Below are 99,127 nucleotides of genomic sequence, written 5' to 3'. Positions count from 1 at the left end.
CTCCCCCTTACCAACCCCCACCCCTGTAAAACCTTAGAAGTGGCTAAATTTTAAAAAGCGTTGCTTTTTAAAATTTAGCTGATTTTATTTTTACTGAAATGCTTCGCATTTCTTGCAATCGTGGTAAATTTACCCATTTTTTCTATTATACAAAATCGAGCAAATGAAGGCAGAAAAAATAAAAATTATCCCCAATGTGCCGGTTATAACCTCGCTGATTTCAAATTCGAGCTTGATAAACATAATCGCTGCAAGCGTGCCAATCGCATAATGCGCGCCGTGTTCTAAAAAAATAAACTTCGCCAGCGTGCCACGCTCGACCAAATATATCGTGAGCGAGCGCACAAACATCGCCCCAGCCCCAAGTCCTAGCATGATGATAAAGATATTGTTGCTTAGCGCAAACGCCCCAATCACGCCGTCAAAGCTAAAACTAGCGTCCAGCATTTCGAGGTAAATAAAGCCGTTTAGGCCGTTTCTCACGCCACCAGCACTAAAAATTTTATCAAACGACTTTATCAAAATAAACAAAATTATCGCGCTAAAATATGCAATAATCGCCGTTTTTGAAGGTATTAAAACAGCCAAAACTGCGCCTAAAATCACAGCGAGTAAAATTTCAAATTTTGGGAAATTTTTGAGCCTTCTTACCAAAGCGTTTTCTTCTAAAACCCGTATCCAAGGCTCTCTGTCCTCATCGTCGAAGAAAAAGCTCAAAAACACCATCATCAAAAACGCCCCGCCAAAAATGTAAATACCATCTTTGTTTTCTTCTAAAATTTCACTATACCGCGCAGGGTTGTTTAGTGCCAAATTTAGGCTCTCGAAAAGCCCCAAATGCGAAGCAGCGCTTACTATGATAATCGGAAATGCGAACCTCATACCAAAAACCGCCACAGGTATGCCCCACACGATAAACCTTTTGCGCCAAATCGCGTTCATATCAGCTAAGACCTTGGCATTTACCACGGCATTATCGAAGCTAAGGCTGATTTCTAAAATAGATAGTAGCGCGCAAATATACGCCCCAGCGAACCCGCCTAGCCAAAATCCTACCAAAACTGCTACAAAAAATATAAAAAATGATGAATAAAAATAACGCAAATTTTTCCTTTTTTTTGAGCGATTTTAGCGTAAATTTGCCTTGAATTTAATATAATTTGCCTCAAATTTCACACAAAGGCAAAAAATGTTAAGCAACCCAGTGTTTTTAAGCATACTTTTGATGAGTATTTTGTGTTTGCTTCGCTGTAATGTCATGCTAGCTATCCTAATCAGCGCGATTTGCGCGGTGCTGACTAGCCATATCCCTCTAATGGACGCCATAGGCTATTTCATCAACGGTAACCCAGCTACTGGCAGTGTCGGCATGGGCGGAAACTTGGAAACTGCGCTATCGTATATCTTGCTTGGCGTCATCGCAAGTGCCGTAGCACGGACAAATTTGACGGCGATTTTGGTGCGAAGCGTGGCTGGATTTATCAGCGATAAAAAATTTATTTTCATCGCTATGATTGCTTTTATTTCGTGTTTATCGCAAAATTTAATCCCTGTTCATATCGCATTTATCCCGATACTAATCCCGCCACTTGTAAAGATTATGAACTCACTAAAACTCGACCGCCGCGCCATAGCCTGCGCGCTGACATTTGGTTTGCAAACCCCGTATATGGCGTTTCCTGTGGGGTTTGGTCTGATTTTTATGGGAATTATCCAAAAAGAGATGAGCAAAAACGGCATGGATGTGGGTATCAGTGATATCGCTGGGGTCATGTGGATGAGTGCCATACCTATGGTAATTGGACTTGTTTTGGCCATGCTTTACTACCGCAAGCCACGAAGTTACACTCAAACCAAAGAGAGCATTGAGGCGCATTTTGAGGAGTTTAAAATGCAAAAACGAGAATGGGGCGTGCTAGCTGGGATTATAGTGTGCTTCATCGCTCAACTTGTCCTTAGCATGGTAATCCAAATAGACGCTGGCTCAATGCCATTTGCCGCTCTGGCTGGAATCCTTACAATGCTACTTTTAGGCGGTATTCCATGGGGCGAGCTAGATAGCATTTTCGACCAAGGCGTGCATATGCTAGGATACATCGCGTTTTTGATGCTTGTAGCTGGCGGATTTGGCACGATTATCAAAGAAACAGGCGGTGTGGGCGAGCTAGTAAGCGCAGTAGCTAGCCTAAGTGGCGGCAAAATCGGTGGAGCCATGCTAATGATAGGCATAGGACTTCTTGTAACAATGGGAATCGGATCTAGCTTTGGCACGATTCCGATTATCGCGACGATTTATTGTCCGCTAGCAGCCGAGCTTGGATTTAGCGTGGCTGCGACGATTTTTATCATCGGTGTGGCAGCAGGTCTGGGGGACGCTGGAAGTCCAGCCAGCGATAGCACGCTAGCCCCTACTGCTGGGCTAAACATCGACGGCGAGCATAACCATATCTGGGATACCTGCGTGCCGACATTTATATTTTTCAATATCCCGCTAATCATCTTTGGCGTAATTTTTGCGATAATTTTATAAATTTTTGGGGTCAAATTTTGAAATTTGACCCTAGATAAATTTTAAAATTTGCAGAATTAGGCAATAAATTTGGATAATCTTTCTAACTAAAATTTCTTAAATTTGCTAAAATTTTCTCACTAAATTTCAATCAAGGAGAAAATATGAAAAAAGTCCTAATTTCACTAGCTCTCGGAGCCATTTTAGCCACCACTGCAAGTGCCAAAGGCGAAGCGGATATGCCAAAAAATGTAGTGAGCGCGTGGGATAAAACCTTTGCAAAAAGCGACAAAGTAAATCACAAAAAAGTAGCCTTCAAAAATCGCTACGGAATTACGATCGTGGGCGATTTATACACTCCAAAAAATATGAGTGGCAAACTCCCCGCAATCGCCATTTCTGGCCCTTATGGCGCAGTCAAAGAGCAATCTAGCGGACTTCACGCGCAAACCTTAGCCGAGCGAGGATTTGTAACTTTGGCGTTTGATCCAAGTTTCACAGGCGAGAGCGGTGGCGATGTGCGCGACATTTCAAGCCCTGATATAAACACAGAAGATTTTAGCGCAGCCGTGGATTATCTGGGCGTGCAAGACTTCGTCGATAGAGAAAAAATCGGAATTTTAGGCATTTGTGGCTGGGCTGGATTTGCGCTAAATGCCGCTATCAGCGATACTCGCATAAAGGCCGTTGCGACCACGACGATGTATGATATGACCCGTGTAACCGCAAAAGGATACAACGACAGCGTAGATGAAAATGCTAGGTATGAAGCCAAAAAGGCGTTAAATTTGCAACGCTGGGCGGACTTTGAAAAGGGCGAGGTAGAGTATTTGCCAAGCGGAAATATCGACCCTAAAACCATTACCGAGCAAACGCCAAAATTTGTCGCTGACTACGCGCTGTATTATAAAACCGAGCGCGGTTACCACGAACGCGCAATCAACTCAAAAGAGCATTTTTGGAGCAAAACAGACGCGTTAGCGCGTATGAGCGATAAAATTTTGACCTACGCAAATGAGCTTCGCGCCCCTGTTTTAATGGCGCACGGCGAGATTGCTCATTCGCGATATTTTAGCGAGGACGCATTTAAAGAGCTTGGAAGCAAAAACAAAGAGCTTTTTATCGTGCCAGGGGCAAGTCATACGGATTTGTATGATCTGAAAATTCCGTTTGATAAATTTGAAGAGTTTTTTAAAGCAAATTTGAAATAAATTTGGCAAATTTGGCGCGAATTTGCGCCAAATTTAACTTAAATCACCAAAATTCCAGCATTTCTCATTAAATTTAACGCGCACTTTTCATAATACTCGCGCTCATGATTTGGCGCGTCGTATGTCGCCACACACTCGCTAGGCACCACGATATCTTTGTTGATATCATTTTCGTTGAAATATGTGCGAAGCGCAAGGGCAAATTGCAAAACGCAAATATCCGTGCAGCACCCCGTAATCACAAATCTATCAAATTCGCTCAAAATAGCCTTATCAAGGGCGTAAAAGCCGTTTGTCGAGCGTTTTTTGGTAGTGTTTTGGGGGGTGGCAAATTCGGCAAGTTCATCGATTATTTCGGCCTCTGGCGAGCCCTCGATACAGTGCGCTGGATAGCGTTTCATCTCCAAATCCCGCTCACCGTGCGCGTCGCAGATGAAATGCACGCCTGCGCTTCTGCGGATTTGCGAAGCGATTGCGGGTGCGATTTTAGCGATGTTTGGATCCGCCATTGCGCCAAATTTCGCAAAACCATTTACCATATCGATTACAAAAACTAAATCCTTCATAAAATCTCCTTTAAAATCTCTTTTCGCTCATCTTTTAAAATATCCATTTGCGCCCGAACTAGCGAAATTTGGGCTAGATTAATACCGCAAATTTTACTTTCTTGTCCCACTCCAAGCTCGCACAAAATCTCTCCCTCAGGGCTAATCACGCACGAATGCCCGCCAGAGGCGCTATTTAGGGCTACCAAAAAACACTGCGCCTCAATCGCCCTAGCCCGAGAAAGAGTGCGGAAATGCTCTATGCGAGAGTGCGGAAACTGCGCGATGACAAAAATAATTTGCGCGCCATTTTTGGCAAGGTAGCGGAAAATTTCGCCAAATCGCAAATCATAGCAAATCGCAAGTCCGATTTTTAGGGACTTTTCGCCCTGCGAAATTTCACAAAGCCCAAATTTATCGCCAGCGCGGACAAATTTATTTTCACCTGAATTTGAAAAAAGAAAAATTTTATCGTAATGATAAATTTCACGCCCATTTTGATACACCAAGGCGCGGTTGTAAATTTCGCCATTTTCGTTCAGTGCTAGCCCAGCGATTGCGACTTTTTGCGCTGAAATTTCGCGTAAAAATTCGCGCGCTTTTTCGTTTTGCTCTGACGAAATTTCGCTAAAAATTTCAGGCGCAAATCCGCTTAAAAATGTCTCAGGAAGCACGATAATATCGCAATCCCTCGCCTGCGAAGCCAAATTTCGCGCATTGGATAAATTTTGCTTGTATTTTAAAATTTCGCTTTTAATCTGCGCTAGTGCGATTTTCACTTTTTTACCCCTCTTATTTTTCCAGCCCTCTCATAGCGTTTGCGTGAGTGAGCGCAACCGCGATAGCATCGGTTATATCGAGCGGTTTGATCTCGCCTTTGAGCCCTAGTATTCGCTTGACCATGAAGGCGACCTGCTCTTTTGCGGCCTTTGCCTTGCCGGTTACGGATTTTTTTATTTGAAGTGGCGTGTATTCGGCGAAGTTGCCATAAACTTGCAAAATTTTTAGCCCCAAAGCCCCGCGAAACTGCGCTAGTTTTAGCACGGATTGGGGATTGTAGGCGTAAAACATACTCTCGATTGCGACCTCGTCGATTTTGTGTTGCGAAAATATAAGATCAATCGCCTCTGCCATTTGCGTCATCTGAAACTGCACATTTTCGGCCTTCATTTTCACTAAACCTGCTTCGACGAGCGAAATTTTATTCATATTTTTTTCTAAAATCGCATAGCCTAAATTTCTAGTCCCCGGATCAATTCCTAAAATTTTCATCACAATCTTTCACTTTAATTCACGCCTTATTCACTTGTGAATTACTTTATAAATTTAACACAAATTTAGCGAAATTTTGCTAAAATTAAGGATTAAACAAAGGAAAATTTATGGCAGAAACTCAACCACAAGAAATTTTATTAAGTTTAGCGGGCGAAATTCCACCGCTTGATTACGAAAGATATATCAAAAATTTAAAATTTAATGAAAAGAACTCTACCTCTGAATTCTTTGTTTATCACGCAAATAACGAGCTTGTGGCTAGATACATACAGACTAAATACGCTGAGAGGATCAAAAATGCGCTAGTTAAAAAATTTGGCGTTAGCAATATCACGGTCAAAATCACTTCAAAAGCCAAAATTTCTCCAAAAGAAATTTCAAAAATGATTCCGCAAGACAAGCCAAAAAGCACGATTGTCAATGATAATTACACATTTGAAAATTTCATCGTGGCTGATTCGAACAAACTCGCATTTTCTAGCGCAGTCAGTGCCGCCAAAAACCCCGGAAACAAAATGTATAATCCGCTGTTTTTATACGGACCTAGCGGGCTTGGCAAGACCCATTTGCTCCAATCAATCGCAAATCACTGTATCAAAAAAAATCTAAGCGTCATTTGCGTAACCAGCGAGCAGTTTGTAAATGAATTTATCTCAAATTTGGAAAATCAAACAATGGATAAATTCAAGCACAAATACCGCAACTGCGATATTTTGCTAATCGATGATATTCAGTTTTTGGTAGGCAAAAGCTCGACGATTGAGGAGTTTTTCTTCACTTTCAACGAACTAAGAGAAAAAAAATGCCAAATCGTCCTAACCAGCGATATCGCGCCAAAATACCTAAAAGGCTTTGAGGAACGCATGATTTCAAGATTTAGCGACGGGCTAATCGCTGATATCATGCCGCCAGAATTAGAGACCAAAATCGCAATCATCAAGCGCAAAAGCGAAGAAAATAATTTTTATGTCCCAAACGATGTCATACAATACATCGCCGCGAATATGGGCGATAATATCCGCGAAATCGAGGGCGCACTAAACAAACTAAACGCATTTTCATCGCTTGTAAATGCCAAAATAGATTTAGCATTTGCCAAAACCACGCTTCAAGATCAGATCAAAGAACACTACCAAAATGTCGATTTGGAGCAGATTATAAGCGTGATTTCAAAAGAACTAAATATCAAACCAAGCGAGCTAAAAAGCAAAACAAGGGCCAAAAATGTCATCGAAGCGCGCCAAATTTGTATATATTTAGCCAAAATTTTAACCAAAAATTCAATGCCAAAAATCGCGTCGTATTTCAATCTCAAAGATCACAGCGCGATTAGCAAAAATATCAAAAAAATCAACGAAACGATTGATAAAGATGAATTTTTTAAAATCAAAATCGAAGAGTTAAAAAACAAAATAACCCAAAAGGAAAATAATGAAAAAATATGAAATAAAATCAAAATTTGTGAATAATGGTGAATAAAATGACAAATTTAATTCACAAAGCAAATTTCGCTAAATTCAGCATTTGCGCGGGGTATTCACTAAATCCCACACTCTACTATAACAAAAACAAAAATTTAAAATTTAAAGGACAGCTATGAAAGTCATAATTGCAAAAAAGGTTTTAGAAGACATTGTTTCAAACACCAATCCTTACCTTGACAAAAAGGATTTAAGCTCGATTACTTCTCATATTTTAATCAGAGCTAGAAACGGCGAACTTAGTATCAAGGCCACAGATCACGAAATCGGCCTTAGCTATGTTTTGCCTTATGCTATGATTGAAGAAGAGGGCGAAGCCACAGCCAATGGCTCAAAGCTTCTTAGCGTAATCAAAGGTTTAGGCGACGAAAATGTTACATTAGAGACAATGAACGGAGCGCTTTTTGTAAAACAAAAAAAGTTAAAATACAAACTCCCTATGTTTGACTCAAAAGATTTCCCAAATTTCCCTACTATCGAGGGCAAAAACAGCTTCAATGTAAATGCTTTGGTGCTTGGCAGAAGTCTTAAAAAAATATACTCTTCAATCGATACAAACAACCCAAAATACGAGCTAAACGGAGCTTTGATTGATGTAAAAGACGGATATTTAAATTTAGTCGGAACCGATACTAAACGCCTTAGTGTCTTTGTGCTAAATACAAATATGGGCGAATTTGCCAAAAAAGATACTCAAATTTTAATCCCTAAAAAGGCAATTGGCGAAATTCAAAAGCTATTTTCAGATAAAATCGAAATTTATTATGACGAAAATGTCCTTTTAGCAGTGAGCGAAAATTTCGAATTTTTCACAAAACTAATCAACGGAAAATTCCCAAATTATGAGCGCGTAATCCCAACTGAGACAAATTTTAAAGTAATTTTGCCACGAGATAAATTTGTCGGTGGCGTAAAAGCAATCAACGCAATGTGCGAGGAAATGAAGGTTACGATTAAGCCTGATGGCATTATTTTTGAGAGCATTAACGAGGATAATTCTGAGGCAAAAGCCGAAATCGAGGCAAATATCGCAGTTTCATCAAATTTGATTTTTGGCGTTAAAAACAGATTTTTACTTGATTTTCTAAACAGCGTCGAGGACGATATGTTTGAGTTAGATTTTAACAACTCAGAAACAGCATTTGTGCTAAGCTCAGGCGAGCTAAAAACGGTCGTAATGCCGATTAATAAAATTTAAGAAATTTAAGGGAAAATTTAATGGAACAACAAAATTACGGTGCAGGAAATATTAAAGTTTTAAAAGGTCTTGAAGCGGTTAGAAAACGCCCAGGAATGTATATCGGCGATACAAATATCGGAGGACTACACCACATGATTTATGAGGTTGTGGATAACTCTATCGATGAGGCTATGGCTGGGTATTGCGATACTATCGATGTAGAAATCACGCGCGAGGGCAGCTGTATCGTTACAGACAACGGCCGTGGAATCCCAGTAGATATGCACCCCACAGAGCACTTACCAGCAGCGACTGTGGTTTTGACCGTTTTGCACGCTGGTGGTAAATTTGACAAAGACACTTACAAGGTATCAGGCGGACTTCACGGCGTGGGTGTTAGCGTCGTAAATGCGCTCTCATCAAAGCTAGTTTTGACAATCAAACGCCAAGGCAATGTTTATCGTCAAGAATTTGCAAAAGGTAAGCCAACTACCGATTTAGAAATCATAAAATCAACAAATCGCACTGGAACGACTGTGGAATTTTGGCCAGATGGCGAAATTTTTGAAATTTTAGAATTTAATGCCGATACTTTGTCAAAAAGATTTAGAGAATTAGCATATTTAAATCCAAAAATTACCATAAATTTTAAAGACCAAAGAGACGGCAGAAATGAGAGCTTTCATTTCGAGGGCGGATTAGAGAGCTTCGTAACTGATATGAACAAAGCCTCACCCGTTAGCAAGGCAGTTTCATTTAGCGATAGCGTCGAAGATGTCGCTGTGGATATCGCGCTAATGTATAATTCAACCTACGATGAAAAATTATTAAGTTTTGTTAATAATATCAAAACCCCAGACGGCGGAACGCACGAAGCTGGATTTAGAGCGGGACTAACTCGCGCTATCACAAACTATATCGCAGCAAACGCAGCCGCACGCGAAAAAGACACCAAAATCACCGGCGATGATGTCAGAGAAGGTCTAATCGCAGTCGTAAGCGTCAAAGTGCCTGAACCGCAATTCGAGGGGCAAACTAAGGGCAAACTTGGTTCGAGCTATGTCAAACCAATCGTGCAAAAAATGACCTTTGAGGTGCTTTGCAAATATTTCGAAGAAAATCCAAACGAAGCACGAGCGATTATGGAAAAGGCTCTTTTAGCGGCCCGTGGTCGCGAAGCTGCGAAAAAAGCGCGCGATTTAACGAGAAAAAAAGATAATATCAACTCAGTCGGCACACTTCCAGGAAAACTCGCTGATTGCACCAGCAAAGATGCTAGTATGAGTGAAATTTTCCTTGTCGAGGGCGATAGTGCGGGCGGATCTGCCAAAGGTGGTAGAGATAGGGAATTTCAAGCGATTTTGCCTTTGCGCGGTAAAATTTTAAATGTCGAAAAAGCGCGCTTGGATAAAATTTTGCAATCCGAAGAGATCAAAAACATGATAACCGCCTTTGGTTGTGGCGTGGGCGAGGAATTTAATGCAGAAAAACTTCGCTATCACAAAATCATCATTATGACAGATGCCGATGTCGATGGTAGCCATATCCAGACCCTGCTTTTGACATTTTTCTTCCGCTATTTGCGTCCGATTATCGAAAACGGCTATGTTTATATCGCTCAACCGCCACTTTTCAAATACAAAAAGGGCAAAAAAGAAATTTATCTAAAAGATGAGCGCGCACTGAGTGAATTTTTGATCGAAACTGGTATCGATATGGGCGAATTCGAAGGAATTGGCAACCAAGATTTAATCGATTTTCTAAAAATCGTTTCAAACTACCGCTCACTTTTAAACGAGCTTAAAAAGCGTTTTAGCGTCATTTCCGCGATTAGATATCTAATCGAAAACGACGAAGCGCGCTCTATGGAATATTCTGCGCTTTTTGAAGTGATTAAAACGCGCTTAGAGAGTGAGGGATTTAATATTTTAAATTCAAATGTCAGCGAGAGTGAAATTCGTATCTATGTCCAAACTCCAAATGGTTTGGAGCAGCTAAACATCAACGAAGCCTTGCTTACAAATCATATTTTTGCCGAAGCGATCCGCGTGTATGGGCTAATCAAAGAGCGTGAGGTCGATTTTGGCAAGGATTATATCGAGGTTTTGGACGAGATAGAGCGAAATTCGAAAAAAGGTGCGTATATTCAACGCTACAAAGGTCTTGGCGAGATGAACCCAGATCAGCTTAGAGAAACCACGATGAGCAAGGAAAATCGTCGTTTGCTTCGCGTGGGCATAGCTGATGCGCAAAGCGCTAGCGATACATTTAACCTTTTTATGGGTGATGAAGTGGAGCCTAGGCGAAACTATATCCAAGACCACGCAAAAGATGTTAAGAATTTGGACATTTAATGGGTAAATTTATCGAAAACGAAGTAATTTTAGTCTCAGAGCAAAAAGAGCGCGAAACCAGATTTATAACGGCACTTAAAATTTCAGTGCCTTTTACACTCCTGCTTATCGCTTTTGGATATACGATGTTCAAAAACGGTGAGTTTAATAGCGATGATGTGATACTTTTTTCGCTACTTTTGATTTGCTATGTGTATTATGTAATTTATCAAATTTACTTTGGTTTTAAAAAGACGCTAATCGATCCAGTCAGCCATGTATTCGTGCGCGATGAGATCGAGCGAATTTTAAAAAAGCAGATGAAAAAAAACAAAATCAATCATGTGGTTTTGCTTCGTATCAAAAATATCGCCGATATCAACGATAGATATGGTTATCAAAATGGCGATGATATTTTGTATAATTTTTGCAAAGAATTTGCGAAATTTATGTCAAATCAGGGCTTTAAAAATTTGCACATTGGGCGTTTTATCAACGGCCACTTTATCTTTGGGCTTAATGGCAAAATGGCGAATTTAACGCACATTTTGAAGATGTTCGAGCATAAAATTTCAAATCAAAGCATAAACAATATCGAGATTAAAACCGAATTTGAAATCATGCCTACTTCGTATGACAAAAATCTCAGCAATATCACAAACGCACTATTTTTTAAGATAAATCGCAAAGAGGTCGAAGAGGAAAAATCCAGCGAAAATATTGATCTAAATAAAATTTTGCTAGATGATTTTAACAAAGATGTTGTTGATGCGATTGACAATGAGAGTTTTAGCTTTAAATTTCAATATGTCGCCGATAAAAATGGCGTCAAATCGCATATAAACTTAATCCCAAAACTCGATCTCAGAACCGGCGATAAGGTTACAAAAAGCCGAATTATCGATATTTTGCACTTTAATAATTACGATATCAAATACGATATTGCGATGATTAAGCAAATTTCGCGCATTATCTATTTTAAGGATATCGAGCATAAAATTTTTATCGAAATCATGCCTCAGACACTGCGAAATGCCGAGTTTCGCAACGAAATTTTAAAGCTAATTGACAATAATCTAATCGATCCAAGCAAGATTGTTTTGGAGTTTAACGAGGAAGAAATTTACTCCGAAACAAAGCGATTTGCCGAAATTTTGCTTAAATTTAAAGAGCTTGGATTTAGCTTTGGACTTAGCCAGTTTGGCGGTGCGAACGCGAGTTTCGAGTATTTTAAATTTTTCGATATTGATTTTGTGATTTATGATATCGAGTATAATAAAAATTTAGGCAACGAAAAAATAAAAAATGTTTTTATGAAACTAAACGAAATGTGCCATAAATCGGGCATTAAAAGCATTATTCGCTTTGTAGATAAGCCGAAATTCCAAGACGAACTCTACGAGCTTGGGGTCGATTTCGTGCAGGGTTTTTGCGTAGGCAAACCAGAAGATATTATAAATTTAAGGAAATAAAATGCGTTATGGCGAAAAAGAGATAAAAGAATTTGACATAGAAAAAATGGAAATTTGGCCAAATAAACACGAAAATGATTATTTGATCAAAATCACGCTTCCAGAGTTTTGTTGCCGCTGTCCGCGCTCAGGATACCCTGACTTTGCGACGATATATTTAGAATACATACCGAATAAATTTGTCGTAGAGCTCAAAGCAATCAAACTCTACATTAACTCATTTATGGATCGCTACATCTCCCACGAGGACAGCGCGAACGAAATTTACGCTACCTTGCAAGAAAAATTGCAACCAAAATACCTAAAAATCGTGGCTGACTTTAACCCGCGCGGAAATGTGCATACCGTGATTGAAATAAATTCGGATAAAATTTACAAATGATAAGTTCAAATTTAGTAGAAAAAATCTTTAAAAGTGCGAGTATTTCGCGCTGGAACGACTACCCAAAAATGGTAAATTTAGTCGAGCTTGACAAACAAGCGCACAAATTTATCATTGCCTATTTTATCGCTAGTTTTGAGCGCGATATAGATATGAGCTATGTCATCGAGGCTGGGATTTTTGATTTTCTCTCACGCATCGTAGTAACTGATATCCGCCCAGATGTCTTTCACCAAATTCAAAAAAGTAAAAAAGATCAAATTAACAAATGGGTTCTCTCACAGCTTGAAAACGACCTTTCTAGCGTGCAAGATGGCGAATTTTTAAAACGATTTATAGCCTATCAAAACGGCTACTCGCACGAAAAAGAAAAGCTCATTTTAAAGGCGGCAAGTTATCTGGCTACGAGGTGGGAATTTAATATCGTTTATCAAACTAGCCAGTTTTTAAACGATATCGAAGAGCTTAAATTTAAGGTCGAAGAGGAATTAGAGGATTATTACGAGCTAATTGGCGTGCGAAAAATCGTAATGAATAAAAAACTAGCCCGAATTGTAGATCTTAGCGGCAGGTTAAGGTTTCAAAAGCGCTGGGCGCAAACCCCACGCATACCTGAGACTAGCGTGCTAGGCCACATGCTAATCGTGGCGATTTTAAGCTATTTTTACTCGCTAAAAGTAGGCGCGTGCAAGAATAGAATTTTTTATAATTTTTATTGCGCGCTTTTTCACGATCTACCTGAAAGCCTTACCCGCGATATCATCAGCCCCGTAAAATACGGCGTGGCTGGGCTTAGCGACATCATCAGCGAATACGAAATGCGTCTAATAGATGATAAAATTTTGCCCTTTGTGCCGGAGCATATCAGAGATGAGTTTAGCTATATTTTGGGTATTAGAAACGACGGCGAGAAATTTATAAAAGATGAGTTTGAAAACAGAATTTACGAGCTTGGCGGTAAGCCAAATTTCGCAGACGGCTCGCTTGGTGCGTATAACGAGGATAAATTTCGCGCAATTGATGGCAGGGCGCTTAAATTTTGCGATAAACTAGCCGCGTTTTTCGAGGCTGGAATTTCGATAAGCTATGGCGTCAAAAGCAAAGAATTAGTCAGCGGATATAACTCAATGCTCGAAAATTTTAAGAGAAATAAAAGTATAGAAGGCGTCGATTTTCACAGCGTTTGTGATGATTTCATCGAAAATTTTGGATTGGATAGGGTTGAGTTTTAAAACCCCTTCCCAGATGACTGCGGCACACGATAGGTAAAAGTGCTCTGCTGTGTTCCCACCCTGAAGCGGTGTTTTTAAAAACCGTTGCACAGGTCTAAGAAAGGGCGAACTGGATTATATTTAAAAGTTTCTTAAAATAAGGTTATAAATGAATTTAAAAGATTATATTTTTTCGGTTTTTCGTGAAATTTCGATTTCTCACCACCGCTCTATCGAATTTAGAGCGAAAATTTTCGCTGCAATGTTGCTTGCTAAAAAAAAGCAAACCGATGAGGATTACGAAAATCTGCGCGAAATCGCAAGCGAAATTTACAGCGACGATTCGCGCAGAGTGGGGGTTTTGGTATCGATTGTGAGCGAATATATCCAAAAGGCCCACACCTACAAAAGTCTAAATTTAGACTCACTTTTAGTAGAAATCGACAAAGAGATAAAAAATGCGCCTCGCTATGTCAAAAAGATCGATTTCTCGCACCTTAGACGCCTCATTAGCGATGATGAAAACGACGCTTTAATCCAGCAAAGAGTGTATGAGTTTTTGGTAAATGAGGTCAAAGAGTATTCTTAGAATTTAAGAATTTTTAGTGTATAATCATCAGTTTTTAAACATAAAATTTTGGAGTAAAATTTGGAAAATATTAGAAATATCGCAGTTATCGCCCATGTCGATCACGGAAAAACCACTATCGTAGATGAACTTTTGAAACAATCAGGCACATTTAGCGAGCACCAAGAGGTCGGCGAGCGCGTAATGGACAGCAACGATATCGAAAAAGAGCGTGGAATCACGATTTTATCGAAAAACACAGCTATTCGCTACGGCGATACGAAGATCAATATCATCGACACCCCAGGCCACGCGGATTTCGGTGGCGAGGTCGAGCGCGTGCTAAAAATGGTCGATGGTGTTTTATTGCTCGTCGATGCACAAGAAGGCGTAATGCCACAAACCAAATTTGTCGTTAAAAAAGCCCTATCTTTGGGACTTCGCCCAATTGTCGTGGTAAATAAAATCGACAAACCAGCCGCAGATCCAGATCGTGTGGTAAATGAGATTTTTGACCTTTTTGTCGCACTTGATGCCAACGACGAACAGCTCGAATTCCCAGTCGTGTATGCTGCGGCAAAAAACGGCTATGCTAAACACAATCTAAGCGATGAAAATGTCGATATGAAGCCACTTTTTGAGACGATTTTATCTCATGTGCCAAGCCCAAGCGGTAGCGATGAAAACTCTTTGCAACTTCAAGTCTTCACCCTTGATTACGACAACTATGTCGGTAAAATCGGAATTGCTAGAATTTTCAATGGTAGAATTTCAAAAAATCAAAGCGTAATGCTTGCCAAAGCTGATGGCACAAAGGTAACTGGTAGAATTTCGAAGCTTATCGGATTTAACGGCTTGGAGCGTATTGATATCGACAACGCCGGCACTGGCGACATCGTCGCTATCGCTGGATTTGACGCGCTTGATGTAGGCGATAGCGTGGTAGATCCCGCAAACCCTATGCCACTAGATGCGCTTCATATCGAAGAGCCAACTCTAAGCGTAATTTTTAGCGTAAATGACGGCCCACTGGCTGGAACCGAGGGCAAATTTGTAACTTCAAACAAAATCGATGAACGCTTAGCGGCGGAGATGAAAACAAATATCGCTATGCGATATGAAAATGTCGGCGAGGGTAAATTTAAGGTTAGCGGTCGTGGTGAGCTTCAAATCACGATTTTGGCTGAAAACATGCGCCGTGAGGGATTTGAGTTTTGTTTAGGTCGCCCAGAGGTTATCATCAAAGAAATCGACGGCGTAAAATGCGAGCCGTTCGAGCACCTAGTAATCGACGCTCCTGATGATTGCACAGGCACAGTTATCGAAAAACTCGGTCGCAAAAAAGCCGAAATGAAGGTGATGAACCCCACAGGCGATGGCCAAACTAGAATCGAGTTTGAAATCCCTGCTCGTGGCTTAATCGGATTTAGAAGCCAGTTTTTGACCGATACTCGTGGCGAGGGCGTTATGAATCACAGCTTTTTAGAGTTTAGGCCGTTTTCAGGGGCAGTTGAAAAACGCCAAAACGGCGCGCTAACTAGCATGGAAAATGGCGTCGCGCTGGGATATAGCCTATGGAATCTCCAAGATCGTGGCGTGCTATTTATCGCTCCACAAGCCAAGGTTTATGTCGGTATGATTATCGGCGAACACAGCCGTCCAAACGACCTAGATGTCAATCCAATCAAAGGCAAAAACCTAACAAATGTCCGCGCTAGCGGTAGTGATGACGCGATCAAACTAGTTCCGCCAAGAAGCCTAAATTTGGAGCGTGCATTAGAGTGGATCGAAGAAGACGAGCTAGTCGAGGTTACTCCGATAAATATCCGCGTGCGCAAACGCTACCTAGACCCGACCACGCGCAGACGCATGTCGAAAACTAATTCGTAAAATTACTAAATTTCAGAAGTTTTGCTTAGTAGCAAAACTTCTTTTTTATCCTAAGAAATCAATTATTTTTAACTAAATTTCGCTAGAATTTGTGGATTTAAAAAATAAAAGGCAAAATATGCAATACAAACATTTTAAAGAAAAGTTAAATAGTAGAATTTTTCTTAATAATGATGACTTGAATTTAGAAATTTTAACAACTGTTATAAATAGCCCTGAACGCTATATTGGGCTTTTTCGCGTAACAAATGCAAAAACAAAACTAATCCAAAATTTAACTCAAAGCCACGAGATTAAATTTGGCGATTTTATAGAAGATATTTTGACTGAATATATTGCTGAAATGGGCTATGAAAATTTGGATAAAAATATCGGTTTTGATGAAAAAGGCGATAGACTTAATAGCGACCAAATTTTCAAAGATAAATCAAATTTTATTTACTTAATCGAACAAAAAATCAGAGATGACCACGATAGCACTAAAAAACGGGGTCAATATGCAAATTTTATCAAAAAAATTCGCACCATAAAAGAAAAATATCCAAACCATAAAATTATCGCTTCAATGTGGTTTAGCGATAGTTGGCTTAGAAAAAATCGCAAATATTATTTAGAACAAATCGCAAATAATACCGATGATTTGGTTAAGCTTCACATATTTTACGGCGATGAAATTTTTATAAATTTATTTAATCGCATAGATATTTGGGGCGAACTAATTTCTCATTTAAGACAAAATAAATCCGAGCGTTGTAAAGATATTTTAAGTGTGCCCGATTTTGATACAAGCACGGAAATCAAAAACGCCCTAATAAAATTAAAACGAGAAAATCCGAAACTTATCAAAAAGCTTTTGTCAGATAATCCAAAATTTGTAGAACTTAGAAAAGAGCTTTTTCCGACAGGTGCAAATTTAAAGGCGATTTTATGAACGAAATTATAAAAGGCGATTGCATAGAAAATTTAGCAAAAATGGCTGATAATAGCGTTGATTTGATTTTTGCAGACCCGCCGTATTTTATGCGAACGGACGGGGTTTTAAATCGTCCAAACGGAAGCGAATTTGACGGCTGTGATGATGAGTGGGATAAATTTGATTCAAACTATGATTACGCCGAATTTACAAAATCGTGGCTAAAAGAGTGCAAAAGAGTGCTTAAAAAAGACGGCTCGATTTGGGTTATCGGCGGTATGCAGTGCATTTATACTATCGGCGGGATTATGCAAGAGCTTGGATTTTGGTTGATAAACGATGTTATTTGGCATAAAACAAATCCAACGCCAAATTTTATGGGGACACGCTTAAATAACTCACACGAAACGCTCATTTGGGCGTGTAAATCAAAAAAAAGCAAATTTACATTTAACTATAAAACCGCAAAAGAGCTAAATAACGAAAATATAGAGCCAAATTTATTTGCTAGGGGCGATAGAAAACAGCTTGGAAGCGTTTGGAAAATGCCTGTTTGTGCAGGAAATGAAAGATTGAAAGATGAAAACGGCGAAAAACTTCATACCACGCAAAAACCTGAAAATTTGTTATATCGCATAATTGCAATTAGCTCAAAGCTTGGCGATTTGGTGCTTGACCCATTTGGCGGGACGATGACAACGGCTGCAATGGCAAAAAAACTTGGGCGAAATTTCATTATGATAGAGCAAAATGAAAAATATATCGAATTTGGTAAAAAACGGCTTGAAAAAGTTGAATTTGAAAATAGCGATATTGCAAAGGCAAAATTTGATGAAAAACCTAAAAAAGTCAGTATGGACGAGATGATAAAGGCTAAATTTTTTATAAAAAATGAAAAATTTTACCTAAAAAATAGCGATAAATTTGCTATTTTACAAAGCAACGGAAAACTCGAATTTAACGGCGAAATTTACGATATGCACAGCTTAGCCGCAAAAATCAAAAATGCAAAAGCAAATAGACTAAACGGCTTTGATTATTGGTTTGTGAAGCGAAATGAAAATTTGGTCGGAATTAAAGAAATTAGGGAAAATTTTAGAAATATAAATTCTTTATAGTGAGTGGTTTTGAAAATCCAAAATTTATTTTAGAATTTTGTAATCTTGCAAAAGGATTTTTATGAAATTAGTTTGTTTTGACTTCGACGGGACGATTACCAGAGACGATTCGTTGCTCGAATTTATCGCCTATGTCGTGGGATTTAAGAAATTTTTACGCGGGATTTTTAGGCTTAGCCCTATTTTGCTGGGCTACAAGCTTGGGCTGTGTTCGAATAATTTCACTAGAAGGCGCCTTATGGTGCATTTTTTCGGCGGTATGAGCGTGGATAAATTCGCCAAAATTTGCAAAAAATACTCCACCACGCACATTGAAGATATTATCAAATTTGAAGCCATGTCAAAAATCAAAGAATACATCGCAAATGGCGATAAGGTCGTCATCGTAACGGCCTCCTTGGAGGATTGGCTAGCCCCTTGGTGCAAAGAAAATGGGCTAGAACTTCTTGGCACAAAAATTGAGAAAAAAGGTGGCGTAATCACCGGCGAAATCGACGGGCTTAATTGCTACGGGGCGCAAAAGGTGGCGCGCATAAAAGAAGCTTATGATTTGAGCGAATTTGAAAAAATCATCGCTTATGGCGATAGCAGGGGCGATAAAGAGATGCTAGAATTCGCCGATGAAGCGCATTTTAGGGCGTTTGAGTGAAATTTTGCTAGTGCAAATTTGGGATACTGCGTCGAAAATCTAATAAAGGAGAAAAAATGAAAAAAATTTTAATACCAAGCCTTGTGGCTATGGGTTTTGTGTGTGGGTATGCGGATGAACAGCCAAGAAGCTATGAATACTTCGCGGCAAACTTGCAAATCGCTAAGGCAAGGGTGCAAGAGTGCGCGAAAACGGGCTCTGTGGCTTATATAGACGCGGTCGAGTGCAATAATGCTAGCAACGCCGTAAGCGAGGCGAACGAAAAAATAATGGCAAAGCTTCCGCGCGAAAGAGTAGAAATTTTAAATGGTTTAAGAAGGATTTCGGTCTTGCTTGATGATTTTTACGCATACCACACTGCTATGGGAAAATTTGAAAACCAAGCTGAGCAAATGACAAATATCCCAAACCCTATCGCCGTAGCTGGTAAAAACTGCGCCAAATACGCTACCATTGGCTCCCACGAAGTAGAAATCGCAATAGACAAAAATGACGAAATTTGCAAAGGGCTTGCTAGCGAATTTGAGAAAAATTTCGGGCAAAATAGTGCGTTTTCGCGCAAAGAAAATAGCGAAAAAAGCGATATTTGGACATTTGATGTCACGAAAAAATCTAGTAATTTTTACTATATTTTCTTAAACGCTGTGGAGTAACTTAGAAAAATTTCGCTTCGCAAACCTAGATACTGGCGCGGGAATTTTGAATTTGGCGATTGCTTTGAATTTTGCAAAGCAAAATTCTCGCAATGACACTAAAAAGCAAAATTTAAAAATTCCGCGCCAAATTTCAAATTTAAAATTCCAAATTTCATGCTTTCGTAATTGCAATTTTGACAAGTTGCGAAAATTTCACACCTTTAAGTCCGCCGATTTTGGCGCTAAATTTTTCGATTTCGCCCATTTTGCCACGCACATTTATGGTCTCTAAGCAGTTATCGTGATCGACATGGATATGGTTCGTGCAGACAACATCGATTTTAGCGTGGTGTTCGAGTTCGATTAGGTTTTCGAGCAGGTCGCTTTGGTGGTGCGAATACGCTATACAAATCACGCCAAGCCCCTCGCTGTCGCTGTTTTCCTCGCTCCATTTATCGCTGACGATTTTTTCGCGGATTAGGTCCCTGATATACTCGCTCCTGCTAGGATAGCCCCTACTCTGCACGCGCGAGTTTAGCTCGTCAAAGAGCTCCTCTGGCAGTGAAACGCTAAATCTGATTACATTGTCCATTTTCGCCCTTTTAATTTTCTTTTTTCTTGACCCTAAGTGAGGCTATCGAGGTGCCGTCCATCGCAAGCACGGTGTAATCGCAGTTTTCGTCGCTTATCTCATCGCCATTTTCTGGCAAACGACCAAAGAGATTAAAGACATATCCGCCAATCGTGAGCTGCTCGGTCTCATCGTCAAAGGCGATTTCCATTATCTCCTCGACATTTTCGATCTCGAAGCGACCTTTAAATTCGTAAGTATTATCGTCAATGCGGGTGAAATTTTGCTCTATATCGTCGTATTCGTCCTCGATCTCGCCAAAAATTTCCTCGATTATGTCCTCCATGGTCAAAAACCCAGCCGTTCCGCCGTATTCGTCGATGACAAGGGCGGCGAAAATGCGCTCTTTATTCATCATTGATAAAATTTTGGTTATCGGGGAGTTTTCTGGCACGATGATGAGTTTGCGCACGATTTTATCGAAATTTTTCTCGCCGTTTTGTTGCATGATATCGCGGATATGAATCAGTCCTAACACCGTGTCTTTGCCTCCGTCGATGTATGGGAAGCGGGTAAATTTCGACTCCAAAACTACGCGATAATTATCTTCGTAGCTTTCGTTTTTATCTAGGCAGACCATATCCTTGCGCGGAGTCATAATCTCCTTTGCCACAGTATCGCCAAAATCCACGGCGTTTTTGATGATTTCGGTCTCCACGCTATCTAGCACACCGCCTTTTAGGCTTTCGCTAGCGATGATTTTGATCTCTTCTTCGGAGTGGGCGACCTCGCTATCCTTGACCGCGCGGATTCCAAAGAGCCTAACCACGCTTGATGCGACGAAATCAAACGCCTTAATCGCAGGCAGACACAAAACCCAAAAACAATAAAGCGGTCTAGCTATCCAAAGCACGATTTTTTCGGATTTTGCGATTGCGATAAGTTTTGGGGCCTGCTCGCCTAGGACGATATGCAGTGTCGTAATGATACTAAACGCGATGATCACAGCTACGGTATGCACGCTAGCCTCGCCTAAATTTAGGCTAGCAAGTGGCTTGCGGATTAGGCTAGCTACGGCTGGCTCGCCTATCCAACCAAGGGCGAGGGAAGCCAGCGTAATGCCGATTTGGCAGGCGCTTAGGTAGGTATCGATTGAATTTGTCATTTTTAGAGCGAGTGAGGCGTTTGCGACCTTGTCTTTGACGAATTCTTCGAGTTTTGAGCGTCGAACTTTAACAAGGGCAAATTCAGATAAAACAAAAAAAGCATTTAAAAAAATTAAAACAAAAGCGAGAAGTAACATAAAGACCGAACGATCCGTGTCCAAAATTTAATCCTTTGAATTTAAAATAAAATGCAGATTATAGCAAAATTAAACTAATTTTCACAAATTTTTTTAAATTTTAAAAGTGCGGAATTTTGAAATTTAGCTGGTGCGAAATTTCACAAATTTCGCACCGATGAAGCTTACGAAGCTATTTTTTACCTTTTTTAGCTTGTTCGTATAGTGGCATGACGACCGGGATTGTTTTTTCTAGGTTTTTGATACGGGTTTCATCGCCTGGGTGAGTTGAGAAAAACTCAGGCGTTTTGCTGCCACTTTCTAGTTTCGCCATTTTGCGCCATACATTTGGGGCTTCGTTTGGATTGTATCCAGCGCGCGCCATAAGCTCTAAGCCCATGATATCGGCCTCTGTTTCGTGCGAGCGAGAAAACGGCAGACTAAATCCATACTGACCCAAAATCGCTAATCCAGTCGCGCCCAAATCCCCTAGCCCAGCGGCCTGCGCGCCGATTGAAATGCCTAGGTTTTTTACAGACTCTGTGCTGGCTCGCTCTCGTGAGTGTTCGCGCAGTGCGTGAGCGATCTCGTGTCCTACGACAGCTGCTAACTCGCCATCAGTTAGGCTAAGCTTATTGATAATGCCTGTATAAACAGCAATGCGACCCCCTGGCATGCACCACGCATTTACGGTCGGATCTTCGATGACATTTACCTGCCAGTTCCAGTTGCGCGCATCTGGTCTGAAAACGCCCACTTGGTTAATCAATCTATTTGAGACTGTTTTTACTCTTTGGGTTTGTTTGGCGTTGGTGTTTAGCTTTTTTTGGCTTTTTGCTTGGCTGATTACTTGCGTGTATGAGCTTGCCGCAGCCTTGTCAAGCTCAGCTTCGCTGACTGTGAGTAGCTGGGTGCGATTTACCCCTACTGCCCCGCCTTGGGTCGTGCTAGCACAACCGCCCAAAAAAATCGTGGCGAAAATCGCCAAAATTAAGGAAAGTTTTTTCATCTTTTCTCCTTTGAAATTTGAAAATTTAAATTCGCCAAATTTTAGCCAAAATTTTTAAAATTTCATTATAATTGAGTAAAAAAGGAAAATTTATGAAAAAAAATCTACTAGTTTTTATCCTCGCTCTGCTCGTTGGTTTGGGCGTTGGTGTGTATATGATGGGTGGGACTAACACTCACGGGGACGGCGGAAATGGCGAATTTATCGCAGGCGAGCATTATTTGGTTTTGGATAAACCACTAAGTGTGGATAAGGGCAGTTTCGTGACGATTTCTAGCTATGCTTGTCCGTTTTGCTATAAATATTATCAAAATGTCCTGCCTGAAATTTTAGGCGAAATTCGTGCTACTTACGAGCCGTTTCACATGCACGCTATGGGCGAATTTGGCGTGAGTGTGAGTAAAATTTTGGCTGTGGCCAGAGTTTTGGATAAAAGAGAAAATATCGCCCCAAACTCGCCAAATTCGAAATTTAAGAAAATTTTATTTGCATATTTTGAGAGTTATCACGACAAAAAAGAGCGCCCGAGTGCCGATATGGACGAGATGAAATTTTTGCAAACAGGCTTTGAAGCAGGCGGGATCACGCGCGAAATTTACGAGAGCGAATTGCAAAATAGCGAAGTTTTGGAGCTGCTTGGGCTTTGGGACGAGGGCTATGATGTCGCACTTATTCAGGGCGTGCCAGCCTTCGTGGTGGGTGGTAAATACCTCATAAAAACCGAAAAAATCGCCTCCACTGCCGAATTTGCGAAATTAATTGATTATTTGGCGAGCAAAAATGAGTAGAGTGCTGTTTAAAATTTGCGCGTGGCAAAACAGCGCGAAGCCTTGGATTTATCTGATTTTTGTCTGCGCGCTTTTAATCATTATCGCGCACTATTTTTTCCAAGAATACCTATTTATGGCGCCTTGCGAGCAGTGTGTGTATATCAGACTGGCGTTTTTTGTGATATTTTTCGGAGCGATTTTAGGCACGATTTGCGGGGGAAATTTGCTACTTAAATTTTGCGCTTATGGCGTTTGCTTTGTGGGCGCATTGTATGGAATTGCCCGCTCAATCCACCTATACAAGGTGCATAGCGCGATTTTGGAAAAACTACCTTTTGGCGTGCATGGTTGCTCGTTTAAGCCAAATTTCCCGCTAAATTTGCCCCTTGATGAGTGGTTTGCTAGCTTTTTTAAGCCAACTGGCGATTGTGGCTTAGACGCTCCCATAGTCCCGCTAGGAACGAGCCTAGATTCTATTCAAAGCTTTTTTGTGGATTTGTATTCTAATGGTTGGTACTTAATCCCAGGCGCGAAATTTGGCACAATGGCTGAGTGCATGATTTTAGCCTTTGGCGTGATTTTAGCGGTTTTATTTGTGATGATGAGTGCGCAAATTTACGCTATGTTTTCAAAGAAAATTTAGGGCAAAATTTTAAAATTTTGATGATCTAATTTTTGGATTTTTTTATTTTTGATTAGCTTATTTACAGCCACGGAGACATTTTGGCGTGGGGCTCCGACGAAGCTTGCGATTTCGCTGACACCGCCATTTACATGCGCGACGCCCTCTTGTGAGATTTGGAGCAAAAATTTATAGGTGCGGGTTTCGACGCTATCGAAAACTAGCTCTTTTATCACATTTTTTTGCATTGTCATATTTTTCAAAAACGAGTTAAAAAGATAAATCGCAAAGTCTTGGTTGAACTCAAACAAATCAATCACGGTGGATAAATTTGCCTCTAAAATTTCAGCGTCTTTTGTGATTTCAAATGACGAAAAGGTATCGACTAGCACGAAAGAACCCGCCCCAAAGTAGCTTAGCACATACTCCCTGCCGCTTTCGTGGTAGGTATTTAGCTTGCCCTCGCCTTTTAGGATTATCATAAAAAGCTTTTTTTGAGCGTAAATCATCGAGCCTTTTTGATAGGAAATGCGTCTGAATTTATCCAAATCCTCTTTGCCGAAAAACGATAACTCCTCGCCCTCAAAAACCCCTGTCGTCCTAGTCCCCATAAAATGCCTTTTTATTTTTATTATCTCACAAAAAGGTTAAGTATCGATAATAAAAACTAAATTTGTCATAAAAATGACAAATTTTTATTTTTGTTTTTTATAAAATTTATCAAAATTTTATAAAGGAGAAAATTTGAAAATTCTAAATTTAGCTCTTTGCTTAGGTCTTTTAACCTGCGCCGCAAACGCCCTTAGCGTGGGCGATAGCGCGTATAGCGTAGCTGTTAAAAATATCAGCCTAAGCGCGGATTTAAGCGAAAGTGTCGGAAGATTAATGCCGACAAATGAGATCAAAATCATCGAAGCAGATGATAAAAAGGTCAAATTTAGCCTTGAAGGTTACCAAAGCGCAAAGGCGCAAAATATCATTTATTTTACCCCTAAGGCGAGAATTATCTCGGTTGCCTTTTCAAAACAGGCGAAATTCGACGCTGAGGTTTTGGAGAATTTAGGCGAATACAACAAGGTAAAAATCACAGCTTATACTTCGCCAGACGCGCTAGAAACGGATTTGAAAGCGATTTTTAGCACAGCGAAGAAAAACCACGAAGAAAACTGCGGCACCTGCCACCCGCTTCACAGAGGCGAAACTCAGGTCGCAAATAGATGGCCTGCGCTGATTAAATCAATGCAATCACGCACGCCATTAACCCAAGATGAAATTTGGGTTATCACTCAGTATTTACAAAAACATTCAAAAGACATTAATGTCGATTAAAGGAGAAAAGATGAAAAGACGAAGTTTCTTAAAAGGCAGCGTCGCTCTGGGTGCTGCTAGCGCAATTCCAAATTTTGCCCTTGGAGCAGAGGCAAATACCGCTTTGGTAAAAAACGGCGAAGTCATCACGGGAGCGCACTGGGGAATTTTAAAAGCTACCGTAAAAGACGGCAAAATCGTAAAATCACAAGCTTGGAAAAAAACTTCAAATGTGCCAAATCCTTTGCAAACAGCCATGGACGATTTGGTTTATAAAGCAAGAATCAAAGCCCCAATGGTTCGCAAAAGCTATCTTGAAAACCCAGATAGCCCAAAACCTGAGCTTCGTGGTAAGGACGAGTGGGTAGAAGTGCCTTATGAAGAGGCTATCAAACTTGTCGCAAAAGAGCTAAAAAAAACACGCGAACAAAAGGGTATGAATAGCATTTGTGCAGGAAGCTACGCTTGGCAAAGCTCAGGCGCACTTGGTATGGCAAGGACGCTTCTTCATAGATTTATGAATATGACAGGCGGTTTTGTGGGCGTTACGGGAGACTTTTCAACGGGAGCTGCGCAAGTGATTTTGCCACATGTCGTGGGATCTAGCCAAGTTTATGAGCAACAAACCGTTTGGCCTGTGGTTTTAGAAAATTCAAAAGTCGTCGTGCTTTGGGGTATGAATCCAATCGGCACTTTGCGTTTGTCATTTACGGTTTCTGATGAAGGCTCGTTTAAATATTTTGAAAAATTGCGTGATAGCGGTAAAGAAATCATCATCATCGATCCGCTAAAAACAATCACAACTAAATTTTTTGAAGGCAAAGCTACTCATATCAGACCTACTCCAAATACCGATGTCGCGATGATGTTAGCTATGGCAAATCACCTACTAAAATCAGGCAAATATGATAAAGAATTTTTAAGCACTTACACCGTTGGCTTTGATAAATTCGAGCAGTATCTACTAGGCAAAGAAGACGGCGTAGAAAAAACACCTGAATGGGCAGAGAAAATTTGCGGTATCGAAGCAAAAGTTATAAAAGAGTTAGCTGAAAAATTCTTTGATAATCGCACTATGATTATGGCTGGTTGGGGTATGCAAAGAGCGCACCACGGCGAACAAGTCCATTGGATGATAGTAACTCTTGCTAGTATGCTTGGTCAAATAGGGCTTCCTGGTGGCGGATTTGGTTTTAGCTACCACTATGCAAACGGCGGAACGCCAAGTTGCGTTGGTGGCGTGATTAAAACAATCAACGCAGGAAGCGTAGGTATTATCAAAGACGGCAAATATATGGGTCCTGCTAATGCTGATGGCGCAAAAGAAAATGCAGCGCAGTCTTGGCTATCTAATACTGCTTTGATGTCATATCCTGTCGCAAGGAACGCAGACGCTTTGCTAAATCCGGGTGCTACACTTGATGATAACGGAAATAAAATCACATATCCTGATATGGATTTTATCTATTGGGTCGGCGGAAATCCGCTCACACAACAACAAGATACAAATAAAAATGTCAAAGCTTGGCGAAAACCGCGAACTATCGTCGTAAATGAAATTTACTGGACGCCGACAGCAAAAATGGCCGATATAGTTTTCCCGGTAACTAGCTCGTATGAGAGAAATGACATTTCTATGACAGGGGATTACACAAATATGCATATCGTCCCACAAAAACAGGTCGTAGAAAAACAATTTGGCGCAAAAGATGATTATCAAGTTTTCGTTGATTTGTGTAAAGCTTATGCAGACGGCCTTGCAGAAGCCTACACAGAAGGCGGCAAAACCGAAATGGACTGGATAAAAGAGTTCTATGAAACAGCGGCAAATCAAGTAAATGCAAACGAAGCTTTGGGAATAAAAATGCCAAGTTTCGAAGAGTGGTGGAACAAAAACGAACCGACAGAATTTAGCCCAACAATGGAGAGCGAAAGCTATGTAACTTTTGCAGATTTTAGAGAAGATCCGATTTTAAATGCACTTGGCACACCAAGCGGACTAATCGAAATTTACTCTGAAACTATCGAAAAAATGGGCTATGATGACTGCAAAGCTCACCCTACATGGTTTGAGCCAATCGAGTGGCTAGGTATGAAGGATAAACCAGCCAGATTCCACATGATAAGCCCACACCCAAATGATCGTTTGCACTCACAACAAAACCAAACTAAGCTAAGAGATAGCTATGCAGTGGCGGGAAGAGAGCCGATTTTTATCAACGAAGAAGACGCAAAAGAGCTAGGTATAAAGGGCGGCGATTTGGTAAGAGTTTTCAACGCTAGGGGGCAAATCCTAGCAGGTGCGGTTGTAAATGATGACACACCAAGAAATGTCGTAAAACTATGCGAAGGTGCTTGGTATGATCCAAACGAAAACGGACTTTGCAAAAACGGCTCGGCAAATGTGCTTACTATCGATATTCCGACAAGCAAACTAGCCAACGGAAATATCTCTCACACTTGCCTTGTAAATATCGAACCTTACAAACCAAAAGAGGGCGAAGACATTACGCTAACTGCGTTTATGCCGCCAAAAGGTGCGAAATAACCCAAATTTAGCCAGAGAAATCTGGCTAAATTTTTACTTTTTAAATCTATGTTTGATTTGTCATTGCGAGCTTTTGTAGAAAGTGAAGTAATCTACGAGTTTAAAATTCCTTGCGCTAAATTTGCTGTCATTGCGAGAATTTGCGTAGCAAATTCGAAGCAATCCAGGGAAATTTAAATTCAAAATTCAACCTAAATTTAGCATTGAACGATTTTGTGAATTTAACCTGCGCTGTGTTTTTTTCGTAAGGGGGAAGGGGGCTTGAATTACTCTGCTTCGCTTCGCTCGCAAGAAATGACGGCTGTCGCCGTCGCTACGCTCATTTTGCGAGGTCGCGCCCCTTCCCCTGCATTTAATTCGCACGCAAAAGCGCTGTTCGCGCCTTTTGCATCGTGCGAATTTCCCCCGACGACGCTTTTAAGGTGGCTAAATTTTAAAAAGCGTTGCTTTTTAAAATTTAGCTGGTTTTATTTTTATGGAAATGCTTTGCATTTCTTTGCGAAGTAAGTTAAATTTTCGGTGCAGTGTTTCCGTGAATTTAGGAAATTCACGGAACGAAAATATTCCCGCCGGCGCGCGGATTTAGCGGATCGTCGCCGTATTTGTTAGCTCCGTCGGTGCCCTTTAAAATCGTAGAGATAAAAATAAAAATTATAAGCCCCACAGCAACAAATAAAAACAGCATAGCTAAAATTCTAATTCCATCAACAAACATTATCGCAAGCACGCACAAAAGAAAAATTGCGCCAAAATACCACCCGCTGATATCTCTGTCATGTAGTCTTCTCCAAAATACCGCAAACGAAGGCACAAGCAAGCCCAAAGCAACCACGCTGGCTACGATACCGATGACTTGTGGGGTGCCGTTTTTGTCAAACCCCAAAACGATATTTGTGCCAAGCACGGCGTCGATTACGGAGGTTGCGACATTTACTAAAACGCTAAAAAGGTAAAACCACCAATATTCGCTTCTGCTAGCCCTGCCAGAAAATGTGGCGTATTTTTGTTTGAGGCAAACGCTAATCGCCTCGCCAAAACTCATCATTTTTTCTCCTTATGATTTGATTTTGTTAAATTCGCTAATGTGAAATTTCAAATTCGTAAAATAATAGTTGTTTTTCGAAATTTCGAAATTTCGGCTATCTTTGGCACAAGCAATGATAAAAAGCGAATTTATAATCGAGCAAATTTGCACCGCGATTATCGCTAAAATCGGATTAAAATAGACTAAAACTAGCCCAATTACGCACGAGAGCGCATATACAAAAAACGCCTTGACGAAAATTTCGCATCCGCTTGTCTGGAAAAGCTCTTTGTAAATCAGCAGAGCAAAGCATGCGCCAAACCCCGTAAATACTGCGCCGAAAACAAATACAACCAGGCTTTTATCCCCAAACATCATCATTAAAAACGGGATTAGCGCAAGGCCGTCGAATACGACAAAAAGGGTTAAATTTCGCAAAAGCGTCTTTGAACAAATTGTGCTAGCGATGAAATACGCGCTCATTGCTAGGCAGATTTGCCCCGCTGTCGAGGCGAGTTCGGCGCCATTAATCTTGGTGCCAAAAATGTTTAAAACTGCCATTAAAATCAAAAGTCCGCACCCAATGTAAGCTAGCTGTCTAGCCGAGGCTAAATTCGCGCTTTTTTCCTCTAAATTTAGGCTTTGGCTGGGATTTTCGCTGGGATTTTCGCTTAAATTTTCGATCTCGCACCCTGCGCTAAGATTTGCGCTATCTACCATTTTTTCTAAATTGAAAAAATCATAGATAATCCACGCCAAATAGGCTAAATTTGGCAGTGCAAAGACCATAATCGGTTTTATTAAATTTTCCCTAGCCCTAAGTGTATCTTGGTCGTCAAATTCGAGGCTTGGCCTTATGGAGCGCAAAATTTCGAGCGCGCTATCGTTTGATATCAAAGCATACGCCACCAAAAAGCAGACAAAGATGATAAACCCAAATCCGCCAAGAAGCTGGAAAATCGCGCTTACATTTTTTTTCAGATAAAATCTGTGCGCGCTAAAAACCCCTAGCGTCAAATATAGCGTGTAGGCGGTGTTGAGGTGAAATTTAGGCGCGTTTTGCGGGAGGGTTTGCATGGATTTCCTTTTTTTAAATTTGGGCGAAATTATAGCCAAATTTTAAAATTTTGCGCCAAAAAATAATCTGTTAAATTTTATGAGATAAAATGTGTTTTATTTTTTACAAGGAGAAAAAATGCAAGTAAAATTTTTAGGAAACCCCGTAAATTTGGGCGGAAATGAAGTAAAAGTCGGCGAGGCTGCGCCAGAAGTCGTAGTCGCTGGGAAAGATTTAGAAGATATCGTAATTGGCAAAAGCGAGAAAAAGCAAATCATCGTAGCCGTTCCGTCGTTAGATACGCCAGTTTGCGCTAGCGAGGCTCGCAAATTCAACGAAAAAGCAGCAAGCCTACCAAACACCGAAGTAATCGTAGTTTCAATGGATTTGCCGTTTGCGATGGGCAGATTTTGCACGACAGAGGGTATCGAAAACTTGCGCACAGCAAGCGATTTTAGAGCGAAAAAATTCGCCAAAAGCTATGGAATTTTAATCGAAGATAGCGCGCTAGCAGGGCTAAATGCAAGAGCGGTTTTCGTCATCAGTGGCGGCGTAATCGCATACAAAGACATCATGGCTGAAATCACCGAAGAGCCGAACTACGAAGCAGTTTTAGAGGCTGCAAAAAACGCATAAATTTTTTAGCTTTCCCCTTAAAAATACAGTGAAATTCCGCAAATTTTGCGGAATTTCTAATTTAGATTTAAAATTTCCTTCGCTCTTGTTTTTTTGTATAAAATCGACTTCAAATTTTGCATTTCACGCTCGTTTAAAGGGCTAGCGTCAAGCAGTTTGGCGCAGTTTTTTTGCCTAGGATTTTCGCAAAATTTAGGCGCGAAAAGCTCGCTAATACCGCCGTGAGTTTCTCTGCTTTGGAGCGGATTTTCGTGGCAGGCCTCGCAGGATTTGCCGATTTTTTGCACGCTATGAGGCGAAAACGGCTTCCAAACCTCGAATCTCTCGCCACTCTCGCCAAATTTAGCCACGCTAGCATTTTCATCTTTTATGCTAAGATTATAGCCAAACACAGGACGCGCTAGGGCGATTTTGCCGTTATTTTTGCGCACCAAAAGGACATTTTCGAAGCGTTCTAAACTAAACGCGCTATGCCAAATGCCAGGTTTTCTCTCGCCTCCAAGCGTGCGCGAAAACGGCGCAGGGCGCGTATTTTGGCGCAGGGCGCGTGCGTTAAATCGCTTGGCGCTCGCGTCAAATTCGATTAAATTTTGCCAGTTTTCGTAGTCTTTGCTAAAATCAAGCATAGCATTTAGTTCGTAAAAACTCCCGCCCCATGCGCTGTGGCAGGTGGCGCACTCCAAATTTTGGTGGAATTTATGCGAGGTGTTATTTTGCGTGGCGGTTTCGTGGCAAGCCTCACAGCTTTTGGTTTCGCTCATTTTGTGGCAATCCGCGCACACTAGCCCCGCGCTAAAATGTGCGTCAGGGCGCAAATTTGCGTATGTTACGCCATGCCGTAGCCCTGGGAAATTTCCATTTTTTTGCAACGGCGTGCGGTAGTCTTTGTGCGTGTTTTGTGGGAAAAGCCCCATAAAATCGGTGCCGATGAAGTATTTATTGTGGCAAGAGGCGCAAACTTCATTATCTGCGCGCGAGAGCGTGTGAGTGCGCGAGTGTGGGCGCGCGCTAGTATTCGCGTCGCTGCCGCCGTAATGCGCGCTGGGTGCGTAGCTAGCGTGGCATGCCATGCAACCCTTTCCGTGAGCGGAAAATAGGGAATTCTCGCCATTATCAAAGGCGTGGCATTTTAGGCATTTGCGCTCCACGAAGTCTGCTACCACGCGCTCTTTCTCGCTTAAATTTGGCAAATTTTGGCTTAAAAAATCTTGCAAACTAAGATTTAAATCCATATTAAATGCGCTAAAAATCGTTTTTATCTCGTTTTTGTGCGTGAAATGGTTGCTTTTTTCAAATTCGCTGATTTGCTTCGCGTGACAGCTGCCGCAAAACTCGCCATAATGCGCGGGGCTGGCTGGGTGAGCGATGATATTTTCGTGCGAAAATCCGCCAAATTTAGCTAAATTTTGTGGGAAATCTGAGGGTGAAATTTTACTTTTATGACAACTTTCGCATGAAAAATTGTGATTTTGCGCGTCAAATTTCTCCACGCTGTGGCAGTTTTCGCAGGATAAATTTTGAGCGAAAGCGAAATTTAAAAACGCAAAAAATATCAAATTTATCACTCTAAACATTTTGTCTCCCCTGCCCTAAATTTCGCTTTTGAGGCGTTAAAATCGGCATAAATTTTATCATCGTAGCGATCATGGCAGATAGCGCAGGCATAGGCGTCAAGGATTTTTTTCATTTGAGCTAAGTTTAGCGTGGAATCGTTTTTAGAAATGATTTGATTTTGCGCTCCTGTGGGGCTAGCAAAGGCGTCAAGGGCGAAATTTAACTCGCCAAAATTTGCCAAATTTGGACTAAATGAAATCTCGCCGTTTTTATAGCTCAAAACACCGCGCCCAAGCCCAAGCGAAGACGGCGAGAAGTGGCAAGTGGCGCAGGTTTTGCTCTTGCCAACGCTGTGTTGCGCCCAGATAGCTAGGCTAAGGGCGTCAAAGTGCTTCGTGGAGCTATTTTCGTAGATACTAGCCACGACTTGACAGCCAGGGGCGAGGTTTGCGATTTTGCCGTCATTTCTCACGCCCAAAGCGGGGTCTTCGAAGCGCAAAAAACTGCGCATTTCGCTCCACGCACCCTCGCTGTATTCGCCCTTTTGCCACTCAAACTGCTTTGCGCCTGAAAATCTTTGCTCGTGGCAACCAAAACAGCTTGCTACGCTTTTTTCGTGGCAGGCTTGGCAGGATAAATTTGCGTGTAAAGGCTCGTGGGCTGGGTCTTTTAGCGCTGAAATTTCAAATTTTGCTCCGTCTTTTTTGCGCGTAAGGACTGCTTTTTCGCCCACTTTGGCGACATTGTAAAGCGGGAAATTTCCCTTTTTCGTGTAGGCGATGAGCGCGCTATCTGGGATATTTGGATTTGTTTTTGCTAAATTTCGCGCCATCTCGTTTGGTGGGGCGAAATTTGGCGCGTGGCAGTCCTCGCATGCGATAATCACGGTTTCCCTCATATTTGTGTGGTTTTTCTTATCGCCCATTACCCCAAGGCTAGTGTGGCAATCCACGCACTCTAACCCTGCCCTTTCGTAGTGAATATCGGCGCGCAAATCGTGGAAATGGCGCCCGTCAGAGAGTGTATGGCTCTGCTCGAAAGGCGCCTTGCTTCCCTCACTTTCGAATTTTCCATAATACGCAAAACCAATGCGAGCCGAGCGGTTGTGGCAGGCTAGGCAGTTTTGACTAGGGATTGCGGTGGAAAATCGCGTGTGGGTTTTGGGCGCAAATTTGGGCGCAGTGTTTGGGGAGGTTGCGTGCGCGCTGGAATTTGCGCTGGAATTTGCGCTTAAATTTGGCGCAGAATTTGCATTTTTGCTAGCAAAAAACGGGGAGAGCAAGAAATTTTCATCTAAATTCGAAGCCTTATGACACGCCCCACACCCGCCACCTTTGGCGATATTTTGATTTATAAAAACCTCTTTTTCTTGCGAGATATGACAACTAGCGCAGGCTTTGGCGTAGTGGTCTTTGGCGAATTTTTCGATTTGCTCTGCGTTAAAATCAGAGCTTGCGCCCTGCTTCGCCCACTCACCTATCAAATTTTGCTTGATTGGGTTTTGGGTTTGCATTGGCGTGGTTGCGACGCGGGCGATTTGGTCCTTGTGACAGCGCGCGCAACGGCTTTTGGCGTTTTCTAGCGTGGCTGGATTTGGAATTAGGGCGATGTGAGCGAGCGATTTTTCGCTAGCAATCTCGTTGCCCCCATGGCAGCTCTGACAGGCAACCTCATCGTGCGAGGGGCTTAGTGAGCCGTAATTTTCGTGGCAGGCGGTGCATGAGTTTATCTGCGAAAATGCGCTTACGCAAAAAAACAAAATAGCAAAATTTGCGAAAATTTTAAAATTTAGCCCTTTTAAAATTTCGCAAATTCTTCTCACTAGCAACCCTCAAACTGCGCTGGTGCGCCACTAGGTTTCGGCGCGGCGGCTTCGCTTTCATCGGCTTTGGCGCCAAATTCATCTATCATGCCTTCATCGGCTAGGCGTTGAATGACATCATCATAGCTTTCCCACGCTTTTTTGTTATAAGCGTCTGCTTGAATCGCCTTTTTTGCGTATGCCCTAGCAAGTGTGAGATTATTTTTTGCCACAGCCTCGCGTGATAAATTTACAAAATGCTCCGCCTGCGCTTTTGAAGTATTGTAGCTTTGCAAATTTTCCGCAAAGCCAAAACTACAAAGCAAAACCATGCTTAAAATTATCTTTTTCATCATTTTCTCCTATGAATTTATCGTCACATAATAGACATTTGGTTCAAGCCCGTCACTCTCTTTTAGGCGAGTAATGGAGGTCGCACGCGCCAAAATTTGCGAAACATCACTATTTGGGTCATTTAAATCGCCAAAATTTCGCGATTTTCCCACGCAGGTGGTTACACAAGCCGGAAGCAAACCTTTATCCACCCTTGGGGCACAAAATGTGCATTTATCGACGCTCTGTTTGTGTTCGTCGTAATATCTGGCATTATACGGACAGGCTACCATACACGCCTTACAGCCTATGCAAAGGGAGGGATCGACGATGACGATGCCGTCTTTCTCACGCTTGAAACTAGCTTCTGTTGGGCAAACTGCCACGCAAGGGGAGTTTTCGCAGTGGTTACAAAGCACAGGCAAGAAATTTAAAATCGGATTTCCTGCGTTGTCTTCGTTTTCGACTTCAAAAACCCTTGTGCGATACGCTTCTTTGAAAAGTGGTACTTCCCACTCGGTTTTACACGCTACATAACACGCATCACACCCGATACAGCGATCACCGATAATCACCATAGCTAGATTTTTTTCTTTTTTGTGATTTTTATTTATTAGTGAGTTCATCTTACGCCCTTTCAAGTCTAACAAAGCCGTTGTTTAAGCCGCTACAACCACTAACAGGATCGACGCTATTACTACAAAAATAAACATCGCTAATACCTTTATCAAAGCCGCTCTTCCACTCTTTGCTAACATGCCCAAAGCCGTGGTGGATAAAGACATTTCCCTCAGTTATTCGCTTTGTGATTTTTATATTTTGCGGTTTTGATTTAAGCCCTGTTTTAGCATTTATCATTATGACTTTATCACCAGTTTTTAAGCCTAAATTTGCAGCGTCATTAGGATTTATCCAAATCGGGCTATCGTCTTCAAGTTCAAGTAAAAGCTTGTTATTTTGGCTTCTTGCATGTGAGTGAGCGGGGCCTCTACCAAAAAGCAGTCTAAGCTCGCCTTCTTTTGGCTGTGGCGGTGCTACCCAAGTAGGCAGTGGTGCACAGACATCGCCGTATTCTTCATACATTTTTTCCATATCTGGGTTGTATAGATGAATTTTGCCCGTGCTAGTAGGGAAGCTTAGCGGCTTACCGCTACTTTGCGGATACGCATCGGCTAAATAATCGCACAAAATGCCGTCTTTTTCAAATTTTTCTTTATCTTCGGGGCTGAGTGAATTTACGAAATTATTTATCGCATCGCTTGGCGAAATGGTAAAATACTCGTCCATATCAAAGCGCTTGCAAATCCCACGCACTATGTCAAAAACATGCTTAGTATCGTGTAGCGGCTTAATCGCAGCCTTTCTTACAGCCACAAACGGCACATCGTATTTTTGGATATATGGCCCGTCGTCTTTTTCTAAATATGTGCTTTCAGGCAAAACTATATCACAATACGCGCAAAAATCGTTCATCTGCGTATCGATTGACATGATAAAATCTAGCTTTTCGATTGATTTCATGACGCCGTTTGCTTCGACTGCCGTGTGTCCTAGCGGATTTGTATCGTAGGTCAGCCACGCTTTTATCGGATACGGCTGTTCGCTTAAAGTCGCGCGATAAATTTCACCGCTTAATCCTAAATTTGGCGGATTAAACGGCCACCTTGTGCCAACGCCGTCAGCTCTTGGCTCATTTACGGCTGGTGCGTCATCATCTTTTGGGAGCTTGGCTAGATTTATACTTTGATTTACCCAAGTTCCGCCCTTTACGCCGTAATTTCCCATAATTGCATTTAAAATCGCAATCGCTCTTGCTGTTTGCGTATCGTTTGCGTATCTTGAAAATCTACGCGGTGCGATAGCTAGGACATGCGGGGCAAACTTCGCAAATTCCCACGCTACTTCTTCAATAGTTTCAGCCTTTATACCGCAAATTTCTTCCGCCCATTTTGGCGTGTATTGTTTGACATGGCGGGCAAGTTTGTCAAAGCCGTAGCAGTATTTATTGATAAATTCCATATTTGCTAGATTATCTCTAATTATGACATGGATTAGCGCTAGTGCTAGTGCCATATCGCACCCCGGTTTTATGCGAAGCCATTTGTGTGCTCTAATCGCACTTTCGCTCTGGCGTGGATCTACATAGACGAGTTTTGCGCCGTTTGCCAAGCCCTCCATAAAATCTCTTGCTTCTCTAACCTGAATCGCTCCTGCCATATTTCTACCAAATAAAATCATATATTTGGTGTTTGCCATGTCGTAGTTTTCATGACCCCCAATACCGCCACCGCCAAATGTCAAAGACCAGCCAATCGCTCTACTGCCACGACACTCTGAAAATGAAGCGTAGCTTACATTTGGAGTGCCAAGTAGGCTAGCAAATTTGTGAAAATAAGAAGAACAGCTTCCATGAGCAAAAGCTGCAATGCTTTTTGCGCCGTATTTGTCGATGATTTTTTCTAAATTTTCATGCACGAAGTCAAACGCTTCGTCCCAGCTGACTTTTTTCCATTTGCCTTCGCCCCGTTTGCCGACTCTAATCATCGGGTATTTTAAACGATCTGGATCGTAAGTAGAATAAACCCCAGCATTTCCCTTAGCGCAAATCGTGCCGTAGTTGTATGGATTTAGTTTGTTTCCTTCGATTTTGTGAATTTTGCCGTCCCTTGTAAAAACATTTACGCCACAATTCCAAAAGCACATTTCGCAGTAATTTGGAGTTTTTACGCCTTCATCGTATTCTAATAAATTTGAAAGCTCGGGCGAATTTTTATGTGTTTTTGCCATTAGTGGATTTGGAAGCCCTGTGATACCTGCCGTGCTGGCAACTGCGACACTAGAAGCCATTTTTAGGAAATTTCGTCTTGTTATTTTAAGCTCTCTCATTTTTCACTCTCCAAATTTAAAAATGTTTTTCCAAGTGCGTAAATAAAGAGCATTACGCCAATGCCTGAGATAAAAATCGTGATTTCTGCCACGCTTGGGCAGTATGAGCCAAACTCTATCTTGCCTAAAAATTCGCTCTCTACTCTTACAAGCTGACCGCCCACAATGCCATCAAACCTAGCAAAAAATACGCCGATAATGGCTAAAATTCCAGCCAAAAATGAAATTTTTAAATTTTGAAATTTAGACAAAATAAGCAAAATCATCGGAAGCAAAATTCCAACTAAAATTTCGAAAAAATAGAAATTAAACGACAAATTTCCGTTTGTAAAAACTTCGAAATTTTTTGCCAAATAACTTCCTGCGCCATAGCTTGAAATTACCGCGTTCCAAAAATTTATAAATAAAACAGCCAAAAGTAGCAAAAACATAAAAATATTTAAATTTCGCAAAATTCGCTCATTTAGGGCTTTTTTGCTTAAATTTACAAAGACAAAAATCACGCTCACGCCGCAAATCAAGGCTCCAAAAATAAATGAAATAGTAAAGCTTGGCGTATGCCAAATCGGTCTGGCTGCATTTACGGCAAAGACCATTGAAAGTGTGCTAAAAGCGACGATCCCCATTATAAATGCGACAATTCCTGCTAGGAAACTTGATTTTTCGTCGCCTTTTAGCATTAAAATTAGCTCGATTATCAAAAGCGGAGTTTCAATTAAATAAAAAGTGCTCATCCACCAAATCGGGCTTTCTACCGCAAAATTAAAGTAATAACGCACGAAGCGCAAAACTTGCAGTTTAAACGGGCTTCCAAGCTCCCAAAAAATCAGCCAAAATGCCGCTAAAAGTGCGCTAATAGCTAAAAGCTGTAAGTGGCGTGAAATTTTAGAAAATGCGTGAAATCCAAAGAGATGATCAGCCGTAGCGATCGTGGCAACTCCTACGCTAATGCCCACAAAAAAGGCATATCCCATAAGCAAAAGCCCAAGCGGAACCTCGCGGCTGACATTGTAGCTGGCCTCTTGGCCGTTTAAAAACACGCTACAAATCCCAATAAGCCCCACTGCGCACAGCGCAAGTGATAGAAAAAGAAGCCCAAATTTCGGGGTTTTGGCGACTTTTGTCATCTTTGCTCCTTTAAATTTGATATTAAAAATTTGGCAAAATTTAAAATAAACTCAAATTCTTTTAAATTTTCAAAATTTGCTAAATTTTTACTCAAAGGCTCTAAAAAGTCCAAAAATTTAGTAAATTTCAAAAATTTCTCCCACTCGCCCTGCTCTGCTAAAATCGCGCAAAATGCGAGTAAATTTGAGGCGTGGTCGCAGTTTTTTTCTACTTTGTAGCCACAAATTTCATAAAATTTGCAAATTTCATCGTGGTTTTTGCCAAACATTTTTTTATCTAGCCAAATTCCAGCCATTAATGAAGTGTCAAATTTAGCTGAGTTTAGGTCGAAAAAATTTATATAATCACTAATAATCTCATCTAAATTTGGCACTTTTAAATCTTTAAATTTGACATTTGAATTTTCGTCAAAAAACTCGGCAAATTCGCCGTTTGCAAATTCACCGAGTTCAAAGTATTTCTCGCACCAATTCTGCTCCGGAAAAGCAAACAAATCAGCGCACAAATCTAGGCAATCAATCAGAGCCCTATTATTTTTCATCGCCTTTTAAAACTTTTCTTTTTGAGAGTTTAGAGTATTCGACCATACTACCTTCATAGTTTTTGACTTTGTCATTTCCCATGATGTATTTTGTCGCAAACCAGCCGCCGCTTGCATGCCAACCAGTGTTGCAATACCAAATTTGCGGTGCCATCGGATCAACTCCTGCGCCTTTATAAACTTCACCAAGCGCATCTTTATCAGTATTTATATAGAAAATTCCGTCATTTTCTTTTGCAATTTTACCAATGAAAATTTGTCCATCAACGCCCTCTAAATGTCCGCCTTTATCGGCTTTTGGGTGAGCTTTTTCGCCGTTATAAAATGCGTCATTTCTAGCATCGATTAACGCCATATTATTTGTAACAATAGCTTCATCTATTTGATAAACAGAAGCAACTATGTCTGTGTTAAATTTAGTGATTTTAAAATCGCTTTTTTCTGGTGTGGCGGCCTCTGTGCTTAGCTCGCCACCAGCTTTTTTCCAAGCGTCAATTCCGCCGTTTAAAATCGCTGTGTTTGTAAGTCCGTAGTATTCAGATACGAATAGAGCCAAAGTTGAAAGAGTATAATCAGGAGCGGCTTTTGCGTCGTTGTAGAAAACTACTGCGCTAGTATCTTTGATACCGCTTTTTTGAAATAATCTCTCAACCGTAGTCGGAGAAGCGATAAATCCTGGCATTTCGCCTCTTGCCTCTCTGAAATCAGCCTCTTTCCAAGCAATTGCACCTTTGATATGACCTGCGCCATATCCTTCGCCTTCTTGAAGGTCGATTAAAACTAGGTCTTTATCAGCCAAATTTGCTTTTAGCCACTCGACATCTACGACCTTGTTTTGTGGTAAATCTAGGGCAAATGCGCATGTGCAAGCAGCTGCTAGAAGTGATGAAGTAAGTAATTTCATGATATCTCCTTAAAAATGAAATTGTTGCAAAAAAAAATTGTAACAAAATTTAGTAATATTAAATTAAAAATTTATCGAAATTTTATAAGTTAGATTAAAATTTTCCGTGATTTTGTCACAAAAAATGTGAAAAATTTAGAAATATTAAATTTTCATTTACTTTTGTGTTAATAATTTGTTATGCAGAATTTGGATAAAATCGACAGCTTTTTACTTTAATTATTAAAATTTAATAACCGAGGTTTGTATGAAGAAAATTTTCTCACTAATTGCGACGCTAGCACTGCTTAGCGGATGTTCGTATTTCGAAAAAAAAGAAGAGGGCGCAGGGGCAGGTGCCAAGGGCGCTGGCGGTATGCCACCGCTTCAAGTAGCTGTTTTTAAAGCCCAAAAATCTGATGTTCCAATCGCACTAAAATTTAACGGCGAAACCGCGAGCGATTTAGATGTAACGCTAAAATCGCAGGTTTCTGGCACGATAGAAAAACAGCTTTTCACCCCTGGTGTGCGCGTAGAAAAGGGCGAGGGGCTTTATGAAATCGACAAATCCCGCTACCAAGCGATTTTTAACAGCGCGAAAGCTAGCCTAAACAACGCCAGCGCAGATTACGAGCGCGCTAGGAAATTAAAGGCGAGCAATACCATTTCAGCGCGCGAATTTGACGGCGCAAAATCAGCTTACGAAGTGGCTAAGGCAAATTTCGAACGGGCGAAAATCGACCTTGATAATGCCCTTGTCAAAGCCCCATTTGACGGCATTGTAGGCGATACGCAAAAAGATACTGGCTCGTTTGTGGGCGTAGGCGAAAATCTAGTCAGACTTACAAAACTAAATCCAATTTATGTGAAATTTGGGATTTCTGATACCGATAAGATGAAAATTGATAGAAATTTAGCCAGCAGTGATTGGTATATGAAAAACACAAAGGCTACAATTTCCTTTAATGACAAAATTTATGAAGGAAATGTGGTTTTCATCGATAGCGTCGTAGATAGCGCGACTGCAAGTGTGAGCGCCAAAGCGCAATTTAACAACCTAAATTATGAAATTCAACCCGGAATTTACACTAGAATTTCAGTCGATGGTTTCGTGCAAAAAGATGGCTTCCAAATCCCGCAAATCGCAGTTTTGCAAGATTTAAGCAACTCTATCGTTTATGTCGTAGATGCAAACAACACCGTGGCTAAAAAAATCGTAAAAGTTATAGCCCAAGATTCTACGACGATGACCATTTCAGAGGGTTTGAGCGAGGGCGATTTGATTGTTTTGGATAATTTTTCAAAAATTCAAGTTGGCGCCAAGGTAACCCCGCTTCCGCCAGAAACAGACGCGACAAAGGCTAGGTAGGCAAGTATGTTTTCTAAATTTTTTATCAATCGCCCAGTTTTCGCAAGCGTTATTTCGATTATTATCGTTATTGCTGGAACGATTTGCCTATTTATCGCCCCTGTGGAGGAATACCCGCAACTCACCCCACCTCAAATTTCAGTTACAGCCACATATAGTGGCGCAGACGCGCAGACTATCTCAGATACCGTCGCTTCGCCACTAGAAAACGCAATCAACGGCGTCGATGATATGATTTATATGAGTTCATCATCTAGCTCGTCAGGTAGGGCAAATATCAGCGTGTTTTTCAAGGTCGGCACCGATCCGCAAGAAGCACTCGTAAATGTAAATAACAGAGTAAATCCAGCCCTAACCACGCTTCCGGCCGAAGTGCAAAGAATGGGCGTTAGCGTTACAGAGCGTTCATCATCTATACTTTCTGCGTTTTTCTTTTATGACCCAACAGGTCAAATGAGCCCGCTTGAAATCCAAAACTATGTTAGCATTAATGTCGTCGATGAGCTAAAACGCGTTAGCGGTGTGGGCGACGCACAGGCCCTTGGCACGAAGGATTACTCAATGAGAATTTGGGTAAATCCAGGACTTATGGCCAAACACAATGTCGTATCATCTGACATAATCGCAGCCATTAGAGAGCAAAACAGCCAATACCCAGCCGGAAAGCTAGGCGAGCAACCAAACGATTTGGGTAACCCTTATGTCTATGCAATCCAGCCAGAGGGGCGTTTGAAAACGGTCGAAGAGTTTGAAAATGTAATCATTAGAGCCAGTGATGATGGTAAATTTTTGCGTGTAAAAGATGTCGCTAGGGTCGAGCTTGGGGCTGAGAGCCTTATCATCAATGGTAAATACCAAGGATACGACGCAACGCCTGTTTTTATCTATCAACAAAACGGCGCAAACGCCATTGCTACGCTTGATGCCGTAACTGCGCGTTTAGAGCAGTTAAAGCAAAATTTCCCAGGCGCGCTGACTTATAGCAACGGATACGACACGACAGAATTCGTAAAAGTCTCTATCGAAGAGGTTATTCATACCTTTGTAGAAGCGATGATTTTGGTCGTTTTGGTTATTTATATGTTCTTAGGAAATTTCCGCGCGACGATTATTCCAATGCTAGCCGTGCCAGTATCGATTTGTGGAGCGTTTATCGGAATTTACGCTTTTGGATTTTCGATAAATTTAATCACACTTTTCGCCCTAGTTTTGGCTATCGGTATCGTCGTCGATGACGCTATTATCGTTATCGAAAATGTGGAGAGAATTTTGCATGAAGAGCGAAATTTAAGCGTCAAAGAAGCCACGATTAAAGCAATGGACGAGATCGTAAGTCCGGTAATTTCAATCGTGCTTGTTTTGGCGGCAGTTTTCGTGCCGGTTGCTTTTATGGAGGGTTTTGTCGGCGTTATCCAAAGACAATTTGCCTTAACGCTCGTTTCATCTGTGGTTTTCTCTGGATTTGTCGCCCTTACTCTAACCCCTGCGCTGTGTGCGCTTTTACTTCGTAAAAAAGAGGCCGAGCCGTTTTGGTTAGTGCGCAAATTTAACGAATTTTTCGATTTTTCAACCCGCCTTTTCTCGGCAGGTGTTGCAAAAATTTTGCGCCATGTGATTTTATCGTTGTGCCTTGTGGGAATTATCATTTTTGTGATGTTAGAGCTATTTAAAATTACTCCTGGCGGACTTGTGCCAGCAGAGGATAAGGGCTATGTAATGGGCTTTTCGACACTTCCATCAGCTAGACCTTTGGTAGCTACTGAAAAGCACATGGATTTCTTGCGTGGCACACTTTCACAAAACCCAAATGTCGAAGCAATCACCACAATCGCGGGATTTGATATGATGGCAGGTGGTGCTAGGGAAAATTCGGGCGTATTTTTCTCTAAACTCAAACCTTGGGAAGTCCGCCCTGAGGCAAACCAATCAGCCCAATCAATCGCAAACGCGCTAACTGGACAGCTTTTTGTCATGGATAGAAGCGCGATGACCTTTGCCCTAACCCCACCTCCAATCAATGGTCTATCAATGACTGGTGGATTTGAAGTGTATGCAGAAAATACTACGGGCAAAAACTATCAACAAATCGCCGATGATATGGCGCGAATAGTCGCCAAAGCTTCGCAAAATCCAGCTTTGCAAAATGTCCGCTCTACGCTAGATGTAAATTTCCCGCAATACAATCTAAGCCTAGATAAGGAAAAAATCAAAATGCTTGGAATTTCAATCCCTGATATTTTTACGACGATAAATTCGACTATCGGACAATACTACATAAACGATTTTAACCTTTTGGGTAAAACTTACCGCGTCTATATGAGAGCAGAGCAACTCTTCCGCGATACGCCAAATGATTTAAGGACGCTTTATGTGCGCTCGGCTAGTGGAAATTTGGTTTCGCTTGATTCGGTTGTAAATTTAGAACGCGCCAAAGGCCCTGATATCGTCGATCGATTTAATGGCTTCCCGGCTGCTCGTCTTATGGGCGATCCTGCCCCTGGATATACTTCTGGTCAGGCGATTGATGCTATTAGAGATACGATTCTGGGCGAATTCCCTACCGGATACACACTTGGTTGGTCGGGCACGGCTTATCAAGAGGTAAATGCAGCAGGAACTGGCGCAAAGGCATTTGCGTTTGGACTTTTGTTTGTATTTTTGATCTTAGCGGCGCAGTATGAGAGGTGGCTAATGCCAATGGCGGTTCTTACAGCCGTGCCATTTAGCGTGTTTGGTGCGCTTTTATTCACATGGGCTAGGGGATTAAACAACGATATATATTTTCAAATCGGACTTATTTTGCTTATCGGACTTGCGGCAAAAAATGCAATCTTAATCGTCGAATTTGCTATGCAAGAGTATCAACACGGCGGAAAAAGTATCGCAGAAGCAGCGATTAGTGCTGCAAAAATGCGTTTTAGACCGATTGTTATGACATCTTTGGCTTTTGGTCTTGGCGTTTTGCCTATGGTGCTTGCCACAGGAGCAGGTTCTGCTAGCCGTCACGCGCTAGGAACTGGCGTGCTTGGTGGAATTTTGGCTGCTTCGACGATAGCGATTTTCTTCGTGCCGCTATTTTTCTACCTTTTGGAGAGCTTTAATGCGTGGCTAGATAAGCGAAAAATAAAATCAGAGGAAAAAGATGAAAACTAAAATTTTACTAGGAATTTTAACTGGCGCACTGATTAGTGGTTGTAGCTTTAAGCCTGATATGCCTACTCGCCATATCGAGTATAGATCTGGATACGAGGCGACAAATGTGAGCCAAATGTGGTGGAAAAGCTACAACGACACCCAGCTAAATGCGCTAATTGATAGTGCTTTGGCGAATAATTCTGATTTAATGCTAGCTTTAAATAATATCGAGCGCGCAAGGCTAAATTTGGGTCTAAGTAAGCTTGAATATCTACCAAATATCGGAATTTCAGGCTCTGCAATGCGCCAGAATAATTATGCTAATATGCCTGATTCAAATTCTCACGCTTCTTACGCGATTTCTGCGCCACTTAGTTATGAGATTGATTTTTGGGGTAGGGTGCGAAATAGTGTGGGCGCTAGCGCGGCGCAGTATATGGGCACTAAATACGATTATGAAACAGCCAAAAACACAATCACTAGCGCGGTTGCAAGCTCATATTTCGCGCTTTTATCCCTAAAAGAGCAAGAAAAAATTCTAACTAAATCGCTTAAAAGCTACGAGCAGACGCAAAATTACCGCAAAAAAGAGCTAGAAGCTGGCGCGATAAATCAAATCACGCTTAGCCAAGCAAGTGCCGCTGTGCAAAACGCCAAAGCAAGCCTAATCGCCGTGCAAAACCAAATTTCTCAGGTGCAAACCTCGCTTGCGATTTTAGCCGGCAAAAGCTATGACGGGGTCGTAAATCCGCAAATCCTCACAGCCGCAAAACTGCCTAACGCCCCACAAATCCCAAGTGGCGTGCCAAGTGATGTTTTGCTTCATCGCCCAGATGTGGCAAAGGCCTTGGAGGATTTGCGTGCTAGCAATTTCCTAGTCGGCGTTGCCAAGGCAGGGTATTTCCCGACTATCTCGCTAACTGGGGCGTTTGGCTATGCAAGTAGCGATTTTGATAGATTGATTAGCTCGACTACCAGCTCGTGGAGTATCGGTGGCTCACTCGTGGGACCTTTGCTTGATTTTGGGCGAACTAAAAAGAGGGTCGATATCGCAAATGTCGATCAAAACTCATCTTTTATCGCTTATGATAAGGCGCTAAAAACGGCTCTTGGCGATGTCAAAGACGCCCTAACTACGCTTAAAAATGCAAAAGAACGCAAAAAAGCGATGAGTGATTTGCTAAGCTCTCAACGCAAAATTTACAAAGACGCGACCGAGCTTTATAACGCTGGGTATTCTAGCCATTTAGAATTCCTAGACGCGCAACGCAATCTTTTAAACACAGAACTTGCCAAAGTAGGCGCTGATTTAGAGGAATTGGAAGCTAGCGTAAATGCTTACAAAGCGCTTGGCGGGGGATTTAGCATAAGCGACGAGGAGCTAAAAGAGATTTTAGGAGCTGATGTCGATACTGCGCCTGATATGTCTGCTGTGCCGATAGATAGGATATTTAGGTAAAATTTGCGGAATTTTAAAATTCCGCAAATTTTCAAATTTCAGCTTCAAATTTAAAATTTTAGTTATAATCCAAACCTTTTTTAGACAGGTGTCCGAGTGGTCGAAGGAGCACGCCTGGAACGCGTGTGAGGTGCAAGCCTCCGAGGGTTCGAATCCCTTCCTGTCTGCCAGAATTCAAATTACAGAATAAATTTTATTTAAATCAAATTTTGCTTATAATTGCGCCTTAAATTTTATTACAAGGAGGGGTGATGTTTTCGCCTGTTTTGATTGGATTTGGTGGCGGTTTGGTTGCTATCGTGGTCATTTGTGTGCTTGCAGCTATGTATTTTAGGACAGTCGTGGAGACAAACGAGGTTCATATCGTCCAAAGCGCACGCAAAACGCAAAGTTACGGTAAAGATACTGGAAATGGAAATGTGTATTATAATTTCCCGGGTTGGGTGCCGATTTTAGGCGTTAGCAAGATAATTTTGCCAGTTTCAGTATTTAGTATCAAAATCGAGGCTTATGAGGCTTACGATGTGGGCAGGCTGCCATTTGTCGTGGATATCACGGCATTTTTCCGCATTGCTGATTCAAATTTAGCCGCCCAAAGGGTCAAAGACTTCGACGATCTCAAAAAGCAACTCACAGATATTATCCAAGGCTCAATCCGCTCGATTTTAGCCAAACGAGAGCTCGAAGAAATTCTTACAATCCGCTCAGCCCTAGGCGAGGATTTCACCGTTTCGGTTCAATCTCAGCTCGAAAACTGGGGCATTGCGCCTGTGAAAAATATCGAATTAATGGATATTAAAGACAAAGAGGGCGAAAAGGTCATTTTCAACATAATGGAAAAGAAAAAATCCGCTATCGAAAAAGACAGCCGTGTCGAGGTCGCCGAAAACCGCAAACGCGCCCAAATCGCTGAAATCGAAGCCAAAAGAGAAACCGAGATCAAAGAGCAAGAAGCCCTAAAACTCGTAGGTCTTAAAACCGTCGAGCAAGAGCGCGAGGTCGCAATCAGCAAAGAACAAGCCAAACAAGTGGTAAAAGAGCAAGAAAAAATCACCCAAGAAAAGGCAATGGAGGTCGTGCGCGTCCAAGATGTCAAAAAAGCAGAGATTAAAAAGCAAGTAGAAATCGTCCAAGCCGAGCAAGAACAGCGCAAAATCGAAATCGACGCGGAGGCCAAGAAAACAGCCAAAATCAAGGAAGCCGAAGCCCAAAAAGAAAACCAAATCCTAATCGCGCAAGGCGATAAAGAAAGGCAGTTTTTAGAGGCGGCTGCGCTTTTGGAAATCAAAGACAAAGAGAGCCAAGGTATCGCAAAAATCGGAACCGCTGAGGCTGAGGCTTTGAGATTGAAAGAGTTAGCCCCTGTCAATGCGCAAATCGAGCTAGCGCGCGAAATCGGCGAAAACGAGGGCTATCAAACATATCTAATCTCAATCGAGCAAATCAAGGCTAACCGCGACATCGGCTTAGAGCAGGCCAAAGCCCTAACTAGCGCAGATCTAAAAATCATCGCAAACAACGGCAATGTAAGCGAGGGGCTAAATTCGCTTGGTGGCGTGTTAAGCGCGAATGGTGGCACAAAAATCGCCTCCATGCTAGAAGGGCTAGCCCAAAGCGAGCTAGGAAAACAGCTTGTCGATAAAATCACCAAGCCAAAAGAGGGCGAGAAATAAAATTTAACCCCAAATTTGGGGTTAAATTTTATAATACTAGACTTGACATTAATTCGAAATCTAACTATAATACGCCCTAAATTTTAGGGGCAAAAATGAAAAAAGAACGCAAAAGTATATTTTTAAGCGCACAGCTTGTAAGAGAGGCGAACGATTACATTATAAACGAATTTAAAAGGCTTGAAATTTTAGGGATTTCGCCCAGCCACGGGGATATTTTTCACTATCTTTTTGGGGGTAAAATTTTAAGTCCAGCCCAAATCGCCACTAAAATCAACCGCACAAAAGCAACTGTTACAACCCTGCTTGATAGGCTTGAAATGGACGGCTATTTGGTGCGAGAAAAGGACAAAAACGACGCAAGAAGCGTAAATGTAAAACTCACGCCAAAAGGCGAGAGTTTAAAGCCGAAATTTGAAGAAATTTCAAAGAATTTAAATAAAATTTTAGCGAAAAATTTTAGCGAGTTTGAATTAGACGCGCTAGATACGCTTTTAAGCCGTGCAATTAAAAATTTTAATAAAAAAATCAATTAGATATCAAAGGAAATTTATGAAAAAATTTGCGATTTTTGCTGTTTTGGTGGGTCAAATTTTATGCGCTAATTCAAATTTGAGCCAAAATTTAGAGCCAAATTTTAACCAAATTTGCTACCAAAGCATGGCTAAATCCGAGTGCAACAAAGAGGCGATGGCGCACTTCCAAACCGCCATAAATACTGCCGATACCGCCTTGGCAGAGAAGCTAATAAACCAAAACGCTACATTTTTTACCCCAGTTTCCAAAGACCCACTTTATGGCGGCGCAGGGTATATCTCGGTGGTAAATTTCATGAGACAAAGCTTCCCTGATATCAAATGGGAGATCAAAGATATCGTCGCAAACGACGCTGTGGTGGCTGTTTTGTGGGAGTGTAGTGGCACACACGAGAGGGGCGAATTTTACGGCAAAAAGGCGGACGGAGCGAAATTTTCGTTTAGCACGATGAATTTTTACTATTTTGACGAAAATGGCAAAATCGCAAACGATGTCGCAGGCGAGGGGCTTGCGGGGCTTTTAACCGATCTTGAAATTTTAAAATAATCTTATTTAAGGAGAAAAAATGAAAAACTACACTTTTGCAAGGCTCGATAGCAACGAGCGCGTCGAGTTTAAAGAGCTTTTGGGTCTAAGCGGTTGCGAGATTAGCTTAAACACCCTGCCAGCGGGCATTAGCGTGCCTTTTGTGCATGCGCATGTCCAAAACGAAGAGGTCTATATCGTGCTTGAAGGCAGCGGCAAGCTTTTCATCGACGGCGAAGAAATCGCAATCGCTAAGGGCGATATTTTCAAAATCGACCCAAGCGGCGAACGCTGTATCAGCGCAGGCGATGAGACGATTAGGTTTCTTTGTATCCAGGTCAAAGCAGGCTCTTTGGAGCAATACACCGACACCGACGGCGTTTTGCGCGAGGGGATTAAGCCAAGCTGGCTATTTAATGTAAAATAGTGGAATTTGGAAATCCCGCTTCGTGGGCTTGTAATACTGCGCCCGAATTTTAAAATTCGGCGCAAAATTTGAAATTTGCGAAGCGTGGAAAATTTAAAATTTAAGGGGTTTTTATGCCGTATATCGATGCGAAATTTAGCGCGAAATTTGATGAAAAAATACGCGCAAATCTGGCGGGCGCGCTTTGTAATGCCGTAAGTGAGGCGTTTGGTAAAAAAAGTGAGAGTATAATGAGTGCGGTAGAGTGCGACAAGGCGCTTTTTATCGCACAAAATGCGGTTGCAAACGGCGCGTATATCGCAATCTCACTGCTAGGAACTAGCGTAGAAAAGCAAAAATGCGAGGTTTGCGTTAGGCTTGTGAGCGAGGCGTTGCGTGGCTTTGGCATAAACCCTGATGAGGTGTATGTGACATTTCACCCGATTCCACTGTGGGGCAGAGGCGAGAAGATGTTTTAGGGCGAAATTCGCCGGGTCTGTCATTGCGAGCTTGTTGGGAAACGGAGCAAAAATTTATTGACTTTAATTTGTCATTGCGAGCTTTCGTAGAAAGCGAAGCAATCTACGAGTTTAAAATTCCTTGCGCTAAATTTGCTGTCATTGCGAGGCGTGATAGCGCCGAAGCAATCCAGGGAAATTCAGATAAATTTCAATTCTTAAAATTTTAAATTCGCTATAAATTTTACTGGATTGCCACGCTCGTTACACTCGCTCGCAATGACAAATTAAATAAAATTTTGCTCGTAATGGCGCGAAATACAAATAAAATTCCATGCTAAATTTGCAAAATTTTATAATTTCTCTAAAATTCACAACAAAAATTTAAAAGGATTTAAAAAAGTGGCCGGGAGATAGGGATTCGAACCCCAGGAGGTGTTACCCTCAACGGTTTTCAAGACCGCCGCTTTCGACCGCTCAGCCATCTCCCGATAGAATTATTCTGTTTTTTCGCTGACCCACTCTGCGCCGTTATGAACTTTTTCTTTGGTCCATTGACCAGCGTTTTTTGAGTCTTGTTTCACGCCTTGCCATGTGTTTGAACACCCGCTAAACGCCAAAACTAAAAGTATCGTAACTATATATTTCATAGACTCTCCTTGTTGTTTTGGAAGCGACACCCGGATTCGAACCGGGGATCAAGGCTTTGCAGGCCCATGCCTTACCGCTTGGCTATGTCGCCACACTAAGCCGTTTTTGGTGGTGCCCGGAGCCGGACTTGAACCGGCACGGAAGAAAAAATTCCGAGGGATTTTAAGTCCCTTGCGTCTACCAATTCCGCCATCCGGGCACATTTTCAACACATACAAAATCATGGAGCGGGAAACGAGAGTCGAACTCGCGACATCAACCATGGCAAGGTTGCGCTCTACCACTGAGCTATTCCCGCGTCAAAAACGAAAGCTGATTTTAGCAAATTAAAACTTAAAATTTTATTTTATTTGCAAAATTTCTGTTTTTTAAATTCATTATAAGCTAAAAAGTGTAAAATTACAGAGCTTTTTGGGGTTATAGCTCAGCTGGGAGAGCGCTTGAATGGCATTCAAGAGGTCGGCGGTTCGATCCCGCTTAACTCCACCATTTTATTTTAAATCCATACTTATATAACACTGCGCTGGTTTTCAAATTTCGTAAATTTTATCATTGTTGGTGAAGCGAAATGAGCGTGCTAATCTAGTAAAATTTAGAGAATTTTAAAAATTTGAGAATTGAAATTTGTTTGAATTTTGCTATATTGTTTGCCCGCGATGACAAACCGGCCAAATTTACAAAATTTCATCATTAAATGCTATACTCGAAAAAACAAAAGGAAATTCTATGAAAAAAGCATTTAGTATGGTTGAGCTTGTTTTTGTGATTGTGATTGTTGGGATTTTGGTTGGCGTTGCGCTTCCGCGCTTACAAGCTTCGAGAGATGATGCCTTGGTCGTGGCTGCCAAAAACGACCTAAAAACCGCACTTAGCGATGTCATCGCCTATAATCTCACGCAGGGGCGGTATTCGACCAATATCAAAGACATGACGAGCGTGGATTTTAAAAACAGCGTTTTTCGCGTGAAAAAGCGGGATTGTTTGAAGTTTATTTTCCATGGCATGAGCGTTATGGAGGTGCGGATTGATAGAGCTGGGCTGTGCGGGAGAGTGCTAGAAGGCTCTGCGGTCGAACCATACCTTAAAATGGACGCAGGAGAGCTCAAACACAGCGATAGCGTATCATACATACCGCTGGATAGTTCGACGATTTCGGCGATAAATGGAGCGAAATTTTAGTAAAATTCTACAAATTCCAAAATTTAATAAATTTCAGTAAAATCACGGATTAAATTTCACAAAGGCGGGTAATGTTTTCATCGTTTTTTAAAAGCAAAAAATGGCGAATTTTGGCTTGGGGCGGACTAATTTTTATACTCGGTATTAATTTATTTCAAACCATTTTAAATGTCAAATTTAACGAGTGGTATAGGGCGTTTTACGATATGGGTGGCGAGATAGACAAACACACGATTGACGAGTTTTATGAGGCTATGCTTTTGTTTTTGTGGCTTGCGATGTGGTTTATAGCAGCGGCAGTTTCGGAGCGCTATATCACGCGCGTATGGGTGCTAAAATGGCGCGAGGCGATGACATTTTCATACATTGGCTTTTGGCGTAGGGTAGAGCGCGATATCGAGGGTAGCTCGCAGCGTATCCAAGAGGACATTTATAGATTTACCAAAACCCTCGAAGATGTCGGCATGCGAATTGTCTATGCCTTTATGACGCTTTTTGCGTTTATTCCGATTTTATGGGGGCTAAGTAGCGGGATAAATTTGCCCTTTATCAAGGATATTCCGGGCTCTCTTGTTTGGATTGCGCTAGCTGTGAGCGTGGGTGGGCTTGGCGTGTCGTGGTTCGTGGGACGCTATCTGCCACGCCTAGAATACAACAACCAAAAAGTCGAAGCAGCCTTTCGAAAAGAGCTAGTTTTTGCCGAGGAGGATAAGGCGAATTACGGAAGCGAGGAGAAGCTCATTTCGCTTTTTGACAAGCTTAAATTTAACTACCACAAGCTCTTTTTGCACTATTTGTATTTTGATACTTGGCTTCACACTTACTCGCAAATCCTTGTCATCGTGCCATATCTCATCATGGGGCCAGGGCTTTTTACCAAGGTAATCACGCTTGGCGTGCTAATCCAAACAGCAAATGCCTTTAACAAAGTGCGCCAAAGTTTTAGCGTATTTACGGAGAATTGGACGACGATAACCGAACTTCGCTCGATCCACATGAGGCTTAGCGAGTTTGAGAAAAACATAGGCTATGACTCAAAACTAGCCTTGCAGGCCGAATTTAGGGTGTAAAATGGCGAATATCAACGACTATCTTTTTTGGCGCGGGGATTTGAAATTTAGCGAGCATAAATTTAACGAGCTAGATGCGCTTGTTTTGGCGCGATTTTCGTATTTGCCGTTTCATAAAATTTCGCTTTTTAATGGCGGAAATTTGGGTGAAATTTGCGAAAATTTGGCGAATTTAAGCGATGATGAGTTTTTGTGGGAGGGCGATAAAACACTCGCGCTAAATTTAGCCCAAAGCGCGCGTTTTGGGGATTTGCGCGTGAGTGATATAGAGCGAGATAACGACAAAGAGGCAATCAGGCAGTTTGGCGCGCTGTGTATTCATTTGGGCGTGAAAGAAATTTTCGTATCGTTTATCGGCACGGATAATTCGATTTTGGGCTGGCAAGAGGACTTTAATATGGCGTTTTTAAAAGAGCTTCCTTGCCAAATCTCAGGGCTTAAATATCTAGAAAAAATCGCGCAAAAATATCCGCATGCGCGCCTTAAAATCGGCGGACATTCAAAGGGCGGAAATGTGGCGATTTACTCAGCGCTTAGGGCAAATCCTAGCGTGAATGGTCGCATAATAAAGGTCTATAACTACGACGGACCGGGGTTTTTGCCGGAATTTTACGAGCAAAATTTGAGTGGCGAAATTTTATCAAAAATCCAAACATATATCCCAAATGAGAGCATTATCGGAAATCTGCTAAGCCACAAAGAGAGCATAAAAATCGTGCAATCAAGCGCCAAACTTGTCTTTGCGCACGATATTTTTAGCTGGGAGGTGGGCAAGGAGGATTTTATCTATGCCAAGAATCTTAGCAATTCGAGCAAGATTATCGATAAGACTTTGAGCGATTTTATGCAAAACACCACCGCCACTCAGCGCAAAATCGCAATCGAGGCGGTTTTTGAGCTATTTAATGCCACCAGCCTCGATACCTTCGCGCAAATCCCGCATAACCTGCCACTCGCGGTGCCTCAAATTTTGCAAAAATACAAAACGGTTGCAAAAGATGACAAAAAAATGATAGCAAATATGCTTTTGCAAATCGCCTCTGCTTACCTCGAAAATCTCGCCAAGCACACGAACGATAAAATCAAGGATAAAAGGCAATCTTACAAAGATAAATTCAAGGAAAAATGGCAAATTTAGGGGCTAAAATTTAGTGAAATTTAGGCTAAATTTGGCGAAATTTTAAAATTTCGCCAAAAGATAAATTTAATTGTGTATTATTGGCAACCTTCGCACTCGATACTTCTGTCTGCGACATCGGAGTTGAAATCGTCAGTTGAAGGGCTTTCGCTTCTGAGATAATATGTCGATTTAATGCCAAGCTCCCACGCAAGGGTGTAAATGTCATTTAGCACCTTGCCGCTAGCCTTATCAAGCGTGATGAAAATATTTAGGCTTTGACCTTGATCTATCCATTTTTGGCGGATTGCACCTGCTTTTATAAGCAGCCGCTGGTCTAGTTCGTATGCTGGAACATAGGCTTGCCAAGTATCAGGGCTTAGATTTGGCACGACCACAGGAATCATACCGCTTAGGTTGTGTTCGAACCATTTGCGTTTATAAACAGGCTCGATGGTTTGGGTCGTGCCTACTAAAATCGAAATCGATGAAGTCGGCGCAATCGCCATTAAATAGCCATTTCTCATGCCGTCTTTCTTAACCTTTGCGCGAAGTGCGTCCCAGTCGCAAGAGTTATCTTCAAAAAGTCCCCCGCGACCGACTAGTTTTTTAGCATTTTCGTTTGCTAAATCTATTGGGAAAATTCCTTGCGACCATTTTGAGCCCTCAAATTCAGGGTATTTGCCCTTTTCAAGAGCTAAATTTGATGAAGCGTAAATGGCGTTGTAGCTTATGTTTTCCATGATTTTATCGATTGTCTCAAAATGCTCGTAACTGCCCCAAATAATGCCCTTTTCTGCAAGCATTTGCGCTTCGCCCATTACGCCTAAGCCTATGGCGCGAGAGCGTAAATTCGTGCGTTTTACCTTTGCGTGTGGGTAAAAATTTAGCTCGATTACATTATCTAGCATTCGCACGGCGATCGGCACGACGCGCTTTATGTCTTCTTGGGTGTGAATTTTGCTTAAATTTACACTTGCGAGATTGCAAACTGCCGTTGCGCCCTCATCTACGCCCTTTTCGACGATGAAAATGTCTTTGCCATTTATCGTATCAAGTGCCGTGATTTTTTTGGCTTTTTTGGTGATTTTACCATTTACTACTACTTCTTCGTTTTCTTCAAAAAGCTCTTCGCTTCCGTCAGCGTAAATCACTTTTGTTTTGTAGTGATTTGGCTGTGTATTTTGGAAAATCTCGGTGCATAAATTCGAGCTTCGAATTAGCCCTTTGTGCGAATTTGGATTTACCCTGTTTGCGTTATCTTTAAAGCACAAAAACGGCATTCCTGTCTCAAAATAGCTAGTTAGGATTTTTTTCCAAAGCTCTTTTGCTAGAACGGTTGATTTGCTGATATTTGGGTCGTTTTCGTAGGTGATATATTTTGCTTCAAATTCTTCGCCCCACACATCGCACAAATCAGCCACATCGACAGGGTCGAAAAGCGTCCATTTTTCGTTGTTTGCTAGGCGTTTCATAAACAAATCGTTTATCCACAAAGCAGGGAAAATTTCATGCGCTCTGCGGCGTTCTTCGCCTGAGTTTTTACGCAAATCCAAAAAGTCGTTTATATCCATGTGCCACGGCTCGATATACACGGCGATTGCGCCTTTTCTGGTGCCTAGTTGATCCACAGCTACGGCTATGTCGTTTGTGATTTTTAAGAAAGGTATTATGCCGCCTGCGGCGTTTTTGTGTCCGTCGATACTACCGCCCATGGCTCTAACTTTGCACCAGTCCCAGCCGATACCGCCGCCAAATTTTGATAAAAGCGCCATTTCTTTGTAGCTATCAAAAATTCCTTCGATATTATCAGGCGTGCTTCCGACATAGCAAGAGCTTAGCTGGTGCCTTGTAGTTCTTGCATTTGAGAGTGTCGGAGTGGCGAGCATGACTTCAAATTTGCTTATTAAATCATAAAATTTTTTCGCCCAGCCTTGGCTGTCTAGCTCGTTTTGCGCCAAAAACATAGCAATCGCCATAAACATGTGCTGTGGAAGCTCAATCGGTTTTGCTTGTCTGTCTTTTATGAGATAGCGATCATAAAGCGTTTTAATACCAAGATAGGTAAATTGCAAATCGCGCTCTGGCTTAATGTAGGCGTCTAGGTCGTCTAGGTCGTATTTTTCTTTTAGCCCTAGCATGATGCGACCCTCGCTCTCACCGCGCTCAAAGTAGGTTTGAAGCGATTGATAGCCGGTGAAGCCAGATACTTTGTGATACAAATCATAAAGGAAAAGTCGCGCTGCCACAAATGTCCAGTTTGGGCGGTCTATGTCGATTTTATCGACGGCGGTTTTGATAAGGGTTTGCTGGATTTCCTCTGTGGTAATCATATCGCGAAACTGAATTTTCGCATCGACTTCTAGCTCGCTAAGGCTGACATTTTCAAGCCCTGCTACCGCGTCCCCTGTGAATTTTTTGATTTTTGAAATATCGAGTTCTTCGGTTCTACCGTTGCGTTTAATTACTTTCATTTTTGCGTCCGTTTCTAAGAAAAAATAATTGTGCGATTGTATCTTTTTAAAGCTTATGATTTAAGAAAATTTATCCAAATTTTGCTTTGGAGTTTTGCTAAATTTTAAGTTAAATTATTATGGGAAAATTTGGGTATTTTTTGATTTTATGACAGAAAATTTAGCCCAAAATGGGCTAAATTTTCAAATTTTAAATCCAAAAATACAACGAGCTAAAATGCAAAGCCCAAAAAATTCCAAAAGAGTTAGTTTGGGGGCGTGAAAATGCTTCATAGCAATCATTTCCCAAAGTGGAAAGCAGATAGCAGCAATGATAAACAAATAAATCAAAGAAAAAACATCTTCTATAAGTGCGCTAAAAAAACTCCTTTGTTTGCTCTCGTTCATACTGGCTCCTTTAAATTTTACTCTTGTAGCTTACCCAAACACCCTAGCGAAAATTCTATCCACATTTTTTGTGTAATATCCATAATCAAAACACGCTCTAATTTCGTCTTCGCTCAAAGCTTTTCTCAGGTCGTCGTCGGCGAGTAAATTTTGCAGATACAAGCTCTGCCCGTTTTCATCGATAGCTTTTTTGCCTTCTTGCAAGTCAGCCCAAACTTTCATCGCGTTTCTTTGGACGATTTTATAAGCTTCTTCGCGTGATAGCCCCTTTTTAGGAAGTTCTAAAAGCACCCTTTGAGAAAAAACTAGTCCGCCTGTTAAATTTAGATTTTTCATCATATTTTCAGGATAAACGACCAAATTTTCAATCAAATTTGCAAGGCGATTTAGCATAAAATCAGCCGTTACAAAGCCATCTGGCAGTATAAATCTCTCAACCGAACTATGACTAATATCTCTTTCGTGCCACAAAGCGACATTTTCCATAGCAGGGATCGCATAGCTTCGCAAAACCCTGCAAAGCCCCGTTACATTTTCACTAAGCACCGGATTTCGTTTGTGTGGCATTGCCGAGCTTCCCTTTTGTCCCGGAGCGAAATACTCTTCACACTCATAAACTTCTGTTCTTTGGTAGTGGCGGATTGCAACGGCGATTTTCTCGCAACTTGAAGCTAAAATCGCTAGTGCGTTCATCACTTGCGCGTAGCGATCTCTTTGTATGACTTGGTTTGACGCTGGGGCTGGTTTTAAGCCTAGATTTTGGCAAACTAGCTCTTCAAGTTCAAGCGGAGCGTGGGCGAAATTTCCCATTGCGCCGCTGATTTGACCCACACTTATGACGCCATAAGCGTGTTTTATCAGCTCTAATGCGCGATTTATCTCATCATGCCAAATCGCTAAAACAAGCCCGAAAGTTATCGGTTCGCCGTGAATTCCGTGGCTTCTGCCCACCATAAGCGTGTTTTTGTGCTTCATCGCTTGATTTTTGATTGCCGTTTTTAGGGCTTCGATGTCAGCGATAATCAAATCCAAGCTATCTTTTATCTGCAACGCCACAGCCGTATCGATACAATCGCTACTAGTCATACCATAATGCACAAAACGGCTCTCTTCGCCCAAGCTCTCGCTCACGCTGGTTAAAAACGCGATTACATCGTGCTTTGTCGTTTTTTCGATTTCGTCTATGCGTTCGATGCTAAATTTAGCGTTTTTGCAGATTTTTTCGCAATCATCATCCGGGATAAAGCCAAGCTTGTTCCACGCCTTAACTGCGGCAAGTTCGACTTTTAGCCAAGCGTCGTATTTGGCTTGTTGCGTCCATTTGTCTTTCATAATTTTTCGTGCGTATCGCTCTACCATTTTTGTGCCTTTATTTGAAATTTGATATAATCCAAAATTATATTAAAAAAGGGCTGAAAAGTTAGTTAATATGGCGTATGAGAAATTTAGTTTAGGCAAATTTACAAATCGGCGAATTTTTGAGATTTTGCTGGATTTGGGACACGATATGAAAGGCGCTCAAAGGCTTTGCGATAAGGGCAGGGTGCTAGATAGCTCTGGCGTGGTAATGGCAAAAAACAGCGTGGCAAATGGGGAAATATTTTTGATAGATTATAAATGTGAGCCAAAAGGACTGCGTGCGATTTTTGAGAGCGAAGAATTCGGCGTTTTTGACAAACCTAGCGGAGTGCTAAGCCACCCAAACGGCAGAGGTTGCAAATATTCGCTTTATGATGAAATTTGGTCGCTTTATGGTCGTTCTGCGGCGGTCGTGCATAGGCTCGATAAAGAGACAAGTGGCGTGATACTGGTCGCAAAAAATTTGGCTAGTTTAAATGCGCTAAAAATGCTTTTTGAAAATAGGGCGGTGAAAAAATCATATTTTGCTTTGGTGAGCGGGAGAGTGGAGCGAGAATTTGTAATCGATGAGCCAATAGGTGAGAGTTTAGAAGCCGACGAAGTGGCGATAAAAATGCGAATTTGCGAAAACGGCAAAAAGGCGATAACCGAAATTTATCCGATAGAATATTTTAGCGAATTTAATGCGACTTTGGTTCGAGCCGTGCCACTGACGGGCAGACAGCATCAAATTCGTTTGCATTTGTTTCATGTGAAACACAAAATTTTAGGCGACCCACTTTATGGGACTGATACGGCGACTTTCGAAGCGATTTTGGACGAGAAATTAAGCGTCGAAGAGCGGATAAATTTAACAGGCGCTTCTAGGCTTTGCCTACATGCAGCGAATCTGCACTTCGAATTTAACGGGAAAATTTATGATATAAATACAAAAAGCGACTTTAAAGCTAAATTTTTAAAGTCGCTTAAAGTTTAGAATAATTGAGATTTTATTATAAGTAAATGTTTCCGTCGGCATCTGCTTTTTTAAACAATGCCATAATAAATTCAATTAATGCTATTAACGAAGGTATTATTGTCCAACAAAATACTAGGTATATAACGCCCCACATAGTTTTACCAGCATAAAATTTATGCACCCCAATACCACCCAAGAAAAAAGCAAGAACGCAATAAATTACTTTATTTACTGGTCTAAGCGAGCTATTTTCACTCATTTTCTATCCTTTAAAAATAAAATTAAAAATTTGTATAATATCAAAAAAAAAAAAAAACAAATGGTAAATAAACGGATTTTTTTTAACATTATTTTTAAAATTTTGGATAATTTAAATTTCGGCGCAGTGTTTCGGAGTTGCGCTAGCGAAATTTTAAAATTTGGTAAAATTTACTCTTTTTTTTCGCTTAAAACTACATAAAAAATTCCACAAATGCCGATTATAGCGACGATTGCGATAAAAACTACTTCGATTATATCAAGGGCGGTCATTTTTGCTTCTTTCTTTGAGTTGTCCGCACGCAGCACTTATGTCAAGCCCCTTGCTTTGGCGAATCGTGCAGGTTACGCCATGCGCACTGAGATAGTCTTGGAATTTCACCATATTTTCAGTGCTTGGGCGCAGATACGGGCTTCCTTCGTGTGGGTTGAAGTATATCAAATTTACCTTTGCTTTTATGCCGTGAAGTAGCTTTACAAGGGTTTTTGCATCGCTAGGGCTATCATTTACGCCGCCCATGACAAGGTATTCAAACATCACTCGCTTTCGCATGTCAATGGGGAAATTTCGCACGGCGTCCATAACCGAAGCTATGTTGTAGGCTTTGTTTATCGGCATTAATTTGACCCTAAGCTCGTCGGTTACGGCGTGAAGTGAAATGGCAAGCAAAACGCCCAAATCCATTTCACCAAGCTTTTTTATCTGCGTGGCTAGACCGCTTGTGCTGATAGTTTGGCGGCGTGGAGCGATAGCTAGGCCGTCGTTTTCTTTTAAAATTTGCACGGCTTTGGCGACATTTGCTAGGTTATCTAGCGGTTCGCCCATGCCCATATATACGACATTTACGCGTCTTTCGTAAGGGATTTGGTTTGCGATTTTTATGTATAAAATTTGCCCGACGATTTCACCTGCTGTGAGATTTCGCACAAATCCGCCTTTGGCAGTTAGGCAAAACGCACAGCCCATTTTGCAACCGACTTGCGAACTAACGCAGATTGTGTATCTTGCATGGCGTGAAATTTTGCCGTTTTCATCTGCGACTTCATCTTTCATAGGAAGCAAAACGCTTTCTATGGTTTTGCCGTCTTTTAGCTCGAAAAGATATTTTTTGCTTCCGTCGATACTCTCTTCGCATTTTGCGCATTTTACGGGGTCTAAATAGAAATTTTCGCTTAAATTTGCCCTTAATTCCTTTGGCAAATTTAGCATTTCATCAAAATTTTTAACGCCTTTTTTATAAATCCACTCGTAAATTTGCTTGGCTCTAAATTTTGGCGTTATAAGCTCGGATAGTTCATCAAGTGTGAAATCTAGGATATTTTTCAAATTATTCCTTTTTGTTTTAAGTAATTTTCTAAAATTTCTTTGGCTTTTGCGTGATTTTTCAAAAAATCTGTGTGTGCGTTTTGATTGCAAAAATTCGTCGCGACGAAAATTCCGCGAGCTGGGATTTTGAAACTTTCGGCGACTTTGACGACAGAGTAAAATTCCATATTTTCGATTTTGTAGCCGAGTGTGGCGAATTTTTGTGCGCAAATTTCATCTGTGGTGATGAAATTTGATGAGTTGCAAAATGTTTCATATGAAACATTTGGGTCAAAAATCGGGCTGTATGAATAGCCTAAAAGCTCGGAAATTTCGTGGTTTGTGGCCGTTTCGCACTCAAAAATATCAAAAATTTCACCTTCATTATATAGACCGCAACTGCCTACAAACAAAATTTCGCTATGTTTTTCGCTCGCTAAAATTTTGGTTAAATTGATAGCGCAATCCACGAGCCCCACGCCGACAGCGCGCGCGAAGCCGAATTCTTCGCCATTTCCTGCGCACACTATCAACTTCGAACCCTTATGCCGTTTTGCAAAAGATAGGCTTTTAAATCTTTGATTTTTATCTCGCCGAAGTGAAAAATGCTCGCTGCGAGTGCCGCGTCAGCCCCACACTCAAAGGCTTCTTTGATATGCTCCATATTTCCTGCACCGCCACTTGCGATTACGGAGATTTTTAGCATTTTGCTAATTTTGCCTGTAACTTCCACATCAAAGCCGTTTTTGGTGCCGTCGCAGTCCATAGAAGTGAGCAAAATCTCCCCCGCACCGCGGTTTTGCACTTCCTCTGCCCACGCATAAGCGTCCAGTCCGGTGTCTTCTCTGCCGCCTTTGACAAAGACATTGTAGCCCCTGCCAGTTCGTTTGACATCGATTGCCACGACGACGCATTGAGAGCCGAATTTTTTCGCTGCTTCGTCGATTAAACCTGGGTTTGCGATGGCTGATGAGTTTAGGCTGACCTTGTCGCAACCCACATCCAAAAGTCGTGAAATATCGTCGATTTTGCGGATTCCGCCACCCACGGTCAGCGGGATAAAAAGCTGTTTTGCCACGCTTTCGACCACATGCACGATAGTGTCGCGGTTCTCAAAACTAGCCGTAATGTCTAAAAAACAAAGCTCGTCCGCACCCTCGTCGTTATAGCGTTTTGCGATTTCGACAGGATCGCCTGCGTCGCGTAAATTTACGAAATTTACGCCCTTTACCACGCGCCCGTTTTGCACATCTAGGCATGGAATTATTCGTTTTGCAAATGTTTTCAAAATTTTGCCCTTTAAAATTTTTGTAAATTTTAGCCAAATTTCGCTTATATAACCATTTTATAAGTAAAAATTGGATAAAATCTCTCGATGATAGTTGCAAAGAAAAAATTCGGACAAAATTTTCTAAAAGATAGTTTGATTTTAGACAAAATTATCCAATCGATTCCCAAAAATGCTGAAAATATCGTAGAAATTGGGCCTGGCTTGGGTGATTTAACTCGTAATCTTTTAAAGAGTTATAAAGTAAAAAGTTTCGAAATTGATAATGATTTATATCAGATTTTGTGCCAAAGCTTCGCCACAGAGATAAAAAACCGCGATTTGGAGCTGGTTTTGGGCGATGTTTTGGAAATTTGGGAAAATTCTCTTAGCGAAAAACCATATTTTTTGGTTGCGAATTTGCCGTATTATATCGCGACAAATATAATCCTGCGAGCCATCGAAGACCCGCTGTGTGAGGGTTTGGTCGTAATGGTGCAAAAAGAGGTCGCGCAGAAATTTTGCGCAGTTTCTGGGAAGCGGGAATTCGGCGCGATTTCGGTTTTGGCTAGCCTTTGTGGCGGGGCGCAGTATCTTTTCGAGGTGCCTCCACACGCTTTCGAGCCAGCTCCGAAGGTCATTTCAGCCGTGATGAGGATAGAAAAGACGCGCAATCCTTTCCAAAGCGTGGAGCAAAAGCGCGATTTTGAGGTGTTTTTGAGAGCGTGTTTTGCCTCTCCTAGAAAAACACTAGCCAAAAATCTAAGCGCAATCGCGTCCAAATCAGATATAACCCAAATTTTCGAAGAACTAGAAATTTTTGAAAACACAAGACCGCACGAGTTAAATTTCGCCTTATTTTTAGATATTTTTAAAAAATTAAAGGTGAAAAATGGAAGAGAAAAAAACTAACAACCAAGCGCAAAACTCTGATTTTACAGGCCCTGAGCGCTTAAAAAAGGTAAATAGACGCCGCAGACACAGGGAAAATTTAAAAAAATCGTTTGATGAGAGCAAAAATCAAAAAGACGAGCAAAAAACCCCAGCAAACGAAAACAAAAAAAATAAAAAATCAAAAAGCGAAAAAGCGCAAAATCTATCCAGCGAAACAGCCGCGCAAAGCCCAAATTCAGAGGAGGGCGCCAAAAAGAAAAAACGCTCCAAACGCAAGACGAATATGCCAAAAAGCCTAACTGGCACCGAGCCATGGCATGTGGCTATGGACGAGGCGATTGCGGCGAATAAGGCTATGCACGAAGCAAGGCTCTATCCGCTAAAAAATGCAAATTCTAGTGAAACTATCCGCATAACTCCGCTTGGCGGACTTGGCGAGATTGGCGCGAATATGACGATTTTCGAGACCGCTACGAGCGCGATTATCGTCGATGTGGGTATGAGTTTCCCTGATGATAATATGCCCGGCGTGGATATTTTGATCCCTGATTTTAGCTATGTTCGCAAAATCGCTGACAAAGTCAAAGGTATCATCATCACGCACGCGCACGAAGATCACATTGGCGCAATGCCCTATTTTTTCAAGGAATTTCAATTTCCAATTTACGCTACGCCACTCCCGCTTGGCATGATTTCAAACAAATTTGAAGAGCATGGCTTAAAGGCGGAGCGAAGCTATTTCCGCCCGGTGCAAAAGCGCAAAATTTACAAAATCGGCGATTTTGAGGTCGAATTTATCCACATAACGCACTCGATTATCGACGCTAGCGCACTTGCGATTACCACAAAGGCCGGCACGATTATCCACACGGGCGATTTCAAAATCGACCACACCCCAATCGACGGCTATCCGACCGATTTAAACCGCTTGGCGCACTATGGCGATCGTGGCGTAATGCTACTGATGAGCGATAGCACGAATTCTCACAGAGACGGCATTACCAAATCCGAAAATTCGGTAGGCAGGACATTTGACGGCATTTTTGCTAGCTCGAAAGGGCGCGTGATTATGAGCACATTTAGCTCAAATATCCACCGCGTCTATCAAGCGATCGAGCGCGGTGTGAAATACGGCCGCAAGGTCTGCGTGATAGGGCGAAGTATGGAGCGAAACCTATTTACGGCAATGGAGCTAGGCTATGTCGAGCTTGATCGTAAAATTTTCATTGATCCAGATGAGGTCAGCAAATACCCTGACAATGAGGTTTTAATCGTAACCACAGGCTCTCAGGGCGAGACTATGAGCGCGCTATATCGCATGGCCACAGACGAGCATAAATACATAAAAATCAAACCCACAGATCAAGTCATCATCTCGGCAAAGGCGATTCCGGGTAACGAAAACAGCGTCTCAACCGTGCTAAATTTCTTACTAAAAAGTGGCGCAAAGGTGGCGTATCAGGATTTCAGCGAAATCCATGTTAGCGGACACGCTGCCCAAGAGGAGCAAAAACTAATGCTTCGCCTAATCAAGCCGAAATTTTTCCTGCCTGTTCATGGCGAGTATAACCACATAGTCAAACACCGCGAAACTGCGATAGAATGCGGGATTGATGAGAAAAATATCTATTTGATGAACGACGGCGATCAAATGGAGATTTGCGAAAAATACCTAAAACGGGTCAAAACCGTTAAAACCGGCAAGGTTTTCATTGACAATCAAATCAATAAGCAAATTTCCGATGAAATCGTAAAACACAGGCAAAATTTGGCCGACGCTGGCGTGGCTGTGATCATCGCTCAAATCGACAAAACAGCCAAAAAGCTTATCAAATCTCGCGTCATTACCTACGGGCTTGTCGCAGAGTCGCAGACATCTGCCTTTACCAAGGATATGGAGGGCTTAATCGAGCAGTTTTTGGCGAATATGAAAACCGAAATTTTGCTTGATAATCGCGTGTTGGAGTCGCAAATCCGCCAAGCCGTGCGAAAGCATATTTTTAGAAAAACGAAAAAATATCCGACAATCGTGCCGGTTATTTACCTAATGTAAGGGGCATTTTATGGGCATTTTAGAAAACGCAAAAGAGGTTTTGAGGCTCGAAGGTAGCGAGCTTTTACGCCACGCCGAGCTTATCGGCGATGAAATCGAAAGAGCGGTAAATTTGATTTTAGAGTGCAAGGGCAAATTAATCGTTACAGGCGTGGGAAAAAGCGGACATATCGGCGCGAAAATCGCTGCCACTTTGGCAAGCACGGGAACTCCTAGCTTTTTCATGCACCCCACAGAAGCCCTGCACGGCGATCTTGGCATGGTAGGCAAAGATGATTTGGTTTTGGCAATAAGTTTTAGCGGTGAGAGCGAAGAGTTGGTTCGAATTTTGCCACACATTAAGCGATTTGGCGTGAAAATCATCGCAATGGCAAGTAACAAAAATAGCTCTTTGGGGCGAATTTGCGACGAATTTATTAGCCTTAAAATCGAGCGCGAAGCGTGTCCTTTGGGAGCGGCGCCTACGGTTTCTACCACGCTAACACTTGCACTTGGCGATGCGTTAGCAGTGTGCCTAATGAGTGAGCGAAAATTTCAAAAAGAAGATTTCGCAAACTTCCACCCGGGCGGCAGTCTTGGCAAACGCCTTTACTTAAAAGTCGCCGATGTCATGCGAACTAACGATTTGCCGATTGTTAGCGAAAGTGTTAGTCTAAAAGAAGCCATAAATGCGATGACGCACGGCAAACTAGGCACCGTTTTGCTAACTAACGCTAACGGAAAGCTAACGGCGATTTTAAGCGACGGAGATTTGCGTAGGGCGCTCATGAGCGAGAATTTTAGCCTTGAAGAAAGCGCGATTAAATTTGCCACAAAATCGCCAAAAACCATTGAAAATTCGCAAATTTTAGCTTCCAAAGCGTTGGAGATGATAGAAAATTTTAAAATTCAGCTTCTTGCCGTTACAGATGAAAACGGCGTTCCTATCGGCACCGTGCATATCCACGACCTTAAAAACATAGGGCTATAAAATGGAAAAAATGCGTTTAAATAAATTTATCTCGCACAACACAGGTTATTCACGCCGTGAAGCCGACGAGCTAATCAAAAACGGCAAAGTTAGCATAAACGGGCGAGTTGTTAGTGAGTTTGTCGAAGTTAGTGGCGAAGAAAAAATCCGCATAAACGGGCGAATAATCAAGAAAAAAACCGAATTTAGCGTGATTGTCTATCACAAACCAAAGGGCGAATTAGTCACCAAAAAAGACGATCGCGGTCGCAAGACGATTTATGACAGCTTGCCAAACGGATTTTCTAAATTTGTTAGTATCGGACGGCTAGACTTTGCTAGTGAAGGGCTTTTGCTATTAACTGACGCCCCTGCTATCGCCACTGCGTTAATGAAAAGCGACATTGAAAGAGAATATTACCTAAAAGTCAAAGGCGAAGTAACTGACGAAGTCGTAACGGCGATAAAAGAGGGCTTTTACGCGGACGACGCCACCAAGGGCGCTCACGCCAAAAGCAAAATCAAATCAATGGAATTTAAGCCCTTTTTGGCGTATCGCATAATGCCAAGCAGCGGCGGCTACACCAAAATCAAAGCTATCATAAACGAAGGGCAAAACAGAGAGTTAAGGCGGTTTTTTGGGTATTTTGACCTAGAAGTCGTAGATCTCAAACGCACGGCATTTGGACGGGTTACGCTAGGGACTTTGAAACCCGGAAAGTGGAGATATTTGGATAGCTCGGAATATGATGATCTGAGAGATTTTTTGAAGCAAGAAAAAATTTATTACTAAAATTCCCCAGACTTGACGGATTAAATTAAAAAATTTCACGCTTCCTGCGGTCACGGACGACCTAGTCCGCTCCCTTGAAAGCCTGAAATTTTTTAAATTACTACGCCTATTCTGTCTTGAATATTTTTTATAATTAAATAAATTCAACTTTCAAGGCAAATTTGCTAGAATTTGACATTTTAAATTTAAAAAAGGCGATAAAATGGCAATTCCGACTTTTAAAGAAATGATGTTTCCAATACTAAAATTCATGAGTGATAAACAAATTCATACTCGACAAGATACAATGAAATTTATTGTAGATTATTTTAAATTGAACAATGAAGAAAAAAGTATAATGGTTTCTAGCCAACAAATGTTTTTATATGAAAATCGTGCTAGTTGGGCGTTGTCATATTTGACAGGAAAAATAAATTTAATACAGCGTGTTAGTTTGGGAAAATATAAGATTACAGAATTAGGACAAAAAATCGCAAAAAGTGAAAAAGAATTTGAAGAATTATGCAATAAAACTTACACAGGAAAGCAAAATCCTAATTTTAAAAAAACAGCCGAAAATCCACAAAACAACACCCCTGATGAAAATTTAAATTTAAATTTGGACGAAATTAATGATAATGTAAAATCCGAGATAATGGATAGAATTTTGCATAACGAGCCGAGATTTTTTGAAAATTTAGCACTTAGATTGCTCGAAAAAATCGGCTATGGCGTGAGTATGGGCGAACTTACACAAAATGGCGCTGACGGCGGGATTGACGGCATTGTAAATGAAGACATTTTGGGATTTTCAAAAATTTATATCCAAGCAAAACGCTTTGATAAAGGCGTCGTCGGTCGCCCTGAAATCCAAAAATTTGTCGGTGTCCTAGCAACAAAACCTACCAAAAAAGGGCTTTTTATCACAACTTCAAAATTCTCTAACGAAGCGGTCGAATTTGCTTCAAATTTACAAGGTTATTCGGTAGTTTTAATCGACGGCGACAGGCTTTTGGACTTAATGCTAAAATATAAACTAGGTGTCCAAGTGAAAGAAATCAAAGAAATTTTTGCCGTAGATAATGATTTTTTCGATGACGAAAATTATTAAATTTGGGGCTTGAAAATGTCCAAAAAAATCGAAAAAACTAACGCTTGTCGCATACTTGACGGGCTTAAAATTCATTACGAAATACTTGAATACGAAGTCGATGAAAACAACCTTGACGCCGTGCATGTGGCAAATTCGTGCCAAAAGCCTATCGAGCAGGTCTATAAAACGATAGTTTGCGAGTGCGGGGGTGAGTATATCACAGCGTGTTTGCAAGGCGATTTAAACCTTGATTTAAAGGCGTTAGCTAGAATTGCGAAAGTCAAACGAACCGAGCTAATGAACTTAAAAGAGCTAACAAAAATCACAGGCTATGTTAGGGGCGGTTGTTCGCCGCTTGGCATGAAAAAGCACTTTCGCACATTTATCGACTCACGCGCACTAACACAAACTCAAATTTGCGTTAGTGCAGGAGTGCGGGGCAAACAAATTTGGCTAAATCCAAACGATTTAGCGACTGCGACAAAGGCAGAATTTGGCGAATTTGCCGTGAAATTAGAAGGCTAAATTTCAGCGCTCGAATTTACCCTAAATTTAAAAGCTAAATTTCGCTACGAGCGCATTTCGTTTAGCAAAGCCGTAATCTTTGGCTCTTCGCTCGCTTTGATTTCGCTAGCGGCGAAGGGTGCGAGATTTCGTGCGATTTCTATCATCATATTTATGCTTAAAATCACATTTGCGTTTTGGTTCGTGTCTATGCGAGTAAAGAGCGTGTCGTTCGAAACCGCGATAAATACGGAGTTGCTCACAGCGTGCATTTGCACTGGGGAGTTTAGGCTAATGCTGATGAGTTCGAGCGTGGTTAGGATTTTGCCGTCTTTTAAAACCTCGCTGTCAAAATTCTCGCCAGCGTAAATGTCGAAAATATCGGATTTGGCGATATTTGCCTTTTGGAGTTTGAGGTGCGGGGTTTGGAGCATAAACTCACCCTTGCCAATCGCCGAAAAATCGCTAGCAAAGGCGAGTGGATAGTCAAATTTCGCTATAAATCCAGTGTAAATTTTGCCGTCATTTATGCGCCCCCACTCGAATTTATCGAGCCCTAACAAACTTTTTTTTCGTTTGTTAGTGCGTGCTAGCGCGGCATCGCCAAATTTCGCCTCGATTTCACCTACTTTGCCTACTAGTGATCGTTTGCAAACGCATGTGTTAGCGTCTTTTTTAATCGGAAGCGAGCTTAAATCCTCTAAAAAAAATGCGCCAAAGGGCTTAAAAGTAAGCCCGGTTTCCTTGGCAATCCAAAGCAAAATTTCATTGTCAAACGCCTTATCGAGCAGGGCTGAGAAGTGCTGTTTTTGGTTTTTGTCAAAATACGAGTGCGCCAAAAGCCCGCAAATCCCAATCAAACAGCCCAAAATGATTTTAAATTTCAGCGAATATCCGCCACTTAAAATCAAAAACGCCAGCGCACAAACCACGCAAACGACGATAATTAGCCGTTTTTTCGCGCTCGCTTCATTTTCTAAAATCGTCTTTTTTTTCAGCTCAAACGATACTATACTCATATTTTCTCCACAAATGCTTTTTGATTGTTTTTCAAAATTTTAGCCAAAATTTTAAATTTTTCCAACTCCTTTTTTAGCGTGACGGCTGGGGAGTTTTCGCCAAGGAGCGGGTATGAAATATTTGGCTCGAAGCTGTTTTTACCAAGCGCGATATATAGCCAAATTTTACCTCCCTCACACGCTAGGCTAAGTGGAGCTTTGAAATAATCCCTAAGTGCGATTAGCTGCTCCATAAATTTGGGCGTTAGTATGTAGTGCGCGCTGATAGGATCATTTGAATATGTGCGGAAATACTGCTCAAACTCAGCGTTATCCATACTAACGCGTTTTAGGTGTGAGTTAGTTCTGGCGTTAGTGTCGATGACATGGAGCGTGGAGGCGAAATTTTGGTTAAATTCGGCTATAAGCGTTATGCCATAAAATAGGGTTGTTAGTTTGGGCGTTTGTTTTTGGTTAGTGTGTGTTTGTGTTTGTTTGGCAAGATAAATATCGCAAAACTGCGCCCTCACGCCCTCGATTTCGCCAGCGAAAAAATCATCGCCCCTATACACGCTAAAATCGCTTTCGTAAAACCCGGGCGCGTTAAATTCGGCAAATTCGAAAAATCTTTTGCGCTCGTAGCTTAAATTTTCGTCTTTGGCGATTAGGCTTAGGATTTCGTCCTTAAAGCGCGCGTTAAAGGGCGTTATAAGTCTAGCGTGCGAAATGCTAAAAAACATAAGCGAGGCAAAAACGCAAATTATGCTAGAAATGAGCAAATCAGGCACAAATCGTAGCAAAACGGGGAGTAGGACGAAAATGAGCGCAAAGGAAGCGACCTTTAAAATGCGTAAATTTTTGGCGATTTTTGCCCGTTTGGTTTCCAAAATTTCCAAATTTTGGATAATTTCTTCGTTTTTAAATTTTAAAATTTTTTCCATTATTTTAGCATTTCTGATAAATTTGGCGCGCGTTTTTCGCTCTCATCGGCGGCGAAAAATTCGCTCTTTTTGAAGTGAAAAAAGCTAGCGATGAGGTTTGTGGGAAACATTTCGCATGCGTTGTTATACACCATAACTGCGCCGTTGTAAGCGCGTCTAGCTGCGCTGATTTGCTCTTCGACTTCGCTTAGCGTGGCTTGGAGATGAAGGACATTTTCGTTGGCTTTTAGCTCTGGGTAGTTTTCCACAGCGATTTTTAGCGAGCCAAGAGTGCGCGAGAGTTCGGCGTTTAGGGCGAATTTTTGCGCGTCGTTTGTGGCGCTCATCGCTTCGCTTCGCAAAGCCGTGATTTTGCTCAATACTTCGCGTTCGTGCGTTAGGTAGGCTTTGACAGAGGCGAGTAAATTTGGGATCAAATCGTAGCGTTTTTTAAGCTGTGTATCGACGCTAGAAGCGATATTCGAGACCTGATTTCGTTTGGCGATTAATGAGTTATAAATGCCAATAACGGCAAAAATTAAAACTGCAATTATGGTTAAAAAGATAGTTAAAACGCCCATATTTTCCCTTTGAAAATGAAATTTTGCTATTTTAGCATAAATTATATTTAAAATTTTGCGTTTTTTAAATTTTATATAAGTAAAATTTGGATAAACTCCATTTTTCCTACAATGTGTCAAGGTAGCTCAGCTGGTTAGAGCGCTGGTCTCATAAGCCGGAGGTCGAGAGTTCAAGTCTCTCTCTTGACACCATTTTTTATACGATTTTAAATTACACCGATTTTAGCTCAGCGTCAATTCTTTTAGCGTTTGGATATGCGCTTTTGGGGGCAGTCCATACATGCGCGCGTATTCTCTGCTAAACTGGCTCGTGCTCTCATAGCCCACATCAAATGCCACTTGCGAGACCGAAGTCGTGGTATTTAGCAGCATAAATTTTGCCTCTTCCAGTCTTATTCTTTTTTGAAATTCTAGTGGGGAAAGGGCGGTAAATTTTTTGAAATTATGGTAAAAAGACGAAACGCTAATGCCGATTTTTTCAGCCAAATCACTCATATTTATCGCTTCGTTAAAATGCGCTGAAATTTCACTGATAGCGTGTGCTATTTGGTTTTGCATGGTGCCATTTAGGATAAATTTGTATAAGAAATTCGCAGCTCCCTCATCGCCACTCATCAGCGAATACAAAACCTCTTTTATAGATAGATTTACCAAATACTCGCTGTGCGCGCCACCTCGTTCTAGCAAATGCACCAGCCTAGCGATAGAATCAGCCAAATCGAAGCTGATTTTGCTCACATAAAGGCTTTCTTTTAGCTTTTTTTTCGACGGGGTGAAATTTATGTTTTTAATCGCCTCGGCCAAATCATCGACTTTAAATTCGACAATAATTGACAAAAGTGGGCATTGCGTAACCCTGCCCGAAATCGGTATGTGAGTAGGGGTGAGCATGAATTGGTCTTTGTTATAAAAATACTCTTTGCCGTTAAATTTCACTAGCTTGTTTCCGCGTAGAGCGATACAGATACTAGGCTTGTAAATTCCGCTGCGAAACTCGGTAGTTTCGTCCGCGCGGTAAAATTTAATCTGCTCGATTTGTGTATCTATAACGCCGTAATTTGGATAATTTTTATCAATAAAATTTGCAATTTCATCTAAAATTTTGTTTTTATCTTTCATTTTTACCCCTTTTGAAATTTTGATTTATTTTAGCAAATAATTTTAAATTTTGCAGAATTAGGCAATAAATTTGTAAAATTTGTCTATAAGAATTTTGTAAATTCGGTTATAATGTGCGAAATTTTTTAAAGGAGAATTATGGAAAATTTCAGTTTTAAAAACCCTGTGCAGGTCGAATTTGGCAAGGGCAAAGAGAAAAATATCGGCGAGTATATGGCAAAATACGGCGCGAAAAAGGCGCTTGTCGTCTATGGAAGCGATAGAGTGAAAAAATCTGGGCTTTTCGATACAGCCGTAAATTCGCTCAAAGCGCACGGCATAGAATACGCCGAGCTTGGCGGGGTTAAAAGCAATCCAGTGCTTAGCAAAGTCCATGAGGGCGTGAAAATCGCGAAAGATTTCGGTGCAGATAGTGTGCTAGCAATCGGTGGCGGAAGCGTGCTAGATAGCTGTAAGGCAATAGCGGCAGGAGCGTGCTATGAGGGCGATGTGTGGGACTTTTTCTTCGCAAAAGAGGTTCAAAAAGCACTTATGATTTTTGACATTATCACACTTGCCGCGACTGGTTCTGAGATGAATAGAGGCGGCGTAGTCACAAACGAAGCGACAAGGCAAAAATTTGGCATAGATGGCCCAGCTTTGTTCCCAAAAGTTTCAGTCATAAACCCAGAGCTTCAAGCTACCGTAACGCCTGAGTATTTGGTGTATTCGGCTAGCGATATCATCGCACACTCAATCGAGGGCTATTTCACAGCCACAAAACACCCTGAAATCATCGATATGTATATCGAAGCAAACATAAAAACCGTTATGAAAACAACCGAAATTTTGCTTAAAAACCCTGATGATTACGAGGCTAGGGGCGATTTCGCGTGGGCTGCGACAATGGCGCTAAATGGGCTAACTTATGTGGGCGTGAGCGGTTATAGCTACCCAAATCACATGCTAGAACACGCAATGAGCGCGGTGGTCGATTGTGCGCACGGAGCGGGGCTAAGCGTGATAATGCCAGCATGGATGAAATGGTATAAGAAAAATAATGAAGCCAAATTTGCGTGCTTTGCCAAAGAAATTTTTGGGCTTGACAATGCAGAGGCTGGAATTGACGCGCTTAAAGCGTGGTTTGATAAAATTGGCACTCCAACTACGCTTGGCGGGGTAAAAATTGATGATAGCAATGTAGGCGAAGTCATGGAAATCATCGTGCGAGATGCGCCAAAATGGGGCTTACCACAATACGACGCAAAAGCTGTGAAAGAGATTTTTGATCTAGCAAAATAGTTTTGAATTTGGCGGAATTTTAAAATTTCGCCAAATTTTAATTTAATATCCTTTTGATTTTAGGATTGTGTCTAATATTCTTTGATAAACAGCGCAAACATTGGTTAAATTTTCTTTCTCACAACTTAGTTTTAGATATTTTAGTGTTTTTGGCGAATTTTCCTGTGCGCAATTACCGCGGTTGTAAATGCTGGCTAGTCTTATACAAGCAGTATAAATATGGGCTTCGTTGGAATTACATATTTTTTCATAATATTTTATGGCTTTTGCGCCAACTTCAAAATTTTTGGTTTTATCGCAACTATTTTCTAAATTTGTCGCCAACTCAAAGCATTTATCTGAATTCCCAGCCTCGCACTCTTTTTCGAGCTCTGAAATTTGTGTGTTAGCAAACGCACTAACACACAAAACCAAACAAAAAACGAAATTTTTCATAAATTTGTTAGTCTTTGTTAGCGTGTGATTTACGCCATTATTACGCCATTTCCCTCGCATACTTCGCCGATAACATATCCGTCAGTGTTAGCTAACACAAAATCAGCGTTAGCCTTCGGTGCGACTAACACCAAACCCACGCCGTTATTAAATGTGCGCTCCATTTCGCTAGCTTCTACCTTTTTGGCTAAAATTTTAAAAATCTCAGGCGTTTTGATTGCGTTTTTCTCGATTTTCGCGCCAAGCCCAGCAGGGAATACGCGAGGCAGATTTTCTACCAAACCACCACCCGTGATATGCGCGCAGGCGTGAATTTTATCTTTCAGTGCCAAAAACTCTTTTACATAAATTCTAGTCGGTTCTAAAAGCGTGTCGATTAGGCTTTTTTCGCCGATTTTCTCGTCAAATTTCAGCCCTAGCTCAGAAACTACTCTGCGCGCTAGCGAAAAGCCGTTTGAGTGCAAACCGCTACTTGGCAAAGCAATCAAAACATCGCCACGCTCTACAAATTCCGTGCGATCTATCTCGTCTTGCTCGGCTATTCCTACGGCAAAACCGGCTAAATCGAAATCTTTGCCCTCATACATCGACGGCATTTCGGCTGTCTCGCCGCCGATTAGCGCACACCTAGCCATTTTGCACCCCTCGGCGATACCTGCTACTACGCGTTTTGCGCTTGCGATTTCAAGTTTTGCCGTAGCGTAATAATCTAGGAAAAATAGCGGTGTAGCGAAGTTGCAGATGAGGTCATTGACGCACATTGCGACTAGATCGATGCCTACGCCGTCAAGCTTATCTGTGTCGATTGCTAGGCGAAGTTTGGTGCCCACTCCGTCAGTTGCGCCTAAAATTGCTGGTTTTTTATACCCGCTTGGTAGCGCGAACGCACCGCTAAATGAGCCAATTCCGCCAATCACGCCTGGGGTCATTGTGGATTTGACTAGGGGTTTTATACTTTGCACAAACTCATTTCCTGCGTCGATATCGACACCTGCTTCTTTGTAGCTAATCACGGTTTTTCCTTTTTTTGGATTTATTAGAAAATTAAATTATTTTAGCTAAAATTGCATAAAAACGCTATAAAGGGGTGTGAAATGGCATATAAAAATGGTTATGTAATCACAGGCTCGATAGGATCTGGCAAATCTAGCGTTAGTAAAATTTTGCGTGATTTGGGCTATCAAATCATCGACGCAGACGAAATCTCGCACCAGCTACTGGATAAATCCTGGATAGATATTTCAAAAATTTTTGGCAACGAATACATTACAAAAGACGGCAAATCCGTGCGAATTCGCAGGAAAAAGCTAGGCGATTTGGTCTTTAACGACAAGGCTGAGCTTGCCAAACTAGAAGCAATCTTGCACCCAAAAATCAAAGATGAAATTCTAAGACAATCTGAAATTTTAGAACACCTAAATAAACCATTTTTCGCCGATATTCCGCTGTATTTCGAGCGCCAAAAATACGATGAATTTGATAAAATTGTAGTCGTATATGCCCCACACGACTTGCTTATAGAGCGCATTATGGAGCGAAACGCACTAACGCGTGAGCAGGCCACGCTTCGCGTTAGTTTGCAAGCAGATATCGAATTTAAGCGTGCAAACGCAAATTTTGTTATAGAAAATGTTAGCGATAAAATAACACTTGAAAAAAATGTGAAAAAATTTTTAAAGGAGATAAATTGAATTTTTCAAAGTATAACGCATGCGGAAATGATTTTGTAGTAGTCGAGTTTTCACAAAGTGCCGAGCGTGGCAGTCTAGCTAGGGTGCTTTGCAACCGCGCAGAAGGTATCGGAGCCAACGGATTTATTTCGCTAAGCAACCAAACAACCCCTGGAAGCAACGACAATAATATCATTGTGGAGTTTTACAACCCAGATGGCACTAGAAGCCCGATAAGCGCAAACGCCGCAATGGTTGTGTGTATGTATGCTTACGAGCGATTTTTATCTGGCAAAAATGTGAAATTCAAAAACGACGCCAATGTAATAAACGGCGAAATTCGCGGATTTGACACAGGCAGAAGCGTGAGTTTTGGCACAAAAAAACGAGATTCAAATTTTGGTCAAATTTACGGCATGGGCTCAAACCGCGCAATCACGGCAAATGTCGAGGTCGAGTTTGATAATGTCAATCGCCTTGGCGAGGGATTTATGAGCAATGGCCACATGTGGTATTTATACGAGGTCGGTATGCCAAATGTCGTAACCTTTGTTAAAGATTTGAGCGCATACAACCACACCCTAGCTACCGAGCTTAGCGCGCAATTTAACGCCAATGTAAGTTATGCTGAGATGAGTAACACAGGGGTTAGGGTGCGCACATACGCACACGGCGCGAAAAAAGAGGTGCTATCATGCGGAACTGGCATAGCTAGCGCATATATCGCAGGCAGAGCGCACTATAATCTGAGCGAAAACGCAAATATGGCGTGCGTGAGTGGCGAAAAAATCGGCGTAAAAATGCGCGGCGAGACTGCGTGCATATCAGGCGATGTCAGACACCTTTTCGACGGCGATTTTATCGCGTAAAGGGCTAGCGTGAAAATCAAAAATATCGATCATTTTGTGATTTTAAGCGCAAATTTAGAGGCGACACTGAAATTTTACGGCGAAATTTTAGGCCTTGAAATCGTGCAAAACGGCGCCAAAATGGCTGTAAAATTCGGAGATTCTAAAATCAATATCCACCAAAAACTAGCCGAATTTCTACCCGTAGCGAAAAATCAAACCTACGGCTCGGCTGATTTTTGCCTAATCGCACAAGGGGACATCGATGAAATCGCGCGCGAAATCACCTCTCGTGGCGCTGTGATCGAGCTAGGACCTGTGGAGCGAACCGGCGCGCTTGGCAAGATGAAAAGCGTGTATCTATACGATCCAGACGGAAATTTGGTCGAAATTTCGGTTTATTAAATTTGATTTGGCGTAAATTTTGCGAAATTTGCGCCAAATTCGCCTTAAAATTTCAAAATTTCATAAATTTATCAGGATTAAAATGAAAAAATTTCTTAATTTTGGCTTTGCGGTTTGCGTGGTTATGGGGCTTGCGGGCTGTGGTGGCGATAACGAGTGTGCGGTCTTTATCATGAACGAAAACGGACTAAACGAGCCACCATATATAAAAGAAGGTAGCAAAGCTGGCGTGTATGCGTGCAAAAGCGCCATGAGGATACGCACTATGGATGTTTTGCGCCAAAGATCTTTCAAAGATAGTGGCAGAGGGAGTGCTAGTATGTTTAGCGTGTATGCTAGCATAGAAAAAGAGGAGCTAAGAATTCGGGCGAAGCGGGGCGAGATATTTTCTGATATCAACAAAATCACTAATGGCGTGCAAATCACGCCAGAGATAAAAGCTAAATTTGAGCAGGCAGATAAGGCGTTTGCGCTGCTAGAAAGCAAATCTAGCGAGAGTGAGTTTCACGATAATTTCGTGGAAGCCTTAGGAAAACTAGGCGAGTGCGATAAAGAAATAAGGCGTCAAAAAAAGGCAGATGAGGCCAAAACAGGGGCGAAATAGCGGAATTTGGCGCGAAGTCATAGTAGAGTTTGGCGCAAAGCGAAGTAATCTAGGGAAATTTATATTTCGCTTTTAAGTGTCATTGCGAGGGATTTTGCGCCAGCAAAATTCCGCGGCAATCTACAAAGTATAAATTATCAACCGCAAAAATGGCAAAATTTTGAAATTCTAAAAACCCATGAAATTCAAAAATTTTGCCATTTACCATATTGTTTATTTTGACTTTGTAGATTGCTTCGTCGCTACTGCTCCTCGCAATGACAATAGCGAACGAAATTTGTATAATCTGTCATTGCGAGCGAGTGAAACGAGCGTGGCAATCTACAAAGCCTAAACTACCAACCACAAAAATGGCAAAATTTTGAAATTCTAAAACCCATGAAATTCAAAAATTTTGCCATTTACCATATTGTTTATTTTGACTTTGTAGATTGCTTCGTCGCTACCGCTCCTCGCAATGACATTTAAATGCAAAATTTTGCATTTATAATAAAAGGTAAAATTTCGGCGCAGTATTCAAAATTTGCGTAAGCGAAATTTCAAAATAAAATTTAAAAGTTGTATAATCACGGACTTTATTTTAAGGATTAAAAATGAAAAAATTTTTGATTTTGTGCTTTGTTTTTATTGTAATGCAAGCTTCGCAAATAGGTGATGCGAAAAATGATTTTGTGTCAGCGATTAACCATTTTTACAAGTATTTTTTAGAAAACGGACAATTCGATGAGATGGCGCAAAATATGACAAAAATCGTGTTGCCGATTAAGGTAGATGGCGTAGTTTGCGTTGATTTTGATGTAAAAAACAAAAGCGAACTTGAAATAAAAATGAATAAAACTGATGAAAAATGTAGGGATTTTGCACGAAATAGCGGCAAAGTTATCGATATTAAGGGCGCACAAACTAAGGGCAAAATTATTACTCGATAATCACAACCCAAGTGCGAATTGCGGGAAGGGCGTAACTTCGCACTTTATCCCCTCGATTTCAAGCACGCCTGTATTTGCCATGGAGATTACGGCAAGGCGCGTGATTTTGAGCCGTTTTAGCTCCAAAATCAGCTTTTTAAATCTCAAAAACACAATCTCACTCGCGCTAAACGGCACGACCAAAACCCCTAAATTTCGGCTCGGCAGGTAAAAATCCAAATCCTTGGTGTAGTAAATGGGTGCGCCCAAATTTGCCAGCTCGCAATACACGGCGTTTAAAAATTTTTTCACAAAATCCTTTTTGAAGCCGAGAATTTCTTTGAGATTGAAATTCGAAAAAAACATCTTTTTCGCCGCTTTTTCATCGCCAAATTTTGGGATAAAATTTATAAAATTTTCATCGTCAAATTTCGCTATGGCCGCATAGACGCTGTCCTTTGAAATGCGGATTTTTTCCTTTAAATTTGTATAAATTTTATTCGCGCTAAATGACGCTGCGACGAAAGCCGCGCACTCTTTTAAAATTTTAATCTCGTTTGCGCTTAGAGCCGATTTTAGCGCATTTTGTTCGGAATTTATGCTCCCTGCTGAGTGCAAAAGCGAGCCACCCACACTCCCGCCTTGCGAGAAAAATGCCGAAATAATGGCGTTTATCTCGCTGTGCCGTTTATCGAAAGCGATAAATTCTTCAAAACAAAGTGGCGTAATTTTTAGCTTTGCAAAATTTTCTAGCCCAAAGCTACTTTTGCGCGTGGAGATGATAATGCTTTGCAAATTTTGCGAGGCGCCAGAGTTTAGCAAATTTTGCAAATGCGAAATTTCACCCGGCGAAATTTCATCTAAATTATCCAAAAAAAGTGCGATAATCTGCGAATTTTGCTCTAAAAATTTAAAAATTTTATCAAATTCATCGCTTAGATTTAAAAATTCATAGCGTAAATCTGCGAAATTTACATACAAAAACTCGCCCTTTTTGAAATTTGAAATATAATCAAACAAAATCAAACTTTTCCCAGCCCCAAGTGCGCCATAAAGTATAGTTTTGGGCGTATCAATGGAAGTTTTTCTGGCTATAAATTTCGCCTCTTCTGGCGGATTGTCATAAAAATATTCTAAATTTTGCATAAAACGCATTTTAAAATTTTCCTTATTAAAAGGAAATAAATTCAGCAAAATTTACAAAATTTTAAAATTTCAAAAATTTTGCTCTAAATTTCAGAATATTTCCTTATAAAAAGGAAAAAATTCTATAAAATTTAGTGAATTTCTTGACAAAATTTTGCCTTTTTCATATAATCCCAGTCTTTTGTTTTTAAGGCAAAAGGTCACGCGTTGTGACAAGTTCTTTTTAAGGAAAGCAGATGCAAAAAATCAGGTTAAAGTTAAAAGCTTATGACCATAGGGTTTTAGATCGCACAGTTGCGGCAATTGTAGAAGCCGTCAAGAGAACAGGCGCCGATGTGAGAGGTCCAGTTCCAATGCCTACGAAGATCAAACGCTACACAGTCTTGAAATCTCCACACATTAACAAAGATTCGAGAGAGCAGTTTGAGATGAGAATTCACGCTCGTATGCTAGATATCGTAGCGGCAACCCCTGATACAGTTGATTCGCTAACTAAACTTGACTTAGCCCCAGAAGTTAATGTCGAAGTTCATGCGATGGGCAAATAAGGAGTTAAAGTATGGAATATATCGTAGAAAAAATAGGCATGAGTAGAACAGTCGGCATCAAAAGCACGCCTGTAACGCTTTTAAAGCTTATTAATACTAAAATTTGCGAAGTATGCAACGACAAGCAAGCTATTGTAGCTTACGCTAATGGCAAAGCATACAACAAATCTATCGCAGGAATTCAGAAAAAATATAGCCTAAGCAAAGAATTTAACAAATTCGCGACACTAAATGTCGAAAATGCTGAGGTTGGCGATCAAAGCACAGAAGTATTAAGCTCAGCTAAAATCGTAAAAGTTACTTTTACTTCAAAAGGTAAAGGTTTCCAAGGTGTTATCAAACGCCACGGTTTCTCTGGCGGTCCAGCAGCTCACGGCTCACGCTTCCACAGAAGACCAGGTTCTATCGGAAACTGCGAGTGGCCAGGTCGCGTCCAACCAGGTATGAGAATGGCAGGTCACACAGGCAATGAGACAATCACTGCTAAAAACGAGATAGTAAGCTTCGATGCTGAGAATAAAATTTTGGTAGTAAAAGGTTCTATCCCAGGATTTAATGGTGCAATGGGCAGAATAAGGATAGTAAAATGAGTAAAGTAAGCGTTCTTAATGAAAAATTAGAAAAAGCTAGCGAAATCGAGCTTCCTGCAAAATATGCAGAGGTAAATTCGCACAATTTATATTTATATGTAAAATCTTACCTTGCTTCACTTCGTGCAAATACGGCACAAACAAAAGGTCGTTCAGAAGTTAGCGGTGGTGGCAAAAAACCATGGCGTCAAAAAGGTCGTGGCGGTGCAAGAGCTGGTTCGACTAGAACAAATGTTTGGGTTGGCGGTGCGGTTGCATTTGGTCCGACAAACAACAGAAACTATGAGCAAAAAGTCAATAAAAAACAAAAACGCCTTGCGCTTGAATTTGCTATGAACGAAAAAGCAAACGAGGGCAAATTTTATGTTTTCGATAACCTAAGCGTAGAAAGCGGCAAAACAAAAGACGCTGCTAAATTTATCGAAAAACTAGGTGTAAGAGATGCTTTAATCGTTAAAAACGAGCTAGATGCACAAACACTTTTAGCATACAGAAATTTGAAAAATTGCTATGTAGTTGATGCTAGCGAAGTAAATGCTTATTTGGTTGCAGTATATAGCTCAATCGTATGCGAAAAAGCTGCATTTGAAACATTGGTGAAAGAGGACTAAAATGGCAGATATAACAGATATCAAAACTATACTTTATACAGAAAAGTCTCTTGGCCTACAAGAAAGTGGCGTAGTTGTTATCCAAACAAGTCCGTCAATGACTAAAAATGGACTAAAAAGCGTTTTGAAAGAATACTTTGGCATCGTGCCTGTAAAAGTAAATTCATTGCGCCAAGATGGTAAAGTTAAAAGATTTAGAGGAAGATTAGGCGTAAGAGATGATGTAAAGAAATTTTATGTCAAACTTCCAGAGGGTGCAACCCTAGAAAATGCGGAGGCGTAAGATGGCGATTAAAACATACAAACCATATACTCCAAGTAGAAGATTTATGACAGGCCTTAGCAGCGATGATATCACTGCAAAAGCAAGCGTTAGAAGCCTACTTGTAAAAATCCCAGCCGCTGCTGGTAGAAACAATAATGGTCGCATTACAAGCCGCCATAAAGAAGCTGGTGCTAGCAAACTTTACAGAATTATTGATTTCAAAAGAAGAAAATTTGGAATCCCAGGTAAAGTAGAGGCTATCGAATACGATCCAAACAGAAATTGTAGAATTGCTTTGATCTCTTATGCTGATGGCGAGAAACGCTATATCATCAGACCAAATGAATTAAATGTAGGCGATGTCGTTGCTTCTGCTGAGGCAGGACTAGATATCAAACCAGGCAACGCAATGAAAATGAAAAGTATCCCAGTGGGAACTATCTTGCACAATATCGAGCTAAAACCTGGCAAAGGCGCTCAAATGGCAAGATCTGCTGGTGGATATGCTCAACTAATGGGTAAAGAGGAAAAATATGTAATCCTTCGTTTGCCAAGCGGTGAGATGAGAAGAGTTTTGGCTGAGTGTATGGCTACTATCGGCGTTGTTGGTAACGAAGACTGGGCCAATGTCGTTCTAGGAAAAGCTGGTCGCAATCGCCACAGAGGAATTCGCCCACAAACCAGAGGTTCTGCTATGAACCCAGTAGATCACCCACACGGTGGTGGTGAAGGCAAGAAAAATTCAGGTCGTCACCCAGTTACTCCATGGGGCAAACCTACAAAAGGTGCGAAAACTCGTCGTAAAAAAGCTAGTGATAAGCTTATAATTTCTAGAAAGAAAGGAAAATAAAAATGGCTAGATCGCTTAAAAAAGGTCCTTTCGTAGATGATCATGTAATGAAAAAAGTAGTAGCTGCAAAGGCTGCTAACGATAACAAACCAATTAAAACTTGGTCAAGACGCAGCACAATCGTTCCTGATATGATTGGACTAACATTTAATGTGCATAATGGCAAAAATTTTATCCCAGTGTATGTTACAGAACACCACATTGGTTATAAATTAGGTGAGTTTGCTCCTACTAGAACTTTCAAAGGCCACAAAGGCTCAGTTCAAAAGAAAATCGGTAAATAAGGGGAAATAAATGAGTAAATCAACTATCAAATTTGTTCGCCTTTCACCGACTAAGGCAAGACTTATCGCAAAACAAGTTCAAGGCATGAACGCTGAATTTGCACTTGCTACATTGGAATTCACTCCAAATCGTGGTGCAAAATATATCGCTACTGCTATTTCAAGCGCAGTTGCTAATGGCGGTTTTGAACCAGAGGAAGTTATAGTAAAAAGTTGTCGCGTAGATGCTGGTCCAGTTCTAAAAAGATTTAGACCACGCGCTCGTGGAACAGCAAGCAGAATCAGAAAGCCAACTTCACACATTAGCGTTGAAGTAGCAAAACCAAGTAAGGAAGCGTAGTATGGGACAAAAAGTTAATCCGATTGGTTTAAGACTAGGTATCAATAGAAACTGGGAATCAAGATGGTTTCCTGCTAAATCAACACTATCAGAAAACATCGGCGAGGATTACAAAATCCGTAAATTCCTAAAAGCTAAACTTTATTACGCAGGAATTAGCCAAATTCTTGTTGAAAGAACAGCTAAAAAAGTTCGCGTAACTATCGTTGCAGCTCGCCCAGGTGTTATTATCGGTAAAAAAGGTGGCGAAGTAGAGAATTTAAGAGCCGAAATTGTTAAACTAGTAAATAAAGATGTGAATTTAAACATCAAAGAAGAGCGCAAAGTCGGCGCTAATGCACTTTTGGCAGCTGAAAATGTAGCTATGCAATTAGAGCGCAGGGTTGCATTTAGACGCGCTATGAAAAAAGTAATTCAAGGTGCGCAAAAAGCAGGCGCAAAAGGTATTAAAATTTCAGTTTCTGGCCGCTTGGGTGGCGCTGAAATGGCTCGCACAGAGTGGTATTTAGAGGGACGCGTTCCACTTCACACTCTAAGAGCAAAAATCGATTATGGTTTTGCTGAGGCTCATACTACATACGGAAATATCGGTATTAAAGTTTGGATTTTCAAAGGCGAAATTTTGCAAAAAGGAATTCAAGCTGAAAAAACAGAAGAAGCTTCTAAAAAACCACGCAGAACAAGAAGAGGTAAATAGCCATGTTGATGCCTAAAAGAACAAAATATCGTAAGATGATGAAAGGTCGCAATCGCGGCTACGCAACTCGCGGTAATGCTTTGACATTTGGTGATTTTGGTATCAAAGCTGTTGAAGCAGGTAGAATTAATTCACGCCAAATCGAAGCAGCTCGTATCGCGATGACTCGCTATGTAAATCGCCAAGCTAAAATTTGGATTAAGGTATTTCCTGATAAACCACTTACTAAAAAACCTCTACAAACTCGTATGGGTAAAGGTAAAGCTGGTGTAGAAGAGTGGGTAATGAATATCAAACCAGGCAGAATGATTTTCGAGATGACTGGTGTAAGTGAGGAGCAAGCAAGAGCAGCTCTTACGCTATCAATCCACAAATTACCTTTCAAAACAAAAATTGTAACTAGGGATAGCGAAAATGAAATATACTGATTTGAAAGATAAAGATTTAGCTGAGCTAAATAAGATGTTAAAAGATAATAAGTTGCTTTTATTTACGGCTAAGCAAAAGCTTAAAACAATGCAGTTAAGCAATCCTAATGAAATTCGTGCGATCAAAAAAGATATCGCTAGAATCAATACTGCTATAAAAGCAAAATAAGGATAGAGTTATGGCATTTAAAAGAGAAATTCAAGGCGTAGTCGTAAAAAAAGCGGGCAATAAAACTGCTACTATTTTGGTAGAGAGAAGAGTTATCCACCCAAGATATAGAAAAATCGTCAAAAGATTTAAAAAATATCTTATCCATGACGAGAACAATATCGTCAAAATCGGCGATACTATATCAGCAGTTGAGTGCAGACCACTTAGTGCGAAAAAAACATTTCGCTTAAAAGCGGTTTTGAAAACAGGAGTTGAATAATGATACAAAGTTTTACAAGACTTGCAGTAGCTGATAACAGCGGTGCAAAAGAACTTATGTGTATTAAAGTTTTGGGTGGTAGCAAACGCCGCTATGCAACAGTAGGCGATATTATAGTTTGTTCTGTAAAAAAAGCTCTACCAAATGGCAAGATTAAACGCGGTCAAGTTGTAAAAGCCGTCGTCGTTAGAACAAAAAAAGAGCTTCACAGAGGAAATGGCTCTTTGATTAGATTTGATGAAAATGCAGCTGTAATTTTGGATGCAAAAAAAGAGCCGATTGGCACTCGTATTTTTGGCCCAATCGGTAGAGAAGTCAGATACGGCGGTTTTATGAAAATCGTTTCATTGGCTCCGGAGGTTCTATAATGGCAGTGAAATTTAAGATTAAAAAAGGCGATCAAGTAAAAATTATCGCAGGTGATGATAAAGGCAAAACTGGCGTTGTAAAAGCTGTTTTCCCTAAAAAATCACAAGTTATAGTTGAGGGTTGTAAAATAGCTAAAAAAGCTGTTAAACCAACTGAGCAAAATCCAAGTGGCGGTTTCACAAACAAAGAAATGCCTATGGATATTTCAAATGTCGCATTGGTTGAGGGTTGATTATGAACAGATTACAAACTAAATATGTTGAGTCAATTAGACCAGCTTTACAAAAAGAATTTGATATAAAAAATCCTATGCTAATTCCGGCACTTGAAAAAATCGTAATTAGCGTTGGTGTAGGCGAATCTGGCAAAGATCAAAAAGTGCTTCAAAACATGGCTGATACAATCTCTTTGATTGCAGGTCAAAAAGCACTTATTGTAAATGCAAAAAAATCAGTTGCTGGTTTTAAAGTCAGAGAGGGATTTCCTGTCGGTATTATGGTTACATTGCGCAAAGAGCAAATGTATGCGTTTTTTGATAAACTTATCTCAATCGCATTACCAAGAGTAAAAGACTTCCGTGGTGTTGCACGCAATGGCTTTGATGGTCGCGGTAACTATAACTTCGGTTTGCAAGAGCAATTAATGTTCCCTGAGGTAGAGTATGATAATATCCTAAGAACTCACGGTATGAACATTACAATCGTAACTACAACAAATAGCGATAAAGAGGCGTTTAAATTGCTAGAATTATTTGGCATGCCTTTCGCAAAAGGAAAGTAATATGGCAAAAAAATCAATGATAGCTAAGGCAAAACGCCCTGCTAAATTCAGCTCTCGTGCATATACAAGATGCCAAATTTGCGGTCGTCCGCACTCTGTTTATAGAGATTTTGGAATTTGCCGTGTATGTTTAAGAAAAATGGCTAATGAGGGTCTAATCCCTGGCCTTAAAAAAGCTAGCTGGTAAGAAGGAGTAGATATGGTAAATGATCTTATTTCAGACGGATTAACCCGCATTAGAAATGCAGCTATGAGACGCTTAGACACTGCTAAATTGTTTCACTCAAATGTTGTAGAGGCTACTCTTAAAATTTTAGCTCAAAAGGGCTATATCGAGAGCTACAATGTAGTAGAAGAGGGAAACAAAAAATTCATCAATGTAGTTTTAAAATATGATGAAAAAGGCAGAAGTGTAATCAACGAAGTAAAAAGAGTTTCAAAACCAGGACGCCGTGTTTATCAAGGTAAAGACGAGATCAAAAGATTTAAAAATGGTTATGGAACAGTAGTTGTTAGCACTAGCAAAGGCGTTATGAGCGGTATCGAAGCTAGTAAAGCTGGCGTTGGCGGCGAAGTGCTTTGCACTATTTGGTAAAAAGTTCTACTTTTTATGGCATTGTGGTATCCATTCGTAAAAGTAGTCATACCCTAGACAAATAAAAAGGAAAATTATGTCAAGAATTGGTAAAAAACCTATCTCTATTCCAAACGGAGTAGAGGTAAAAATCGATGGTTCATCTTTAAAATTTAAAAAAGCAAACAACGAAAGAGTCCTTGATTTAAAGGGCAATGTCGATGTTAAAATCGAAGATGGCCAAATTTCATTTTCACCAAAAGGTGAAGATAGACAAAGCAGAGCGTATTGGGGAACATACCGTGCGCTAGCTAACAACATCGTTATTGGCCTAACTGACGGCTTTACAAAACAGCTTGAAATCAACGGCGTTGGTTACAGAGCTGCGATGAAAGGCAAAGTTTTAGAGCTAAACCTAGGTTTTTCTCATCCGATAAATTTCGATTCACCAGCAGGTATTGAAATTTCAGTAGATAAAAACATCATCACAATCAAAGGCGACGATAAACAAAAAGTTGGTCAAGTCGCTGCTGAGATTAGAGGATTTAGACCACCTGAGCCATACAAAGGCAAAGGTGTAAAATATGTCGAAGAGCATATTATCCGCAAAGCCGGTAAAACATCTAAAAAATAAGGGTTGAGAAATGACAGCAAATGTATTAAAAAGAAAAATATCTCTAAGAATTAAGAGAAAAAGAAGAATTCGTGCAAAAATTTCCGGCACTAGCTCTTGCCCTAGAATTTCTATTTTCAAATCAAATAGAACAGTTTATGCGCAAGTAATCGATGATGTTGAGGGAAAAACAATATGCGCTGCCAGCGGTAAAACTTTGGGTGTGAAAGCAAACAAAGAAGGCGCTGCTAGCCTTGGCAAAGATTTGGCTGCTAAGCTAAAAGATAAAGGCATTTCTGAGGCGCTTTTTGATAGAAACGGTTATTTATATCACGGAGTGATTGTAAGTTTTGCTGATGCGTTACGCGAAAACGGCATCAAACTATAAACCAAAGGAATTATCGTGGAAAAATATAATAGAGAAGAATTCGAAGAAGTAATCGTTAATATCGGTAGGGTTACAAAGGTCGTAAAAGGTGGTAGAAGATTTAGATTTACTGCCCTAATCGTTGTTGGTAACAGAAATGGTTTAGTTGGCTTTGGTTTTGGAAAATCAAAAGAGGTTCCAGACGCGATTAAAAAAGCCGTAGATGATGCGTTTAAAAACATCATCGAGGTTAAACTAAATGGTTCGACAATCACTCACGATGTAGAGGTTAAATACAATGCTAGTAGAATTTTACTTAAACCAGCTAGCGAAGGTACCGGCGTAATCGCAGGCGGATCTGTTCGCCCTGTTTTAGAACTTGCAGGCGTTAAAGATATTTTGACTAAGTCTCTTGGTTCAAACAACTCATCAAATGTCGTAAGAGCTACAATGAAAGCTCTTAGCATGCTAAAACACTAACAAGGATTTAAGATGGGATTAGAAAATCTTCAAAAAGCACCAGGCTCTACTCATAGCACCAAAAGACTAGGTCGTGGTCAAGGTAGCGGTCTTGGCAAAACAGCAGGTCGCGGTGGCAAAGGTCAAACTGCGCGCACTGGCTCACATGAAAAAAGAGGTTTTGAGGGTGGCCAACAACCACTTCAAAGAAGATTACCAAAAGTTGGTTTTTATTCAAGATTTGAAAAACCTTATGTAATCAATGTAGAAAAAATTTCAGCTGTAAAAGAGCTAAGCGAGATTACAGTTGATACTATCAGAACTGTTCATAAAATGTCTAGCTCTGTAAAAGTAGTAAAACTTATCGGTGCAAGTGCAAAAGATCTTGCTAGCAAGATAAAAGACGAAAATGTAAAATTTAGCGGACAAAACTAATGAACAAAACACTTCGCAACAAGATACTCATTACATTGGGTTTTCTATTTGCTTTCAGGCTACTGGCTTATGTGCCAGTGCCGGGCGTTGATGTTGAGGTGATAAAAGAATTTTTCAATACAAACAAAGACAATGCCTTTGGTATGTTTAATATGTTTAGCGGTGGCGCGGTCGAAAGATTTAGCGTCATTTCGCTGGGCATTATGCCATACATTACGGCTTCGATTATTATGGAGCTATTATCTGCTACATTTCCAAATTTAGGCAAACTAAAAAAAGAGCGCGACGGTATGCAAAAATATATGCAAATTATTCGTTACGCTACAATCGCTATTGCGCTTGTGCAAGCAATCGGTGTTAGTATCGGTTTGCAGGGCATTACGGGCGTAAATGGCGCGAAGGCTATCATGGCAGAAAATACAAACGAATTTATATTTATTTCGTGTATTTCTATGCTTGTAGGCACTATGCTTTTGATGTGGATTGGCGAGCAGATTACTCAAAGAGGTGTTGGAAACGGCACAAGCTTAATCATCTTTGCTGGTATTGTTAGCGCGATACCAACGGCGATCGGCGGCACAGTTCAGCTCGTAAATAATGGCGAACTTAATATCTTAAAATTAATCGCAATCGCCTTAATTATTTTTGCTACAATCGCGGCGATTTTGTATGTCGAGCTAGGCGAGCGCAGGATTCCAATCTCGTTTCCTCGCAAAATTTTAATGGCGAACCAAAACAAACGCATTATGAATTATGTGCCAATCAAGCTAAATTTAAGCGGTGTTATTCCGCCGATTTTCGCTAGTGCGGTATTGATGTTTCCTAGCACGATTTTGACTGCTAGCACAAATTCTTTTGTCCAAAAAGTAGCTGACTTTATCAATCCAAGTAGCTATTTCTTTAATCTTTTGACATTTATTTTAGTTGTATTTTTTGCGTATTTTTACGCTTCAATCGCGTTTAATTCCAAAGATATCAGCGAAAATTTGAAAAAACAAGGTGGATTTATCCCTGGAATTCGTCCAGGTGAGGGCACGGCGACATTTTTAAACGATGTTGCATCTCGCCTTACATTTTGGGGTTCGATTTATCTAGGCTTGGTGACTGTTATTCCGTGGTTGCTAGTCAAATTTATGGGTGTTCCATTTTATTTCGGTGGCACGAGCGTGCTAATCGTAGTATCGGTCGCACTTGATACTATGAGAAGAATCGAAGCGCAAGTGTATATGAACAAATACCAAACCCTAAGTGCCGTTGGACTATAAAATGGCAATTTTACTCAAAAATCAAAAAGATTTAGAGGGTTTGCGGGCGGCGAATAAAATCGTCGCCGCCGCCCTTGATTACGCGGAAGAATTCATAAAACCGGGTATGACGCTTTTAGAAGTGGATAAAAAAATCGATGATTTTATCACTAGCAAGGGCGCATATCCGGCATTTAAAGGGCTTTATGGTTTTCCAAACGCAGCTTGTCTTTCACTAAATGAAGTTATAATTCATGGCATACCTGATAACACTATCCTAAAAGAGGGCGACATACTAGGCATCGATCTAGGCTCTCGCTTAAATGGATATTATGGCGATAGCGCGCGCACTTTGCCGATTGGCAAAATTTCAAAATCAGACGAAGAGCTCATCGCATGTAGCAAAGACGCGCTGTATCATGCTATCGACACGATAAAGGTCGGCATGCATTTTAAAGAGCTATGCCTAGCTATCGAGCAATTTATCAGAGCGCGCGGATATGTGCCACTATATGGATTTTGCGGGCATGGAATCGGCAAAAAACCGCATGAAGAGCCTGAGATTCCGAACTATTTAGAGGGCAACAATCCAAAATCAGGGCCAAAAATCAAAAACGGCATGGTCTTTTGTATCGAGCCGATGATTTGCCAAAAAGACGGCGCCCCAGTCGTGGGCGCAGACAAATGGACGACGACGAGCAAAGACGGCCTTAGGACGGCTCATTATGAGCATTGCTTGGCTGTGGTAAATAATAAAGTCGAAATTCTAAGCAAAAGCTTGAAAGATTAAAAGGAGAAAATTTAATGGCAAAAGATGATGTCATTGAGATTGATGGCAATGTAATCGAGGCGTTGCCAAATGCGACATTTAAGGTCGAGCTTGATAACAAGCATGTGATTTTGTGCCATATCGCAGGCAAAATGCGTATGCACTATATCAAAATCATGCCAGGCGATCGCGTCAAAGTCGAGCTTACGCCATACAGCCTTGATAAGGGCAGAATCACTTATCGCTACAAATAAATTTTGCATTTGTAAAATTTAACCAAGTGGTTAAATTTTAAAATTTCGCTTTTAAAATTTAACCCAAATTCTTAAATTTTTGCTTTTAAATTTTGTCTGAATTTTAAAATTTTAGCTTCCAAATTTCACCTAAATTTTAAAATTTTGTTTTTTTTTGAAATTCTACGCAAATTTCAAAATTCTACTCCGCAAATTTGCTAAATTTCAGCTAACTCTAACCCCCCCCCCCCGTATAATTAGACGAAAATTTTTTAAAGGATGAAAAATGGCGGCTGTTTTTGACGAGTTTAAAACTATCGCTGAATTTTTGCAGACTACGCAAAAAGAGAAAATTCTAATCCCAGAGTATCAAAGACCTTATGCTTGGGGGTTCGATCAAATCGAAGCTTTATTTAGTGATTTAAAAGATTTTACAATAGATAAAATCAAAGATAAAACCCAAGAAACATATTTTTTAGGCACGATTGTTTATTTTGTCAATGACAATGGCGAAAAAGAAATCATCGACGGACAGCAACGCTTAACTTCTATAATGTTGCTTTTGCGAGCAATTTACGAAAAATTATCCACTAGCGAGATTACGACGCCTGAGGGTTTGAATTTTATAAATAAAATCGAGCCACTACTTTTCATAAAAAACGAAATGACTGGGCAAGTCGATAAAGACGATATATTGATTAGATCTGATGTCGTATCAGATAGCCAAAACCACACATTTCATCAAATTTTAAAAACTGGTAAAACGCAAAGTGGGGCAAAGGATAATTACAGCAAAAATTATGAGAGCTTTTCTAAATTATACGATGAGTTTATTTCGCAAAATTCAGACCCAAAAGCGATTTATTATTTCATAAACAATCTTTTAAATTACACAACCATAATCCCAATCAAAGCCAAAACCCAAGATACCGCTCTTACGATATTTAACACCTTAAATGACCGTGGTATGCCACTAAGCGACGCTGACATTTTTAAGGGGAAAATTTACAAAAATTTAGATGATGATAAAAAAGTAAAATTTATCCAAGAGTGGAAAATTTTAGAAAACGAAACTGAGCTAGCAAATGAAAAAATGCAAAATTTATTTTATATGTATATGTTTTATCTAAGGGCAAAAGCTGATGATAAAGACACCACGACGCCAAAACTTCGCTCGTATTTATTAAAAAAGAAACCCGAATTTTTAAGAGATGATGATTTGCTCGAAAATTTACGCCAAATTTTGAAAATTTTAAAATTTAGCAAGGATTTGAAAGATATTGATGATGAGGTTTGGAGCGAAAATTTGCAGATAAAACAGGTTTTTTCTCTCCTTGTGCTTACAAATAACGAGTGGTGGAAATATCCTAGTATAATATATTATTTGACGCACAAAAACAGTCCAAATTTCGAAAATTTGTATTTGAAATTTTTGCGAAAATTGTTTGTGAGTATTTTCCAAAGATATAGCATAGAACACGCGATAAATTCGATTAAAGCGCCTGTTTTGAAGCTAAATGTAGAAATCACAAATAACGCAGAGCCGAAATTTGATTTTAAAGAAATTTTGGGCGATGAAGAAAATATCTTAAAGGGCAAAATTATCGCGCCACATGTAAATTTGCGCTATGCTTTGGTTTTGTTTGTGGCATACGAAATGGCAAATCAAACCGAGATTTTGCCCGAGCGTTGGGAGCTAGAACACATTTTTCCGCAAAAATGGCAAAACACCTATATCGAGCAAACTTTGGGCTGGACGGATGCGAAATTAAAAGAGCTGTTGTGGAATATTGGTAATCTTACGCCACTTGAAAAAAAGCTAAATATTGTGGCGAGTAATGGGTATTTTGACAAGAAAAAAACCGAGTATGCAAAATCAAAAGTGGCGATAACAAATGGAATTGATAAAAATTATAACGAGTGGAAACCTGAAAATATTATCGAGCGAAACGGCGAAATCGTAAAATTTGTAAAAGAAAAATTTAATCAGTGGGCACAATAAATTTAAAATCTAAATTTTCCGCGAAATTTAGGATTTCGCGGATTTTAACGCCTTAAATTTTGCCTTGCTTTGCTCGGTGAAACGCAGGCTTTCGCAAATTTTTTTAATCGCAAGATTTTTGATTTTTTCGTTTTCATACCCCTGCAAAAACTCGTAAATTTCACTCTCAAATTTCACAGCGAATTCGCACAGCGCCCACGCTGCCCCCATTTGGACATAGTATTTCTCGCTTCGCTCAGCGCTCACAGTATCTAGTAAAAGCGCCAAATCCCGCGAATTTACGAAATTTACCAGCAAATTTACATAAAAAAACCGCTTCTCAAACTCGCCCCTAGCCTCCCTAAACCCAAGCGTAAATTCCCACCAAAGCTCTAAATCATTTTTGCGTTTGGTGCAAAATGTATCGCAAATGCCCCAGTTTGTGATACGAGGGATAAAATCTCGCGCCAAATTTATGCGATTTTTTTCGCTGATTTTTAGCGAATTTATCAAAATCGCCTTTAATGTCATTTCTTCGTTAAATTCGCCCTTGGCGCGGATAAATTCTAAAATTTCGCCCTCGCTTTGCTCGCGCAAAACCTGCTTTGCAAGCGCGCGTAAATGTGGCATTTTCACGCCCAAAATTCGCGCTTTTGGCAGAATTTTCGCGCTAAATTTGGCGTATTTTTCATCGCTTAAATTTCGCAAATTCTCTAAAATTTCCATTTTTGCCCCTTGAATTTGCAAAAATTTTATAAATTTTGCCCTTAAAATTTAATCTAGCTTTTTTAAAGCTTAGTTGTGCTAAAATACAAATCTTTCAATTCTACGATCACAACAATTCTTACCGCTTATTTTTGGAGGCGAAAATGAATAAAGATGAACTTTTGAATTTAGCCGTGATTGCGGCGAAGCGTGCAAACAAGGCGATTATGGAACATTATGAGAAATTTGATGTCTATGTCAAAGAGGACAAATCTCCGCTAACAACCGCGGATTTGGCTGCAAATGATGCGATTGTAAGCACGCTAGCACCTAGTGGGATTGCGATTTGCTCCGAAGAGAGCGTGATGAGCGCAGATGAGCGCATGAGCGCAAAGAGGTTTTGGTTAGTCGATCCGCTTGATGGGACAAAGGAATTCATCGCGCGAAATGGCGAATTTTGCGTTTGTATCGCGCTGATAGAGGACGGAAGGCCGATTTTGTCGGTGATTTCATCGCCTGTAAGTGGCGATGTGTATAGCAGTAATGGCGGTGGCATCGTCTATAAAAATGGCGAAAAAATCGAGCGAAAACCAAATTCGCCAAAGACTTTCATGATAGGCCGAAATGGCAGAGGCTCAAAATACATGCCGTTTTGCGAGGAATTTGGGCTTAAATTTACTAGGCTTGGCTCTGCGCTGAAATTTTGCGTAATGGCGGAAAATGGGGCGAGCGCGTATGGTAGGTTTAGCGATTGTTCGCTGTGGGATATCGCGGCTGGGGATTTTATAATCCACCAAAGCGGCGGCGCGATAATCGACCTCAAAACAGGTGTCGCTCCGCTATATAACGGCAAAAGTCTGATAAATAATCACTACATCGTCGTCGATGCAAATACAATAAATTTATTATCAAAAATGGTAGAATTTGCGAAAAATTTATAGATTGTGGTAGAATACGCCTGCAAAATTTTTATCAAAGGATAAGAAATGAAACAGGCTTTTACAATGATCGAATTAATTTTCGTGATTGTTATTTTGGGTATCTTGGCGGCGGTAGCTATCCCTAGACTAGCTGCTACCAGAGATGACGCAGAGATTGTCAAAGCGGCGCAAAATATCACTACATCGCTAACCGATCTTATGGGTTATTACACGGCAAAAGGTGCTTATGCGCAGGAATTTAAACAAATGACAAGTGTTGCAAATCCTATCAAAGTAAAAGATAATGTTTGCGCTACATACTCATTTGTAACCGATAAGCAAATGTTGCTAAAAAGAGGCTACGACGGGATTTGCACTAGCGTTTGGAAGTTTAATGATCTAAAAGATCTATCGACCATTTACAGCTCAGACGCTCTAATCATCGTAGAGTAACTCTCACGCAGGGGCTATCCCCTGCGCCTGATAAATCCCAAAACCACTCCCAAAACACAGACAAAAGCAAAAAACCCAAATACAATAAACCAAAGAGTAGGCAAACTTAGGCTTTTTGAGCTTACAAAAAGATACCAGCCATCATTATAAGCGCTAATTAAATTCGCACGCATACCGCTGATTTCGAAATTTGCAGGCGGTGTGGGTATATCAAAAGCGCAAGAATTATATGATTTAAAAAGCGAAATTTTATTTAAATCAAAATTCAAAAATTTATTCGCCCCAGCGCAGTTCATCACGCCGTCCATATCGCTACTAGCGCGCACTGCTTTGTGTAGATACGATAGGCTTTTCGCACAAATTAGCCCCCCAAGCGCGCCATAAAACCACAAAAAATACCCACAAATCGTGCTTAGGCTATCTTTGCTAAATGCCACAAAAATCGCGCCCAAAGCTAAAACGCACAGATCAAACCTAAGCCTAGCGCTGAAAATTTCAGGATACATAAACAAGAAATTTTGCAAAAAGCAGTATGAAAAGCAAACCCACAAACCCGCCCAAACTGCGCAAAATAGTAGAAATTTGCGAGAATATTTATTGTTAAATTTTAAATCCATTTTTATCCTTTTTTGCTCGTTATTTTATTATTTTTTGCGCTAAATTTCGATAAAATCGTAAGTTTATTTTGAAATTTAATACAAAAAGGTTTAAATTTGAGGAAAAATCTCCAAATTTTAGAAAAAATTTTCGATAGTTTTGCGAAAATTTTAGGTTTTTTTAGCATTGTTTTTTTAGCCCTTTTAGTCCTTTGTGTTTTTTACAATGTCGTTGCGCGCTATCTCTTTCCAAGCGCGAATTCTGTGGCTATGCAAGAGATTAGCTGGTGGCTGTTTTCGGCGATGTTTTTGTTCGGCTCGACCTATACTTTACAGCAAAATTCCCATGTCAGGGTCGATGTGCTATATGAAAAATTTCGCCCCAAAACAAAGGCGATTATCAATATTTTAGGCACAATCTTTTTTATCTTGCCATTTGTGGCGCTCGTGGCGTATTTTTCGCTAGATTTCGCGCTCGAAGCCTACGAGAGCAAAGAATCCAGCCCAAATCCAGGTGGATTAACGAATTTATGGATAATCAAATCATTTATTAGCCTATCTTATGTCTTTTTGTTTATTTATTCGTTTGGGTTTTTGATAAAAAATATAAATTTGCTAATCCATAACCACCACGGCGAATTTTTAGACGAAAATTCTAGTGCAAAGGCTGTGTGATGATAGGGATTATAATGTTTGGCGCAGCGCTTTTTATGCTGCTTTTGGGATTTCCGGTAGCCTTTACATTTGGGGCTGTGGCGGTGATTTTTGGATTTATTTACGGCGTGAGTGAGGCGTGGGAATACGCCGAGGGAAGCGAGGTTTTTACAGAGGCTATAAGCGAAATGAGCAATCAGTTTTTCTCTCTTATGCCAAACCGAATTTACTCGATTATGGAAAATCAGCTTCTAATCGCGGTTCCGCTTTTTATTTTAATGGGTATGATTTTGCAAAAAACGCGCCTAGCTGAGAGGCTTTTGGAGTCAATGGCGTTTTTATTTGGCGGGGTTCGCGGTGGCGTGGCGATTAGCACGGTTTTGGTGGGTGCGCTTTTGGCGGCTACGACTGGAATCGTGGGTGCTAGCGTGATCGCTATGGGTATTATTAGCCTGCCTGTGATGATGAAATATGGCTACGACAAAGCCCTATCCACCGGCACTATCGCAGCTTCTGGCACGCTTGGGCAGATTATTCCACCTTCAATCGTGCTAATCATTTTAGGCGATGTTTTTTCGGTATCGGTGGGCGAGCTATTTTCCGCAGCTATCGTGCCGGGGCTCGTTTTGGTGGGGCTCTATATGGTTTTTATCCTCATAATCTCGTATGCCAAAAAAGACTGCGCCCCCGAGCTTCCTAAAATCGATGATGAAACCAAAGCTCGTCAAATTTTTAATGCTCTAAAAAATGTCGTGCCTGTTTTTGTGCTGATTTTGCTAGTGCTAGGATCAATCTTTGGTGGTATCGCAACTCCGACAGAAAGCTCATCTGTAGGCTGTTTGGGCGCGATAATTTTGTCATTTTTATACCGCACATTTTCATTTTCTTTGCTTTACGACGCACTTCGCCAAAGCGTGAAAATTTCGGGCATGGTTTTTATGATTTTAATGGGCGCAACAGCCTTTTCTATGATTTTTTCATACACGGGCGGGGACTATGTCGTGGAGGATTTCATGCACGCTCTTCCTGGCAAAGAGTGGGGATTTATCGCGCTAACTATGATTGTCATCATAATTTTGGGCTTTTTCCTTGATTATGTTGAAATTTCATATATCATTTTGCCGATTTTATTCCCGATAGTCGAAGCGATGAATATAAATCCAGTTTGGTTTGCGATACTAATCGCTGTAAATTTACAAACATCATTTATGACGCCACCTTTTGGATTTTCGATATTTTTCCTAAAAGGCGTCGCGCCAAAATCAGTGCGCACGACAGACATTTATCGTGGAGTGTTGCCATTTATCGGGCTTCAAATTTTAGTTCTTTTCGCCCTTGCGATTTATCCAGAAATTTTTGGATTAAAAGCTTTTTTAGGCTAGAAATTGTAGAATTTAGAATTATTTTAAAGGAGTTAGCATGAGCAAAAAATTTATTGATGTTATGGACACTACATTTCGCGATGGTTTCCAATCTGTCTTTGGTGCGCGTGTAGCGATGAAGGACTTTTTGCCAGCAGTGAGCGCGGCAAAAGAGGCTGGGATTAGACACTTTGAATTTGGCGGTGGAGCTAGATTTCAGAGTCTGTATTTTTATCTAAACGAAGACGCGTTTGCGATGATGGATAAATTCCGCGAAACCGTGGGAGACGAGGCAAACCTGCAAACCCTAGCCAGAGGCGTAAATACCGTTACGCTTGATACTGGTTCGCGCGAAATGATAGACATGCATGCCAAACTCTTTGCCAAACACGGAACTACGACTATTCGAAATTTTGACGCCCTAAATGATGTCGAAAATTTAAAATATAGTGGCGAGCGTATTAGAGCGCATGGCTTAAAACACGAAATTACCGTTACTATGATGGATTTGCCACCTCGTTGCTCTGGCGCGCATGATCCTGAATTTTATGCTGGAATTTTACGCAAAATTTTAGAGGCTGGAATTCCTTTTGATAGCGTTTGTTTCAAAGACGCTAGCGGAACTTCAAGCCCACAAAAGGTTTTTGAGACCGTAAGAAGAGCGCGCAAACTCCTAGGAAACGATATTCATATCAGACTTCACACTCACGAAACAGCCGGCGTTAGCGTGGCTTGCTATCAAGCAGCCCTAGCAGCAGGCGTCGATGGAATCGATCTAGCTGCTTATCCAGTCAGCGGAGGAACTAGCCAACCAGATATTTTGACGATTTTACACGCGACAAAGGGGCAAAATTTTGATTTCGGCTTTGACGCTGAGAAAATTTTAAAATACGAAGAGGTTTTGGAGGATTGTTTGAAGGATTATTTCTTGCCACCAGAAGCGACAATGGTAAGCCCGATAATCCCATTTTCGCCTATGCCAGGCGGTGCCCTAACCGCAAATACGCAAATGATGCGCGATAACAAAATCATGGATAAATTCCCATCTGTCATCAAAGCTATGCGCGAAGTCGTCGAAAAGGGCGGTTATGGCACGAGTGTAACGCCTGTAAGTCAATTTTATTTCCAACAAGCATTTAATAATGTAATGTTTGGAGATTGGAAAAAAATCGCTGATGGATACGGTAAAATGGTGCTAGGATACTTTGGCAAAACCCCAGTTGCCCCTGATAGCGAGGTCGTAAGATTAGCTAGCGAGCAACTTGGCTTAGAGCCTACTACCAAAAATGCCGTTGATTTGGCTGATTTAGACGAGACAAAGAGTATTGCTTATGCCAAAAAACAGCTAGAAGATGAAAATATCGAGCCAAGCGAGGAAAATATTTTTATCGCTCTTGCGTGCCGTGAAAAGGGCATTGCCTTCTTAAAAGGCGAGGGCAAGGTAATGATTCGCAAAAACGAAGCAAAAGAATCTAGCGATGGCGGTGAGAAAAAGGCAAAATCTGATAAATTTGACATTAATGTCAATGGCAAAGCCTATGCGGTGGAATTTAGTGGAAATAAGGTCTTAGTAAATGGCGATAGCTACAATGTCAGCATTGGCATGGCAGAGCCTAGCGAGGTCCAAACTGAGGCGAAATCAACTGCAAACAGCGATGATATCGTAGCTAGCCTGCCAAGTAATGTGTTTAAAATTTTGGTCAAACCTGGCGAAAAAGTCGTAGCTGGTCAAACCGTAGTCGTGTTAGAAGCTATGAAAATGGAGATAAACATCGAAAGCCCAAGAGACGGCGAAGTCGCTGAAATTTTGGTATTCCAAGGTCAAAGCGTCGATGCAGATGACCCATTAATCCACTTAAAATAACTTTTAAATTTAACTACCACAGGGGCGGAATTTAGCGGGTTTCGCCCCTTTTTAAATTTACAAAAACGATAAATTTACTTCAAATTCCACAATCCTAATAAAGGTTAATCAAATTTCGATATAATTACTTATTTATAATTTTTTAAAAAAGGATTTAAGATGAGAATTCCAAATGATTTTGAAAAACTAGGAATTAGCGGTGAAAAAGAAATTTTTTATAACCTTAGCTATGATGAGCTTTTTGAGCACGAAAAACGCGCAAACGAGGGCAAGGTAAGCGATAATGGCACCTTTATGGTTGATACTGGCATTTTTACAGGTAGAAGCCCAAAAGACAAGTATTTTGTAAAGCAAGATCCAAGCGCGAAATATATCAGCTGGGGCAAAATCAATCAACCGATTAGCAAAGAGCTTTTTGATAAACTTCTAGCAAAGGCCAAAAATCAGCTTTCAAACAAATCAATCTATGTCCAAGACGCGTATTGTGGCGCTAGCCTAAAAAGCCGTAAAAGCGTGCGTTTCGTAACCGAAGTAGCGTGGCAAGCGCACTTTGTAAAAAATATGTTTATCCGCCCAAGTGATGATGAATTAGCAAATTTCCACCCAGATTTCGTGGTTTATAACGCTTGCAAATGCGTAAATGAGGATTACGCCAAAGACGGGTTAAACTCAGATGTTTTTGTAATCTTTAATGTCGAGGAAAATGTCGCAGTCATCGGTGGCACATGGTATGGTGGCGAGATGAAAAAAGGAATTTTTTCTATGATGAATTACTGGCTACCATTAGAGGGCAAAATGTCAATGCACTGCTCAGCAAATGTCGGAGCTGGCGGCGACACTGCGCTATTTTTCGGACTTTCAGGCACTGGCAAGACTACGCTCTCTACTGATCCAAACCGCGCGCTAATCGGCGATGACGAGCACGGCTGGGACGATGAGGGCGTGTTTAACTTCGAGGGTGGTTGTTATGCAAAATGTATAAACCTTGACCCAAATTCAGAGCCTGAAATTTACGGCGCAATCAAACGCAATGCACTTTTGGAAAATGTCGTTGCAGACGCAAATGGCAAGGTTGATTACGCCGATGGTAGCAAGACAGAAAATACCCGTGTAAGCTATCCAATCGAGCATATCGCAAACCACGAACCAAGCCTAAGCGCAGGACACCCAAAAAATATCATTTTCCTAAGCGCTGACGCTTTTGGCGTTTTACCGCCTGTTGCGAAGCTTACAAAAGAACAAGCGATGTATTATTTCCTAAGCGGATATACTGCCAAAGTCGCAGGAACTGAACGCGGTATTACCGAGCCTGTGGCGACTTTTAGCGCTTGTTTTGGTGAGCCGTTTATGCCGCTTCACCCGACAGTTTATGCAAAACTTTTAGGCGAAAAAATCGACAAACACGGCGTAAATGTATATCTAGTAAATACAGGTTGGAGCGGTGGAGCTTATGGTGTTGGCAAACGCATGAGCATAAAGGCAACTCGTGCTTGTATAAATGCTATCCTTGATGGAAGTATCACAAAATGCGAATTTGAAAATTTTGAAAAATTTAATCTAGCCGTTCCAAAAGAGTTAGCTGGCGTTGAGACAAAACTTCTAAATCCAGCCAA

General features: G+C 41.0%; 107 protein-coding genes, 7 tRNA genes, 1 other RNA gene and 1 pseudogene (1 of these 116 only partly in view). 76 read left to right on the top strand and 40 right to left on the bottom strand.

Annotated elements, in window-relative coordinates; genetic code table 11:
• Window positions 1-129: 129 nt before the first annotated feature.
• The gene (locus OFN91_RS04455) at window positions 130-1,104 is read right to left on the bottom strand and encodes a DUF475 domain-containing protein (protein ID WP_270873415.1); all 975 of its coding nucleotides are present in this window, start codon (window positions 1,102-1,104) and stop codon (window positions 130-132) included.
• Window positions 1,105-1,189: 85 nt separating this feature from the next.
• Here OFN91_RS04455 and OFN91_RS04450 point away from each other — a divergent pair, with 85 nt between their 5' ends.
• Both OFN91_RS04450 and OFN91_RS04445 read left to right on the top strand, forming a co-directional pair.
• The gene (locus OFN91_RS04450; RefSeq protein ID WP_270873414.1) at window positions 1,190-2,530 is read left to right on the top strand and encodes a Na+/H+ antiporter family protein; all 1,341 of its coding nucleotides are present in this window, start codon (window positions 1,190-1,192) and stop codon (window positions 2,528-2,530) included.
• Window positions 2,531-2,748: 218 nt separating this feature from the next.
• Complete coding sequence (locus tag OFN91_RS04445) at window positions 2,749-3,720, top strand: alpha/beta hydrolase (RefSeq protein ID WP_270873416.1); 972 nt, start codon at window positions 2,749-2,751, stop codon at window positions 3,718-3,720.
• Window positions 3,721-3,758: 38 nt separating this feature from the next.
• Here OFN91_RS04445 and OFN91_RS04440 read toward each other — a convergent pair whose 3' ends face one another.
• The 3 genes from OFN91_RS04440 to ruvC are packed head-to-tail and all read right to left on the bottom strand — an operon-like array spanning window position 3,759 to window position 5,537.
• Window positions 3,759-4,286: a cysteine hydrolase family protein gene (locus OFN91_RS04440; RefSeq protein ID WP_270873413.1), complete on the bottom strand. Its 528-nt coding sequence runs from the start codon at window positions 4,284-4,286 to the stop codon at window positions 3,759-3,761.
• Window positions 4,283-5,044, bottom strand: coding sequence for a nitrilase-related carbon-nitrogen hydrolase (locus OFN91_RS04435; RefSeq protein WP_270873412.1), 762 nt, complete (start codon window positions 5,042-5,044; stop codon window positions 4,283-4,285). Before OFN91_RS04435 ends, OFN91_RS04440 begins: the two co-directional genes overlap by 4 nt.
• Before the next feature lie 13 nt (window positions 5,045-5,057).
• Window positions 5,058-5,537 (bottom strand): crossover junction endodeoxyribonuclease RuvC, encoded by a 480-nt coding sequence (gene ruvC, locus OFN91_RS04430; protein WP_270873411.1) that lies wholly within the window; start codon window positions 5,535-5,537, stop codon window positions 5,058-5,060.
• Window positions 5,538-5,647: 110 nt separating this feature from the next.
• Here ruvC and dnaA point away from each other — a divergent pair, with 110 nt between their 5' ends.
• From dnaA to OFN91_RS04400, 6 genes are all read left to right on the top strand, one after another.
• Window positions 5,648-6,985 carry a chromosomal replication initiator protein DnaA gene (gene dnaA / locus OFN91_RS04425; RefSeq protein WP_270873410.1) on the top strand — a complete coding sequence of 446 codons (1,338 nt, stop codon included), beginning with the start codon at window positions 5,648-5,650 and terminating at the stop codon, window positions 6,983-6,985.
• Between the two features lie 151 nt (window positions 6,986-7,136).
• Entirely contained in the window at window positions 7,137-8,219 is a 1,083-nt protein-coding gene (dnaN, locus tag OFN91_RS04420; RefSeq protein ID WP_270862632.1) for a DNA polymerase III subunit beta, read from the top strand.
• Window positions 8,220-8,239: 20 nt separating this feature from the next.
• Window positions 8,240-10,555, top strand: coding sequence for a DNA topoisomerase (ATP-hydrolyzing) subunit B (gyrB, locus tag OFN91_RS04415; protein ID WP_270873409.1), 2,316 nt, complete (start codon window positions 8,240-8,242; stop codon window positions 10,553-10,555).
• Window positions 10,555-12,006: an EAL domain-containing protein gene (locus tag OFN91_RS04410; protein ID WP_270858644.1), complete on the top strand. Its 1,452-nt coding sequence runs from the start codon at window positions 10,555-10,557 to the stop codon at window positions 12,004-12,006. Before gyrB ends, OFN91_RS04410 begins: the two co-directional genes overlap by 1 nt.
• Before the next feature lies 1 nt (window position 12,007).
• Window positions 12,008-12,388, top strand: coding sequence for a preQ(1) synthase (queF, locus tag OFN91_RS04405; RefSeq protein ID WP_270858643.1), 381 nt, complete (start codon window positions 12,008-12,010; stop codon window positions 12,386-12,388).
• Entirely contained in the window at window positions 12,385-13,620 is a 1,236-nt protein-coding gene (locus tag OFN91_RS04400; protein ID WP_270868635.1) for an HD domain-containing protein, read from the top strand. The genes queF and OFN91_RS04400 overlap by 4 nt, the downstream gene beginning before the upstream one ends.
• A gap of 3 nt (window positions 13,621-13,623) precedes the next feature.
• Here the strand turns inward: OFN91_RS04400 and ffs are convergent.
• Window positions 13,624-13,721: signal recognition particle sRNA small type (ffs, locus tag OFN91_RS04395), an RNA gene on the bottom strand.
• 47 nt (window positions 13,722-13,768) lie between these two features.
• On the opposite strand from ffs, the gene OFN91_RS04390 reads away from it, so the two are divergent.
• The 6 genes from OFN91_RS04390 (at window position 13,769) to OFN91_RS04365 (ending at window position 19,390) form a co-directional block, all read left to right on the top strand.
• Complete coding sequence (locus OFN91_RS04390; protein WP_270871308.1) at window positions 13,769-14,188, top strand: hypothetical protein; 420 nt, start codon at window positions 13,769-13,771, stop codon at window positions 14,186-14,188.
• 60 nt (window positions 14,189-14,248) lie between these two features.
• Window positions 14,249-16,057 (top strand): translational GTPase TypA, encoded by a 1,809-nt coding sequence (gene typA, locus OFN91_RS04385; protein WP_270858640.1) that lies wholly within the window; start codon window positions 14,249-14,251, stop codon window positions 16,055-16,057.
• 118 nt (window positions 16,058-16,175) lie between these two features.
• Window positions 16,176-16,988, top strand: a complete 813-nt coding sequence (locus OFN91_RS04380; RefSeq protein WP_270873408.1) for an HpyAIV family type II restriction enzyme — start codon at window positions 16,176-16,178, stop codon at window positions 16,986-16,988.
• Window positions 16,985-18,088 (top strand): DNA-methyltransferase, encoded by a 1,104-nt coding sequence (locus OFN91_RS04375; RefSeq protein WP_270873407.1) that lies wholly within the window; start codon window positions 16,985-16,987, stop codon window positions 18,086-18,088. Before OFN91_RS04380 ends, OFN91_RS04375 begins: the two co-directional genes overlap by 4 nt.
• A 61-nt stretch (window positions 18,089-18,149) precedes the next feature.
• A complete protein-coding gene (locus tag OFN91_RS04370) occupies window positions 18,150-18,737 on the top strand; it encodes an HAD-IB family hydrolase (RefSeq protein ID WP_270873406.1) in 588 nt (195 codons plus the stop codon).
• A 56-nt stretch (window positions 18,738-18,793) separates the two neighbouring features.
• Window positions 18,794-19,390 carry a hypothetical protein gene (locus tag OFN91_RS04365; RefSeq protein WP_270873405.1) on the top strand — a complete coding sequence of 199 codons (597 nt, stop codon included), beginning with the start codon at window positions 18,794-18,796 and terminating at the stop codon, window positions 19,388-19,390.
• Window positions 19,391-19,544: 154 nt separating this feature from the next.
• Here OFN91_RS04365 and nikR read toward each other — a convergent pair whose 3' ends face one another.
• The 3 genes from nikR to OFN91_RS04350 all read right to left on the bottom strand — a co-directional run bounded on the left by nikR (window position 19,545) and on the right by OFN91_RS04350 (window position 22,234).
• Window positions 19,545-19,964 carry a nickel-responsive transcriptional regulator NikR gene (nikR, locus tag OFN91_RS04360; protein WP_270873404.1) on the bottom strand — a complete coding sequence of 140 codons (420 nt, stop codon included), beginning with the start codon at window positions 19,962-19,964 and terminating at the stop codon, window positions 19,545-19,547.
• Between the two features lie 10 nt (window positions 19,965-19,974).
• Entirely contained in the window at window positions 19,975-21,246 is a 1,272-nt protein-coding gene (locus OFN91_RS04355) for a hemolysin family protein (RefSeq protein ID WP_270864646.1), read from the bottom strand.
• 172 nt (window positions 21,247-21,418) lie between these two features.
• A complete protein-coding gene (locus tag OFN91_RS04350) occupies window positions 21,419-22,234 on the bottom strand; it encodes a M48 family metallopeptidase (protein WP_270862643.1) in 816 nt (271 codons plus the stop codon).
• 92 nt (window positions 22,235-22,326) lie between these two features.
• Here OFN91_RS04350 and OFN91_RS04345 point away from each other — a divergent pair, with 92 nt between their 5' ends.
• Window positions 22,327-23,022, top strand: coding sequence for a thiol:disulfide interchange protein (locus OFN91_RS04345; RefSeq protein WP_270873403.1), 696 nt, complete (start codon window positions 22,327-22,329; stop codon window positions 23,020-23,022).
• Window positions 23,015-23,647: a protein-disulfide oxidoreductase DsbI gene (dsbI, locus tag OFN91_RS04340; RefSeq protein ID WP_270873402.1), complete on the top strand. Its 633-nt coding sequence runs from the start codon at window positions 23,015-23,017 to the stop codon at window positions 23,645-23,647. Before OFN91_RS04345 ends, dsbI begins: the two co-directional genes overlap by 8 nt.
• Here dsbI and OFN91_RS04335 read toward each other — a convergent pair.
• A complete protein-coding gene (locus tag OFN91_RS04335; RefSeq protein ID WP_270858633.1) occupies window positions 23,644-24,237 on the bottom strand; it encodes a Crp/Fnr family transcriptional regulator in 594 nt (197 codons plus the stop codon). The two genes, dsbI and OFN91_RS04335, sit on opposite strands and share 4 nt — an antisense overlap.
• Window positions 24,238-24,370: 133 nt before the next feature.
• Here OFN91_RS04335 and OFN91_RS04330 point away from each other — a divergent pair, with 133 nt between their 5' ends.
• Both OFN91_RS04330 and OFN91_RS04325 read left to right on the top strand, forming a co-directional pair.
• Entirely contained in the window at window positions 24,371-24,955 is a 585-nt protein-coding gene (locus tag OFN91_RS04330; RefSeq protein WP_270864651.1) for a cytochrome C, read from the top strand.
• Window positions 24,956-24,965: 10 nt separating this feature from the next.
• The gene (locus OFN91_RS04325; RefSeq protein WP_270873401.1) at window positions 24,966-27,482 is read left to right on the top strand and encodes a molybdopterin guanine dinucleotide-containing S/N-oxide reductase; all 2,517 of its coding nucleotides are present in this window, start codon (window positions 24,966-24,968) and stop codon (window positions 27,480-27,482) included.
• Window positions 27,483-28,029: 547 nt separating this feature from the next.
• Here the strand turns inward: OFN91_RS04325 and OFN91_RS04320 are convergent.
• Both OFN91_RS04320 and OFN91_RS04315 read right to left on the bottom strand, forming a co-directional pair.
• Window positions 28,030-28,527 (bottom strand): DUF805 domain-containing protein, encoded by a 498-nt coding sequence (locus OFN91_RS04320; RefSeq protein WP_270873400.1) that lies wholly within the window; start codon window positions 28,525-28,527, stop codon window positions 28,030-28,032.
• 9 nt (window positions 28,528-28,536) lie between these two features.
• Entirely contained in the window at window positions 28,537-29,583 is a 1,047-nt protein-coding gene (locus tag OFN91_RS04315) for a TM2 domain-containing protein (protein ID WP_270873399.1), read from the bottom strand.
• Window positions 29,584-29,701: 118 nt separating this feature from the next.
• On the opposite strand from OFN91_RS04315, the gene tpx reads away from it, so the two are divergent.
• Window positions 29,702-30,199: a thiol peroxidase gene (gene tpx, locus OFN91_RS04310; RefSeq protein ID WP_270862651.1), complete on the top strand. Its 498-nt coding sequence runs from the start codon at window positions 29,702-29,704 to the stop codon at window positions 30,197-30,199.
• 56 nt (window positions 30,200-30,255) lie between these two features.
• On the opposite strand, the gene OFN91_RS04305 is transcribed toward tpx, so the two are convergent.
• The 8 genes from OFN91_RS04305 to OFN91_RS04270 are packed head-to-tail and all read right to left on the bottom strand — an operon-like array spanning window position 30,256 to window position 39,346.
• Entirely contained in the window at window positions 30,256-31,773 is a 1,518-nt protein-coding gene (locus tag OFN91_RS04305; RefSeq protein ID WP_270873398.1) for a hypothetical protein, read from the bottom strand.
• Window positions 31,761-33,575: a hypothetical protein gene (locus OFN91_RS04300; protein WP_270873397.1), complete on the bottom strand. Its 1,815-nt coding sequence runs from the start codon at window positions 33,573-33,575 to the stop codon at window positions 31,761-31,763. Before OFN91_RS04300 ends, OFN91_RS04305 begins: the two co-directional genes overlap by 13 nt.
• Entirely contained in the window at window positions 33,575-33,907 is a 333-nt protein-coding gene (locus OFN91_RS04295; RefSeq protein ID WP_270858624.1) for a hypothetical protein, read from the bottom strand. Before OFN91_RS04295 ends, OFN91_RS04300 begins: the two co-directional genes overlap by 1 nt.
• 9 nt (window positions 33,908-33,916) lie before the next feature.
• Window positions 33,917-34,513: a 4Fe-4S dicluster domain-containing protein gene (locus tag OFN91_RS04290; RefSeq protein ID WP_270871322.1), complete on the bottom strand. Its 597-nt coding sequence runs from the start codon at window positions 34,511-34,513 to the stop codon at window positions 33,917-33,919.
• Window position 34,514: 1 nt separating this feature from the next.
• Complete coding sequence (locus OFN91_RS04285) at window positions 34,515-36,773, bottom strand: molybdopterin-containing oxidoreductase family protein (RefSeq protein ID WP_270873396.1); 2,259 nt, start codon at window positions 36,771-36,773, stop codon at window positions 34,515-34,517.
• Window positions 36,770-37,900 carry an NrfD/PsrC family molybdoenzyme membrane anchor subunit gene (gene nrfD / locus OFN91_RS04280; RefSeq protein WP_270873395.1) on the bottom strand — a complete coding sequence of 377 codons (1,131 nt, stop codon included), beginning with the start codon at window positions 37,898-37,900 and terminating at the stop codon, window positions 36,770-36,772. The genes OFN91_RS04285 and nrfD overlap by 4 nt, the downstream gene beginning before the upstream one ends.
• Window positions 37,897-38,442 (bottom strand): molecular chaperone TorD family protein, encoded by a 546-nt coding sequence (locus OFN91_RS04275; protein WP_270873394.1) that lies wholly within the window; start codon window positions 38,440-38,442, stop codon window positions 37,897-37,899. Before OFN91_RS04275 ends, nrfD begins: the two co-directional genes overlap by 4 nt.
• Window positions 38,432-39,346, bottom strand: a complete 915-nt coding sequence (locus OFN91_RS04270) for a sulfurtransferase (RefSeq protein ID WP_270873393.1) — start codon at window positions 39,344-39,346, stop codon at window positions 38,432-38,434. Before OFN91_RS04270 ends, OFN91_RS04275 begins: the two co-directional genes overlap by 11 nt.
• Window positions 39,347-39,593: 247 nt before the next feature.
• Between OFN91_RS04270 and OFN91_RS04265 the strand changes: the two genes are divergently transcribed.
• From OFN91_RS04265 to OFN91_RS04225, 9 genes are all read left to right on the top strand, one after another.
• Window positions 39,594-40,694, top strand: coding sequence for an efflux RND transporter periplasmic adaptor subunit (locus tag OFN91_RS04265; RefSeq protein ID WP_270862660.1), 1,101 nt, complete (start codon window positions 39,594-39,596; stop codon window positions 40,692-40,694).
• A gap of 6 nt (window positions 40,695-40,700) precedes the next feature.
• On the top strand, window positions 40,701-43,847 hold the full coding sequence (locus OFN91_RS04260; protein WP_270858617.1) for an efflux RND transporter permease subunit: 3,147 nt from the start codon (window positions 40,701-40,703) through the stop codon (window positions 43,845-43,847).
• Window positions 43,837-45,288: an efflux transporter outer membrane subunit gene (locus OFN91_RS04255; protein ID WP_270873392.1), complete on the top strand. Its 1,452-nt coding sequence runs from the start codon at window positions 43,837-43,839 to the stop codon at window positions 45,286-45,288. The genes OFN91_RS04260 and OFN91_RS04255 overlap by 11 nt, the downstream gene beginning before the upstream one ends.
• A gap of 82 nt (window positions 45,289-45,370) precedes the next feature.
• Window positions 45,371-45,458, top strand: a tRNA-Ser gene (locus OFN91_RS04250).
• Between the two features lie 81 nt (window positions 45,459-45,539).
• Window positions 45,540-46,961, top strand: coding sequence for an SPFH domain-containing protein (locus tag OFN91_RS04245; RefSeq protein ID WP_270873391.1), 1,422 nt, complete (start codon window positions 45,540-45,542; stop codon window positions 46,959-46,961).
• 95 nt (window positions 46,962-47,056) lie between these two features.
• Entirely contained in the window at window positions 47,057-47,497 is a 441-nt protein-coding gene (locus OFN91_RS04240; protein WP_270873390.1) for a MarR family winged helix-turn-helix transcriptional regulator, read from the top strand.
• A gap of 16 nt (window positions 47,498-47,513) precedes the next feature.
• Window positions 47,514-48,044, top strand: a complete 531-nt coding sequence (locus OFN91_RS04235; RefSeq protein ID WP_270873389.1) for an ester cyclase — start codon at window positions 47,514-47,516, stop codon at window positions 48,042-48,044.
• A 19-nt stretch (window positions 48,045-48,063) separates the two neighbouring features.
• Window positions 48,064-48,450, top strand: a complete 387-nt coding sequence (locus tag OFN91_RS04230) for a cupin domain-containing protein (protein ID WP_270862665.1) — start codon at window positions 48,064-48,066, stop codon at window positions 48,448-48,450.
• Window positions 48,451-48,563: 113 nt separating this feature from the next.
• Window positions 48,564-48,908, top strand: a complete 345-nt coding sequence (locus tag OFN91_RS04225; RefSeq protein WP_270873388.1) for a phenylpyruvate tautomerase MIF-related protein — start codon at window positions 48,564-48,566, stop codon at window positions 48,906-48,908.
• A 382-nt stretch (window positions 48,909-49,290) separates the two neighbouring features.
• Here OFN91_RS04225 and OFN91_RS04220 read toward each other — a convergent pair.
• The 5 genes from OFN91_RS04220 to OFN91_RS04200 form a co-directional block, all read right to left on the bottom strand.
• A tRNA-Ser gene (locus OFN91_RS04220) sits at window positions 49,291-49,378 on the bottom strand.
• A gap of 6 nt (window positions 49,379-49,384) precedes the next feature.
• The gene (locus tag OFN91_RS04215; RefSeq protein WP_270858610.1) at window positions 49,385-49,537 is read right to left on the bottom strand and encodes a hypothetical protein; all 153 of its coding nucleotides are present in this window, start codon (window positions 49,535-49,537) and stop codon (window positions 49,385-49,387) included.
• Between the two features lie 18 nt (window positions 49,538-49,555).
• A tRNA-Cys gene (locus OFN91_RS04210) sits at window positions 49,556-49,629 on the bottom strand.
• Between the two features lie 18 nt (window positions 49,630-49,647).
• A tRNA-Leu gene (locus tag OFN91_RS04205) sits at window positions 49,648-49,737 on the bottom strand.
• Between the two features lie 24 nt (window positions 49,738-49,761).
• Window positions 49,762-49,836 (bottom strand) — tRNA-Gly (locus OFN91_RS04200).
• A 115-nt stretch (window positions 49,837-49,951) separates the two neighbouring features.
• On the opposite strand from OFN91_RS04200, the gene OFN91_RS04195 reads away from it, so the two are divergent.
• The 4 genes from OFN91_RS04195 (at window position 49,952) to OFN91_RS04180 (ending at window position 52,925) form a co-directional block, all read left to right on the top strand.
• Window positions 49,952-50,027 (top strand) — tRNA-Ala (locus OFN91_RS04195).
• A gap of 237 nt (window positions 50,028-50,264) precedes the next feature.
• Window positions 50,265-50,717 (top strand): type II secretion system protein, encoded by a 453-nt coding sequence (locus OFN91_RS04190; RefSeq protein WP_270862674.1) that lies wholly within the window; start codon window positions 50,265-50,267, stop codon window positions 50,715-50,717.
• A 71-nt stretch (window positions 50,718-50,788) separates the two neighbouring features.
• Window positions 50,789-51,787 carry a putative transporter gene (locus tag OFN91_RS04185; RefSeq protein WP_270873387.1) on the top strand — a complete coding sequence of 333 codons (999 nt, stop codon included), beginning with the start codon at window positions 50,789-50,791 and terminating at the stop codon, window positions 51,785-51,787.
• A gap of 1 nt (window position 51,788) precedes the next feature.
• A complete protein-coding gene (locus OFN91_RS04180) occupies window positions 51,789-52,925 on the top strand; it encodes an Mbeg1-like protein (protein WP_270873386.1) in 1,137 nt (378 codons plus the stop codon).
• A 77-nt stretch (window positions 52,926-53,002) separates the two neighbouring features.
• Here OFN91_RS04180 and OFN91_RS04175 read toward each other — a convergent pair whose 3' ends face one another.
• The 3 genes from OFN91_RS04175 to purB form a co-directional block, all read right to left on the bottom strand.
• Complete coding sequence (locus OFN91_RS04175; protein ID WP_270873385.1) at window positions 53,003-55,378, bottom strand: ribonucleoside-diphosphate reductase subunit alpha; 2,376 nt, start codon at window positions 55,376-55,378, stop codon at window positions 53,003-53,005.
• A gap of 183 nt (window positions 55,379-55,561) precedes the next feature.
• A complete protein-coding gene (locus OFN91_RS04170; protein ID WP_270873384.1) occupies window positions 55,562-55,765 on the bottom strand; it encodes a hypothetical protein in 204 nt (67 codons plus the stop codon).
• A gap of 30 nt (window positions 55,766-55,795) precedes the next feature.
• Window positions 55,796-57,124, bottom strand: a complete 1,329-nt coding sequence (gene purB / locus OFN91_RS04165) for an adenylosuccinate lyase (protein WP_270873383.1) — start codon at window positions 57,122-57,124, stop codon at window positions 55,796-55,798.
• Window positions 57,125-57,272: 148 nt separating this feature from the next.
• On the opposite strand from purB, the gene OFN91_RS04160 reads away from it, so the two are divergent.
• The gene (locus OFN91_RS04160; RefSeq protein WP_270873382.1) at window positions 57,273-58,100 is read left to right on the top strand and encodes an RluA family pseudouridine synthase; all 828 of its coding nucleotides are present in this window, start codon (window positions 57,273-57,275) and stop codon (window positions 58,098-58,100) included.
• Window positions 58,101-58,116: 16 nt separating this feature from the next.
• On the opposite strand, the gene OFN91_RS04155 is transcribed toward OFN91_RS04160, so the two are convergent.
• The 4 genes from OFN91_RS04155 to hisF all read right to left on the bottom strand — a co-directional run bounded on the left by OFN91_RS04155 (window position 58,117) and on the right by hisF (window position 60,934).
• Window positions 58,117-58,341 (bottom strand): TM2 domain-containing protein, encoded by a 225-nt coding sequence (locus tag OFN91_RS04155; protein WP_270873381.1) that lies wholly within the window; start codon window positions 58,339-58,341, stop codon window positions 58,117-58,119.
• 258 nt (window positions 58,342-58,599) lie between these two features.
• On the bottom strand, window positions 58,600-59,667 hold the full coding sequence (gene rlmN / locus OFN91_RS04150; RefSeq protein WP_270873380.1) for a 23S rRNA (adenine(2503)-C(2))-methyltransferase RlmN: 1,068 nt from the start codon (window positions 59,665-59,667) through the stop codon (window positions 58,600-58,602).
• Window positions 59,664-60,173 carry a purine-nucleoside phosphorylase gene (locus OFN91_RS04145; protein WP_333720466.1) on the bottom strand — a complete coding sequence of 170 codons (510 nt, stop codon included), beginning with the start codon at window positions 60,171-60,173 and terminating at the stop codon, window positions 59,664-59,666. The genes rlmN and OFN91_RS04145 overlap by 4 nt, the downstream gene beginning before the upstream one ends.
• Window positions 60,174-60,175: 2 nt before the next feature.
• The gene (hisF, locus tag OFN91_RS04140; RefSeq protein ID WP_270873378.1) at window positions 60,176-60,934 is read right to left on the bottom strand and encodes an imidazole glycerol phosphate synthase subunit HisF; all 759 of its coding nucleotides are present in this window, start codon (window positions 60,932-60,934) and stop codon (window positions 60,176-60,178) included.
• A gap of 87 nt (window positions 60,935-61,021) precedes the next feature.
• On the opposite strand from hisF, the gene rsmA reads away from it, so the two are divergent.
• The 6 genes from rsmA to ybaK all read left to right on the top strand — a co-directional run bounded on the left by rsmA (window position 61,022) and on the right by ybaK (window position 67,199).
• A complete protein-coding gene (gene rsmA / locus OFN91_RS04135) occupies window positions 61,022-61,825 on the top strand; it encodes a 16S rRNA (adenine(1518)-N(6)/adenine(1519)-N(6))-dimethyltransferase RsmA (RefSeq protein WP_270873377.1) in 804 nt (267 codons plus the stop codon).
• Entirely contained in the window at window positions 61,806-63,860 is a 2,055-nt protein-coding gene (locus OFN91_RS04130; protein ID WP_270862686.1) for a ribonuclease J, read from the top strand. The genes rsmA and OFN91_RS04130 overlap by 20 nt, the downstream gene beginning before the upstream one ends.
• A 10-nt stretch (window positions 63,861-63,870) precedes the next feature.
• On the top strand, window positions 63,871-64,830 hold the full coding sequence (locus tag OFN91_RS04125; RefSeq protein ID WP_270873376.1) for a KpsF/GutQ family sugar-phosphate isomerase: 960 nt from the start codon (window positions 63,871-63,873) through the stop codon (window positions 64,828-64,830).
• 1 nt (window position 64,831) lies between these two features.
• On the top strand, window positions 64,832-65,602 hold the full coding sequence (locus OFN91_RS04120; protein ID WP_270873375.1) for a pseudouridine synthase: 771 nt from the start codon (window positions 64,832-64,834) through the stop codon (window positions 65,600-65,602).
• A gap of 202 nt (window positions 65,603-65,804) precedes the next feature.
• Window positions 65,805-66,692, top strand: coding sequence for a restriction endonuclease (locus tag OFN91_RS04115; RefSeq protein ID WP_270873374.1), 888 nt, complete (start codon window positions 65,805-65,807; stop codon window positions 66,690-66,692).
• A 15-nt stretch (window positions 66,693-66,707) separates the two neighbouring features.
• Complete coding sequence (gene ybaK / locus OFN91_RS04110) at window positions 66,708-67,199, top strand: Cys-tRNA(Pro) deacylase (protein ID WP_270873373.1); 492 nt, start codon at window positions 66,708-66,710, stop codon at window positions 67,197-67,199.
• A gap of 44 nt (window positions 67,200-67,243) precedes the next feature.
• On the opposite strand, the gene OFN91_RS04105 is transcribed toward ybaK, so the two are convergent.
• Genes OFN91_RS04105 through OFN91_RS04095 form a run of 3 tightly spaced genes read right to left on the bottom strand, consistent with a single transcriptional unit; the run spans window position 67,244 to window position 69,677 of the window.
• Window positions 67,244-68,197: a hypothetical protein gene (locus OFN91_RS04105; protein ID WP_270873372.1), complete on the bottom strand. Its 954-nt coding sequence runs from the start codon at window positions 68,195-68,197 to the stop codon at window positions 67,244-67,246.
• Window positions 68,194-69,117 carry a DUF3137 domain-containing protein gene (locus tag OFN91_RS04100; RefSeq protein WP_270873371.1) on the bottom strand — a complete coding sequence of 308 codons (924 nt, stop codon included), beginning with the start codon at window positions 69,115-69,117 and terminating at the stop codon, window positions 68,194-68,196. The genes OFN91_RS04105 and OFN91_RS04100 overlap by 4 nt, the downstream gene beginning before the upstream one ends.
• Window positions 69,117-69,677, bottom strand: a complete 561-nt coding sequence (locus OFN91_RS04095; RefSeq protein WP_270873370.1) for a LemA family protein — start codon at window positions 69,675-69,677, stop codon at window positions 69,117-69,119. The genes OFN91_RS04100 and OFN91_RS04095 overlap by 1 nt, the downstream gene beginning before the upstream one ends.
• Before the next feature lie 115 nt (window positions 69,678-69,792).
• On the opposite strand from OFN91_RS04095, the gene OFN91_RS04090 reads away from it, so the two are divergent.
• Window positions 69,793-69,869 (top strand) — tRNA-Met (locus OFN91_RS04090).
• Between the two features lie 30 nt (window positions 69,870-69,899).
• Here the strand turns inward: OFN91_RS04090 and OFN91_RS04085 are convergent.
• A complete protein-coding gene (locus tag OFN91_RS04085; protein ID WP_270873369.1) occupies window positions 69,900-70,796 on the bottom strand; it encodes an AraC family transcriptional regulator in 897 nt (298 codons plus the stop codon).
• A gap of 138 nt (window positions 70,797-70,934) precedes the next feature.
• Between OFN91_RS04085 and OFN91_RS04080 the strand changes: the two genes are divergently transcribed.
• Window positions 70,935-72,077 carry an iron-containing alcohol dehydrogenase gene (locus tag OFN91_RS04080; protein WP_270873368.1) on the top strand — a complete coding sequence of 381 codons (1,143 nt, stop codon included), beginning with the start codon at window positions 70,935-70,937 and terminating at the stop codon, window positions 72,075-72,077.
• Window positions 72,078-72,119: 42 nt separating this feature from the next.
• Here the strand turns inward: OFN91_RS04080 and OFN91_RS04075 are convergent, their stop codons facing one another.
• The gene (locus tag OFN91_RS04075; RefSeq protein WP_270873367.1) at window positions 72,120-72,572 is read right to left on the bottom strand and encodes a hypothetical protein; all 453 of its coding nucleotides are present in this window, start codon (window positions 72,570-72,572) and stop codon (window positions 72,120-72,122) included.
• Entirely contained in the window at window positions 72,542-73,525 is a 984-nt protein-coding gene (gene purM / locus OFN91_RS04070) for a phosphoribosylformylglycinamidine cyclo-ligase (RefSeq protein WP_270873366.1), read from the bottom strand. The genes OFN91_RS04075 and purM overlap by 31 nt, the downstream gene beginning before the upstream one ends.
• Before the next feature lie 81 nt (window positions 73,526-73,606).
• On the opposite strand from purM, the gene coaE reads away from it, so the two are divergent.
• From coaE to OFN91_RS04045, 5 genes are all read left to right on the top strand, one after another.
• Window positions 73,607-74,203: a dephospho-CoA kinase gene (coaE, locus tag OFN91_RS04065; protein WP_270873365.1), complete on the top strand. Its 597-nt coding sequence runs from the start codon at window positions 73,607-73,609 to the stop codon at window positions 74,201-74,203.
• Entirely contained in the window at window positions 74,200-75,051 is an 852-nt protein-coding gene (locus tag OFN91_RS04060; RefSeq protein WP_270873364.1) for a diaminopimelate epimerase, read from the top strand. Before coaE ends, OFN91_RS04060 begins: the two co-directional genes overlap by 4 nt.
• A gap of 9 nt (window positions 75,052-75,060) precedes the next feature.
• Complete coding sequence (locus tag OFN91_RS04055) at window positions 75,061-75,435, top strand: VOC family protein (RefSeq protein WP_270867877.1); 375 nt, start codon at window positions 75,061-75,063, stop codon at window positions 75,433-75,435.
• Window positions 75,436-75,517: 82 nt separating this feature from the next.
• Complete coding sequence (locus OFN91_RS04050) at window positions 75,518-76,039, top strand: hypothetical protein (protein WP_270873363.1); 522 nt, start codon at window positions 75,518-75,520, stop codon at window positions 76,037-76,039.
• A gap of 593 nt (window positions 76,040-76,632) precedes the next feature.
• Window positions 76,633-76,968, top strand: a complete 336-nt coding sequence (locus OFN91_RS04045; RefSeq protein WP_270864699.1) for a hypothetical protein — start codon at window positions 76,633-76,635, stop codon at window positions 76,966-76,968.
• On the opposite strand, the gene OFN91_RS04040 is transcribed toward OFN91_RS04045, so the two are convergent.
• Window positions 76,969-78,093 (bottom strand): AAA family ATPase, encoded by a 1,125-nt coding sequence (locus OFN91_RS04040; protein WP_270873362.1) that lies wholly within the window; start codon window positions 78,091-78,093, stop codon window positions 76,969-76,971.
• A 236-nt stretch (window positions 78,094-78,329) separates the two neighbouring features.
• On the opposite strand from OFN91_RS04040, the gene rpsJ reads away from it, so the two are divergent.
• The 24 genes and pseudogenes from rpsJ (at window position 78,330) to OFN91_RS03920 (ending at window position 90,982) form a co-directional block, all read left to right on the top strand.
• Window positions 78,330-78,641, top strand: a complete 312-nt coding sequence (gene rpsJ / locus OFN91_RS04035) for a 30S ribosomal protein S10 (RefSeq protein ID WP_270858578.1) — start codon at window positions 78,330-78,332, stop codon at window positions 78,639-78,641.
• 11 nt (window positions 78,642-78,652) lie between these two features.
• A complete protein-coding gene (rplC, locus tag OFN91_RS04030; protein ID WP_270858577.1) occupies window positions 78,653-79,231 on the top strand; it encodes a 50S ribosomal protein L3 in 579 nt (192 codons plus the stop codon).
• Window positions 79,228-79,842 (top strand): 50S ribosomal protein L4, encoded by a 615-nt coding sequence (gene rplD / locus OFN91_RS04025; RefSeq protein ID WP_270858576.1) that lies wholly within the window; start codon window positions 79,228-79,230, stop codon window positions 79,840-79,842. Before rplC ends, rplD begins: the two co-directional genes overlap by 4 nt.
• Before the next feature lies 1 nt (window position 79,843).
• Entirely contained in the window at window positions 79,844-80,125 is a 282-nt protein-coding gene (locus tag OFN91_RS04020; RefSeq protein ID WP_270858575.1) for a 50S ribosomal protein L23, read from the top strand.
• A 1-nt stretch (window position 80,126) separates the two neighbouring features.
• Window positions 80,127-80,957: a 50S ribosomal protein L2 gene (gene rplB / locus OFN91_RS04015; RefSeq protein WP_270858574.1), complete on the top strand. Its 831-nt coding sequence runs from the start codon at window positions 80,127-80,129 to the stop codon at window positions 80,955-80,957.
• A gap of 2 nt (window positions 80,958-80,959) precedes the next feature.
• Window positions 80,960-81,241, top strand: a complete 282-nt coding sequence (rpsS, locus tag OFN91_RS04010) for a 30S ribosomal protein S19 (RefSeq protein WP_270858573.1) — start codon at window positions 80,960-80,962, stop codon at window positions 81,239-81,241.
• Between the two features lie 10 nt (window positions 81,242-81,251).
• Window positions 81,252-81,563: pseudogene (gene rplV, locus OFN91_RS04005) on the top strand (50S ribosomal protein L22); the annotation flags it as partial.
• Window positions 81,564-81,582: 19 nt separating this feature from the next.
• Window positions 81,583-82,278: a 30S ribosomal protein S3 gene (gene rpsC, locus OFN91_RS04000; RefSeq protein WP_270873361.1), complete on the top strand. Its 696-nt coding sequence runs from the start codon at window positions 81,583-81,585 to the stop codon at window positions 82,276-82,278.
• A gap of 2 nt (window positions 82,279-82,280) precedes the next feature.
• On the top strand, window positions 82,281-82,706 hold the full coding sequence (gene rplP, locus OFN91_RS03995) for a 50S ribosomal protein L16 (protein ID WP_270858571.1): 426 nt from the start codon (window positions 82,281-82,283) through the stop codon (window positions 82,704-82,706).
• Window positions 82,693-82,875: a 50S ribosomal protein L29 gene (gene rpmC, locus OFN91_RS03990; protein ID WP_270858570.1), complete on the top strand. Its 183-nt coding sequence runs from the start codon at window positions 82,693-82,695 to the stop codon at window positions 82,873-82,875. Before rplP ends, rpmC begins: the two co-directional genes overlap by 14 nt.
• 10 nt (window positions 82,876-82,885) lie before the next feature.
• Window positions 82,886-83,137 carry a 30S ribosomal protein S17 gene (rpsQ, locus tag OFN91_RS03985; RefSeq protein WP_270858569.1) on the top strand — a complete coding sequence of 84 codons (252 nt, stop codon included), beginning with the start codon at window positions 82,886-82,888 and terminating at the stop codon, window positions 83,135-83,137.
• Window positions 83,137-83,505, top strand: coding sequence for a 50S ribosomal protein L14 (gene rplN, locus OFN91_RS03980; RefSeq protein ID WP_270858568.1), 369 nt, complete (start codon window positions 83,137-83,139; stop codon window positions 83,503-83,505). The genes rpsQ and rplN overlap by 1 nt, the downstream gene beginning before the upstream one ends.
• Complete coding sequence (gene rplX, locus OFN91_RS03975; RefSeq protein ID WP_270858567.1) at window positions 83,505-83,738, top strand: 50S ribosomal protein L24; 234 nt, start codon at window positions 83,505-83,507, stop codon at window positions 83,736-83,738. Before rplN ends, rplX begins: the two co-directional genes overlap by 1 nt.
• 2 nt (window positions 83,739-83,740) lie before the next feature.
• Window positions 83,741-84,286 carry a 50S ribosomal protein L5 gene (gene rplE, locus OFN91_RS03970; protein WP_270858566.1) on the top strand — a complete coding sequence of 182 codons (546 nt, stop codon included), beginning with the start codon at window positions 83,741-83,743 and terminating at the stop codon, window positions 84,284-84,286.
• A 1-nt stretch (window position 84,287) separates the two neighbouring features.
• Entirely contained in the window at window positions 84,288-84,473 is a 186-nt protein-coding gene (locus OFN91_RS03965) for a type Z 30S ribosomal protein S14 (RefSeq protein WP_270858565.1), read from the top strand.
• A gap of 12 nt (window positions 84,474-84,485) precedes the next feature.
• Window positions 84,486-84,881, top strand: coding sequence for a 30S ribosomal protein S8 (gene rpsH, locus OFN91_RS03960; RefSeq protein ID WP_270858564.1), 396 nt, complete (start codon window positions 84,486-84,488; stop codon window positions 84,879-84,881).
• 76 nt (window positions 84,882-84,957) lie between these two features.
• Window positions 84,958-85,494, top strand: coding sequence for a 50S ribosomal protein L6 (gene rplF / locus OFN91_RS03955; RefSeq protein ID WP_270858563.1), 537 nt, complete (start codon window positions 84,958-84,960; stop codon window positions 85,492-85,494).
• Window positions 85,495-85,504: 10 nt separating this feature from the next.
• Window positions 85,505-85,861, top strand: coding sequence for a 50S ribosomal protein L18 (rplR, locus tag OFN91_RS03950; protein ID WP_270858562.1), 357 nt, complete (start codon window positions 85,505-85,507; stop codon window positions 85,859-85,861).
• Window positions 85,862-85,876: 15 nt separating this feature from the next.
• Entirely contained in the window at window positions 85,877-86,320 is a 444-nt protein-coding gene (gene rpsE, locus OFN91_RS03945; RefSeq protein ID WP_270858561.1) for a 30S ribosomal protein S5, read from the top strand.
• Between the two features lie 12 nt (window positions 86,321-86,332).
• Window positions 86,333-86,734 (top strand): 50S ribosomal protein L15, encoded by a 402-nt coding sequence (gene rplO, locus OFN91_RS03940; RefSeq protein ID WP_270858560.1) that lies wholly within the window; start codon window positions 86,333-86,335, stop codon window positions 86,732-86,734.
• On the top strand, window positions 86,734-87,999 hold the full coding sequence (secY, locus tag OFN91_RS03935; RefSeq protein ID WP_270858559.1) for a preprotein translocase subunit SecY: 1,266 nt from the start codon (window positions 86,734-86,736) through the stop codon (window positions 87,997-87,999). Before rplO ends, secY begins: the two co-directional genes overlap by 1 nt.
• 1 nt (window position 88,000) lies before the next feature.
• A complete protein-coding gene (gene map / locus OFN91_RS03930) occupies window positions 88,001-88,768 on the top strand; it encodes a type I methionyl aminopeptidase (protein WP_270873360.1) in 768 nt (255 codons plus the stop codon).
• Between the two features lie 14 nt (window positions 88,769-88,782).
• Window positions 88,783-89,001 (top strand): translation initiation factor IF-1, encoded by a 219-nt coding sequence (gene infA, locus OFN91_RS03925; RefSeq protein ID WP_005869854.1) that lies wholly within the window; start codon window positions 88,783-88,785, stop codon window positions 88,999-89,001.
• A gap of 265 nt (window positions 89,002-89,266) precedes the next feature.
• Complete coding sequence (locus tag OFN91_RS03920; RefSeq protein ID WP_270873359.1) at window positions 89,267-90,982, top strand: DUF262 domain-containing protein; 1,716 nt, start codon at window positions 89,267-89,269, stop codon at window positions 90,980-90,982.
• 27 nt (window positions 90,983-91,009) lie between these two features.
• Here the strand turns inward: OFN91_RS03920 and OFN91_RS03915 are convergent, their stop codons facing one another.
• Window positions 91,010-91,687 (bottom strand): DNA alkylation repair protein, encoded by a 678-nt coding sequence (locus OFN91_RS03915; protein WP_270873358.1) that lies wholly within the window; start codon window positions 91,685-91,687, stop codon window positions 91,010-91,012.
• A gap of 143 nt (window positions 91,688-91,830) precedes the next feature.
• Between OFN91_RS03915 and OFN91_RS03910 the strand changes: the two genes are divergently transcribed.
• Both OFN91_RS03910 and OFN91_RS03905 read left to right on the top strand, forming a co-directional pair.
• Entirely contained in the window at window positions 91,831-92,607 is a 777-nt protein-coding gene (locus OFN91_RS03910; RefSeq protein ID WP_270873357.1) for a 3'(2'),5'-bisphosphate nucleotidase CysQ family protein, read from the top strand.
• A gap of 45 nt (window positions 92,608-92,652) precedes the next feature.
• On the top strand, window positions 92,653-93,039 hold the full coding sequence (locus OFN91_RS03905; RefSeq protein ID WP_270873356.1) for a type II secretion system protein: 387 nt from the start codon (window positions 92,653-92,655) through the stop codon (window positions 93,037-93,039).
• Between the two features lie 14 nt (window positions 93,040-93,053).
• Here the strand turns inward: OFN91_RS03905 and OFN91_RS03900 are convergent, their stop codons facing one another.
• Window positions 93,054-93,656 (bottom strand): hypothetical protein, encoded by a 603-nt coding sequence (locus tag OFN91_RS03900; RefSeq protein ID WP_270873355.1) that lies wholly within the window; start codon window positions 93,654-93,656, stop codon window positions 93,054-93,056.
• Between the two features lie 96 nt (window positions 93,657-93,752).
• Between OFN91_RS03900 and OFN91_RS03895 the strand changes: the two genes are divergently transcribed.
• The 4 genes from OFN91_RS03895 to pckA all read left to right on the top strand — a co-directional run.
• On the top strand, window positions 93,753-94,310 hold the full coding sequence (locus OFN91_RS03895; protein ID WP_270862711.1) for a TRAP transporter small permease subunit: 558 nt from the start codon (window positions 93,753-93,755) through the stop codon (window positions 94,308-94,310).
• A complete protein-coding gene (locus OFN91_RS03890) occupies window positions 94,310-95,671 on the top strand; it encodes a TRAP transporter large permease (protein ID WP_270873354.1) in 1,362 nt (453 codons plus the stop codon). The genes OFN91_RS03895 and OFN91_RS03890 overlap by 1 nt, the downstream gene beginning before the upstream one ends.
• A 37-nt stretch (window positions 95,672-95,708) precedes the next feature.
• Window positions 95,709-97,514, top strand: a complete 1,806-nt coding sequence (locus OFN91_RS03885) for a biotin/lipoyl-containing protein (RefSeq protein WP_270873353.1) — start codon at window positions 95,709-95,711, stop codon at window positions 97,512-97,514.
• Between the two features lie 159 nt (window positions 97,515-97,673).
• Window positions 97,674-99,127 carry the 5' portion of a phosphoenolpyruvate carboxykinase (ATP) gene (gene pckA / locus OFN91_RS03880; protein WP_270873352.1) on the top strand. It continues 130 nt past the right edge of the window, so only the first 1,454 of its 1,584 coding nucleotides appear in the window; the start codon lies at window positions 97,674-97,676; the stop codon falls past the right edge of the window.

It is taken from the genome of Campylobacter sp. JMF_08 NE1 (assembly GCF_027737875.1).
Lineage (GTDB): Bacteria > Campylobacterota > Campylobacteria > Campylobacterales > Campylobacteraceae > Campylobacter_B.
This window is presented reverse-complemented; position numbering and strand designations above follow the sequence as displayed.

Coding starts and splice junctions, on each gene's coding strand:
- OFN91_RS04450 (WP_270873414.1), top strand. CDS start 1,190: ATGTTAAGCAACCCAGTGTTTTTAAGCATACTTTTGATGAGTATTTTG.
- OFN91_RS04445 (WP_270873416.1), top strand. CDS start 2,749: ATGCCAAAAAATGTAGTGAGCGCGTGGGATAAAACCTTTGCAAAAAGC.
- OFN91_RS04440 (WP_270873413.1), bottom strand. CDS start 4,286: ATGAAGGATTTAGTTTTTGTAATCGATATGGTAAATGGTTTTGCGAAA.
- ruvC (WP_270873411.1), bottom strand. CDS start 5,537: ATGAAAATTTTAGGAATTGATCCGGGGACTAGAAATTTAGGCTATGCG.
- dnaA (WP_270873410.1), top strand. CDS start 5,648: ATGGCAGAAACTCAACCACAAGAAATTTTATTAAGTTTAGCGGGCGAA.
- dnaN (WP_270862632.1), top strand. CDS start 7,137: ATGAAAGTCATAATTGCAAAAAAGGTTTTAGAAGACATTGTTTCAAAC.
- gyrB (WP_270873409.1), top strand. CDS start 8,240: ATGGAACAACAAAATTACGGTGCAGGAAATATTAAAGTTTTAAAAGGT.
- OFN91_RS04410 (WP_270858644.1), top strand. CDS start 10,555: ATGGGTAAATTTATCGAAAACGAAGTAATTTTAGTCTCAGAGCAAAAA.
- queF (WP_270858643.1), top strand. CDS start 12,008: ATGCGTTATGGCGAAAAAGAGATAAAAGAATTTGACATAGAAAAAATG.
- OFN91_RS04400 (WP_270868635.1), top strand. CDS start 12,385: ATGATAAGTTCAAATTTAGTAGAAAAAATCTTTAAAAGTGCGAGTATT.
- OFN91_RS04390 (WP_270871308.1), top strand. CDS start 13,769: ATGAATTTAAAAGATTATATTTTTTCGGTTTTTCGTGAAATTTCGATT.
- OFN91_RS04380 (WP_270873408.1), top strand. CDS start 16,176: ATGCAATACAAACATTTTAAAGAAAAGTTAAATAGTAGAATTTTTCTT.
- OFN91_RS04375 (WP_270873407.1), top strand. CDS start 16,985: ATGAACGAAATTATAAAAGGCGATTGCATAGAAAATTTAGCAAAAATG.
- OFN91_RS04370 (WP_270873406.1), top strand. CDS start 18,150: ATGAAATTAGTTTGTTTTGACTTCGACGGGACGATTACCAGAGACGAT.
- OFN91_RS04365 (WP_270873405.1), top strand. CDS start 18,794: ATGAAAAAAATTTTAATACCAAGCCTTGTGGCTATGGGTTTTGTGTGT.
- nikR (WP_270873404.1), bottom strand. CDS start 19,964: ATGGACAATGTAATCAGATTTAGCGTTTCACTGCCAGAGGAGCTCTTT.
- OFN91_RS04355 (WP_270864646.1), bottom strand. CDS start 21,246: ATGTTACTTCTCGCTTTTGTTTTAATTTTTTTAAATGCTTTTTTTGTT.
- OFN91_RS04350 (WP_270862643.1), bottom strand. CDS start 22,234: ATGAAAAAACTTTCCTTAATTTTGGCGATTTTCGCCACGATTTTTTTG.
- OFN91_RS04345 (WP_270873403.1), top strand. CDS start 22,327: ATGAAAAAAAATCTACTAGTTTTTATCCTCGCTCTGCTCGTTGGTTTG.
- dsbI (WP_270873402.1), top strand. CDS start 23,015: ATGAGTAGAGTGCTGTTTAAAATTTGCGCGTGGCAAAACAGCGCGAAG.
- OFN91_RS04335 (WP_270858633.1), bottom strand. CDS start 24,237: ATGGGGACTAGGACGACAGGGGTTTTTGAGGGCGAGGAGTTATCGTTT.
- OFN91_RS04325 (WP_270873401.1), top strand. CDS start 24,966: ATGAAAAGACGAAGTTTCTTAAAAGGCAGCGTCGCTCTGGGTGCTGCT.
- OFN91_RS04320 (WP_270873400.1), bottom strand. CDS start 28,527: ATGATGAGTTTTGGCGAGGCGATTAGCGTTTGCCTCAAACAAAAATAC.
- OFN91_RS04315 (WP_270873399.1), bottom strand. CDS start 29,583: ATGCAAACCCTCCCGCAAAACGCGCCTAAATTTCACCTCAACACCGCC.
- tpx (WP_270862651.1), top strand. CDS start 29,702: ATGCAAGTAAAATTTTTAGGAAACCCCGTAAATTTGGGCGGAAATGAA.
- OFN91_RS04305 (WP_270873398.1), bottom strand. CDS start 31,773: ATGTTTAGAGTGATAAATTTGATATTTTTTGCGTTTTTAAATTTCGCT.
- OFN91_RS04295 (WP_270858624.1), bottom strand. CDS start 33,907: ATGAAAAAGATAATTTTAAGCATGGTTTTGCTTTGTAGTTTTGGCTTT.
- OFN91_RS04290 (WP_270871322.1), bottom strand. CDS start 34,513: ATGAACTCACTAATAAATAAAAATCACAAAAAAGAAAAAAATCTAGCT.
- OFN91_RS04285 (WP_270873396.1), bottom strand. CDS start 36,773: ATGAGAGAGCTTAAAATAACAAGACGAAATTTCCTAAAAATGGCTTCT.
- nrfD (WP_270873395.1), bottom strand. CDS start 37,900: ATGACAAAAGTCGCCAAAACCCCGAAATTTGGGCTTCTTTTTCTATCA.
- OFN91_RS04275 (WP_270873394.1), bottom strand. CDS start 38,442: ATGAAAAATAATAGGGCTCTGATTGATTGCCTAGATTTGTGCGCTGAT.
- OFN91_RS04270 (WP_270873393.1), bottom strand. CDS start 39,346: ATGAAATTACTTACTTCATCACTTCTAGCAGCTGCTTGCACATGCGCA.
- OFN91_RS04265 (WP_270862660.1), top strand. CDS start 39,594: ATGAAGAAAATTTTCTCACTAATTGCGACGCTAGCACTGCTTAGCGGA.
- OFN91_RS04260 (WP_270858617.1), top strand. CDS start 40,701: ATGTTTTCTAAATTTTTTATCAATCGCCCAGTTTTCGCAAGCGTTATT.
- OFN91_RS04255 (WP_270873392.1), top strand. CDS start 43,837: ATGAAAACTAAAATTTTACTAGGAATTTTAACTGGCGCACTGATTAGT.
- OFN91_RS04245 (WP_270873391.1), top strand. CDS start 45,540: ATGTTTTCGCCTGTTTTGATTGGATTTGGTGGCGGTTTGGTTGCTATC.
- OFN91_RS04240 (WP_270873390.1), top strand. CDS start 47,057: ATGAAAAAAGAACGCAAAAGTATATTTTTAAGCGCACAGCTTGTAAGA.
- OFN91_RS04235 (WP_270873389.1), top strand. CDS start 47,514: ATGAAAAAATTTGCGATTTTTGCTGTTTTGGTGGGTCAAATTTTATGC.
- OFN91_RS04230 (WP_270862665.1), top strand. CDS start 48,064: ATGAAAAACTACACTTTTGCAAGGCTCGATAGCAACGAGCGCGTCGAG.
- OFN91_RS04225 (WP_270873388.1), top strand. CDS start 48,564: ATGCCGTATATCGATGCGAAATTTAGCGCGAAATTTGATGAAAAAATA.
- OFN91_RS04215 (WP_270858610.1), bottom strand. CDS start 49,537: ATGAAATATATAGTTACGATACTTTTAGTTTTGGCGTTTAGCGGGTGT.
- OFN91_RS04190 (WP_270862674.1), top strand. CDS start 50,265: ATGAAAAAAGCATTTAGTATGGTTGAGCTTGTTTTTGTGATTGTGATT.
- OFN91_RS04185 (WP_270873387.1), top strand. CDS start 50,789: ATGTTTTCATCGTTTTTTAAAAGCAAAAAATGGCGAATTTTGGCTTGG.
- OFN91_RS04180 (WP_270873386.1), top strand. CDS start 51,789: ATGGCGAATATCAACGACTATCTTTTTTGGCGCGGGGATTTGAAATTT.
- OFN91_RS04175 (WP_270873385.1), bottom strand. CDS start 55,378: ATGAAAGTAATTAAACGCAACGGTAGAACCGAAGAACTCGATATTTCA.
- OFN91_RS04170 (WP_270873384.1), bottom strand. CDS start 55,765: ATGAACGAGAGCAAACAAAGGAGTTTTTTTAGCGCACTTATAGAAGAT.
- purB (WP_270873383.1), bottom strand. CDS start 57,124: ATGGTAGAGCGATACGCACGAAAAATTATGAAAGACAAATGGACGCAA.
- OFN91_RS04160 (WP_270873382.1), top strand. CDS start 57,273: ATGAAAGGCGCTCAAAGGCTTTGCGATAAGGGCAGGGTGCTAGATAGC.
- OFN91_RS04155 (WP_270873381.1), bottom strand. CDS start 58,341: ATGAGTGAAAATAGCTCGCTTAGACCAGTAAATAAAGTAATTTATTGC.
- rsmA (WP_270873377.1), top strand. CDS start 61,022: ATGATAGTTGCAAAGAAAAAATTCGGACAAAATTTTCTAAAAGATAGT.
- OFN91_RS04130 (WP_270862686.1), top strand. CDS start 61,806: ATGGAAGAGAAAAAAACTAACAACCAAGCGCAAAACTCTGATTTTACA.
- OFN91_RS04125 (WP_270873376.1), top strand. CDS start 63,871: ATGGGCATTTTAGAAAACGCAAAAGAGGTTTTGAGGCTCGAAGGTAGC.
- OFN91_RS04120 (WP_270873375.1), top strand. CDS start 64,832: ATGGAAAAAATGCGTTTAAATAAATTTATCTCGCACAACACAGGTTAT.
- OFN91_RS04115 (WP_270873374.1), top strand. CDS start 65,805: ATGGCAATTCCGACTTTTAAAGAAATGATGTTTCCAATACTAAAATTC.
- ybaK (WP_270873373.1), top strand. CDS start 66,708: ATGTCCAAAAAAATCGAAAAAACTAACGCTTGTCGCATACTTGACGGG.
- OFN91_RS04105 (WP_270873372.1), bottom strand. CDS start 68,197: ATGAGTATAGTATCGTTTGAGCTGAAAAAAAAGACGATTTTAGAAAAT.
- OFN91_RS04100 (WP_270873371.1), bottom strand. CDS start 69,117: ATGGAAAAAATTTTAAAATTTAAAAACGAAGAAATTATCCAAAATTTG.
- OFN91_RS04095 (WP_270873370.1), bottom strand. CDS start 69,677: ATGGGCGTTTTAACTATCTTTTTAACCATAATTGCAGTTTTAATTTTT.
- OFN91_RS04085 (WP_270873369.1), bottom strand. CDS start 70,796: ATGAAAGATAAAAACAAAATTTTAGATGAAATTGCAAATTTTATTGAT.
- OFN91_RS04080 (WP_270873368.1), top strand. CDS start 70,935: ATGGAAAATTTCAGTTTTAAAAACCCTGTGCAGGTCGAATTTGGCAAG.
- OFN91_RS04075 (WP_270873367.1), bottom strand. CDS start 72,572: ATGCGAGGGAAATGGCGTAATAATGGCGTAAATCACACGCTAACAAAG.
- coaE (WP_270873365.1), top strand. CDS start 73,607: ATGGCATATAAAAATGGTTATGTAATCACAGGCTCGATAGGATCTGGC.
- OFN91_RS04050 (WP_270873363.1), top strand. CDS start 75,518: ATGAAAAAATTTCTTAATTTTGGCTTTGCGGTTTGCGTGGTTATGGGG.
- OFN91_RS04045 (WP_270864699.1), top strand. CDS start 76,633: ATGAAAAAATTTTTGATTTTGTGCTTTGTTTTTATTGTAATGCAAGCT.
- OFN91_RS04040 (WP_270873362.1), bottom strand. CDS start 78,093: ATGCAAAATTTAGAATATTTTTATGACAATCCGCCAGAAGAGGCGAAA.
- rpsJ (WP_270858578.1), top strand. CDS start 78,330: ATGCAAAAAATCAGGTTAAAGTTAAAAGCTTATGACCATAGGGTTTTA.
- rplC (WP_270858577.1), top strand. CDS start 78,653: ATGGAATATATCGTAGAAAAAATAGGCATGAGTAGAACAGTCGGCATC.
- rplD (WP_270858576.1), top strand. CDS start 79,228: ATGAGTAAAGTAAGCGTTCTTAATGAAAAATTAGAAAAAGCTAGCGAA.
- OFN91_RS04020 (WP_270858575.1), top strand. CDS start 79,844: ATGGCAGATATAACAGATATCAAAACTATACTTTATACAGAAAAGTCT.
- rplB (WP_270858574.1), top strand. CDS start 80,127: ATGGCGATTAAAACATACAAACCATATACTCCAAGTAGAAGATTTATG.
- rpsS (WP_270858573.1), top strand. CDS start 80,960: ATGGCTAGATCGCTTAAAAAAGGTCCTTTCGTAGATGATCATGTAATG.
- rpsC (WP_270873361.1), top strand. CDS start 81,583: ATGGGACAAAAAGTTAATCCGATTGGTTTAAGACTAGGTATCAATAGA.
- rplP (WP_270858571.1), top strand. CDS start 82,281: ATGTTGATGCCTAAAAGAACAAAATATCGTAAGATGATGAAAGGTCGC.
- rpmC (WP_270858570.1), top strand. CDS start 82,693: ATGAAATATACTGATTTGAAAGATAAAGATTTAGCTGAGCTAAATAAG.
- rpsQ (WP_270858569.1), top strand. CDS start 82,886: ATGGCATTTAAAAGAGAAATTCAAGGCGTAGTCGTAAAAAAAGCGGGC.
- rplN (WP_270858568.1), top strand. CDS start 83,137: ATGATACAAAGTTTTACAAGACTTGCAGTAGCTGATAACAGCGGTGCA.
- rplX (WP_270858567.1), top strand. CDS start 83,505: ATGGCAGTGAAATTTAAGATTAAAAAAGGCGATCAAGTAAAAATTATC.
- rplE (WP_270858566.1), top strand. CDS start 83,741: ATGAACAGATTACAAACTAAATATGTTGAGTCAATTAGACCAGCTTTA.
- OFN91_RS03965 (WP_270858565.1), top strand. CDS start 84,288: ATGGCAAAAAAATCAATGATAGCTAAGGCAAAACGCCCTGCTAAATTC.
- rpsH (WP_270858564.1), top strand. CDS start 84,486: ATGGTAAATGATCTTATTTCAGACGGATTAACCCGCATTAGAAATGCA.
- rplF (WP_270858563.1), top strand. CDS start 84,958: ATGTCAAGAATTGGTAAAAAACCTATCTCTATTCCAAACGGAGTAGAG.
- rplR (WP_270858562.1), top strand. CDS start 85,505: ATGACAGCAAATGTATTAAAAAGAAAAATATCTCTAAGAATTAAGAGA.
- rplO (WP_270858560.1), top strand. CDS start 86,333: ATGGGATTAGAAAATCTTCAAAAAGCACCAGGCTCTACTCATAGCACC.
- secY (WP_270858559.1), top strand. CDS start 86,734: ATGAACAAAACACTTCGCAACAAGATACTCATTACATTGGGTTTTCTA.
- map (WP_270873360.1), top strand. CDS start 88,001: ATGGCAATTTTACTCAAAAATCAAAAAGATTTAGAGGGTTTGCGGGCG.
- infA (WP_005869854.1), top strand. CDS start 88,783: ATGGCAAAAGATGATGTCATTGAGATTGATGGCAATGTAATCGAGGCG.
- OFN91_RS03920 (WP_270873359.1), top strand. CDS start 89,267: ATGGCGGCTGTTTTTGACGAGTTTAAAACTATCGCTGAATTTTTGCAG.
- OFN91_RS03915 (WP_270873358.1), bottom strand. CDS start 91,687: ATGGAAATTTTAGAGAATTTGCGAAATTTAAGCGATGAAAAATACGCC.
- OFN91_RS03910 (WP_270873357.1), top strand. CDS start 91,831: ATGAATAAAGATGAACTTTTGAATTTAGCCGTGATTGCGGCGAAGCGT.
- OFN91_RS03905 (WP_270873356.1), top strand. CDS start 92,653: ATGAAACAGGCTTTTACAATGATCGAATTAATTTTCGTGATTGTTATT.
- OFN91_RS03900 (WP_270873355.1), bottom strand. CDS start 93,656: ATGGATTTAAAATTTAACAATAAATATTCTCGCAAATTTCTACTATTT.
- OFN91_RS03890 (WP_270873354.1), top strand. CDS start 94,310: ATGATAGGGATTATAATGTTTGGCGCAGCGCTTTTTATGCTGCTTTTG.
- OFN91_RS03885 (WP_270873353.1), top strand. CDS start 95,709: ATGAGCAAAAAATTTATTGATGTTATGGACACTACATTTCGCGATGGT.